The sequence below is a fragment of the uncultured Caulobacter sp. genome (assembly GCF_947036865.1).
In the GTDB taxonomy this organism is placed as follows: Bacteria; Pseudomonadota; Alphaproteobacteria; order Caulobacterales; family Caulobacteraceae; genus Caulobacter.
Genome location: NZ_CAMQSF010000012.1, coordinates 1 through 89,090, shown reverse-complemented (window position 1 = coordinate 89,090; position 89,090 = coordinate 1). Strand labels below are relative to the sequence as shown.

92 protein-coding genes and 1 other RNA gene are annotated in these 89,090 nt (G+C 66.8%); 47 read left to right on the top strand and 46 right to left on the bottom strand.

What is annotated here, in order from left to right; genetic code table 11:
* Window positions 1-604: IS110 family transposase (locus tag Q0V34_RS09555; protein ID WP_297511078.1), on the top strand; the 604-nt coding region annotated here is incomplete at its 5' end.
* A gap of 323 nt (window positions 605-927) precedes the next feature.
* Window positions 928-1,455 (top strand): SOS response-associated peptidase family protein, encoded by a 528-nt coding sequence (locus Q0V34_RS09550; protein WP_297511076.1) that lies wholly within the window; start codon window positions 928-930, stop codon window positions 1,453-1,455.
* On the opposite strand, the gene Q0V34_RS09545 is transcribed toward Q0V34_RS09550, so the two are convergent.
* Complete coding sequence (locus tag Q0V34_RS09545) at window positions 1,452-1,733, bottom strand: hypothetical protein (protein ID WP_297511074.1); 282 nt, start codon at window positions 1,731-1,733, stop codon at window positions 1,452-1,454. The genes Q0V34_RS09550 and Q0V34_RS09545 overlap by 4 nt on opposite strands.
* Window positions 1,734-1,833: 100 nt before the next feature.
* On the opposite strand from Q0V34_RS09545, the gene Q0V34_RS09540 reads away from it, so the two are divergent.
* Window positions 1,834-2,040 carry a hypothetical protein gene (locus tag Q0V34_RS09540; protein ID WP_297511071.1) on the top strand — a complete coding sequence of 69 codons (207 nt, stop codon included), beginning with the start codon at window positions 1,834-1,836 and terminating at the stop codon, window positions 2,038-2,040.
* A gap of 336 nt (window positions 2,041-2,376) precedes the next feature.
* On the opposite strand, the gene Q0V34_RS09535 is transcribed toward Q0V34_RS09540, so the two are convergent.
* Together Q0V34_RS09535 and Q0V34_RS09530 are read right to left on the bottom strand one after the other, a co-directional pair.
* On the bottom strand, window positions 2,377-3,075 hold the full coding sequence (locus Q0V34_RS09535) for a superoxide dismutase (protein ID WP_297511069.1): 699 nt from the start codon (window positions 3,073-3,075) through the stop codon (window positions 2,377-2,379).
* Window positions 3,076-3,089: 14 nt separating this feature from the next.
* Window positions 3,090-3,623 carry a hypothetical protein gene (locus Q0V34_RS09530; protein WP_297511067.1) on the bottom strand — a complete coding sequence of 178 codons (534 nt, stop codon included), beginning with the start codon at window positions 3,621-3,623 and terminating at the stop codon, window positions 3,090-3,092.
* Window positions 3,624-3,836: 213 nt separating this feature from the next.
* Here Q0V34_RS09530 and Q0V34_RS09525 point away from each other — a divergent pair, with 213 nt between their 5' ends.
* The 6 genes from Q0V34_RS09525 (at window position 3,837) to Q0V34_RS09500 (ending at window position 11,530) form a co-directional block, all read left to right on the top strand.
* Window positions 3,837-4,112: a metal-sensing transcriptional repressor gene (locus Q0V34_RS09525; protein ID WP_297511065.1), complete on the top strand. Its 276-nt coding sequence runs from the start codon at window positions 3,837-3,839 to the stop codon at window positions 4,110-4,112.
* A gap of 9 nt (window positions 4,113-4,121) precedes the next feature.
* Window positions 4,122-5,261 (top strand): nickel/cobalt efflux transporter, encoded by a 1,140-nt coding sequence (locus tag Q0V34_RS09520; protein ID WP_297511063.1) that lies wholly within the window; start codon window positions 4,122-4,124, stop codon window positions 5,259-5,261.
* Window positions 5,262-5,337: 76 nt separating this feature from the next.
* Complete coding sequence (locus tag Q0V34_RS09515) at window positions 5,338-5,796, top strand: hypothetical protein (protein ID WP_297511061.1); 459 nt, start codon at window positions 5,338-5,340, stop codon at window positions 5,794-5,796.
* Between the two features lie 45 nt (window positions 5,797-5,841).
* Window positions 5,842-7,107: a TolC family protein gene (locus Q0V34_RS09510; protein ID WP_297511059.1), complete on the top strand. Its 1,266-nt coding sequence runs from the start codon at window positions 5,842-5,844 to the stop codon at window positions 7,105-7,107.
* Entirely contained in the window at window positions 7,104-8,363 is a 1,260-nt protein-coding gene (locus Q0V34_RS09505) for an HlyD family efflux transporter periplasmic adaptor subunit (protein WP_297511057.1), read from the top strand. The genes Q0V34_RS09510 and Q0V34_RS09505 overlap by 4 nt, the downstream gene beginning before the upstream one ends.
* 11 nt (window positions 8,364-8,374) lie before the next feature.
* The gene (locus Q0V34_RS09500) at window positions 8,375-11,530 is read left to right on the top strand and encodes a CusA/CzcA family heavy metal efflux RND transporter (RefSeq protein ID WP_297511055.1); all 3,156 of its coding nucleotides are present in this window, start codon (window positions 8,375-8,377) and stop codon (window positions 11,528-11,530) included.
* Between the two features lie 69 nt (window positions 11,531-11,599).
* Here Q0V34_RS09500 and Q0V34_RS09495 read toward each other — a convergent pair whose 3' ends face one another.
* Window positions 11,600-13,672, bottom strand: a complete 2,073-nt coding sequence (locus tag Q0V34_RS09495; protein ID WP_297511053.1) for a hypothetical protein — start codon at window positions 13,670-13,672, stop codon at window positions 11,600-11,602.
* 435 nt (window positions 13,673-14,107) lie between these two features.
* On the opposite strand from Q0V34_RS09495, the gene Q0V34_RS09490 reads away from it, so the two are divergent.
* Entirely contained in the window at window positions 14,108-16,141 is a 2,034-nt protein-coding gene (locus Q0V34_RS09490; protein WP_297511051.1) for a ParB/RepB/Spo0J family partition protein, read from the top strand.
* Here the strand turns inward: Q0V34_RS09490 and Q0V34_RS09485 are convergent.
* Window positions 16,069-16,881, bottom strand: a complete 813-nt coding sequence (locus Q0V34_RS09485; protein WP_297511049.1) for a DUF736 family protein — start codon at window positions 16,879-16,881, stop codon at window positions 16,069-16,071. The two genes, Q0V34_RS09490 and Q0V34_RS09485, sit on opposite strands and share 73 nt — an antisense overlap.
* A gap of 45 nt (window positions 16,882-16,926) precedes the next feature.
* Here Q0V34_RS09485 and Q0V34_RS09480 point away from each other — a divergent pair, with 45 nt between their 5' ends.
* Complete coding sequence (locus Q0V34_RS09480; protein WP_297511047.1) at window positions 16,927-17,241, top strand: DUF736 domain-containing protein; 315 nt, start codon at window positions 16,927-16,929, stop codon at window positions 17,239-17,241.
* Window positions 17,242-17,289: 48 nt separating this feature from the next.
* Here the strand turns inward: Q0V34_RS09480 and Q0V34_RS09475 are convergent, their stop codons facing one another.
* The gene (locus tag Q0V34_RS09475; protein WP_297511045.1) at window positions 17,290-17,688 is read right to left on the bottom strand and encodes a helix-turn-helix transcriptional regulator; all 399 of its coding nucleotides are present in this window, start codon (window positions 17,686-17,688) and stop codon (window positions 17,290-17,292) included.
* 291 nt (window positions 17,689-17,979) lie between these two features.
* Between Q0V34_RS09475 and Q0V34_RS09470 the strand changes: the two genes are divergently transcribed.
* From Q0V34_RS09470 to Q0V34_RS09420, 12 genes are all read left to right on the top strand, one after another.
* Window positions 17,980-18,309: a DUF736 domain-containing protein gene (locus tag Q0V34_RS09470; RefSeq protein WP_297511043.1), complete on the top strand. Its 330-nt coding sequence runs from the start codon at window positions 17,980-17,982 to the stop codon at window positions 18,307-18,309.
* 104 nt (window positions 18,310-18,413) lie between these two features.
* On the top strand, window positions 18,414-18,674 hold the full coding sequence (locus Q0V34_RS09465; RefSeq protein WP_297511041.1) for a DUF2285 domain-containing protein: 261 nt from the start codon (window positions 18,414-18,416) through the stop codon (window positions 18,672-18,674).
* 116 nt (window positions 18,675-18,790) lie between these two features.
* The gene (locus tag Q0V34_RS20810) at window positions 18,791-19,036 is read left to right on the top strand and encodes a DUF6499 domain-containing protein (protein WP_367272053.1); all 246 of its coding nucleotides are present in this window, start codon (window positions 18,791-18,793) and stop codon (window positions 19,034-19,036) included.
* Between the two features lie 67 nt (window positions 19,037-19,103).
* Entirely contained in the window at window positions 19,104-19,550 is a 447-nt protein-coding gene (locus Q0V34_RS09460) for a DUF2285 domain-containing protein (protein ID WP_297511039.1), read from the top strand.
* A 139-nt stretch (window positions 19,551-19,689) separates the two neighbouring features.
* A complete protein-coding gene (locus Q0V34_RS09455; RefSeq protein ID WP_297511037.1) occupies window positions 19,690-19,962 on the top strand; it encodes a helix-turn-helix domain-containing protein in 273 nt (90 codons plus the stop codon).
* 2 nt (window positions 19,963-19,964) lie between these two features.
* On the top strand, window positions 19,965-21,017 hold the full coding sequence (locus Q0V34_RS09450) for a replication initiator protein A (RefSeq protein WP_297511035.1): 1,053 nt from the start codon (window positions 19,965-19,967) through the stop codon (window positions 21,015-21,017).
* On the top strand, window positions 21,014-21,652 hold the full coding sequence (gene parA, locus Q0V34_RS09445; RefSeq protein WP_297511033.1) for a ParA family partition ATPase: 639 nt from the start codon (window positions 21,014-21,016) through the stop codon (window positions 21,650-21,652). The genes Q0V34_RS09450 and parA overlap by 4 nt, the downstream gene beginning before the upstream one ends.
* A complete protein-coding gene (locus Q0V34_RS09440) occupies window positions 21,649-21,876 on the top strand; it encodes a hypothetical protein (RefSeq protein WP_297511030.1) in 228 nt (75 codons plus the stop codon). The genes parA and Q0V34_RS09440 overlap by 4 nt, the downstream gene beginning before the upstream one ends.
* Complete coding sequence (locus Q0V34_RS09435; protein ID WP_297511028.1) at window positions 21,873-22,343, top strand: DUF2840 domain-containing protein; 471 nt, start codon at window positions 21,873-21,875, stop codon at window positions 22,341-22,343. Before Q0V34_RS09440 ends, Q0V34_RS09435 begins: the two co-directional genes overlap by 4 nt.
* Window positions 22,340-22,843, top strand: coding sequence for a S26 family signal peptidase (locus tag Q0V34_RS09430; RefSeq protein ID WP_297511026.1), 504 nt, complete (start codon window positions 22,340-22,342; stop codon window positions 22,841-22,843). Before Q0V34_RS09435 ends, Q0V34_RS09430 begins: the two co-directional genes overlap by 4 nt.
* A complete protein-coding gene (locus Q0V34_RS09425; RefSeq protein ID WP_297511024.1) occupies window positions 22,840-23,508 on the top strand; it encodes a lytic transglycosylase domain-containing protein in 669 nt (222 codons plus the stop codon). The genes Q0V34_RS09430 and Q0V34_RS09425 overlap by 4 nt, the downstream gene beginning before the upstream one ends.
* 187 nt (window positions 23,509-23,695) lie before the next feature.
* Window positions 23,696-25,423: a DUF3363 domain-containing protein gene (locus Q0V34_RS09420; RefSeq protein WP_297511022.1), complete on the top strand. Its 1,728-nt coding sequence runs from the start codon at window positions 23,696-23,698 to the stop codon at window positions 25,421-25,423.
* On the opposite strand, the gene Q0V34_RS09415 is transcribed toward Q0V34_RS09420, so the two are convergent.
* On the bottom strand, window positions 25,418-25,996 hold the full coding sequence (locus tag Q0V34_RS09415) for a helix-turn-helix transcriptional regulator (protein WP_297511021.1): 579 nt from the start codon (window positions 25,994-25,996) through the stop codon (window positions 25,418-25,420). The genes Q0V34_RS09420 and Q0V34_RS09415 overlap by 6 nt on opposite strands.
* A gap of 360 nt (window positions 25,997-26,356) precedes the next feature.
* Here Q0V34_RS09415 and Q0V34_RS09410 point away from each other — a divergent pair, with 360 nt between their 5' ends.
* The 3 genes from Q0V34_RS09410 (at window position 26,357) to Q0V34_RS09400 (ending at window position 30,012) form a co-directional block, all read left to right on the top strand.
* On the top strand, window positions 26,357-26,935 hold the full coding sequence (locus tag Q0V34_RS09410) for a GntR family transcriptional regulator (RefSeq protein ID WP_297511019.1): 579 nt from the start codon (window positions 26,357-26,359) through the stop codon (window positions 26,933-26,935).
* A 661-nt stretch (window positions 26,936-27,596) separates the two neighbouring features.
* On the top strand, window positions 27,597-28,232 hold the full coding sequence (locus Q0V34_RS09405) for a lasso peptide biosynthesis B2 protein (RefSeq protein ID WP_297511017.1): 636 nt from the start codon (window positions 27,597-27,599) through the stop codon (window positions 28,230-28,232).
* 1 nt (window position 28,233) lies between these two features.
* On the top strand, window positions 28,234-30,012 hold the full coding sequence (locus tag Q0V34_RS09400) for an asparagine synthase C-terminal domain-containing protein (RefSeq protein WP_297511014.1): 1,779 nt from the start codon (window positions 28,234-28,236) through the stop codon (window positions 30,010-30,012).
* Here Q0V34_RS09400 and Q0V34_RS09395 read toward each other — a convergent pair.
* From Q0V34_RS09395 to Q0V34_RS09380, 4 genes are all read right to left on the bottom strand, one after another.
* Window positions 29,944-32,385 carry a prolyl oligopeptidase family serine peptidase gene (locus Q0V34_RS09395; protein ID WP_297511012.1) on the bottom strand — a complete coding sequence of 814 codons (2,442 nt, stop codon included), beginning with the start codon at window positions 32,383-32,385 and terminating at the stop codon, window positions 29,944-29,946. The genes Q0V34_RS09400 and Q0V34_RS09395 overlap by 69 nt on opposite strands.
* Window positions 32,386-32,442: 57 nt before the next feature.
* Complete coding sequence (locus tag Q0V34_RS09390; RefSeq protein WP_297511010.1) at window positions 32,443-35,445, bottom strand: TonB-dependent receptor; 3,003 nt, start codon at window positions 35,443-35,445, stop codon at window positions 32,443-32,445.
* A 122-nt stretch (window positions 35,446-35,567) separates the two neighbouring features.
* A complete protein-coding gene (locus tag Q0V34_RS09385; RefSeq protein WP_297511008.1) occupies window positions 35,568-36,563 on the bottom strand; it encodes a FecR domain-containing protein in 996 nt (331 codons plus the stop codon).
* A 1-nt stretch (window position 36,564) separates the two neighbouring features.
* Window positions 36,565-37,107: an RNA polymerase sigma factor gene (locus tag Q0V34_RS09380; RefSeq protein ID WP_297511006.1), complete on the bottom strand. Its 543-nt coding sequence runs from the start codon at window positions 37,105-37,107 to the stop codon at window positions 36,565-36,567.
* Between the two features lie 835 nt (window positions 37,108-37,942).
* On the opposite strand from Q0V34_RS09380, the gene Q0V34_RS09375 reads away from it, so the two are divergent.
* The 5 genes from Q0V34_RS09375 to Q0V34_RS09355 all read left to right on the top strand — a co-directional run bounded on the left by Q0V34_RS09375 (window position 37,943) and on the right by Q0V34_RS09355 (window position 44,264).
* Entirely contained in the window at window positions 37,943-38,125 is a 183-nt protein-coding gene (locus Q0V34_RS09375) for a hypothetical protein (protein ID WP_297511004.1), read from the top strand.
* Window positions 38,122-39,627: a DNA cytosine methyltransferase gene (locus Q0V34_RS09370; protein ID WP_297511002.1), complete on the top strand. Its 1,506-nt coding sequence runs from the start codon at window positions 38,122-38,124 to the stop codon at window positions 39,625-39,627. Before Q0V34_RS09375 ends, Q0V34_RS09370 begins: the two co-directional genes overlap by 4 nt.
* A 7-nt stretch (window positions 39,628-39,634) precedes the next feature.
* Window positions 39,635-42,139 carry a hypothetical protein gene (locus Q0V34_RS09365; RefSeq protein ID WP_297511000.1) on the top strand — a complete coding sequence of 835 codons (2,505 nt, stop codon included), beginning with the start codon at window positions 39,635-39,637 and terminating at the stop codon, window positions 42,137-42,139.
* 71 nt (window positions 42,140-42,210) lie between these two features.
* Entirely contained in the window at window positions 42,211-43,785 is a 1,575-nt protein-coding gene (locus Q0V34_RS09360) for a DUF2357 domain-containing protein (RefSeq protein WP_297510998.1), read from the top strand.
* A 17-nt stretch (window positions 43,786-43,802) separates the two neighbouring features.
* Complete coding sequence (locus Q0V34_RS09355) at window positions 43,803-44,264, top strand: very short patch repair endonuclease (protein ID WP_297510996.1); 462 nt, start codon at window positions 43,803-43,805, stop codon at window positions 44,262-44,264.
* A gap of 170 nt (window positions 44,265-44,434) precedes the next feature.
* On the opposite strand, the gene Q0V34_RS09350 is transcribed toward Q0V34_RS09355, so the two are convergent.
* From Q0V34_RS09350 to Q0V34_RS09335, 4 genes are all read right to left on the bottom strand, one after another.
* Window positions 44,435-44,809: a hypothetical protein gene (locus Q0V34_RS09350; RefSeq protein ID WP_297510993.1), complete on the bottom strand. Its 375-nt coding sequence runs from the start codon at window positions 44,807-44,809 to the stop codon at window positions 44,435-44,437.
* A gap of 30 nt (window positions 44,810-44,839) precedes the next feature.
* On the bottom strand, window positions 44,840-45,127 hold the full coding sequence (locus tag Q0V34_RS09345; RefSeq protein ID WP_297510990.1) for a hypothetical protein: 288 nt from the start codon (window positions 45,125-45,127) through the stop codon (window positions 44,840-44,842).
* Between the two features lie 127 nt (window positions 45,128-45,254).
* Complete coding sequence (locus tag Q0V34_RS09340; RefSeq protein WP_297510987.1) at window positions 45,255-46,268, bottom strand: O-methyltransferase; 1,014 nt, start codon at window positions 46,266-46,268, stop codon at window positions 45,255-45,257.
* Window positions 46,265-47,695, bottom strand: a complete 1,431-nt coding sequence (locus Q0V34_RS09335; protein WP_297510984.1) for an ATP-binding protein — start codon at window positions 47,693-47,695, stop codon at window positions 46,265-46,267. Before Q0V34_RS09335 ends, Q0V34_RS09340 begins: the two co-directional genes overlap by 4 nt.
* A gap of 100 nt (window positions 47,696-47,795) precedes the next feature.
* Between Q0V34_RS09335 and Q0V34_RS09330 the strand changes: the two genes are divergently transcribed.
* Window positions 47,796-48,884, top strand: coding sequence for a DNA cytosine methyltransferase (locus tag Q0V34_RS09330; RefSeq protein ID WP_297510981.1), 1,089 nt, complete (start codon window positions 47,796-47,798; stop codon window positions 48,882-48,884).
* A gap of 18 nt (window positions 48,885-48,902) precedes the next feature.
* A complete protein-coding gene (locus Q0V34_RS09325) occupies window positions 48,903-49,370 on the top strand; it encodes a very short patch repair endonuclease (RefSeq protein ID WP_367272050.1) in 468 nt (155 codons plus the stop codon).
* Here the strand turns inward: Q0V34_RS09325 and Q0V34_RS09320 are convergent.
* A complete protein-coding gene (locus tag Q0V34_RS09320) occupies window positions 49,360-50,184 on the bottom strand; it encodes a hypothetical protein (RefSeq protein ID WP_297510977.1) in 825 nt (274 codons plus the stop codon). The two genes, Q0V34_RS09325 and Q0V34_RS09320, sit on opposite strands and share 11 nt — an antisense overlap.
* A gap of 184 nt (window positions 50,185-50,368) precedes the next feature.
* Window positions 50,369-51,283 (bottom strand): HEPN domain-containing protein, encoded by a 915-nt coding sequence (locus tag Q0V34_RS09315; protein ID WP_297510974.1) that lies wholly within the window; start codon window positions 51,281-51,283, stop codon window positions 50,369-50,371.
* A 202-nt stretch (window positions 51,284-51,485) separates the two neighbouring features.
* Here Q0V34_RS09315 and Q0V34_RS09310 point away from each other — a divergent pair, with 202 nt between their 5' ends.
* Complete coding sequence (locus tag Q0V34_RS09310; RefSeq protein ID WP_297510971.1) at window positions 51,486-52,382, top strand: LysR family transcriptional regulator; 897 nt, start codon at window positions 51,486-51,488, stop codon at window positions 52,380-52,382.
* On the opposite strand, the gene Q0V34_RS09305 is transcribed toward Q0V34_RS09310, so the two are convergent.
* From Q0V34_RS09305 to trbB, 10 genes are all read right to left on the bottom strand, one after another.
* On the bottom strand, window positions 52,379-53,113 hold the full coding sequence (locus tag Q0V34_RS09305) for a TrbI/VirB10 family protein (protein ID WP_297510968.1): 735 nt from the start codon (window positions 53,111-53,113) through the stop codon (window positions 52,379-52,381). The genes Q0V34_RS09310 and Q0V34_RS09305 overlap by 4 nt on opposite strands.
* A 398-nt stretch (window positions 53,114-53,511) precedes the next feature.
* Window positions 53,512-54,360 (bottom strand): P-type conjugative transfer protein TrbG, encoded by an 849-nt coding sequence (gene trbG, locus Q0V34_RS09300; RefSeq protein WP_297510965.1) that lies wholly within the window; start codon window positions 54,358-54,360, stop codon window positions 53,512-53,514.
* The gene (gene trbF / locus Q0V34_RS09295) at window positions 54,357-55,040 is read right to left on the bottom strand and encodes a conjugal transfer protein TrbF (RefSeq protein ID WP_297510962.1); all 684 of its coding nucleotides are present in this window, start codon (window positions 55,038-55,040) and stop codon (window positions 54,357-54,359) included. Before trbF ends, trbG begins: the two co-directional genes overlap by 4 nt.
* Before the next feature lie 3 nt (window positions 55,041-55,043).
* Window positions 55,044-56,297, bottom strand: a complete 1,254-nt coding sequence (gene trbL, locus Q0V34_RS09290) for a P-type conjugative transfer protein TrbL (protein WP_297510959.1) — start codon at window positions 56,295-56,297, stop codon at window positions 55,044-55,046.
* A 2-nt stretch (window positions 56,298-56,299) separates the two neighbouring features.
* Entirely contained in the window at window positions 56,300-56,560 is a 261-nt protein-coding gene (trbK-alt, locus tag Q0V34_RS09285; RefSeq protein WP_297510956.1) for a putative entry exclusion protein TrbK-alt, read from the bottom strand.
* Window positions 56,557-57,276, bottom strand: coding sequence for a P-type conjugative transfer protein TrbJ (gene trbJ, locus Q0V34_RS09280; RefSeq protein WP_297510953.1), 720 nt, complete (start codon window positions 57,274-57,276; stop codon window positions 56,557-56,559). The genes trbK-alt and trbJ overlap by 4 nt, the downstream gene beginning before the upstream one ends.
* A gap of 31 nt (window positions 57,277-57,307) precedes the next feature.
* A complete protein-coding gene (gene trbE, locus Q0V34_RS09275; protein ID WP_297510949.1) occupies window positions 57,308-59,716 on the bottom strand; it encodes a conjugal transfer protein TrbE in 2,409 nt (802 codons plus the stop codon).
* A 5-nt stretch (window positions 59,717-59,721) separates the two neighbouring features.
* On the bottom strand, window positions 59,722-59,991 hold the full coding sequence (locus Q0V34_RS09270) for a VirB3 family type IV secretion system protein (RefSeq protein ID WP_297510947.1): 270 nt from the start codon (window positions 59,989-59,991) through the stop codon (window positions 59,722-59,724).
* Complete coding sequence (locus Q0V34_RS09265) at window positions 59,988-60,374, bottom strand: TrbC/VirB2 family protein (protein WP_367272049.1); 387 nt, start codon at window positions 60,372-60,374, stop codon at window positions 59,988-59,990. Before Q0V34_RS09265 ends, Q0V34_RS09270 begins: the two co-directional genes overlap by 4 nt.
* Window positions 60,371-61,288, bottom strand: coding sequence for a P-type conjugative transfer ATPase TrbB (gene trbB, locus Q0V34_RS09260; RefSeq protein ID WP_297511084.1), 918 nt, complete (start codon window positions 61,286-61,288; stop codon window positions 60,371-60,373). Before trbB ends, Q0V34_RS09265 begins: the two co-directional genes overlap by 4 nt.
* A 249-nt stretch (window positions 61,289-61,537) precedes the next feature.
* Between trbB and Q0V34_RS09255 the strand changes: the two genes are divergently transcribed.
* Entirely contained in the window at window positions 61,538-61,792 is a 255-nt protein-coding gene (locus Q0V34_RS09255) for a hypothetical protein (RefSeq protein ID WP_297510942.1), read from the top strand.
* Here Q0V34_RS09255 and Q0V34_RS09250 read toward each other — a convergent pair.
* The 5 genes from Q0V34_RS09250 to Q0V34_RS09230 all read right to left on the bottom strand — a co-directional run bounded on the left by Q0V34_RS09250 (window position 61,789) and on the right by Q0V34_RS09230 (window position 66,426).
* Complete coding sequence (locus tag Q0V34_RS09250) at window positions 61,789-62,211, bottom strand: CopG family transcriptional regulator (RefSeq protein ID WP_297510939.1); 423 nt, start codon at window positions 62,209-62,211, stop codon at window positions 61,789-61,791. The genes Q0V34_RS09255 and Q0V34_RS09250 overlap by 4 nt on opposite strands.
* A gap of 2 nt (window positions 62,212-62,213) precedes the next feature.
* Complete coding sequence (locus tag Q0V34_RS09245) at window positions 62,214-64,175, bottom strand: conjugal transfer protein TraG (protein ID WP_297511082.1); 1,962 nt, start codon at window positions 64,173-64,175, stop codon at window positions 62,214-62,216.
* Between the two features lie 251 nt (window positions 64,176-64,426).
* Complete coding sequence (locus tag Q0V34_RS09240; protein WP_297510936.1) at window positions 64,427-64,975, bottom strand: hypothetical protein; 549 nt, start codon at window positions 64,973-64,975, stop codon at window positions 64,427-64,429.
* 118 nt (window positions 64,976-65,093) lie between these two features.
* A complete protein-coding gene (locus Q0V34_RS09235; RefSeq protein WP_297510934.1) occupies window positions 65,094-65,957 on the bottom strand; it encodes a S1/P1 nuclease in 864 nt (287 codons plus the stop codon).
* A gap of 85 nt (window positions 65,958-66,042) precedes the next feature.
* Entirely contained in the window at window positions 66,043-66,426 is a 384-nt protein-coding gene (locus tag Q0V34_RS09230) for a hypothetical protein (RefSeq protein WP_297510930.1), read from the bottom strand.
* Window positions 66,427-66,509: 83 nt separating this feature from the next.
* On the opposite strand from Q0V34_RS09230, the gene Q0V34_RS09225 reads away from it, so the two are divergent.
* Genes Q0V34_RS09225 through Q0V34_RS09215 form a run of 3 tightly spaced genes read left to right on the top strand, consistent with a single transcriptional unit; the run spans window position 66,510 to window position 69,863 of the window.
* The gene (locus Q0V34_RS09225; protein WP_297510927.1) at window positions 66,510-68,066 is read left to right on the top strand and encodes a recombinase family protein; all 1,557 of its coding nucleotides are present in this window, start codon (window positions 66,510-66,512) and stop codon (window positions 68,064-68,066) included.
* Window positions 68,063-68,953, top strand: coding sequence for a plasmid partitioning protein RepB C-terminal domain-containing protein (locus tag Q0V34_RS09220; RefSeq protein WP_297510924.1), 891 nt, complete (start codon window positions 68,063-68,065; stop codon window positions 68,951-68,953). Before Q0V34_RS09225 ends, Q0V34_RS09220 begins: the two co-directional genes overlap by 4 nt.
* A 1-nt stretch (window position 68,954) precedes the next feature.
* Complete coding sequence (locus tag Q0V34_RS09215; protein WP_297510921.1) at window positions 68,955-69,863, top strand: plasmid partitioning protein RepB C-terminal domain-containing protein; 909 nt, start codon at window positions 68,955-68,957, stop codon at window positions 69,861-69,863.
* 15 nt (window positions 69,864-69,878) lie between these two features.
* Here the strand turns inward: Q0V34_RS09215 and Q0V34_RS09210 are convergent, their stop codons facing one another.
* From Q0V34_RS09210 to Q0V34_RS09185, 6 genes are all read right to left on the bottom strand, one after another.
* Window positions 69,879-70,469 (bottom strand): PIN domain-containing protein, encoded by a 591-nt coding sequence (locus Q0V34_RS09210; RefSeq protein WP_297510919.1) that lies wholly within the window; start codon window positions 70,467-70,469, stop codon window positions 69,879-69,881.
* 3 nt (window positions 70,470-70,472) lie between these two features.
* Entirely contained in the window at window positions 70,473-70,934 is a 462-nt protein-coding gene (locus Q0V34_RS09205; RefSeq protein ID WP_297510916.1) for a helix-turn-helix domain-containing protein, read from the bottom strand.
* Between the two features lie 99 nt (window positions 70,935-71,033).
* On the bottom strand, window positions 71,034-72,569 hold the full coding sequence (locus tag Q0V34_RS09200; protein WP_297510914.1) for an integrase: 1,536 nt from the start codon (window positions 72,567-72,569) through the stop codon (window positions 71,034-71,036).
* Between the two features lie 600 nt (window positions 72,570-73,169).
* The gene (locus tag Q0V34_RS09195) at window positions 73,170-73,658 is read right to left on the bottom strand and encodes a DUF1772 domain-containing protein (RefSeq protein ID WP_297510912.1); all 489 of its coding nucleotides are present in this window, start codon (window positions 73,656-73,658) and stop codon (window positions 73,170-73,172) included.
* Window positions 73,655-74,485: a hypothetical protein gene (locus Q0V34_RS09190; protein ID WP_297510907.1), complete on the bottom strand. Its 831-nt coding sequence runs from the start codon at window positions 74,483-74,485 to the stop codon at window positions 73,655-73,657. Before Q0V34_RS09190 ends, Q0V34_RS09195 begins: the two co-directional genes overlap by 4 nt.
* 171 nt (window positions 74,486-74,656) lie before the next feature.
* Complete coding sequence (locus Q0V34_RS09185; RefSeq protein WP_297510904.1) at window positions 74,657-75,592, bottom strand: LysR substrate-binding domain-containing protein; 936 nt, start codon at window positions 75,590-75,592, stop codon at window positions 74,657-74,659.
* A gap of 100 nt (window positions 75,593-75,692) precedes the next feature.
* On the opposite strand from Q0V34_RS09185, the gene Q0V34_RS09180 reads away from it, so the two are divergent.
* The 3 genes from Q0V34_RS09180 to Q0V34_RS09170 are packed head-to-tail and all read left to right on the top strand — an operon-like array spanning window position 75,693 to window position 77,895.
* Complete coding sequence (locus Q0V34_RS09180; protein ID WP_297510901.1) at window positions 75,693-76,796, top strand: hypothetical protein; 1,104 nt, start codon at window positions 75,693-75,695, stop codon at window positions 76,794-76,796.
* Window positions 76,793-77,401: a DUF1579 domain-containing protein gene (locus tag Q0V34_RS09175; RefSeq protein WP_297510898.1), complete on the top strand. Its 609-nt coding sequence runs from the start codon at window positions 76,793-76,795 to the stop codon at window positions 77,399-77,401. The genes Q0V34_RS09180 and Q0V34_RS09175 overlap by 4 nt, the downstream gene beginning before the upstream one ends.
* A complete protein-coding gene (locus tag Q0V34_RS09170) occupies window positions 77,398-77,895 on the top strand; it encodes a GNAT family N-acetyltransferase (protein WP_297510895.1) in 498 nt (165 codons plus the stop codon). Before Q0V34_RS09175 ends, Q0V34_RS09170 begins: the two co-directional genes overlap by 4 nt.
* Window positions 77,896-77,999: 104 nt before the next feature.
* Here the strand turns inward: Q0V34_RS09170 and Q0V34_RS09165 are convergent, their stop codons facing one another.
* A complete protein-coding gene (locus Q0V34_RS09165; RefSeq protein WP_297510893.1) occupies window positions 78,000-78,371 on the bottom strand; it encodes a c-type cytochrome in 372 nt (123 codons plus the stop codon).
* 172 nt (window positions 78,372-78,543) lie between these two features.
* Between Q0V34_RS09165 and Q0V34_RS09160 the strand changes: the two genes are divergently transcribed.
* Window positions 78,544-79,185, top strand: a complete 642-nt coding sequence (locus Q0V34_RS09160) for a TetR/AcrR family transcriptional regulator (RefSeq protein WP_297510889.1) — start codon at window positions 78,544-78,546, stop codon at window positions 79,183-79,185.
* Between the two features lie 72 nt (window positions 79,186-79,257).
* Here the strand turns inward: Q0V34_RS09160 and Q0V34_RS09155 are convergent, their stop codons facing one another.
* Window positions 79,258-79,737 (bottom strand): SRPBCC domain-containing protein, encoded by a 480-nt coding sequence (locus tag Q0V34_RS09155; RefSeq protein WP_297510886.1) that lies wholly within the window; start codon window positions 79,735-79,737, stop codon window positions 79,258-79,260.
* On the bottom strand, window positions 79,734-80,072 hold the full coding sequence (locus Q0V34_RS09150) for a helix-turn-helix transcriptional regulator (RefSeq protein ID WP_297510883.1): 339 nt from the start codon (window positions 80,070-80,072) through the stop codon (window positions 79,734-79,736). Before Q0V34_RS09150 ends, Q0V34_RS09155 begins: the two co-directional genes overlap by 4 nt.
* A gap of 107 nt (window positions 80,073-80,179) precedes the next feature.
* On the opposite strand from Q0V34_RS09150, the gene Q0V34_RS09145 reads away from it, so the two are divergent.
* Window positions 80,180-80,821, top strand: coding sequence for a dihydrofolate reductase family protein (locus tag Q0V34_RS09145; RefSeq protein WP_297510878.1), 642 nt, complete (start codon window positions 80,180-80,182; stop codon window positions 80,819-80,821).
* 38 nt (window positions 80,822-80,859) lie between these two features.
* Here Q0V34_RS09145 and Q0V34_RS09140 read toward each other — a convergent pair whose 3' ends face one another.
* Both Q0V34_RS09140 and phhA read right to left on the bottom strand, forming a co-directional pair.
* Entirely contained in the window at window positions 80,860-81,081 is a 222-nt protein-coding gene (locus Q0V34_RS09140) for an SDR family oxidoreductase (RefSeq protein WP_297511080.1), read from the bottom strand.
* 384 nt (window positions 81,082-81,465) lie between these two features.
* The gene (gene phhA, locus Q0V34_RS09135; protein WP_297510875.1) at window positions 81,466-82,308 is read right to left on the bottom strand and encodes a phenylalanine 4-monooxygenase; all 843 of its coding nucleotides are present in this window, start codon (window positions 82,306-82,308) and stop codon (window positions 81,466-81,468) included.
* Between the two features lie 95 nt (window positions 82,309-82,403).
* On the opposite strand from phhA, the gene Q0V34_RS09130 reads away from it, so the two are divergent.
* On the top strand, window positions 82,404-82,874 hold the full coding sequence (locus Q0V34_RS09130) for an Lrp/AsnC family transcriptional regulator (protein ID WP_297510871.1): 471 nt from the start codon (window positions 82,404-82,406) through the stop codon (window positions 82,872-82,874).
* 37 nt (window positions 82,875-82,911) lie between these two features.
* Here the strand turns inward: Q0V34_RS09130 and Q0V34_RS09125 are convergent, their stop codons facing one another.
* Window positions 82,912-83,328 carry a hypothetical protein gene (locus Q0V34_RS09125; RefSeq protein WP_297510869.1) on the bottom strand — a complete coding sequence of 139 codons (417 nt, stop codon included), beginning with the start codon at window positions 83,326-83,328 and terminating at the stop codon, window positions 82,912-82,914.
* A 150-nt stretch (window positions 83,329-83,478) separates the two neighbouring features.
* Complete coding sequence (locus tag Q0V34_RS09120) at window positions 83,479-84,726, bottom strand: dicarboxylate/amino acid:cation symporter (RefSeq protein WP_297510866.1); 1,248 nt, start codon at window positions 84,724-84,726, stop codon at window positions 83,479-83,481.
* Between the two features lie 281 nt (window positions 84,727-85,007).
* Here Q0V34_RS09120 and Q0V34_RS09115 point away from each other — a divergent pair, with 281 nt between their 5' ends.
* Complete coding sequence (locus tag Q0V34_RS09115; RefSeq protein ID WP_297510863.1) at window positions 85,008-86,462, top strand: AMP nucleosidase; 1,455 nt, start codon at window positions 85,008-85,010, stop codon at window positions 86,460-86,462.
* A gap of 7 nt (window positions 86,463-86,469) precedes the next feature.
* Here the strand turns inward: Q0V34_RS09115 and nudC are convergent, their stop codons facing one another.
* Window positions 86,470-87,408, bottom strand: a complete 939-nt coding sequence (nudC, locus tag Q0V34_RS09110) for an NAD(+) diphosphatase (RefSeq protein WP_297510859.1) — start codon at window positions 87,406-87,408, stop codon at window positions 86,470-86,472.
* A 72-nt stretch (window positions 87,409-87,480) separates the two neighbouring features.
* Here nudC and ffs point away from each other — a divergent pair.
* Together ffs and Q0V34_RS09100 are read left to right on the top strand one after the other, a co-directional pair.
* Window positions 87,481-87,578, top strand: an RNA gene (gene ffs / locus Q0V34_RS09105) — signal recognition particle sRNA small type.
* Between the two features lie 170 nt (window positions 87,579-87,748).
* Window positions 87,749-89,090 (top strand): DNA polymerase III subunit gamma/tau (locus tag Q0V34_RS09100; RefSeq protein ID WP_297510857.1); only part of this gene is annotated, 1,342 nt, incomplete at its 3' end.

Below are 89,090 nucleotides of genomic sequence, written 5' to 3'. Positions count from 1 at the left end.
TTATGCGGCGGAGTTCGGGATTGTGGGCCCGTCCGGCCGGCAGAACGTCAATGGCCTGATCGCGCGCGTCCTCGAAGATGACTCGCTGCCGGAGCTGGCGCGCGAGCTCTTCCAGTTTCAAGCCAAGGAGTACGCCGCGGTAGAGGCGCGCCTGGCGGAGATCGACGCGAAGCTGATGAAGTGGCACCGCGCCGACGAGCTGAGCCGGCGCATCGCCACCATTCCCGGCGTCGGCCCTATCGGCTCAACGTTGCTGAGCATGAAGGCGCCGCCGGCGGAGACCTTCGGCTCCGGGCGCGACTTCGCCGCCTGGCTGGGGCTCACGCCGCGAGACCATTCGACAGGCGGTCGATCAAGACGCGGCGGGATCACCAAGGCTGGAGATCCATCGATCCGGTCAACGCTGATCGTCGGGGCCACAGCGCTGCTGCGCCATGTGCGCCTCGGGCATACAAAGCCATCGCCCTGGCTGGCCAAGCTCATGGAGCGGAAGCCGCCCAAGCTAGTCGCGGTCGCGTTGGCCAACAAGTTCGCCAGGATTGCTTGGCGGCTGATGGTGTCGGGCGGAGTTTACACCCGGCCCGCAGCACTGAACCCGACCTGATCTGAGACCGGCGCCCGGAAGCCAAAGAGGCTGCACCCGGACCGCCCAGAAGACTTGCACGAACGAACAGATGGAAACGACCTATCGGTCGGTACGCGCGACATTCCGAAGATTGCACTGGCATCCCGATGTCGCCAATGTGTTTGGAGCGCGCGTAGCGAACACCATCTTGGCCAGCGAGCTTCTCGCGCAAACAGGCCGGACATCTGATAGCAAGCGTTAGGTCAGACAGTCTGCGCGTTCACTGCAAGCGGGGGGCCGTCCACATCTGCAACCTCTATAGCCTGAAGACTGGCGACCTCTTCAGCCTCTGGGAAAAGGTGTTGCGCCTGCCCGTGGTCTGGGAAGGCCAGGCCTCGAATTTCGAGCCGCGGCCGGAGATCCGGATGACCGAGGTCGCGCCGATCGTCCGCCATGTCGAAGGCCAGGCGGTCGTCTCGATGACCAGGTGGGCCTGGCCCGGGCCTGGCGGCAAGCCGGTCTTCAACTTCCGGTCGGACGGCCGTCACTTCGCCGATAGTGACCGGGTGCTGATCCCGGCCGACGCCTTCTACGAGTTCACCGACCCGCTGCCGGGCCAGAAGCGCAAGACGCGCTGGAAGTTCACTATGCCGCAGAGCCCCCTCTTCTGGATCGCGGGGGTGGTCAAGCAAGGCTGCTGGTCGATGCTGACGACCGAACCGGGCCCGGATATCGCAACCTACCATGACCGCCAGGTCGTGGTTCTGACCGGGGATCAAGGGCGCGACTGGCTGGATCTGACCCGTCCAGAGGCTGAGATTCTGCGGGCCGCGCCCGCTGGAACCCTGGCAGTCGAGCGGGACTTTCCGCCGCCCGACCTCTTCGGCTAGGCGCGCGGCTCGAGGTCCAGGTACGGCGCGCCAGCGCCGTCGTCTTCGCGCCGGTTCAGGACCTTGTCCTCCCGCTGGCTGCTGATCAGCACCGACACGCCGCGATAGCGAATGCCGACGATCGTGTTCACGCAGGTGGTCGGCAGGTCGGCCAGGGACATCTTCACCCAGGTTCCGGAATTAAAGGTGATCGCGCCCGGCTTCAGGGTTTCGTCGCCAGCCTCCGCCGCCTCTGCGGCGATGGCGTCCAGCATGTCGTCGATCTCAGCACGGTTCATGCGCGGGCAGTACGCGATTCGAGCGGGGCGCCGGCCGCGCCGCCTTGAAAGCGTCACAGGAAATGCCCGATCATCCCCAGGTCGTCGCAAGGAGGACCCCATGCGCAAGACCCTCGTTCTGGCCGCCGCCCTGACCATCGCCCTTTCATCCGCTGGCGCGAGCCTGGCCGCCGCGCCATGCCGCGATGCCAAGGGCAAGTTCATCAAGTGCCCGGCCGCGGCCGCGCCCGCCAAACCGACCAAGTGCAAGGACGCCAAGGGCAAGTTCGCCAAGTGCGGGACGCCTGGGGCCAAGCCGGTCGGCTGATTGCCCCATCGCCGTTGCGGCGCGGCGCTCACAACAACGCCTGGAGTTTGGCGCTGGCTTTGGCTTGTGGCGTCGTCGTAAAGCCGCGTTGACAAGCGGACGATCTCGCCTGCAGCGGCGCTCGAACGTTGAGCGTTGGACCTATACGCTTCGACGTATAATCGGCGCATATGCGGCCGGGCGTATAATGGGCGCCTGGCGGGCCATCGTGCTCGAGACGCGAGAGGCTCCGGTTAACCGAAACCCGAGGCGTCGCGAGCTTCTCAATCGTGGCATGCAACTCCGGCGCGCTAACAGAAGTACCTGGCGCAATCGCGCCAGAAGCTTGCCGAGCCCTCAGACAGTCGAGCCCCTAAACAGCGCATCGGCGTGCGCCCAGTTGATGGTGGCCATGAAGGCGTCGACATAGGCGCCGGCCTTGGCGCCGTAGTCCATGGCATAGGCGTGCTCGTACATGTCGAGCGCCAGCAGGGGCGTGCCACCGGCCAGGGTCATGGTGTGGTCGGCCGCCCAGGTGTTGACCAAGCGCTTGTCACGCGCGCTCCAGGTCAGCAGCACCCAGCCCGAGCCGCCACCCAGGGCTTTGCCCATCGCCGCGAACTCGGCGCGCCAGCGCGCGTCGCTGCCGAAGTCCCGCTCGATCGCGTTCGCAAGACCCACGCCCGGCCTGGTCGGAGCGCCCAGGCCCGCGAAATAGAGCTCATGCAGGATCATCGAATTCCAGGCGATCAGCTCCTCGCGCTTCAGACCGTTGAGTTCAAAGCCTGGCGCGGCCGCCGGGTCGAGCGCGGCGAGCTGAGCGTCGATAGCGCCCAGGCGCTTCACCGCGCCGACATAGTTGTTGTCGTGATGGCTGACGAGAAGCTTCTCGGACAGGCCGGTGATGGCCTTGGGATCGAACGGCAGCGGTTGGGGCGCGAAGCCCGGCGCGGCCTTGGCCTGCGCCAAGGCGGGCGCGCTCGCGGCGGCGGCGAGGACGCCCGAGAGCGCGGCGCCGGCGAGAACCTGACGACGATCGGTTTGGAACGCGGTCATGGGAGAACTCCTGCTCAACGGATGGGGGTTTGATTGGACGGACAGCGGCTTTGCGCCAGCTCGGCCAGCAGCGCGTCGAGACGTTGGTCGAGATCGGCCTTGGCGCGGTCGTAGTCGCTGTTCCACGAGGGCGTGCGCCACGCGCGGGCCATTGATAACCCGGGCGCCGAAGCCGCCTCGTCGAAGGCGATGACGAGATCGGCCCAGGCCACATCGGCGGGGGAGAAGGGCAGAGCGGGCTCGGCCTTGGGGTCCAGGTCGTCAAGCGCCAGGCGTCGCGCCAGTTCGGACGAGACATGATCTTCGATGTCGAGGCCCCGCGAGCGCACCTCGACCGCCAGGGCCGCGCGCTTGGCTCGACGCTTCAGAGCCTCGCGCGCGATGGCGCTTTTGACCGTTCCGGCCGGGCAGACGAAAAGCACCTTGGTCGGCAAACATGTCGCGAGCGCAGCGCCAGGCGCCGACATCAGGCACAGGGCCAACAGGCCGCGACGACTAAGCAGCCTGACTGAGGATTGATCGACCAAGAACCCCGCAACATGGCGCATCATCGCTCCTTCCCCCGCGCGGCGCGGCGGATCTGGAGCGGGCCTTGGACGGCGAGCCGTCTATCGCCGGGCGCCCGCGTTGGCCCGGTGCGTCAGGCTTAACGGAGTTTCGGGGGCTCGCAAAGCCCTCGCGGAACGTCGCTCAGCGAAATGCACATCCCCTCCACCAGGACAGGACTCGCCAGATCCTCCCCCGGGGGATATGAGGGCGACATGGCCCACGTCGTTCACGCCACCCATCCCGAAATCATCGCCCGCCTCAAGCGCGCCAATGGACACCTGCGCAAGGTCATCGAGATGATCGAAGGCGGCCGCTCCTGCGTCGAGCTGGCCCAACAGCTGCACGCCATCGAGAAGGCGGTGGCGGCGGCCAAGAAGACGCTGATCCATGACCACATCGACCATTGCCTGGCGCACGCCGCCGAGGACCAACCGCAGGACGCGGTCAAGGCCGTGGCCGAACTCAAGACCCTGACCAAGTACCTCTAAGAGCGCCCCATGCCTTCGCTTGCCGACCTCTTCGCCCAGGGCGCCGCCCACGCCTGGCTGTTCATCCCGTCGGCCCTGTTGCTCGGCGCGCTGCACGGACTGGAGCCGGGCCATTCCAAGACGATGATGGCGGCGTTCATCGTCGCCGTGCGCGGCACGGTCTGGCAAGCGATCCTGCTGGGCCTCTCGGCGACGCTCTCCCATACCGCCATAGTCTGGGCGATCGGCCTGGCCGGCCTCTACTTTGGTCGCAATCTGAACCTGGAGACGGCCGAGCCGTGGTTCCAGCTGGCCTCGGCGGTGATCATCATCGGCGTGGCGCTGTGGATGGTCTGGCGAACCTGGCGCGAGCAGCAGGCCTCGGATCGCGAGCACGACCACCACCATCATCACGATCACGACGATGGGCACGACCATGGGCACGACGAGACGCGCGTGATCGACACCGGCTATGGTGTCGTGGAACTGAGCATCTTCGAGGATGGTCAGCCACCGGCCTTTCGCGTGACGGCGCGTACCGGCCACCTGCCGCGCGCGACGGAAGTCACGGTCACGACGACGCGTGAGGATGGCGCCACCCAGGTCTTCGCGTTCATGGCCAAGGATGGCTTCCTGGAGTCGACCACCGACATCCCCGAACCGCACGCCTTTTCCGCGCGGCTGTCGATCTCGCATGGCCACCACAGCCACGACTTCGACGTGGAATACAGCGAGGATGGCCATCACCACCACGATCACGACGGCCTGGACGTGACCTCACCGGGTTTCCAGGACGCGCATGAGCGGGCCCACGCCAACGACATCAAGCGCCGCTTCGCCGGCCGTGACGTCACGACCGGTCAGATCATCCTGTTTGGCCTGACGGGCGGGCTCATCCCGTGTCCGGCCGCGATCACCGTGCTGCTGCTGTGTTTGCAGCTCAAGCAGGTCGCCCTGGGCGCGACGCTGGTGCTGTGCTTCTCGATTGGCCTGGCCGTGACCATGGTCTCGGTCGGCGTTGTCGCGGCGCTGGGCGTGCGCCATGCCGAGAAGCGGTTCTCTGGCGCGTTCACCGCCTTCGCGCGGCGCGCGCCCTATGCTTCCGGGGCCCTGATCACCGTCGTGGGTCTGGCGCTCGCGTTACAGGCGCTTCGCGGCATTTTGGCTTAGCTTGGCCCACGCCGTTGCCGTTCACCGCGTTCCGCGCGAGAATGGTTCTCAGCTTCGGGCGATCAGGGGCCGTTCGTTGATCTCGCGCATGCACAGGGTGTTTGGAAAAAGCCTGTCGGCTTTCGCCGTCATGCTGATGACCCTGCTTGTCGCCCAGGCGCCGATCGCCACGGTGGACCGACTGCTTCACGCGATGGGCCATGGTCACGCGGCCAACGCCTTCGCTGGCGCGGTGCTCGAGACAGCCGACCACGATCATGATGGCGATCATGACGCTGGCCATACCGATGAGGAGGCCGGACCGACAGCGCAGGCGCTCGATGACAGCGCCTCGGTCGACGCCGGCGCGCCAGCCTCCCACCATCATCACCATCACGATAGCCCGTCGGTCTACGGCTTGACGGGCGCGCCAGGGCTGCCCCTGGCCTGGAGCGCATCGCGATCGCCGTTCGGCCTGGAAGATGACCTTCGCCGGGGCATCGGCGCGCCGCCCCAGGATCGTCCGCCCAAGGCTCCCCTCGCACACGTCACCTGATCCGCGCGGCCTGAAGCGCCGCGCTCGCACGTTCGAGGACCTTTCATGTCTGCCCTTTTCCAAGGCCGGTCACTCCGGCCCTGGCTGCTCGCCACGGCGCTCGCCTTGGCGACGCCGCTCTCCGCTTCGGCGGAACCTCTTGGCCTGTCCGACGCGCTGAGCCGCGCGGCCAAGGCCGATCCCGCCCGCCCGGCGCTCGCCGCGCGACTGCAAGCCGCCGAGGCCGGCGTTCGCCAGGCTGCGGTCCGGCCCAATCCCGTCATCGGGGTCGAGGTCGAGGACCTTGCGGGCAGCGGCTCCTATTCGTTGGTCGATCGCGCCCAGGCCACCCTGTACTACCAGCAGAGCCAGGAGCGTGGCGGCAAGCGCGCCGCCCGCACGGCCCTGGCGCGCGGCGATATCGCCTTGGTGCGCCTTCGCGACGACGTTCGGATGCTCGACCTCCTGCATGAGGTCGAGGTCGCCTGGATCGAGGCGGTCGCCGCCGAAGCCGAAGCGCGTCTGGCCGCGGACCGCCTGGCGCTGGCCGAACGGGCGCGGTCGGAGGTCTCGCGCCGGGTGAAGGTCGCGCGCGATCCGCTGTTCGCCGGCGCGCGCGCCGATGCGCAGGCCACCGAGGCGGCGATCGCCCTGTCGCAGGCCAAGGCCAGAGCCGCCAATGCCCGTCGCGCGCTCAGCGCCTATTGGGGCGGCGGCGAGGTCGAGATCGATCCGTCGAGCCTTGAGGACCTTTCGGTCGCCGATCGGGTCGCCGGCCCTGCCTCACCGGTGGACCTGGCGCTGCTGGAGGCCCAGCGTGGCGTCGCCGCCGCCAAGGTCCGCGTCGAGGAGAGCAAGGCGGTCCAGGACCCCACCTGGCGCGCGGGCCTGCGCTACCTGAACGACGGCGGCGATGTGGCCGCGATCGTCGGGGGCTCGATCCCCCTTGGCCGCTATGACACCAACCGTGGCGCCATCGACCAGGCGCGAGCAACGCAGACGGCGGCCGACCTCGATCTCATGAGCGCCCAGGCGGTGCTTGAGCGGAAGATCGCCGCGGTCCAGGCTTCTCTGGCCCAGAAGGCCGGCGAGGCACGCCGCCTGGCGGACGAGATCGTCCCGGCCAACGCCCGCACGGTCGATCTGGTCCGAGACGGCTTCAATCGCGGCGGCTTTTCCTATCTCGACGTCCTGGACGCTCAAAAGGCGCTGATCGAGGCCCGTTCGCGCCGCCTTGTCGTCCTCAAATCCTTCCAACTCGACCGCGCTCAGCTCGATCGCCTGACCGGCGCCTTCGCGAGCCTGGTCCCCGCTACGGAGTCCGCCCGATGACCCGCTCGCCAACGCGCCTTGGCGCGCCCCTGGTCCTGGCTTTGACCGGGACGCTCTTCCTCTCAGCCTGCGGTGAAAGCCTCAAGCCCGCCGAAACCGAAGGCCATGCCGCCAAGGCTCCTGAATATGAACGTGGCCCCCATCGCGGCCGTATGCTTCGCGATGGCGACTTCGCCATCGAGGTCACCATCTTCGAGGACGGCGTCGAGCCTGAGTTCCACGTCTACGCCTACCGCAAGGACAAGCCCCTCCCGCCGAAGGACGTCCAGCTATCCATCGCCCTGTCGCGCCTTGATGGCGAGGTGAACCGATTCGCCTTCACCCCTGTCGAGGACTACCTGCGGGGCGCGGGCGTGGTGCATGAGCCGCACTCCTTCGACGTGGCCGTCGCCGCGACCTACCAGGGCCGGGCGCACCGGTGGGGCTATCAATCCTACGAGGGGCGCACGACGATCTCGTCGGCGGCGGCCAAGGCCGGTGGCGTCCGGACCGAGATCGCCGGTCCCGCGCCGATCGCCGAACTGGTCGACATGGGCGGGCGGGTCGAGATTACGCCGGAGGGCAAGGGCGAGGTCCGCGCCTGGTATCCGGGACGGATCGTGACCTTGCACGGCGAACTCGGGCAGACCGTTCGCAGGGGCCAGTTGCTGGCCCGCGTCGAGTCCAGTGAGAGCCTGCAGACCTACTCGATCCCCGCGCCGATCAGCGGCGTCATCGTCGAGAAGAACCTCAATGTCGGGGATGTCACCGGCGACCGCGCGATCTTCGTGATCGCCGACCCGACCAAGCTGCACGCCGAGTTCTTCGTCTATCCGCGCGACGCCGAGAAGGTCCGCGTCGGCCAGCCTGTCGAGGTGCGTAGTCTCTCGGGTGACACCAAACTCCAGGCCAAGGTGGAGGCCGTGCTGCCGACCGCCGATCTGGCGAGCCAGACCCTGCTCGCGCACGTCCATCTCCCCGGCGGGGCCGACAGCGCCTTCCGTCCCGGCATGGGCGTCGAGGGCTCGTTCCAGGTCGGCGCGGCCAACGCGCCGCTGGCGGTGCGGACCAAGGCGATCCAGCGTTTCCGCGATTTCCAGGTCGTGTTCGTCAAGGTGCGCGACACCTACGAGGTGCGGATGCTGGAGCTCGGTCGCCAGACGCCGGAATGGACCGAGGTGCTTTCGGGCCTCAAGCCCGGCTCCGAGTACGTCACCGACGGCGCCTTCCTGATCCGCGCGGACATCGAAAAGTCCGGCGCGAGCCACGATCACTAGAGGGGGCGACCATGCTCGAACGCATCATCGCCGCTTCGATCCGGCTCCGCTGGATCGTGCTGGCTCTGGTGGCCCTGTCGGCCGCCATCGGTGTCTGGAGTTTCCAACGCCTGCCCATCGACGCCACGCCGGACATCACCAATGTCCAGGTCCAGATCAACACCGAGGCGCCGGGGTTCTCGCCTCTGGAGGCCGAACAGCGGATCACCTTCCCGGTCGAGACGGCCATCGCCGGCCTGCCGGGACTGCAATACACCCGGTCGGTCTCGCGCTACGGCCTCAGCCAAGTGACGGTCGTCTTCAAGGACGGGACAGACATCTACTTCGCCCGCCAGCTTGTCGGCGAGCGGTTGCAGAGTGCCCGCGCCCAACTGCCCGCTGGCCTCAATCCCGAGATGGGGCCGATCTCCACGGGCCTTGGCGAGATCTTCATGTACACGGTCGAGGCCAAGCCGGGCGCGCGCCGACCCGACGGCAAGGCCTGGACGCCCGAGGACCTGCGCACTCTGCAGGATTGGGTCATCCGGCCGCAGCTGCGCAATACGCCCGGCGTCACTGAGGTCAACACTATCGGCGGCTACGAGCGGCAGTACCACGTCACGCCGCTGCCCGACCGGCTTTCGGCCTACGGCCTGACCATGGCCGACGTGGTCGTGGCCCTGGAAAAGAACAACGCCAATGTCGGCGCCGGCTATATCGAGCGCTATGGCGAGCAGTACCTGATCCGCGTGCCGGGACAGGCCACTGGCATTGACGACCTCAAGGCCGTGATCGTGGCCAGCCGCAATGGCGCGCCGATCCGCGTCGCCGATATCGCCGATGTCGACCTGGGCCAGGAGCTACGCACCGGCGCGGCGACCGAGAACGGCCAGGAGGTCGTGCTCGGCACCGTGTTCATGCTGGTGGGCGAGAACAGCCGCACGGTTGCGCGGGCGACCGCCGCGCGCTTGCAGGAGGCCGCCAAGGCCTTGCCGCCGGGCGTCACCGCCGAGCCGATCTACGACCGCACACACCTCGTCGATCGGGCCATCGCCACGGTCGAGAAGAACTTGGTCGAAGGCGCGATCCTGGTCATCGTCGTGCTGTTCCTGCTGCTGGGGAACATCCGCGCGGCCCTGATCACGGCGGCGGTGATCCCGCTGTCGATGTTCCTGACCATCACCGGCATGGTGCAGTCCAAGGTCTCTGGAAATCTGATGAGCCTGGGCGCGCTGGACTTTGGCCTGATCGTCGATGGCGCCGTGATCATCGTCGAGAACTGCCTGCGCCGCCTTGGCGAGGCGCAACATCGTTATGGGCGATTGCTGTCACGCGATGAACGCTTCGCCCTGGTGGCCAGCGCGACCAGCGAGGTGATCCGGCCATCGCTGTTCGGCGTGCTGATCATCACCCTGGTCTACGTGCCGATCTTCGCCCTCACCGGGGTGGAGGGGAAGATGTTCCACCCGATGGCCATCACCGTGGTCATCGCCCTGACGGCGGCCTTGGTGCTGTCCCTGACCTTCGTCCCGGCCGCCGTGGCGCTGTTCGTCACCGGCAAGGTCGAGGAGAAGGAAAGCCCGATCATGCGCGGCGCCCGTCGACTCTACGCGCCGGCGCTTGAAACGGCGCTGCGCTTGCGGGTGGTCTTCGTGGCGGGCGCCGTCGTCCTCGTGGCGATCGCGGCGCTGGCGGCCTCGCGGATGGGCTCGGAGTTCGTGCCCAATCTCGACGAGGGCGACATCGCCATGCACGCCCTGCGTATCCCCGGCACCAGCCTCTCTCAGGCGATCGCCATGCAGACGGCGCTGGAGGCCAAGGTGAAGACCTTGCCCGAGGTCGATCGGGTGGTGGCAAAGATCGGCACCGCCGAGGTGGCCACCGATCCCATGCCGCCGTCGGTCGCCGACACCTTCATCATGCTGAAGGACCGCAAGGACTGGCCCGATCCCAGGAAGCCCCGCGCCCAGCTCGTGGCCGAACTCCAGGCCGTCGTCGCCAAGGTCCCGGGCAACAACTACGAGTTCACCCAGCCGATCCAGATGCGGTTCAACGAGCTGCTCTCGGGCGTGCGGGCGGACGTGGCGGTGAAGGTGTTCGGCGATGATCTCGATCAGTTGCTCGAAATCGGCAAAGAGATCGGCGGCGTGGTCGAGGGCGTCGAAGGCGCTCAGGATGTCGGCGTCGAGCAGGTGACCGGTCTTCCGGTCCTGCAGATCACGCCGGACCGCGCGGCCTTGGCGCGGCTCGGTCTCAATGTCGACGACGTCCAGTCGGTCGTGGCCACCGCGATCGGCGGGACGGTGACGGGCCAGGTCTTCGAGGGCGATCGCCGGTTCGACGTCGTGGTTCGCCTGCCCGAAGCCGTGCGCGGCAAGGTCGACGACATCGGCCGCCTGAGGATCCCGCTGCCTGGGACGATCGACCAGCCGCGCGGCTTCGTGCCGCTGCAGGACGTCGCCAGGATCGAGATGGTCATCGGCCCCAACCAGATCAGCCGCGAGGATGGCAAGCGCCGCGTCGTGGTCACCGCCAATGTGCGGGGTCGCGATCTGGGCTCGTTCATCGCCGAGGTCGAGCGGAAGGTCGGCGCGGAGGTCCAGCTGCCGACCGGCTACTGGATCACCTATGGCGGCACCTTCGAGCAGCTGATCTCGGCGGCCAAGCGGCTGCAGCTCGTCGTGCCCGCGGCGTTGCTGCTGATCTTCGGCCTGCTCTACGCGCTATTCCGCTCGGTCAAGGACGCGGCCATCGTCTTCTCGGGCGTGCCCTTGGCCCTGACCGGCGGCGTAGCGGCTCTGCTTCTGCGCGGTTTGCCGCTGTCGATCTCGGCTGGCGTTGGCTTCATCGCCCTCTCGGGCGTGGCGGTGCTGAACGGCGTGGTGATGGTCAGCTTCATCCGCGCGCTTCGCCAGGAGGGCGCGGACATCGACCACGCCATCCGCGAAGGCGCTCTGACCCGCCTGAGGCCGGTGCTGATGACCGCATTGGTGGCGAGCCTGGGCTTTGTCCCGATGGCCTTCAATGTCGGAGCTGGGGCCGAGGTGCAGCGTCCGCTGGCCACCGTCGTCATCGGCGGGATCATCTCCTCGACGGTGCTCACGCTGCTGGTCTTGCCGGCGCTCTATAAGCTTGCGAACGCCGCTCGTCGGTCTCGAAGCGATGAAGCGGTTTCGGGGGAGGCGTAGCGAGAGCATGAATGGGGGCAAGGCGCGGCGGTTGCCGGCGCCTTGCCGGGCGTTCTGCAGCCGGCTTCATCACGTCAGCGCCTGGTCCCAAACGCGATTGAGCACCTGCGCCGCCAGGGCCGCCTTGTCGTGCGGCAGAAAGCGTCCGTAGTGCTGGGCGATCGTGTCGGGGGTGTCCTGGATGGCGTAGCTGGCCTGCTCGTAAGACCCAGTCTGCTTGAGGACGTGGGTGGCAAGCACGTCACGGACATTGTGCGGCCCATGCGGCAGCAGGCCCTCGATTGCGCCGCGGCCGGTATAGGGATTGTAGATTCCGTAGCGTTGGATCGTCAGTCGCCAGGCCTCGTAGAAGGTATTCTGGTCGTAGGCCGCGGACTTGCTCTTGGCCTTCATCGTCTTGACGAACAGCACGCCCGGATCAGAACGACCTTTGAGCAAGACCGGCCGGTCGATGGCGAGGTAGCGCTCGATCTCCGTGTAGAGCCCGCCAAGATCGGGCAGGGCCAGCCGGAACGGGTTCTTGCGGAAGTACGATGATCCGGCGTTCTTGAAGGCCGCTGCCGGGATCAGAACCTCCCAGACTAAATCGCGCGGATTCCAGCGCATCTCGCCCCGTTTGAGGGCTTCGAGCTTCCGCTCTGACGTTGGGGGCTGATCCTTGGGGCAGACCAGCAATTGCCGCAGGTTCTTTTGCCGAAGACCAAGGTGAAGGCCCAGGCGCAGCATCAGAAAGGCGCGTGTCGCCTCGGCGGACGTGATTGGATAGAGACGCGCGTGCGGACGTCGCCGCAGGATCTCCTCAGTGATCTTGCGGTACTCGCCGACCGGACTGTCGGCCTCGAGGATCGGCAGGATCGCCTCGAAGGGGTCGCGGTGGAGACGAGCGACCCGCCCGACCTCCTTGGCCCGAAGCAGCACATGCTGGTGCTGGACGTCGCAGACGGCGTCCCAATCCTCGGCGGCGGCCCTGACGTCGCTCGCTGTGACCAGGCCTTCGATCGGGCGTAGGCGATCGGCGAGATCGCGGGTCTGTCTCAACCATCCCGTCTCGCGCCGGCTCAGCGACGCGCCCAGGATCAGCATCTCGCCTTCCCAGCGGGTGTAGAATCCGCGCCGGCCTTCGCGCCAGCCAAGGTACCAGTCCCACACCGCCGGGAACGCCAGAAGCCCGAAGCTGATCGAGCCCAGGGGAGCGCCGTAACCGCGGACGGGACCGTTCGGACAGGCGGCCAGAGCTCCCATCAGGAGGCCAAGATGTTCCATGCGCTGGTCGGCGGTCTCGCTGTTCCAGATGCCGTTGCGGCGTCGACCGCGGGAACTCAGCGTGGCGGTCTTGAAGATCAGGAGGTCGACGGCCTCCTCGGCCAGCGCCGGCGGCGCGGCGGCCGCGCCGAGCGGCCGGCCTGCGCACAGCTCGCCGCGATCCGCCAGGCGCTCTTCAAGCGACGCGCCAGGCGACAGGCCGCCGACAAGGCCAGTGGTGGGAAACTGCAGCGCGAACCGCTGCTTCATGGCTTCGGACTGATAGCGGCGATAGTCGGTGTGGCCCGACAGGATCACCGACCGAACCCAGGCAATGATCTCCTCGCGCTTGGTCAGGGGCAGTTGCGCGAAGTCGTCGGGCAGGTGCCAGGCCATCCGCCGTCGCTCGGACATCGGCAGCGGCAAGGTCTCGGCGCTGGCGACCATCCGGCCGGCATGGGGAAGCTTTTCCCGAAAGTACCCGGCTGGCAGCTTCCAGCGGCGTTCCAGCGCCGCGAGGATCCGAAAGCTGGTTGCCCCGCGCGGCGCCTTCTGGCCGCGCCGCCAGGCGGTGAAGGTCGTCGTATCGATCCGGTCGTCGCGCTGGCAGACCGCGCGGTGCAGGCCATAACCAGTGTCGCCGTGCCGGCGCATGTGAAGATCAAGCGCTTCGCTGAACGAGGGCGTGTCTTCCCAATCCTCCCAGAGCGGCTTGGGGTGGGCGACGATCGGCCTTGGCGGATAGCCGGATCTGCGCCTTTCAGGTTTTGCGATTTCCTCTGGCTGGAGGGCGGCGGGCTTTTTCGACGCGCGCTTCGGCGTCCTTGATTCAACGCTCATTTTACTCAGGTCACAGGCGGAGCTCCTTGTCCGCCGCCGCATGACGCGCCAGACGCGCATTTTCCCTGGCTCCGCCCGGCGGGCTCCCGCCGTCCGCTTTCGCGGCCCGCTTCGCCCAGGACCGTGAGCGGCCGGCGGTCACGCTCGGTCCCGCGGCTTTCGCCGCTCCCTCGGGCGTGACGCCTGGCGGGCGCCTCTGGGCGCCGCCGGCCGCTCGACGCCGCCTCCCGCCACGCGCCGTGCGCGGGCTCCTGTGCAGGCTTCATCGTCATGGGCGCCCGCGAACGGGCGCGCGGGCTTGGGGCTCCGCCCCTGGCGCGCTTCGGATCGCCTTCCGCCCAGCTTCGGGCGCGCTGCGCCGCCGGGCGATGCCGGACCCCACGCCCTGCAGCCGGGTCCCCGCGAAGGCGCCCCTCCGCTTGCACCCCTGGTCTCGCCGACGGGCAAGGCCGCAGGCGCGCCTTGCGCCTGCGACCCTGACCCAAGGAGGCAGACATGACCCAGACCCAGCAAAGCCCCATCGCCCAGGTCGGCGAGGTTCGAGACATTCCGTTGAACCGCCTCAAGGCCTCTCCCAGGAACGCCCGCCGCGTCGGCCACTCATCCGAGGTGGTCGAGGCGCGAGCGGCCAGCATCCGCGCCAAGGGCCTGCTGCAGCCCTTGGTGGTCGAACCGGAGCTGCGCGACGGCGGCGGCGAGACCGGCTACTACCTCGTCAGCATCGGCGAAGGCCGGCGCCAGGCCTTGCGCCTGCTCGCCAAGCGCAAGCTCCTGCCCAAGGCCGCGCCGGTGCGGTGCGTGGTGGACACCCACAACGACCCCGCCGAAATCTCCCTGGACGAGAACGTCAGCCGCAGCGACATGCACCCGGCGGACGCCTTCGAGGCTTTCAAGGACCTTGCCGAGCGCAAGGGTTATGGCGCCGAGGAGATCGCCGCGCGCTTCGGCGTCAGCGCCCAGGTCGTGCGCCAGCGCCTGCGCATGGGGGCTGTGGCGCCCGCGCTGCTCGACCTCTATCGCGAGGGGCAACTGACCCTCGACCAGATCATGGCCTTCGCGGTCAATCCCGACACAGAGCGCCAGATGCAGGTCCACGCGCTGCTAGCCCCGCATCAGCGCCAGCCCTACGCCATCCGCCGCGCCATGACTCAGGCCAAGGTCGAGGCCGACGACCCGCGCGCGGCGTTCGTCGGGCTCGACGCCTATGTGGCGGCGGGCGGCGCGGTGCTGGTCGACCTCTTCACCGAGGCCGGTCAGGGCTGGCTGGAAGATGTCGCCCTGCTCGACCGCCTCGTCGCGGAGAAGCTTGAGGCCGAAGCCGTGACGCTTCGCAAGGCCGAGGGGTGGAAATGGACCGCCGCCTATCTGGCCTATCCCTACGATCACGGCTGCCGGCGCATCTGGGAAACCCTGCTGCCCCGCAGCGCCGAGGATGAGGATGCGCGCTCGGCGCTGATCGCCGAGCGTGAGCATTTGATCGAGCGGTACGCCGACCTCGCCGATCTGCCCGACGGGGTCGAGGCGCGCCTCGCCCAGATCGATGAGGCGGTGGCCTCCCTGGGAGACCGCTATGGTTTCGACCCGGTCGAGAAGGCGCGGGCCGGGGCTTTCGTGCTGCTCGGTCACGACGGCGACCTTCGCATCGAGCGCGGCTATGTCCGGCCCGAAGACGAACCGGTCGCCGCGCCCGATGAGGTTGTCGGCGATGCGGACGCCATCGCCGAGGACGTCGAAGGGGGCGAGAAAGACGCCGCGGGCGACGGGGCTGACGGTGAGGACGGGTCTGGCGAGGTTGATGAGCCGTTGGGCGCGGCCAATGCGCCGCTGTCGCCGCGCGTTCGCGCCGACCTTACGGCCCATCGCAGCACCGCCTTGCGTCTCGCGCTGGCCGAAGCGCCCGACCTTGCCCTGGTCGCCTTCACCCACGCCCTGTTGTTGCGGGTGTTCCGGGGCGTGGGCGGCTATGCCTCGTGCCTTGATCTTCGCCTCGGCTCGCGCAATCTCGCCGCCGAAGGCGAGGGGATCGAAGACAGCCGCGCGGGCCGCGCCAACGCCGAGCGTCACGCCCAATGGGCCCGGCAGTTGCCCGACGACCCCGAAGCCTATTGGGACTTCGTGGTCGGGCTCGACGCCGATAGCCGCATGAGCCTGATGGCTCACTGCGTCAGCCTCAGCCTCGATGCGGTGCGCGGCTGGGAAAACCGGCCGATGGCCTGGAGCCATGCGGACCGGCTGGCGAGCGCCCTGGACCTCGACATGAGCGACTGGTGGGCGCCGACCGCCGATCGCTACCTGGGCGCGGTCACCAAGGCGCAGATCATCGATGCGGTGGGCGAGGCGGTCTCGCCCGAGGCGGCCGAGCGCCTGTCGGGCCAGAAGAAGGCGGAGATGATCGAAGCCGCCGAACCGCAACTGGTCGCGGCGCGGTGGCTACCCGCCTGTCTGCGCACGCCGGGTCAGCCTCTGCCGTGGACCGGACCGGCACCGCAGGCCGGTGACGCCTCAGCGCCGGAGGAGAGCGCCGCCTGACTGGGCTCAGAGGGCGGGCGCTGGCCTGCCCTCTGCCATGGCGAGGCGCGATCTCGGTGCTTGTCGGTGCGGGGCGTTCGGCCCCGCACCGTTCCGACTTTGTGAAGTCCCGCCTTTGCGGACCTGCGCTCTTCAGGCTTTCCGGCATTCCGACTTCCCGTCTTTACAGCGCGTCCGGCGGGGCGCCCCTCGTGGGCGCCCCTTGTCGTCAGTCGGCCTTGGCGGTGCTGCGCGATCAGGCAAGGCGGCGGACCCCGTCGATCACCATCAGACCGGCGTTGACCGGCCCGCCGAAGCTGAAGACGCCGGCGCGTCCTCCTGTTCCCATTGAGGTTCCGGCTGGTCTTCTTCCAGGCGGCACCAAATTCCGTCTGGCCAGCGAACACCCGGTAGTCGGGCCCGCGCTCGCCGGTCTTCTCGCAGGAACCGATCGCTGGACATGGCGTCGAGGCGCAAGGTCGACGCCCCTGTCGGACGAGGCGTCGGCATTGGCGGCGAAGGTTCCGATCGTCGCCGCGAGCGCCTTCCAACCTCTCCAGGCCGCGACCGGCGCGACCTCTCCTGGCCTGATCTGGCCTGGGTGCGGTGGCCTGGCAACCGGTCCGGCAAGTTTCTTCCCCTGGCGGCGCGCCGCCATTCCTCGCGCGGCAACAAACCCGCCTTTCCCCGGTCCTTCGGCAAGCCTGCGGGCGCGAGACGCGCTGCCGGTCCCCCTGTCGCCCCCGGCCGGGGATCGCCATCGAGGTCGCGATGGTCGCGGCCCGAAGATGAGAAGGAAGACTTCAATGGCGACGATCGGAACCTTCACCGCCAATGCCGACGGTTCGTACTCGGGGGCGATCCGCACCTTGACCCTCAACGTCAAGTCCATCTCGATCCGCCCCTGCGAGAAGACCGGCGAGCGCGGGCCCGACTACCGGGTGTTCGCTGGCCAGACGGAATTTGGCGCCGCCTGGAAGAAGACCAGCCGGGACAACAACGAGTACCTGTCGGTCAAGCTCGACGACCTCAGCTTCGGCGAGCCGGTCAACGCCGCCCTGGTGGTGATCGACGGGGTCCACAGCCTGGTCTGGTCGCGCAGCACCGCCAAGGCCGACTGACGACCACGGGGCGCCCCGCGAGGGGCGCCCCCACCGCGCTTTGCGGCCTCAACTGGCCAGTTCGAGGTCCTCGGTCGCAAAGGCGCGCACAACCGCCAGCAGCTTGCGCCTGAGCGCCGGTGACAGGCTCGCCATGTGCGCTGCCATGGCCGCGCCTTCACGGCTGGACAGGAGCGCCTCGACCGGATGGACGCTCGTCGATACGCCGGAGTCCGCGACGAGGCCCTCGAAGAACCATTCGATCCGGAGCTCCAGAAAGACGGCGAGCCCGAAGAGCGTGGAGGCGGAAAGCCGGTTCGCACCGCGCTCGTACTTCTGGATCTGTTGAAAGGAGACGCCAATCGCCTCGCCAAGCGCCGCCTGAGAGTGGCCGCGGATGCCCCGGGCCAACCTGACGCGGGCGCCGACATGCAGATCGACGGGATGGGGCGGGGTGCGAGTGCTCAAGTCGGAACTCCAGGTCAGGCGGCGTCGCCGTGTTGCTCCCATGACGCGCGGCCGCACGGATTTCCCGGTCGAGCGCTTGGGAGAGCGTCGACGAAGCTACGCCAGGCTTCGCCAGCGCCTGTCTTTGCCCGATCGGCCCCCAGGCCCCCTTGAGCCCGGCGTTGCGGGCCGACATCGTCCAGGCGCCGCGAGGTCATCCTCGAGGCGCGCCCGCCCAACGCGGGCCGGCGGCGGCGCGAAGCGGCCCCCACCCAGCTTCGCGCCGCCGTTCCCTGGCCACAGGAGATTTCCATGACCACCATCGGTTACTTCCGGCGCGACGGGGAAGCCTATGTCGGCCGCCTCGCCACCTTGCAGATCGACGCCACCGTTCGGCTCATCCCCATCGATCGGGTTTCCGCGCGGTCGCCAGCCTTCCGCGCCTTTGTCGGCGAGGCCGAATGCGGCGCGGCGTGGCGACCGCAGGACCCGGCCAGCGGCGCGATCCTGAACCTCGAACTGGACGATCCGACCTGGCCCGAACCGATCAATGCGCGGCTGATCGCCGGCGAGGAGCCCCATCCGCTGGTCTGGATCCGTCAGCGCGCCGGCGACGAGAACCGGCCGCGCACGCCGACCTGATCGCCTTCGCATCGGGTGATGCCGCCAGCGCATCGGCCGATCCCGGTTTACACGCCTCCCCGCCCTGCGAAATACTCTAGGGTCCCCCAGGGGAGGGGGCGGACATGACCGACGCAGGCCTGCGCGAAACGCCGATCTGCGAGCCGCAGGTCACCGACTACGACCGCGCCCATCTGCAGGCCTATCTGCGATTGCTGGACGCCGCCGCCGCCCGCGCCGACTGGCGCGAGGCGGCGCGCGTCATTCTGGAGCTCGATGTCACGGCCGACCCCGAACGGGCCAGGCGGATCCACGACGCCCATCTTGATCGCGCCAGATGGATGGCGGCGGCCGGATATCGCGATCTGCTGGGCAGGACTTCCTAGGGTGATGCCGGACCGGCATCGCGCGCCCGCGTCGATGCGGCTTCCCGCCACGCTCCGCTCACAGACAGAACCAGCCAGGCGCTCAATCTTAGGGCGACCGTCGCCGGAGGTTCTTCATGTCGCCAGACGCTGGACGGTGGCGATCCGCCGAAGCCTATGACTATCTCGCGACGCTCTCCGCAGCGGAGCTGGCCTGGGAATACCTGCGTCGCAACCCGGAGTATCAGACCGAGTTCGACCTCGCGAGCGGTGGGGCGCCGACAGCCGGCGTGAACGCCCGCTGGGGGTTGCGATTTCCTGGTCGACCCGTCGCAAGACGCGCGGACCGCCGAGGTCTGGTGGCGGCCCGAGATCGACTCTGAGCTGATCGAGCTTCAGCTGGCGGCGGCTCACGCCGCCACGGATCATCGTCGCTTCCGGCGACTGTTCGTGGGCGACCTCGATGAAGCCGGCCGTGCGCGCTGGCCGGTCGGACGCGGTCAGCAGATCCGCCTGGCCTTGCGGGGAGCGCAGCCGGACCCCCGGCGCCCGCTCGAGGCGGTCCTGCCGCTAGACAGGACGACGCCGGATCGGCTGCGCGCCCTCGACCGTCTTGTGCGTCATCTCGACGGGCGCAAGCCGCCGCCCGACCCGATCACGCGCCAGCGTCGCCGACGTCTTTCCGCCATGCTGCGGGCCCTCGACGCGCGAGACAGCGGCGCGCCCTACCGCCAGATCGGCGAGGCGCTTTTCGGGGCGTCACGAATCGCGGCCGAACCCTGGAAGAGCGCCTCCCTTCGTGACGCCACGCTTCGCCTGGTTCGGGACGGCCGCGCCCTGGTCGAGGGAGGGTATCTGGCGCTGCTCGGCGCCCGAACGGCTCGTCAGCCCGCCTGATCCGCACGACCGCGCGATGGGGGCGTGCGAAAACGCCGGCCCGGTCTTCGCACTCCCCGGCGAGCCGAATGCTTCGCCAGCTTTCCCCGGTCCGCGCCGCGCCATCCGACGACGCGCCAGCCACACCGGGAGACCGCACATGACCGCCCCGACCACCCCGAACGCGCCCCGCTTCGTTCGTACTCAGCAGGCCGCCGCCTATCTTGGCCTGTCGCACCGCACGCTCGAAAAGCACCGCACGTTCGGCACCGGCCCGGCCTACCGCAAGCTGGGCGGGCGCGTCCTCTACGCGATCGACGACCTCCAGGCCTGGGCGGACCGAGGCGCGCGGGTGTCGACCACGGACCCGACCGCCGACGCGGTCCTGCCGGCCAAGCGGCGTGAGCCGGTCGCCGGCCAGGCGCGAGCCTGAGCATGGCGCGCCAACCGCTGTTCCAGGACGCCGCCGCCGCCGCGCGGCTCGATCCGTTTGTTGTCGTGGCCGGCGACGCCAGCCCGCGCGACCAGCGCGACCTGATGGAGAGGCCCTTCTTCTCGCTTTCGAAGTCACGCCGCACCCGGCCGATCCAGTACAAGGCCGGCGAGGTCGAGGTCCTCGTGCACGGGCTGCCGGAACATGGCATGGCCACGATCTGGGACGCCGACGTCCTGATCTGGGCCGCCTCGCAGATCGTCGACGCCGAAAACCGGGGCGTTCGCACCTCGCGACTGCTGCGCTTTACGCCCTACCAGCTGCTTACCGGGGTCGGGCGCGCGACTGGCGCCACCGAGTATCGCCTGTTCAAGGCGGCGCTGCGCCGGCTGCAGTCCACGGTGGTCGCGACGACTATCCGGCACGGCGAGCACTGGCGTCGCCAGCAGTTTTCGTGGATCAACGAGTGGGAAGAACGCGCCATCAGCGGCGGACGGATCGAAGGGGTCGAGGTCGTCCTCCCCGAATGGTTTTATCGCGGCGTCGTCGACCGCTCCCTCGTCCTCAGCATCGACCCGAACTATTTTCGTCTGACCGGCGGCATCGAGCGCTGGCTCTACCGCGTGGCGCGCAAGCATGCCGGACGGCAGGCGGCGGGCTGGGCCTTCGAGCTGGCCCATCTGCACCACAAGTCCGGCAGCCTTGCGCGCCCGGCCGACTTCGCGCTCGACATCAGGCGCATTGTTCGCCGCCAGCCGCTGCCGGGCTACCGCCTGATGCTGGAGCGCGGACAGGGGCGCGAGCGCCTGCGGATCCTGCCGCTCGTCGTCGAGATCGCGCTCGACCGGCCTGTGGACGGGCACGTGATATCGGGCGCGCCGCCTGTCGGGATATCGGGCGCAGGACTATCGGGATATCGGGCGCGCGCATCCGCGCCAAACCCTTGCGCGGGCGAGGTTTGCGCCGCGCCTAACTTGGACTCTAACCCCGAGTCTAACCTCTTGGCCGCCGCCTTGCTTGGCGCGGGCCTCACCGACGCGGAGTCGGACCGTTGATCGTGGCGCTGCTCAATCAGAAGGGCGGGGTCGGCAAGTCCACCCTGGCCCTGAACCTCGCCGGCCACTGGGCCGCCCAGGGCCGACGGGTGACGGTGATCGACGCCGATCCGCAAGGCTCGGCTCTCGACTGGGCCCAGGCCCGCGGGCACGCCGGCCTGGCCCGGACGTTCGGGGTGGTCGGCCTGCCGCGCGAAACCCTGCATCACGAGGCGCCCGAGCTGGCGCGCTCCGCCGACCACGTGATCATCGACGGCCCGCCGCGCGTGGCCGCCCTTCTGCGTTCGGCGCTTCTCGCCGCCGACCTCGTGATCATCCCGGTGCAGCCTTCTCCTCTCGATGGCTGGGCGTCGGCCGAAATGTTGCGCCTCCTCGAAGAGGCCCGCGTCTACCGGCCCGGTCTGCGCGCCCGGTTCGTCCTCAACCGGTGCGCCGCGCGCACGGTGACCGCCCGCGAGACCAAGGCGGCGCTCGCCCTGCAGGACACCGCGGCCCTGCGGCGCACGATCGGTCAGCGGGTGATTTTCGCCCAGGCGATGGCGGTCGGGCGCGTGGCGGCGGAAGTCGAGCCGGACGGCCCGGCGGCCGCCGAGATCGCCGCTGTCGGGGCCGAGATCGAGAGGCTTCATCCATGAGCCCCGGACCCTTCGCCGCTCGCCCGCCCCGCCCCGAGGCCTGGGTCCACGAGGAGGCCGGCCGCCCGGCCGCCCGGCCAGGTCCGTTCACCGCCCGCCTGACCATCGACGTCACGCCGGCCTGCCGCGGGCGGATCAAGATCGCCGCCTTCGCCCGTGGCCAGACCGTGGCCGACATGGTGCGCGAATTGCTCGACCGGGAATTCCCCGAGGATGCGCCATGAGCGGGCCGTTGCTCACGGAGGTCGATCTGTCCTGGTGGAAGGGGCGGGTCGAGGAATGGCTGCGCTTTGGCGCGCCCGTCGAGGAGGTCATCCACGATCGTCGCCGCCGCACCCTCATCTTCGCCAGCGACGCGGTGTTCGCCCGGGTGCGATGGATGGGCGGCGACTATGGCACGAGCGCTTCCTGTCTGGAGATCCTGCGCGCGCCCCGCCCGGGGGAAGGGTACGCCACCTCGCCGGGCGTGCGTCCGGGCGCGACGCCTCTGGCGGTGGTGGAAGGCTGGACCCGGGTCCGCCGGGCCCTGGAGGTCATCGACGCGATCGCGGCGACGGGCGTGCGCCTGACGGACGTGGCGCCGGACCATTGGCGTCACGTCCACAACCGGCTCGCGGTGGGCTTGTGGCCGCGGCCCTATGATCGCGCCCGGCATCGCGCCTGGCGGCTTCGCGCGAAGGTGACGCGATGACGGCGCGGCCCGTCTGGCTTGGCGTCGCCGCCTGCCTTGCGCTCGCTGCTCCGCCGCGGCCGGCAATGTTGTGGAACACGACGGCCAGCGTGCCGGTGGGGCTCTACGGCTTGTCCCCGGCCAGGGCGCTTCGCCCCGGCGATCTCGTGGTCGTCCGTCCCGAGCCCGCGCTGGCGCGGACCCTGGCCGAGGCCGGATGGCTTCCCGCCGGCGTACCCCTGCTCAAGCCGGTCGCCGCGCGCGCCGGCGATACCGTCTGCCGTGTCCGCGAACGGGTCCTGATCAGCGGCCGCGAGGTGGCCGTCGCCCTGACGCACGATGCGAGGGGCAGGCTGCTGCCGCGCTGGAGCGGCTGCCGACGGCTGGGTCCGGACGAGGTCTTTCTGCTGTCTGGAGCCCCAGGCAGTCTGGACGGCCGCTACTTCGGGCCGACCGACCGCCGTTCGATCCTGGCGCGCGCGGCGCCGATCTGGACGGCGTCACCGGAGGTTCGGCGGTGAAGCGGCTCGCCCTGGCCCTGGCCGCCCTTATCGTCACCGAAGGCGGCGCCAATGCTCAGACGCCAACGTCGCCTCTCCCCGTCGCGGCGCTCCCTGAAGGCGGCGGTCGCGGGGGTCATCCGGCGCACGTGGAGGCGGCCGCTCTCCGGTTCGGCCTCTCGCCCGACCTCCTCCGGGCGGTGATCGCCGCCGAGAGCGACGGTCGCCCCGGCGCGGTGTCGTCCGCCGGCGCCAGGGGCCTCATGCAGTTGATGCCAGGCACCTGGACGATGCTCCGCGCGCGCCTTGGCCTTGGCGAGGATCCGTTCGACCCGGCCGACAATATCCTCGCCGGCGCGGCCTATCTGCGCGAGCTGCACGATCGCTATGGAGCGCCGGGCTATCTGGCCGCCTACAACGCCGGGCCGGGGCGCTACGAGGCGAGCCTGGCTGGACGGCCGTTGCCCGCAGAGACCCGTGCTTATGTCGCGCGCATCACGGCGGTCCTCGAGGGCGGGCAGGTCGCGGGCCGGCCACTCGAGCCCACTTCGCCGGATCGGGCCGATCGACCACGCCTGACCGGACTCTTTGCCACGACCTGGCCGATGGCGCTTGGCCGGCCCGCATCGGCTGGCGAGCACCGCGAAGGCGGGCTGTTCGCGCCCCGGCGAGGACCGTTGCGATGAGCTCGCGGAGGAAGGCTGGCGAGCCATGGAGACTTCAGCGACGATGGCCAGATAAAAGCCGCGCCGTCGGTCGGCTCGCAAGCCGTTGCGGGGGTTGGGGTTCGACCGCCGTCGCCGTGCGCGGGCGGCTGGCGGCCAGCAGCCCTTCATCCGCCTTTTCAGCGGCTTGTCCGCCGGCGGTGCGCGCATGAGCGCCTTCGACGACGACTTTCTGCTGCGGCCCGGCCGGATCGGAGGCGATCGGCGGGGAAGGCCGAGCAGCTTCCTGGGACAGGTCCGCCAGGCGATCGAGGCGACGGGCGACGCCGGGCCCGGCCGGCGTCCTGGCCGAGTGGGCGCGTCGGGACGCTCGGCGCGCGGAACAGGACGGGCGCCCGCGCGGGCCGCCAGCGGCCGGCGTGTGGTCGTTAAGGCCCGCATCGTTCGCCACGCTGGATCGCGATATCGCGCCGCGCCGCTGGCTCGGCATATCGCCTATCTGCAGCGGGACGGCGTCGATCGTGAGAAGGGCCCAGGACGGATGTTTGACGCTGGCGGTGACAACGCCGCCATCGGGGACTTCGCGGAGCGGTGCCAGGATGATCGCCACCATTTTCGCTTCATCATCTCACCAGAGGACGCCGCCGAGCTTGGCGACCTGAGATCCTACTGTCGCGACCTGATGGGGAGAGCCGAGCAGGATCTTGGCACAAGGCTCGACTGGGTGGCGATCGACCACTGGAACACCGACAACCCGCACCTGCATGTCCTGGTCCGTGGTCGCGGCGACGATGGTCGTGACCTCGTCATCGCCGGTGACTATGTGGCCCGGGGCCTGCGTCAGCGGGCGGAGGACCTCGTGACGCTCGAACTGGGACCTCGGTCCCTGCCGGAGATCGAGGCGGCGCGTGACGCCGATGTCGCGGCCGAGCGCTGGACGCGTCTTGATCGCGCCCTGCTCGCCGCAGCGGATCCTGAAGGGCGGATCGACCTTCGTCCTGGCCGCGGAGCGGATGTGGAGAGAAGCCGACTGGTGGGACGTGTCGCAAAGCTCGAGGCGCTTGGCCTGGCGGATCGCGAGGCGCCGGCGCGCTGGCGCCTGTCCGCCGACCTGGAAACAAGGCTGCGCGACCTCGCCACCCGAGGCGACATCATCAAGTCCTATCACCAGGCCATGGCCCGCGCGGCGCGCCACCCGACGCCGGAGCGTCTGGAGATCCATGCGCAGGGCCAGGCCGTTCCCGTGACCGGAAGGCTCCTGGAGCGAGGTCTGAGCGATGAACTTGTCGGCTCGGCCTATGTCCTGGTCGACGGGCTGGACGGTCGCCAGCACCATCTGGCCTTCGCCGACCTTGCCGACACCACCGATGCGCCGCTCGGCGCCATCGTCGAGTTGCGCGCCTTTGTCGGCGGCGACGGGAGCTCGCGGCAGACGCTGCAGGTTCGCAGCGATCTTGGCCTCGAGGCGCAGGTGCGGGCGCAGGGGGCGACCTGGCTCGACCGGAGGATTCTGCAGTCGGCGCCCGATACCGGCGTCGCCGGATTCGCTACGGAGGTGGCCGAGGCCCAGGCCCGGCGCGCCGGGGTGCTTGTGCGCGAAGGCCTGGCCTCGGTGCGTGATGGGCGGCTCGTCGCCGCGCCCGGACTTCTGGCGACGCTGCAGGCGCGCGACCTTCAGGCCGCGGCCGCGCGGCTGGCCGCCCAGACCGGTCGTCCGGCGCGAGCGCTCGGCGTCGGCGAGGCTGTCTCGGGCGTCTACCAGAGCCGCCTTGACCTTGCGTCCGGCCGGTTCGCGGTCCTCGACGACGGCCTTGGCTTTCGGCTGGCGCCCTGGCGACCAGCGCTTGAGGCCCATCGCGGCCGGTCGGTTAGCGGGGTGCTCCAGCCGGGGGGGATGGCCTGGTCGCTTGGGCGCGCCAGAGGACGGGCGCTATGAGCCGTCGGCCTCGCCGCCCGGCTTGTGGGCGTCTCCAGGCGCGTCGCTCGCCTCGACGTCCGCGCGGGGAGCGCCCGTCGCCGTCGGGCTCGCCGTCGGCGCCGCGCCGAGGCCGAGCCGGGCGGCGTTTTCGCTGAGCCAGGCCTCGTCGCGCGCCTGCGCCGCGAGCGCCTTTTCGGAGAGGTCCCTGAACATCTCCCGGTAGGCCGAGACCCAGGTGGTGGTCTCAAGGCGCGCCATCGCTCCGCCCGTCTCCTCGGCGAACTCCTGAAGGGTGATCATGAACGCGATCATCGCCTTGTTCTGGGCGACCCAGGCGGCGAACTCGGGCTTGCCGATCTGCACCGCCGCCAGGACGCCGATCGGGTCGCAGTCCATGGCGCGCGAGAACGCCATCACGTGCTCGATGTTGAGCTGACCGCCGCCGGCCTCGAAGTTCTGGTAGCCGCGCAGCGACAGGCCCAGGGCCTTGGCAAGGTCGTGCGGCTTCACCTTGCGGATCGCGCGCACCGCCCGCAGGGCGCGCGAGAGGAGCTTCGAGCGCTTCTTGTCCTCGGAGTCCTTAGCCCTCATCCAAACCACGCATGCCGGAACTACCCTAGGTGTAACAGGGGCTGATGCTGTAGCGGAAGCCGTAACCGGCGGGCCGTCTCCACAGAACCGCGGCGTCATGGCGGCGGGGGTCGGGGCGACGGATGTTCGTCACGTAGTTAAGGTTGTGGAAAAGATCAAGCGCAGAATATCTGCGCGTTCACGCAATATATTGGCATCAAAATGAATAGGCCGTCTTAAATACTTGTGGTTGCAAAGATAGAGCGTAAAAACTATTTTGCGTATCGTTGGAGAGTCGTGGCGTAACCTGGCGTTCGGTCTCCTGGTCTGGAGGTCTGCGTGAGGATCGACGCCCCCGGCAAGCCAAGAGACCCGTTCAGTGTGGCCGTCGAAGCGCTTCGCAGCCAGCTGAGAAGCGGCCGCCTGGTTTCCGGCGAGCCCCTGACCATCACCGAACTGGCCCACGACCTTGGCCTCAGCGCCACGCCTGTGCGTGAGGCGCTGTCGCGGCTGGCCGGAGAACGGCTGATCGAGGACAGACGCGGACGCGGCTACTTCGCCCCGCGCTTCGATGTCTCGGACCTCGTCGAGCTCTATGGCCTTCGCCGACTCTATCTCGCCGAGGCGCTGATTGCAGACGGCGCCGAGCCGCCGCCAGAACCCGACGAGCCGACGCCTCCGGCCGCCCGGCTCGGCCAGGTGCTCGACTGGATCGTCGCCCGCGCTGGCAACCGCGCCCTGTTCGACGCCTATCGCCAGGTCGGCGAACGCCTTGCGCCCTCCGTGAGGATCGAGGGCAAGGTCTTCTCCGTCGAGGATGAACTCGACGCCGTGGAAGAAAGCCTGGGTGATCGAACGCGACTGGCCACGACCCTTGGCGACCTCCACGAGGCGCGCCGGTTGCGGGCCGCAGACCTGGTGCGCGCCATGCGCGCCCACGCAAATATAGCGTCGTTATAGCTGCAATATACTGCCAATGCAGATCGGGCGGCGCCCTTGATGAAGGGCCGCGATGGTGCGGCCATCCCAACCCCAAGGAGTTCGTCATGACCAAGACCCGCAAGTTCCGCCTCGTCCGCCTGGGCGACGCCAAGCGCCTGACGCAGGGCGAAGGCACCGTCGGCTTCGAGATCAACCTGAAGCCCGGCCGCGACGCCGGCTGAAGCTTCGCGGGCCGTCGGCCCGGACGGCCCGCCAGCGCCGTGTGACGTGTCCGCGAAGCGCCAGACGAGGCTTCGTCGCCCGCGAGCGCCATCCGCTTCCTGAGGCCCGGCGACGCCCTGGCCGCAAGGCGGCGCGGATGAGCGCCCGCGATCGACATCAGTCGCGTCGCGAAGATGGCCTTTCGAGATCACGCCGCGCGCACCACCAACCGCCGGTCCCCGATCGGCCATCGTAGGAGGACGCCATGAAGGCGATCCAGACTCCCCGCATCGTCAGACTGGGCAAGGCCAAGCGCCTGACCCGCGGCGGCGGCGACATCGGGCTGGACTTCCAGCTGCAGCCGATGGTCCCGCAAGGCTGACATTCGCCGGGCGGCGGTCACGCCGTCGCCTGGCCCCGCCAGACCTTCACCCGCTCAGGCGCGTCCGACCCCATCGCGCTCATGTCCGGAGACCCCATGCGACTGCGCCCCGACGTCCATCTCGCGCGGCTGGGCCGCGATGTCGTTCTGCTCGACGCTGGCCTTGGAGAGTATCTCTGCCTGCCTGACGCCGCGGAGCTGTTCTTCCAACCGGCTACAGGCCCAGTCGAAGTGCTCGACGACGCCGTCGCCAGGGAGGCCGCCGCGCTGGGTCTGGCTGGCGCGGGACGGTCGGTCGCCGCGCCCCTTCCGCCGTCGCCACGCGCCGATCTGATCGACCATCCGGCGTCATCGATCCGCGGCGCCGACTGGATGGCGGGCGCCGGCGCCTGGACAACCATGCTGGTCCGCTATCATGGCCGCTCGTTCGGGCGTCTGATCGCCCATGCCGCCCAAACGCGCCGTCATGTGGAGGCGCCGGCGCCAGCGCGACTCGCCGACGAGGTCGCCATCTTCCGACATCTCCTGCCCTGGGCTCCGTGTCAGGGGGTCTGCCTCTATCGCTCGTTCTTTCTGCTGACCTTCCTGCGCCGGCGCGGGCTGGACGCCACGTGGGTGTTCGGGGTTCAGACCTGGCCCTTCGAGGCCCATTGCTGGCTGCAGGCGGGAGAGACCGTGCTCGATGACCGGCTCGACCATGTCCTGCCGTTCACGCCGATTCTGGCCGTCTGACATGGGCGACTACGCGATTCTCACCTGGCGACCGGACGACCAGGCCGCCCGCGCTCCGCTCCAGTGCGCCCAGGCGGCTCTGAGGCGGCTCGGCCTTGAGCTTGCCGCCGTCCGGCCTGGTTTCGAAGCCTGGCGCTCGAGCCTGGGGCCGCCATCTCTGTGGCTCTCGCCCGACGAGGGCGGTGTGGTCGTCGGCCAGGTGTTTGGATCAATCCAAGAGGCCTGGCGGGCCGATCCGCTCGATTGCGCGCGCGCGCTCGGGCGCGAAACCTGGGGGCGTTATGTCGCCGTCTTCCGCGACCAGGCTGGCCCGGCCAGGGCGTTCTTTCGCGACCCGTCCGGCGGCCTGGAGGCGCTGGCCTGGCGATGCGGCGCGCTAACCGTCGTCGCATCGGACCTCGACGCCCTGCTGGAGGCCGCCCCGCCGCACGACCTCGCCGTCGACTGGTCCCTGCTGGGCGCGGCGCTGGCCGATCGCCTGGCGCTCGCCGGACGCTGCCCCCTGCGCGGCGTCGACGCCGCCACACCAGGCGCCTTGCGCTGGCTCGACGGCTCTGGCGAGGTCATGGCCTGGAGCCCCGGCGCCTTCGCGCGAGAAGCCCGACCCGACAGTCCTGAGGCCCGCCGGGGACTGGTCGAAGCGGTCGACAGAGCGGTCGCCAGTCTGGCGCGCCGCGGCCCGCCGCTCATGGCCGAGGTGTCCGGCGGCCTCGACTCCTCGATCGTGGCCAGCGCCCTGGCCGCCCGGCCGGAAATCCATGTCGCCCAGTGGCTGCACTACTTCGTCGAGGATCCCGCCGCCGACGAGCGGCGCTATGCCCGCGCCACGGCCCGCCAGCTGGGCCTCGCGCTCACCGAGGCGCCGAAATCCGGAGCCGGCCTCGACCTTGCGACCCTGTCGCGGACCGCCAAGGCGATCCGGCCCAGCGGCGCCAATGCCGACGCCCACTATGATCGCGACATCGCCGAACGCGCCCGAACGCTCGGGGCGGCGCAACTGTTCACCGGCCTGGCGGGCGATACGGTCTTCATGTCCGGGGGCGGGGCGCTGGTCGCCGCCGACGCCTACTGGCGGCGGCCGTTCTGGTCGGCGGGGCTCGCGCCGTCGCTGTCGGTGGCGCGCCGCGTCCATGGATCGGTCTGGTCAATCTGGCGACAGGCGCAGGCCGCGCGGTTCGGATGGGCGGTGCGGTCCGAGCCGTCTCCGCCGCGCCATCTGGCCTCGCGGCAGAGAGCGCCCGCCCTTCATGGCTGGCTCCTCGACCTCGACGGCGTGGCGCCGGCCAAGCGCCGGCAGGTGCGCCACCTGGCCCTGCAGGTGCTGGTGTCGGGGCGCACGCTGCGGGGACAAGTCCTCGACCTTGTTCATCCGCTGCTCGCCCAGCCGGTCATGGAGACCTGCCTCGCGCTTTCGGTCACGGCCCTGACCCACGGAGGCGACGACCGAGCCATGGCGCGCGAGGCCTTCCGGGAGCGCCTGGCGCCGGAGGTCCGCGCGCGGCGGTCGAAGGGCGACCTTGGACGCCACTATGGCCGCGCGATCGCCGAGGACCTCACAGCGCTTCGCGAGTTGCTGCTCGACGGCTGCCTGGTCGAGGCCGGGCTGCTCGACCCGACCGCTCTCGACGAGCTGCTCACGGTTGAAACCCTGATCTGGAAGGGGCCATACCGCGAGATCATCGAGGCGGTCGTTCTCGAGCAGTGGGCGCGCTCATGGACGCGCCGGCTCGCCGGGCTCGGACCTCGGCCGAGCCCCGAACGCCTCGTCGAGGAAGTCTAGGGCCTCGCGATAAAGCCGCCGGACATTGCCGGGCCCGTTCACCACATGGCCTTCGCCCCAGAACGTCAGCAGGCGCGCATCCTTGCCCTGGCGATAGAGCGCGGCGAACATCTCCGCGCCCTGCCCATAGCCATATTCGTCGAGATCGCCATAGGCGAGCAGCACCGGCGCGGTGATCTTGTCGGCGTGGAAGAGCGCGCTGTTTCGGACGTATCGTTCCGGTACGGCCCAGGGCGGCCCGCCGACCGCCATCTGTCCGGTTTCGAAATAGCCGAAGGTGCCCATGAACGGCAGGCCCTCCTCTGGCGTCGATTGCAGGAAGTTGCTTCCCCAGCGCGTGATCATGTCACTGATCCCGGCCGTGCAGATGATGGCTTTGAAACGATCGGACTGGGTCGCCGCTGACAGCGCCGCCTGACCGCCGAAGCTATGGCCCCAGATCGCCACCCGCCCGCTATCGGCAAGGCGGGCGACTTCCGGCGTGTCGAGCACGGCGAGGATCTCCTCGGCCAGGCCCTGAGCCGGTTCGTTGGGGAAGCGGTTGTGCGGCAGGCTCGGATAGAGCACGGCATAGCCGTGGCCAGCCAGCACCAGCGGCGAAACGGTGGAATGGGCGGCGCCGGGCCGGGCGTCGGCTGGTGGGGCCGCCGCGCCGAAGACCCCGCGGCCGGGATAGGGGATCACCACCAGCGGCGGCGGACGGTCCGCGCGCCAGCCTGGCGGAAGCACGATCCAGCTGGTGAGCGGCTCGCCGCTCGGGCCCTTGTGGGCGATGGCCCGGACCTCTCCGAACTCGATGCCCGCCAGTTGCGGGTTGAGCGTCATCAGCTCGACCGTCTCGCCGCCGTGTCGGGCCCTTATGGTCTCGACCCCATGGCCGTCGCGGTCGGCGATGACCGACCAGCCGCTTCCCGTAACGACCAGGGCCGTGTCGGAGATTTCGCCAAGGTCCTGCTCGCGTTCCGCTGTCAGCCTGACCAGCCGACCGTTGCGGCGGACGAGCAGCCCGTCGCCCGCGACCAGGCTGGCCATGGCCGGGCGGCCCTGCTCACCCAGCACCGGGGCCGGCGCGGCGGTTGCGCCGTCCAGGCTGGTCATGCGGCCACGCGCGATCCGCAAGACCCGCCCGGCGCCGACCACCACCATCCGGCCTGCCGCGTCGCTGACAATCCGGTCGGGGCGCGTGGGGGCCGCCTCCGGCAGGAGCGGCGCGGTCCCTTCGCCCACCACCTTCAGCCACCGGTCGGGCGGCGAGTCTGGACCGGCCGCTGGCCGACCGAGCACGACCGCCGTCTCGCCGACCCAGCCGGCGCGCGGAATCTCGAACCCCTCGTAGGTGTAGTCGAGGCGCGGTCTGACCTGGTCGAGCCGGCGAGCGGTGAGGCGGCCGGTCTGCGGCGTGAGCATCATGAGGCCGCCGGCCTCCGGTGGCTGGCCGGGCCGGCGGGCATAGACCAGCAACCGGTCCGACCGCGGCGCCCAGGCCAGCAGGAAGGATGACAGGTCGCAGTCCTCACAGCCGGGCAGCCGCCTGTCGGTCTCCAGGTCGAAGACCGAGAGGTCGCGGCGTCGCGGCGAGGTCCCGCCGAGGATCCGGTCCGAGGCCCTCGGCTGGATGTCGGCGCCATAGGCGTAGGTGGCCACGTAGCGGCCGCTCGACGATAGCTCGAGATCCAGGAACTCGCCGGTCGCCAGCGGTCTGAAGCGACCGGTGTCGACATCAATGCGGACAAGCGCCCGCTGCATGCCTGGCGCGCCGCGGTCGAGGTATTTGCCGCTGCCGATCGCCAGCACGCTGGGCCCTCCGGTCTCCGCGGTGATCCGGGCGGCCGCCGAGCGGTAGGCCATGCTCTCCCAGCCACGCCGGAAGACGAAGTGCGGGCGATCGGGCGGTGTGACGATGGCGACGACCTCGTGGTCACCGCGCCACTGAGCGGTGCGTCCCATGAGCGAAAAGTCGAGCCCGACGCCAAACCAGCGGACAGCGCCCGTGGCGAGCTCGACGACGCCGCTCTCGGAGCTGTGCCCGCGCATGCGCGTGACCAGCAGCCGGCGACCATCGGGAGAGAACGGACCGGCCGTGTATCCGGCGTCCGCGTCCTGCGCGAGGAGCGGTGTGGCCGGACCAGGATGGGCGAGGTCGACGCGGTAAAGCCGTCGGGTGATGAACTGGGGCGCGGCGCCGTAGTCGAAGCGCGGCGCATGGTCGAGGCCACGATCGATCGTGATGACCAGCCAGCGGCCATCGGGCGAGGCGCCGACCGCCGAGCGACGATCGATCTTCATCAGGTCGTCGACGGTGAAGGGTCGGGCCTGCGCGGCCGTGGCGAAGAGGGCGCAGCAAAGGGCTGCGCACTGCAGAAGCAGTCGCATGGAGTTGACCTTCTCTATGGAGGAAGGCGGGGACGCGCCGGGCGCCCCCGCCCGGCGCTACCAGCGCTTGTTCAGCTGTAGGGCGACCACGCGGCCCAACACGTCGGCGTTGGTCGGGTCGTAGCCCACCCCGTCGAACGAGTCGTAGAACGGCGCCTTTGTCCCCAGCAGGTTCTGGACCGACAGGCTGGCCGTAACGCCGCGGAGCGGACCCGCTGACGCTGGCGCGGTCCAGCGCATCAGCACATCAGTCGTGGTCCACGAGCCGATCCTCTGGCCCGTCGTCGATCGGTAATCGTCGACATAGCGGACGGAGAGGTTGGCCAGGAGTGGCCCGTGGGTCCAACTGGCCCCGGCCACGGCGCGCAGGTCGACGGGGAAACCAGCAGTGTCGACGAAGGATGTCGAGGGCGCCGAGGGGCTGATGCGCCGGCTGTACTCGAACAGGTATGACACGCTCGCGGTCAGGCTGAGCGTCTCACCGCCGAGCCTGGCGGGCCAGGCGCCGCTGATGTCGAGGCCGCGCACGTCCAGCTCACCGGCGTTGAGGTTCCGCGCATCGATGATCGTGCCATAGGCGTTGGCGGGGAACAGTTTTGGCGTCGAACTCGTCGCCGCGTCGATGAGCGCCTGAGCAGCGGCGACATCGCCGGCGTTGCTGGCGCTGAGCCGTCGAACGAAGTCCTTGTAGATCGGGTTCTTCAGGGCGTTGAGGATGTCCTCGTAGACCGGATGTCCGACCTGGTTGGAAAACCGCGTGTCGAAGTAGGTGACGCCCAGTCGGACCCCGGGACGGGAGGCTGGCGTCAGGTCGACGCCGGTCGTCCACGACCGCGCGGTCTCGGGCCGCAGGCCAAGGTTCCCGCCCGTCTGGATCAGGCTCAACGTGTTGCCCGTCACGTCGGGCACGAAGGCGGCGCTGATCACATAGGGCTCGTTGATGTCGGCCAGGGTGGGCGCGCGGAACGAGGTGCCGTAGCTGGTTCGGAACCTGACGCCCTCGACCGGCTCCCAGACCACGCCGACCTTGGGATTTCGGCTCACCCCGAAGTCGCTGTAGCGCTCGATGCGGCCGGCGAGCGAAAGCTCCAGGCGGCGCAGGCCAGGGATGTCCTGGTGAGGGCCGAAGATCGGCACGCGCAGTTCGGCGAAGGCTGAGCGGACGTCACGTTCGAACAGCGTGCCGTCCGTCGTCGTCACCCTGGCGCCCGAGGTCAGGTAGGCGTTGCGAACAAGAAAGTCCTCCTTGCGCAACTGCCCCCCGGCCGCGAGCTTCAGCGCGCCGCCTGGAAGTTCCGCCAGCGTACCGTCGAGCTTCAGGTTGACCGAGGAAACGCGGTTGCGTCGCCAGTGGTGCTGGTAGCCGCTGCGGATGAAGGCCTTGACCACATCACTGTTCGCCGCGCCGTCGCCATAGGGATTGAAGTAGCCGTCGCGCGCGGCCGAATAGGTTGTCGAAGGATCATCGGCGACCGAGCCCAGAGCCTCGCGCAGGAAGCCGGAATTGAGCGCCTGGTCCTGGTTGCGCTCACCCTTGTCCGTCGAGAACGCCGCGTAGACTTCGCCGCGCCAGGTGCGCCCGAAATCGCGGGCCGCGCCGAGCGACAGGCCAAGGTTCTCGGCCGTGCCCTCGAGCCGGTTTGAGCCGAGCACGCCGACGAAGTCATAGGCGATCAACTGTGAGGCCTCCCCCGCGATCGGCACGAAATAGGGGTTGGCGCTGGTGACGGTGATGATCGAGGAGGAACCGCCCTGGGCGAAGCTGAACTTGCGGTGGGTGTAAAGCGCGTCGGCGGACAGTTCGACCGCGCCCAGGGTCTGGCCGAGCGTCGCATAGAGGCTGACGCGCTCCTGATCGGGCAGCGTGTCAGATCCCGCGCGGGGCTCGCCGAAGTTCATCGCCCCCGCCACGAAATCGGAGGGTTTGAGCCCGACGCCCCTGGACGGGATGGCGTAGACCGGCACATAGGCCCCGGCCGCTGCGCTGTAGGCGACGATGTTCCCGGGATTGGCGAACTGGACCCGGTGGTCGGTCCCGCCCAGCGGACGCAGGTCGCTGCTTGCGGTCTGGGCGCGTGCCGAGGCGGCCAGGGCGTCGCGTTGATAATACTCCGCCGAAACCACGGCGCGGCCTCCGCTCCAGCGCGCGCCGAAGGTCTGGCCGAACTGCAGCTCGGCCGCGTCGCCCCTCTGGGCAAGGCTCGATCGCAGACGGGTCTCGGCCCCCTCGAACGTCTGGCGCAGGATGACGTTGACGACACCGCCCACCGCATCCGCGCCGTAGAGCGCCGAGGCGCCGTCCAGCAGCACTTCGACGCGGTCAATGGCCCCGGTGGGGATCGCCGAGACATCCGCGAAATTGCCCTTCAGGCCGGTCCCGGCCATGCGCCGGCCGTTGAGCAGCACCAGGGTCGCGGAGTTGCCCAGGCCTCGCAGGTTGACGCCCGAGGCCGCCGTGTCGTTGACGAAGGTTCGGTCCGAGCCGAGCAACTGACTGGCCGGGCTCGCACCGCCGCCAAAGTTCTGCGGCAGGGCCGCGAGGGCTTCGGCGAGGTTGCCGTGGCCGGCGCGGTCGATCGCCTCGCGGTCGAAGGCGACGACGGGCGAGGCGCCGTCCCTCGCCCCGCGGATCAGCGATCCCGTGACCAGCAGTTCGGCGACCTCGTTGGCGGGGCCTTCCCCGGTCGCTTCAAAAGGGGCGGTTGTGTCGCCTCCCGCCGCGACGGCGCGCGCCTTCAGGACAAACCCACTCTTGCCGCCGCGCCGGATCTCGAGGGGCGCTCCGGCCACCAGTTGTGCGATGGCCGCCTCGGGTGTCAGGCTTCCGCGAACGCCCGCGGTCGTCAGGCCCGCGACCAGCTCCGGCGCGAACAGGATCTGGCGGCCGCTCTGAGCGGCGAAGGCCTGTAGCGCCGGCTCAAGAGGCCCGGGCGGGATGTTGAACGCGACGACCTGGTTCTGCTCGGTCGGCGCGGCCATGGCCTGAGCCGCGCATGCCGTCCCCAGCAGCGTGGCGGCCAGGCTCGCGAGCAGGCGGTGTTTCAAGGTGGTGCTAGGCAAGATCGGTCCCCTCCGACACCGGCCCGGCGTCCGTCGTGTGACGGATCTTCTGTGCACGGCGCATGGCATCGTGGCTCAGACGCGCCATCTCCGGCTCATTCCTGTCGCCGCGAAAAAGAATTTCAGGGGGTAGCCGGCGGCGCGGGGCCGCGCGCCAGCCGGATGGGCCCGTCGCCCGAGCGCTGGACCACGAAATCGTTCATCTCCGCCACCGAGCTCACGAAGGTGTCGGTGTCGCCGACGTCGAAGGTTCCGCTGATCAGGGCTGCGTCGAGCGGGCCGACGTCGAGAACGATCTTGCGCCGGTCGTAGCGGTTGACCTCGGCCACAGCCGCCTTGAGCGGCACGCGGTTGAACACCAGGCGTCCCGTCGTCCAGCTCGTCTCGGTCGGGAGATCGACAGAGACCGGCCGAGGCGTGGGGGCCGCCGTCGACAGACCCTGGCCGGGCGAAAGCCGCCAGACGACCGGCGCGGCGCCCTTGGCCTCGCGCACCTCAACCGAGCCCCTGACCAGGGTGACCTCGGCGCCGCCGTCGGCGCGGCGAACGTCGAACCTTGTGCCCAGCGCCGTCACCGAGGTGTTTCCAGCTCGCACGACGAATGGCCGGGCCGCGTCGTGGGCGACCTCGAACATCGCGCGTCCTTCGAGAAGCTCAAGATTGCGGTGACCCCGGTCGTAGCGCACGAGCACCTTGCTGTCGGTGTCGAGCATCACCGTGGAGTCGTCGCTCAGACGCACCAGCCGCTGCTCGCCCACGCGGGTCTCGTAAGTGGCCGGTCCATAGAGCCGATAGCCGGCCACGCCGCCCACGACCACCAGCGCCAGGGCGAAGGCCGCGCCGAGGCCAGCGACCAGGCCCGCGGGTCTGCGAGGCTTGCTCCTGGCGCGCGCGTGCGCCGACGAAATAGCAGCCTGGATGTCGGAATCCCCGTGAACAGCCTGACTGCGACGCCAGAAGGCGTCGACCTCGTCATAGGCTGCCCTGTTGCCGGGCAGGCGACGCCACGCCTGAAAGGCTTCCATGTCGGCGGCGGGCACGGCGCGCTTGTTCAGACGGGCGAACCACGCGCTCGCCTCGCTCCTGGCCTGGTTCGAAGGGACGGTCGAAGGGCTCATGTCAGGCGTCTTCCGCTTCGTCCTGCAAGCGCACGATACAGTGTTCGAGGGCCTTGTTCAGCCGCCACTCCACCGCTTTCACCGATAAACCACAGCGTGTAGCGATCTCTTCATAAGTCAAACCCTCGAAACGGCTCAAGACGAAGACGTCCCGATACCGCTCGGGGATCGACAGGATCAGCTCCCTGACGAGAAGATCTTCCATGGGCGTGGCGGTAGCCCCCGGCTCGCCGGGACCGGACTGAACCGCCTCGGCATGGCGGGCGCGGACGGCGCGCCGACGGAGCAGATCCTTGGCCAGATTGGAGGCCACCCGCATGAGCAAGGCCTGGGGGCTGCGGATCTCATTCGTGTTGCGTGGGGCCAGGCGAGCATAGGTTTCCTGCACGACGTCGTCGGCGTCCGCGTCGATGCCGCGTCCAAAGCGCCGGCGCAGCATCGCGCCAAGCCAGGGCGCATAGCGCCTGTAAAGCCTGTCCAGATCATCGCGGTCGTCCCAGCCGCCCTCGGGCTGGGTCGCAACGCGCGGAAGCTTGGGGTCCATCGCCTACTCCGTCGGTTGGACGGGGCGCCTGGAAACTCGATGGCGGGCAAGGGCGCGCGGCCGCAAGACACGGACGCGAGGGCGCGCCCGGGGGCGCGGGCGCTGTCGGCGCGCCGCTTTGATCGGCGCGTCGCTATGGCACTTAGGCATCGCACGGGGTTTCCACGCCCCACCCGCGCGCAAGGCGCGAGCGTCGAAATCCTGAATCAAAGAGGACTGGCGCGCAAGCCAGGGATCGTCGTTAGGCGAAAATGGGGGCGGGCGTTGGAAACCTCGCGATGACGAAGGCCCGCCGACTTCAGCGCCGACCGCCGCCGATGACCCCCGGCTCCAGATCGGCGCCTATAGGGCGGCGCCCGCCATGTGACAGTAGGCGCCTTGAGATCATCCGCAAGCCGTTGCCATGTGTCCCCGACTCTCTATCCTCGGCGCGCAGCCTGTGAGAGCCCGCGCGTGACGACCCAGCTTCCAGACGGAGAATACCCCTTCGCCGACGTCAGGCTCCCCTTGAGGGAACTGGCGATGATGGAAGCTCCGCGTGAACTCGAGGCGTTGCTCATCGCGTCGGCGAAAGCATCCGGGATTGAGATTGTACGGGATCAGCCTGTGGAGCTGACCTGCAGTTCCGAGGCGTATCCTGACGCAACATTCGTCGTCTTCTGGCCCAGTGGGCAGGAGCGCATGAACATCCTGGCGCCGGCGGGCTCAGGCGCTGGCAGAGCATGACCTCAGGGCGCTACTCAGCGCGAGATGAGTGTTGTGCATTTTTGTGCAGTTCTGTTGACCCCGGATCGCCGCTCCCTCACTCCTGAGGAGGAACAAAAGGTGATTCGAAATGAGCGACGTGGCGCGCGTGCAGGTTCTTCTGCAGCCGGCGGAAGCAGAGAGATTTGAACGCTACTGCAGCCAGACCGGCCATAAGAAGTCGACACTGATCGCCCGCCTCATCCGGGAGCACCTGGACCGTGAGCAGTTCGAAATCCAGCCGTTGCAGGTTGTCCGGAGGGCAGTGGGATGACTGTCGATACGCGCCAGACCATACTGTCAAAAATCGCTCGCCTGCAGGCCGGCGGGGCCCCAAGGGTGCTCGATCTCTTCGCCGGCTGCGGTGGCATCTCCCTCGGATTCCAGGCGGCTGGGTTTGAAATCGCCGCGGCGGTTGAGTTTGATCGCGATGCGGCCGCGTCGCATGGCGCCAACTTTCACCCGGGCGACCCGCGACACGCTCAGCCTCGCGATATCACCAGACTCTCGCCTGAACAGCTCGCGGAGGATCTGGAGCTGGGCGGCGTCTCTTCCGCGATCGACGTCATTGTGGGCGGGCCGCCGTGTCAGGCGTTCGCGCGCGTCGGGCGCTCAAAGCTGCGGGAGATCGATGAGCATCCCGAGGCGTTCAAGCACGATCCTCGGGCCCGCCTCTATCTGGAGTACCTGCACTATGTGGAAGCGTTCCAGCCTCTGGCGCTTCTGATGGAAAATGTGCCGGACATGCTCAATCATGGCGGCCAGAATATCGCTGAGGAGACGTGCGAGGTCCTGCGCGATAAGGGGTACGTCGCGGGCTATACGCTGCTCAATGCCTCGTACTTCGGCGTTCCCCAGATGCGCGAGCGGATGATCCTGATCGCCTATCGCAAGGAACTCGGCGCCGAAATCAGCTTCCCGCAGCCCACCCACTACATGAAGCTGCCCCCCGGCTACGCGGGCAGCCGGCAGGTGGCGCTGAAACTCCTGAACCGCCGGTCAACGAGCGGAGAGCCGGTCAGCTACATGGATCCGCCTGAAGCTGATCCGTCTCTGCCGCCAGCGATCACCGCCAAGGCGGCGCTTGAGGACCTGCCGCCGATCACGCTGCATCTCGAGGGAAAGCTTACCAAGGGGGCGCGCAGGTTCGATGAACTGATCCCCTACGGCGGCAAGGCGCGTGCCGGGAGCTACGGCGCCCTTATGCGGGGCTGGAGCGGTCGGGAGAACAGCGATGGCGTGCGCGATCACGTCATCCGTTATCTGCCCCGCGACTGGAAGCTGTTCGCTCGCCTCAATCCCGGAGATCAGTATCCTCAGGCGCACGCCCATGCGCTGCGCATGTTTGAGGAAGCGCTGGAGGCCCTGCGTCGCGAGACCGGCTCCGCGCCGAGGAAGGGATCTGCCGCATGGCAGAACCTGCGCGACTCCATCGTCCCGCCCTACGACGTTGGAAAATTCCCCAACAAGTGGCGCAAGATGGAGCCTGACCTGCCGGCGCGCACGCTTATGGCGCACCTGGGTAAGGACAGCTACAGCCACATTCACTACGACAGCGCTCAGGCTCGGACCATATCGGTTCGCGAGGCCGCGCGGCTTCAGTCCTTTCCGGATGGATTTGTATTTTCCGGGACGATGAATCCGGCGTTCAAGCAGATCGGCAACGCCGTGCCTCCGCTGCTGTCCAAGGCTGTCGCGACCGAGATGCTCGCAACGCTGCGGTCGGCTCTGGCGCGCGGTTCAGATCTGGTCCGCCCCTCGGCCGAAGCGGGCTGAAGCAGGGATGTCGAGATTCAACCCTCATCATCCCGCGGACGCGGTATTCGCAGCCGCCGCGCACTGGCGCCATAGCTGTCTCCTGACAGATGGATCGGCCCTTTTCGCGGGGCGCGGTCTCTGGACCGGCGCCAACATCGCCCAGGTGCGAAATGCCTTCCGGGACGGCGCAGAGGATGGGCAGGACAGCTTTCTCACCAAGCTCAGAAGGCAGCTCACTGGTCAGGCTGACGCCATCCATGAGCTCGCAGCCGAGTTACTCTGGATCCTGCTTCTGTTTCCTTCGAATATCGGAGCGGACAAGAAGCGGGAAACTGTGCATGAGGTACTGTCCTGGCGCTCGAAGCATTCGGCTCCTGATGAAAAGTGGCTGAGCGACGATGTTCTCGGGGGGCTTGGCTCGGCCGGTACGGCCTTCAATACCCACCGACCTCGGGAGTTTGCCTATCTTCTCGACCTGGTCGCCCGGCTGAAGGACCTTCCCCCGCCAGAGAGGGTTCAAGTCCTGGGCGACGCCTGGGCCTTTTCAGGGTTTCTGGCCAGCGTCCATTCCGACGGCACGCGCCAGTTCTCGCATATCGTCGAGCACCTCCTCTTCCCCGACGTGTTCGAGCGAATTTCGAGCGGCGCCGACAAGCGCCGGGTGATTGTTGGCCTGGGTGGCGATGACCCGGCGGCGGTAAAACAGTTAGACCGGGCGGCCAGGGATCGTCGGCTCTTCGAAATCCGGAATTCGATCGCGCAGGCGCGCGGGAGTGCAGATTTCGATTTCTATGAGGCTGAGTTCGCCTCAAAGTGGCGCTCCGATGAGGGGAGCGAGAGTAAGTCTGTGGTGAGTAAGCAAAATACCCTGCCGCTGGGCGATCTGCCCCAGCCGGCGCAGTCCTCCACTGATCGGCAGAAGCAGTTCACCGCTTTCGTCACGGAAAAAGCCGGCCCTAATGCGAAGGTCGCGACCAATTTTGGCTTCTCGAACAGCGCGCGTCTCCTCGAGGGCGGACTGTTTGCCTGCACGGCAAACATGGAGGGCGCGTCAAAGAACGTGATCACGGGCGCCGGCGGGGCATCGGCTTACGTTTTCGCCTCTGTCCTGACGTTTCCGCCATATGACGAGGTCTACTTCGCGATCACCGTCAGCGAAGACCGTGAGAGCCTCGATGCCGGCCTGGTCGAACTCTACCGGGATGTCGAGGCGCGTAACGGGGGGAAGGCTGAGGGTGATCGACCGTCGCGGATCAACAACAACGTCAAATTCTACCTCAACGAAGAAGGCAGGATTGGTTTCAGCAATGACTTCTTCGAATCGATCTCAGCCGAGCCGACACTCAGAAGCCGTTCGGCGGCTGTAGAATCGATTGAATTCGCGATCTGGCCGCCGACCGTTTCGGCAAGGCGCAGTCTGCTGGCTCGGGAGTTTGTCGGCTACCTGGGGCGCCTCGTGGGCCGCGAGAAGGTGCATGAGCTGAAGGTGTGGTCGTCGGAGAGCGGCGTTGGCCCGCTTATGCAGCGGATGCCGGCAGACGTCTCGCCGCAGGCGATCCGCCGTGGTGTTGCGGCGCTGGGCGGGGTCTACCCTGACGCCCTGATCGACCGTTTCCACGCCGGCCTCAACCACCTGCAGCACAAACATTTCGTCATTCTGTCCGGGCTTTCGGGGACGGGTAAGACGCAGCTGGCCCTGCAATACGCGCGCACGATCCATGGCCTTGAGAGCATGGAGGCCGCGGATCCGCTGCTGTTTGTCTGTCCGGTGCGTCCTGAGTGGACCGACCCGAGCGGCCTGACCGGCTATGAGGATCGGTTGTCAGGCCAGTACGTCGTGCCAAAGTTCCTGGAGGCGCTGCTGGTGGCGACCGCCCACCCAGCCTCACCGGTGTTCGTCATTCTCGACGAGATGAACCTCGCCAGGGTCGAGTATTATTTCTCCGACATCCTGAGCGCGATCGAGAGCCGCAACGAAATCTCCCTCCACTCCAGCGGCGTGCCGATGGTCGGCAGTACGGGCGGTGAAGTTCCGGCAAGCCTTCGCGTGCCGCACAACCTCTTCCTGGTCGGCACGATCAACGTCGACGAGACGACCAGCACGCTTAGCGACAAGGTGATGGACCGGGCCGTTGTCATCGACATGTCTGATGTCGATCTTGGATCCTTCTTCGACACGCTTGGAGCTCGAGAGGATGCGCTGAACGCCTCTATCGGCGCCTGTCGGCCGGTTCTCCAGGATCTGAGCGCTTTGCTGGGGCCGCACGGACTTGGCTTTGGCTATCGACTGGCCGAAGAGTTCGTCCGTTACCACGCCTTCGCCACCGATCATCTCGGCCGGTCGTCGGAGGAGGTGATCGATGACCAGCTTGTCCAGAAAGCCCTGGCGCGACTGCGCGGCTCGGAGGCTCAGCGCGACCTTCTCCGGAAGCTTGCCGAGACCAATGCCGGCCGGCCCCGCTCGCGAGCTCTGATAGATCGGCTGCAACGCGATCTTGACGAGCTTGGGGCGTTCCAGACCAGCCGGTGAGCGCCACACTCCACATCTGGCCAAGCCGCGATCCTACGCGGGCGGTCCGGGTCTGGCCGGACCCCGAAGCGATGCCATCAGGTCTGATCGAAGAGGCGCGTGAGCACCTCTTCGTTCTGACAGGCGCCCAGGGCGCGGCGCAGGCGGATCTGCTCATTGATGAGCTGCCGCTCGAAGCGCTGCGCGCCCCGGAGCCGGACGCTGCGCGCTGGAGATGGGAGCCGGGCTTTCATGCCGGCGTCGTGGATTGCTGCCTGAAGCTCCAGGGGCAGAGTTTCGCTTTCGAGATCACGACAGACCCGGAAGTGCGCAAGCTCAGCCGTGAGGCCTTCGACGTAATGGTGAGCGAGGTGCTCGAGGACACCTTCGCGCTCTTCGCCCTCAGTTCGTTCCGGAAGGCTGTGGCCCGCGGCGCCGGACGCAAACCGCCGCCCGTTGCCCGTCTTGAGTTTCTGCGGAGCCGTATGGGCATACTGGTCCAGACGGTCCGCGCCATCGATGCAAGGCCAAGGCGCGTTCTCAAAGCAGAGGACGAGCTGACGCCATTCTGGCGGGCTGGCCGCGCAACGCCGCCCGAAGTGCTGAAGTCCTTCCGCTCAGGGCGCCTGATCGCGGAAACTGGGGGCTCGCGACTTCCCTCCGCGATGCGAGGGCATCTGCCCGCTACGATCCGACGGAGTATCCGCAGGTCCAGTCTCGACATCCCCGCGCACCGGCAGATCAAGGCCTCGCTGGAGGTGTGGGCGCGCTGGCTCGATGGCGTGGCCAGTGATTTCGGAAAGCGCACACCGGAAGATCCTGAGGACGGGCGTCTGGTCAGGCTTTGGGCGCGTCGTACACGACGAATGTCCAGGGAGCTTAGGGACCTCCTGGCGCTACCATTCCTGCAGGATATCGGAGCAGGGCCTCCGCGGCCTGACGCCACGCCAATCTGGCGCGGCGAGCCTCAGTACAGGCGGTTCGCGGCGCTCCATCGTGATTTTTCCAGGGGCATTGCCGACGTCTTTGGCGACTTCCTGCAAATGCCACTGGCGCGGACATTTGACCTCTATGAGCTGTGGTCGTACTTGCGGCTCGCCCGCGCGGCCGTGGTGAAGTACGGCGCCGATGAGGTCGATTTCTCCGGGCTTTTTGAAGCAGGACAGGGCATCACACTGGCCGCCGGCCAGGCGGTCGTTCGCCTCCCCTCGGCGGGGATCGCACTCTGTTTTCAAAGGACGTACCGCGAGTACTGGCGCGAAAGGGATGGTCGCGGCAGCTTCAGCCGTGAAATGCGTCCCGACGTCGCCATTGAGGCCCTTGATGGGGCAGGCCGCCTGATCGTCCTCGACGCAAAGTATCGTATTGGCGCCGGGCTGAACGATGCGCTGGCGTCGGCCCACATGTACCGGGATGCTCTCGTCGTTGCTGATGGCGCGGGCGAGGTGCGCCAGCTGGTGAGCGGCGCATACCTCCTCAGCCCGGCTTCGCCGACTTTCGGGGGCAACTGGGAAACCGCGGCGATGCCGGGGCGGCTGTTTCATCCTGACTATCGGGGGAAGTTCCGGTTCGGCGCCGTGACGCTGGCGCCCGGGATGAATGCCGGCCAGATCGAAATGGCGCTTGAGACGATCCTCAAGGATGCGGATGTCGGAGCGGCGCCCTGACCGCGCGCAGGCCGCCAGTGACCAGCGGCGTCGACCCGCTGACCGCCGAACAACGGCGACGGAACATGTCGGCTATACGTGGGAAGGACACCAAGCCGGAGATGATCGTCCGCCGCGCGCTACACGCCGCCGGCCTGCGATACCGCCTCCATGGCAATCTGCCAGGTAAGCCTGACTTGGTGTTTCCCGGCCGGCGTGCAGTGATCTTCGTGCACGGTTGTTTCTGGCACGGGCATGACTGTCCGATGTTCAAGCTGCCTGCCACCCGCCAAGATTTCTGGCGGGAGAAGATCGAGCGAAATCAGGCACGTGATGTCCGGGACCAAGCGACTTTGCTTAGCGCTGGGTGGCGAGTGCTTACGGTGTGGGAGTGCGCACTCCGGGGGCGGGCAAAGCGCAAGCAGGATAATGTTGCCGCTGCTATCCGCGTGTGGCTTGCCGGGGGCGAACCGAGCGCGCAGATCGGCGGACGGTGGTAAGGCTGATGCTGACCTGTGCCTTTAAGGGCTTGGCAGCGTGCGACGAATTTCTTCTAGCTGCGGCAGGCGTAGCTGTGACTCGCGTTGTCGTATCGTATCATTTCGCCGACGGCGGCTGGCGGAGCTTTTTGTCGAGAGCGCATACGCAGCGGAAGCCCGAGCAGGTGCCTCTAGGAACCACGGCGACCGACCGACCAGGGAGTTAGTTCCTGCAGAGGCAGCATGTCGCCACCTCGGTCCAGCGCCAAGCTGATGCTGCGCATGCGGTCGTCAAACAGTTCGAGCAACTCCTGACAACCGGTGTGAGCGCCAATAATGTCGCTGATGAGCTTGAGGTCAGGAAGTTCGTCGCGGTTTACCAGTCCCTCAAGCTGGGTCAGGTCCGAGATCAGGTGATCAACGAGCACCTTGCCGTTGCCGGCCATCAACGCGACGGCCGGGTGAACGTAATCAGTCCGCGCCAACATCGTATGGAGTCCTAGCGACACGTTCTCGGCTCGCTGCTTCCAATACTTGATTGAATCGAACGAAATATCCTCGGACATAAGTTCGGCGGCGACGATTTGGGTGTCGTACTACGCTTGAGCGAGGGTAAAGCGCACTGCCCATGCGGCTTCTTCGCCCTGTCTGCGACGCAAACGGCGAGCTTGGCGGGCTTCGCCACGCGCTATCCAACTTGCCCCCGCGATGGCGATGATTGACCCGGCAGCTTGCGCCCAGGCGGCGGAATCTCCGCTCCATCCGTACTTCTCGATGTTCACGTAGGCGGCCCAAGCAGCGACCGCGATCAACGCCGTTATGATGCCGGTGAAGGCTATTTCGCCAATACGATTTCGCGCGGCGATGGCGACCAAGGCCAGCATAGTCGGTCGCCCGTTAATTCGTCGCGTCGTCGTGTCTACCGACTTCATCTGTTGCCCCGGGTTCAACGAGCACCGTTCCGGTGAGCACCCGCACACGCATTTCCGAATGACGGCCGAATAGCCGGAGCTAGAGTTCCGCCGTCAACAGGCTTGGGTAAAATCGATAGTAGTTGCGATAGTTATCGATGAAATCGGCGACCGAAATTCCGCCGGCATCATCGAAGCCCAGTCCTTCGATGATGGCCTCTGGAGCTGCGGCGACGACCTCTCGCTCAAGGAATAGCCGCTCGCGTAGTGTCAAGTCGGGGACTACCAGCTTGTGTATTATCGACCAAGTGTCGGATGAGAATGGCCACTTCTCCATCCCGAGCTGTGAAAGCATCTGACCTTCGTCGGTGCGGTCTGCGATGACGCCGGTGATCGAAAGCATCTGGCTGGCGTCGGCATAGCGGACGATCGACAAGGGTCGAAAGGTACGCTTGCTGGTGACCGGAAATGCCTTGAGCGCTGCCGCCGCAAACGATTCCGATATCACTCTAGGGAGGTTATCGGCAGTCATGTCATCGGCGGTTGCCCAAGACGGCATAAACTCTTTGATGCGATTTTGGAGGCCCTGAAACTGTTTATCGCGCTTCTCCTCGGCGGTTTTGAGTTTCTCTGACGGCGAGTCGATTAGTTCGCGCGGGTGAGCATTGACGGTGACGCGCACGACATCGCCCGTACTCAAGCGATCAAGAAGAGATTCAAATTCTCGTATTTGCTCGCCGAGTTTTTTCGGATCGGTGTAGTCCAGCCATACGATTACGCCGTCCGGGCCAGTGAACCCGCAGTTCTCCAGAATTTTGTCAATTTCAGAAACAACTTCTCCTGACGTCTTCTCGATACATTGGCAACTGATCACTGGCCTGTTGAACTTTTGGCGGGCGACCACGGCACCCTCCATGTCGAAGGCGATTAGCCGCTTGATCCCCAACACGCGGTGGATGAGCTTGTGATCCTCGAGCGGGTAGGCCCCCATGCTGAGATAGACGTAGTCGGTCAGCGGGCGCCAGCGTTCGATACGGCTCAGAAGGTCGATGAAGATGCGCCTATCGACGGCTTTATGCGGTCGGAGATGGTAGGGTAGAGAAGCGCCGCTCACTTTTTCGAACTCCGCGCGTCCTTGATCGCGCGGTCGAAGGCTTCCCGCCCGACGTCTCCCGGCTTCACGCTCTCCCCCTCTCCGAAGTAGGTCTCGCCGAGGAATGCGACATCCGCTTTTGGTGCCTCAAAGCGGACCACGACGTGGGTCTTCTCCTCAGTAGGGATCGGGTATTGCGGTTCGTATTTACTAACGGATGGCTGTTTCCGCATCGCAGTGAGTGGGGTTTCAGCAGCGATTGCGCGAAGCTTTGGTAGGTCAACATATTCACTGGCTTTGTATATAGTCTCGAGCTTCTCAGGGAATTTCTTCCACTTGTTTGTAAATGAGGTTAAGCTCTTCGTCGCCTCACGCATCAAGTCCTTCGATTCCGAGTAGACGTTAGACGCGGCGTCAATTCCCCGCTTGGTTGTTGTAAGGGGAAGTTTACTTGGGTCGTCACTTCTCAATAGAACGATGCCCGTAATGGCGATGAACTGGCCATGATAGTTCGGCACATTCGCCTCGCCCCAGCCAGTCAATCGGGTTTTATCCTTCCAGATGACGACTCGGTCATTGCAGGCGACCGTCCAGCCTGCGTCGTCGGTGGTGCCACGGGTTTCCTCCTCTCGGTCGGCCTCCTCTGCCGTCAGCAGTTCGCGGTATAGGCCAGCGTAGATTTCGACATCCACGCCCTCGATCTGCCCCTTGTAGATATAGGGTGCAATACGGCCCCCGCTCACTTCGCTTGTCTGAAGCAAAAGGAAAGGTTCGGGCGTGATCGGCTGCGCCTCCTCAAGAGTCTTGCCGACAAAAACGGAGAAGCCCTTACTGAGTATGATTGAATAATGCTGAGCGACGATTTTTTTGAATTCGTCAATCCAGCCATTCGACGAGAATGCCGCCTTTACCTCTTCGTTGAGCTCCATGACGGTGATCGAGGTGCCGCTTGTCGAGAGCTTGCCATCAGGCAGCTCACGGATGGGCAGGTCATTCCAGCCCTCAGTGCTCATCCATTCGGCGGTGAACTCTACGGAGAAGCCGGTGTCGTTCAGAGATTCGACTAGCGCCTCGGTGCCGAGTTTGAAGATCGCGCGCTTCATCCCGATGCCGTACATCCCAACCGTCGCGGGAGGTCGATCTGCGCTGGCACCTTCTGGCTTCCCCATGGCGAAGGCGTATTTCTTTGCCGTGTCGATTGGAATGCCGCCGCAATTGTCGACTATCTGGAAATGGTCAGTCGCCATGATTATCTTGGCTTCGAACCCTGCATAGGGAGTGGGCGAAGTTAAATCCGGCTTTGACGATCTCAATATCCCGTCAACACAGTTATCTAGAAGGTCGAGAATCGCGTCGCGAAGCTCGATGTCTCTAGTTAACATGCTTACAAAGAACTGTTTGGTCGGCGATGCGAAGGCCGTTCCTATTGTCTTATCTTTTTCCGTCACGTGCCCAAACCTTCGCCCGTCCGAAATGTCGGGAAAGTCGACCAGTCTACCGAAACAGGTTATCAACGCCCCGAGGCATAGTCGGCTGAAGGGGCTCTCGGTGCAAGTGCAACCTCGGATGGTCGATTTGTTCTCCGGTTGTGGTGGGTTCGCCTTGGGTGCCCGCGCGGCCGGATTCGGTGCTGAATTGGCGTTCGACGTTGACCCGATCCTGACGTCGTCATTCTCTACGAACTTTCCAGATTCAACCTTTATCCCTGGCGATCTTTCGACCGCAACCGGCAGCGACATTCTAAACCTCGCCGGTGGCCATGTGTTGGGAGTTTTCGGCGGGCCGCCATGCCAAGCCTTTAGCGACATTGGCCAGCGAAAAGTCGATGACCCGAGACGCGATCTTCTCGATCACTTTTTCAGATTGGTCGCTGAGATTTCTCCAGCGTTCTTCGTTATGGAGAACGTCAAAGGCCTGGGATATGCGGACGCCAAGCCCGTGCTGGACGCAGCAATGGCAAGGGTGGCGGGAAAGTACGATCTGCTCGGCCCCGTGCTGCTCGACGCCGCCGACTTTGGGGCGGCTACAAAGCGCCGACGACTCTTTGTGATCGGGGTGGACCCCCGTCGGTGCGATCCAATCACGCTCGCGGACCTCGAGGGTGCGAAAATGCCGGCCGCGACCGTGGCCGATGCCATCGGCGACCTTTCCTCAGCAGTCGAGTGCGAGCCTGATTTAGGCTTCGACGTCTGGCAGTTGCCACCTTCAGCGGAGGGGAATTCTTATCGCGATCAACTTCTTGCGCCTGACGCCAAGTTCACTGGGCATCGCCAGACAGCGCACACCGCTGCAGTCATTGAGCGGTTCCGCAACGTTGCCCAAGGTGGAGTTGACATCATTGGGCGCCATCCTCGTCTAGCTTGGGATGGGCAGTGCCCAACCTTGAGGGCGGGGACAGGCAGTGATCGCGGCTCATTCCAATCTGTGCGACCCATCCATCCCACCGAGCCGCGCGTGATCACGGTTCGCGAAGCCGCACGCCTTCAGGGTTTTCCAGACGACTTCCGCTTTCATCCGACCGTCTGGCATTCGTTCCGCATGATCGGGAACAGCGTCTCACCAATCATGTCTAAGGCCATATTCTCGCTACTCGCCGCGCGTACAGACCATGGGCGGTTGCAAATAGCCGCAGAGTAAAGTCCGCGAGCGGCGCCTATGCAGTCAAAGTTCGATGAAGACGTGCCGGTCAGCGACTTGACGCGGCGGATTATGAGCCGTGTTTCCAGTCGCAATACCTCACCGGAAATGGCCGTGCGTAGGGCGCTGCACCGGGCGGGGCTCAGATTTCGGCTGCATGAAGCGAATATGCCCGGTCGCCCGGACATCGTACTTCCCAGATGGAAGACAGTGATTTTCGTGCATGGTTGTTTTTGGCACCGTCATGCCGATTGTCGCTATGCCAGTATTCCTAAGACTAGAACGGCGCTTTGGCTTGAAAAGTTTGAGCGGAACGTTGCTCGAGATGCCGTTAACCGTAGGAAGGCAGAAGAGATGGGCTGGCGGGTTCTGGAGGTTTGGGAGTGTGACGTAAAGAAAGATCGATTCAAGGAGCCTCTTCTGGCTCACTTTCAAAGTGTATCCTGCCCCAACCGGCATCGTCGCGTCTCTGCGCCTAGCCGCTGACGCCGGCCAGCGACGCGAAAGTGTGTCCGACCTGACTAACTTCAGACAAGTCAAAGCCGCGAAAGCGAATAGCAACCCAAGGGTCGCCCCAGGAAGCTCTACCCCAACCAGCAGCTGTCGCATCCGCGCTGAGGTGGAAGCGGTCGGGTGCAGCGAAGGCCACTTGGACACCGCCGCCGACGGTGCCTAGTTCGTCCTGACTCAACTGCTCGCGCAGCATGTCGAGCGGCTCACGTCGCCAGGGTTTCGCCTCCGGGTTCAGGTCGCGCAGCCGTGCGATCGCATCGTGTTTGCCGCTTCCGAATAACTGGAGCTCGCCGTTCCCAAGCCTCAGCTGGTCCACGGTAAGATCTATCCCGGTAGCGACCTTATGGACCTTCACCTGCCACGCTTCCACAACGCCAGCCTCGTCGTCCCGGCCGAGAAGAATGCATTCCGTGCCGACGGCGCCGCTGTTCGCAAGGTCGAACGCATACGCTTTCAGGAATACGCCTAAGTGCCTGGCGCAATCTCCCATGCTTGGAAGCTTTTGTTCGCCGGAAGACATGAGCCGCGACCAGAGCGGCAACACCGCAGCGTAGGCCTCCAGCGCTACAAGGGTGCTTCCGGTGTAAGCAAACCCAACAGTACGAGACTTTAGCGGGGGATGGCCAGGATCGCGCCCCAATAAGTGGAGGTCCGCTTCAAGTATCTTCGCGGCGCGGTCCGTCATCCGGTCAATGCCGCCCGTCGGGCCGTCTCTTGACAAGCGGCTGTCGCTGACGATCCATATACGGTCTGCCTCGCTTTCCCTCCAAACCATCAGCAGTGTCATGACGTGGCCTCAGGCAGTGGGATCCGACGCGTTTCCGCGCCGAAGATAGCGAATGCGAAGCAGAAATTATCCGAAATTGAGGGAACGGCTCATGCGCAGTAATGAGCGATAGGCCCAGTGCGAGCTGAGCGTCAATTATCTGAGCGTCGCCCTACTGGAGGGTGGCCAACGGCAGCAACCGGCGCTAGGCGGCCGCGGCCCTCAATGCCTCGATACGATCAAGTGCGATCCGCTCGACCACTTCCTGCAGTGCGGCCACCCGTTCTTCCAGCCAAGCCAGATGTTCATCGGAGATCTCGTAGTGCGCTGAGTAGCGCGCCTCAACATAAGCGCGGCGGATCAGATCGAAGCCCTGGCGCTCGAACTTGTTAGTGCGCGGCCAGACGCCAACAAGTCGACTGTCGAGGGCCTCTGCGCGATCGCGAAGTAGATTCAGTCGATGGGTCTTGGCGCTATATAGCGTGAGGGCCAGGATTAGCCCGTGGTAAGCGCGTTCCGCTGCTTGGTGAAGCTGAAAGGCAGCCTCCTTAGGTCGCCCCTGTCGACGGACGTAAAGAGCAGTATCGAGGAAGCCTACGGCGCTTGCGTGCCACTCATCGAAATAGGCTCTGGTCTCGCTGTAGGCGTCTTGGGGTGAAAGCGCCTCGGGATTGGCGAATGGAAAGCCGGCTTCTTCGAAAAGCGTGATCCCGTCTCTCAGGATATCCGTAAAGAAGTAGCGGCCCAGACGAAGCTTCTCGTTCACGTCGTCGAGGCTGTGGACGATGAAGTTCGGCTGAGTGCGCAGGCGTTCGCCTGAGGCCAGTTCCTTGAGGAGGGTTTCGTCCGGACCGGACCAGAACTCTTCGAGGTCGGCCAGGTCGTCGTGATTTACGACGACGAGGATGTCGAAGTCCGAGAAGTAGCGGCCTTTGGGATCCTCGACCCAATCACCCCGAGCGTAGCTGCCGAACAGAATGATCTTCAGAATCTTGCCATTGCGAAAGCGCGGCATGGTCCGTCGGCTCAGGGCCTCGGCGAAACCCTCCCGCAGGATACCGACCACAAGGTCGAGCTCCTTGCGCTTGGCGGCCGGAAGGTGGTCGAGCGACGTCTTCATGGTTCCTTCGGTGAATGGCTGTCTCGCGGGGAGTCTAGGGCGACAGGCGTGGTTGGCGCCACCGTTCGTTGCGCTTGGACAGAGAATATTCCGTCTATAGTCGCTCTATAGAGTAGCCGCGCGCGTCCTGGCGCGGTCGATTGACGGCGCGGTCGCTGCGATCGCTGGGGCGGCTCGACTCGTGCTAGCAACCGTTTCAGACATGGCCAAGGGCGAGATGGGGCGGGCGAGCGCGCGCGCGGGGCTGGGCCTGCACCACCTGCGCTATGTTCTGGCGGCGGCGGAGGCCGGTGGCTTCCGTCGAGCCGCGCGGCGTCTCGGCGTCCAGCAATCGGCGGTGTCGCGACGGATCCAGGATCTCGAGGCGCGTCTGGGCGCCCCGATCTTTGAGCGCGGGCCGAATGGCGTGCGCCTCACCTCGGTGGGCGAAGACTTTGTTCTCAGCGCCCGGATTGCGGTCGTCGGTCTCGACCAGGTGGTTGAGCGCGCGGCCGATGCGGCGCGCGCCGATCACCGTGTTTTGCGGATTGGCCTGCTGTCGGGCCTCGGCGGCGGAAAGCCACAGGAACTGATGCGCTCGCTGCTGGACAGGGAGCCCGGCGTGCTGATTGAACTCGCCGAGGATTGCCTGAATGGCCTCAGCCTTTCGTTGGAGCGGGGGCGACTGGATCTCGCTTTTCTGCCAGCAGCGGGGGGCAATCTGGCCAGGGTTTCGGCTTGGCGCGAGCGCCTGCTGCTGGCCGTCCCTGCGAACGCGCCTCTGGGCGCCGAGACCTCGGTCACCTGGTTGGCTCTCGAGGGGCGCCGTCTCCTGACGGCCTCTGCGGTCCTCGAAGAGGTGGCCTCTCTCGCGGCAAGGCGACTTGGCCGCGACGCGGCGAAGACGATCGCCGTGGCGGCGACGCCTGCCAGTGTCGCCAGACGCGTCGCGCTTGGTCAGGGCCTGGGGATCGTCAACGAGAGCGATGCGGCTCGCGTCACTGGTGTCGCCTATCGGCCCTTGGCTCGAAGCTTCCTGGCCTTCGACGCCGTTCTTGGGCGGCGCCCACGCAAGGCCATCGTCGACTGTTTTCTGTCTTCGCTTCAGGGCGTCGGCTAGTCGTCGAAGACAATGTCGCGGGTTACGATGACTGTGAGGGGAAGGCCCGGGCGCAGCGTCAGGGTCGGCTGCACGTCCAGCTGCTTTCTCACAACCTGCTGGCCCGTCTGGTTGACCGTGTCCTGCACGCCCTGGCGCAGGGCGCGAGCGATGTCGCTCTCGTCGTCAGCCCCAATGGCGGCGCCAGCACCGAGAGTGCTGGAGAGCAGGGCGGCCTTGGCCATGTCGCCCCAGTGGGCGTTGATCTCGTCCACGAGCCCCGAACGGCCCTGGCTGTCGCCCGCGACCAGACGGTCGAGCTGCAGGGAGCGGCCATCGGGAAAGATCACCCTGTCCCAGGCCAGCAACACACGTCTTTGGCCGAAGGCGACCTGGCTATCGTAGCGGCCGATCAGCCTCGAGCCTTGCGGGATGAGAATTGTCCGGCCGGTCAGGCTGTCATGGATATTGCGGGTCACCTGGGCCGAGACGGGGCCGGGCAGGTCGGAGCTGACGGCGCTGATCAGGGCGGCGGGAATGACGGTCTGCGCGAGCAGCACGTACCGACCTGCCGGCGACGTCGGGCGAAAGGCGCTGGTGGAGGGCGGGCTGTCTTGATCGAGGAACCCGCGACGGCTGTCGGTGATCGAAGTCCCCGAACGGGCCTCGGGGAGTGTCGTCGGTCCCGTCTGCGCCGGGAGTGGCATAGCGATAGAAGGCGCCGTCGCTGCGTTGTTGGTGCGATTGAACACGGGGCTTGTGCGTGCGGTCTCAACGGCCTGAGCTCGGGCCTGCTCTCTTGGATCTTGGCCTGATTGGCCGACCGGCGGCGTGGGGACGTCCTGGCCACGAGCCTGGGCCGCGACGATCGGGCGTCCGAGGTCGCCCGGGAGCGGCGGTCCAAGCCTGGGAACCTCGGCGTAGGTCCTCGGGCCCGTCACCTGCGGGGGGCGGCCATCGCCAGTCTCGGCTTTGAGCACCGTGGGCTTGGGCTTTTGGGGCTGCAGCGCCAGGGTGATGGCGGCGCCGACGCTCGCTGCGGCCAAGCCCGCCAGGCACGTGACCGCGACCCGCGAGAGCCGCGCGACCTTGGGCGGCGGCGCGCGTAGCCGGACGGCGTCGCGGGCGGCTTGGCCTGGATCGGGCGGGCTCACGGGTGCTGGACCCGTTCGATCCGCACCTTGCGGGCCGAGCGTCGGTCGCCGAGCCGGAGTTCGGCCTTTTCGAACAAACGATCGACGATGATCTGGCGTCCGTCGAGCCGATAGTTAATCAGGCCGGCCTTGCCTGCGGCGTCGATCAGGAAGAGCGGCGGAAGATCGCCAGAGGCGACGCCGGCCGGAAAGACGACATGCACCTTGGCGCCATCGTCGAACACCTGTTGCGGGCGCCAGGCGACCTTGTCGCCAGAGATCCGGTAGTCGAAGTTCAAGCGCGCAAGGTTGAGGCCTACGGGCACTTGAGCGGGCGCGGGGCTTGTTGGCGCGACCGCGAGCTTGGGCTTGGACACCGCGATCAGCGAATCTTTCGGATAGGTCCAGGCGACCGAGGCCATGTAGGTCGTCGCGCTAGCCCGCAGCTCGACATAGTAGGTTCGGCGATCGGTGTTGATGACGAGGTTGGTCGCGAGGCCTGGCAGGGTGGGCTTGATCAGAACGTGGACGCGGCGGGTCTCGCCATCGCCGCTTTCGGTGTCGCCGATCACCCATCGGGCGGTGTCGCCCGCCGCGATCGGACCCGGTCCCGCCAGGCGCTCGCCGGCCTCGAGCACCAGATCGGTGATCCGGCCCGGCGCGGTGTAGACCTGATAGAGGCCGCCCTCGCTCCAGGCGAACCGCTGCATGGCGCCCTGGAAAGCCTCGAGCTGCGGCTGGACCCGGGCGGCGGTGTTGGCCGCCGCGACGCTGCGTGGCGTGGGCGTGCGTGTCTGAGCGTTGGTGGTTTGGGCGGTGGCGGCCAGGGCGGCGACGAGGATGGCCGATCGGACAAATGGGGTCACGGGGTCATCTCCTTGGACCAGTCGATCGCGTCGACATAAAGGTGGAGCGGGTTGGCCTTCAGCCGCTCGACCTGGTTGGTCGGCCGGTCGACGAGAGTGAGGATCGCCGACCAGCGCTCGGTCCCGGTCAGGGCCCCGTCCTGGTAGTGGCGTTCGATCCAGGAGAGGCGGAAACTGGTCGGCGAGGCGCGCAGCACGCTGGTGACGTCTACCGACACCTGCTCCTTGCCCACCCGTTGACGCGGATCGTTGATCTTGCCGTAGGCGGTCAGGGCCGCCGCGCCGCGCTCGGTGGTGAACTGATAGGCCGAAAGCCAGTTACGGGTGACCACCACCGGATCGGATGAGACCGATCGCACCTCTTCGATGAAGCGCTCCAGACGCGCGGCGATCAGGAAGTCGCTCGGCTTGAAGTCGGCGGTGGCGGGGCCGACGGTGCGGGCTTCGCCGTACCGGTCGACCTCGACGACCCAGGGCACGATATGCCCTCGGGCGCTCTGCCAGACGAGCGCCCCGGTCAGCACCGCGATCGCGCCGCCCTGGACCAGGGCCACCGCCCAGGCGCGGCGACCTGTGACGGCTAGCCGCCCCTCGCGCTCATCCCAGACCTGCTTGGCGCGGCGGTAGGGCGTGTCGGGTTCGGGCGTGGCGCCATAGCGGATCTCGGACCGGCGAAACATCGGTTACGGCTCCTCGGAAAGGTCGACGGATGCGCCGCCGCCGGACGGGCTGGAACTGGCCGCATGGCTGGCGGCGGCCGCGCCATGGGCGATGGTCTGGCGCTGGTTCATCCGCCGCGCCCAGGCCGGAGGGGTGTTGGGCGAGGACGAGGCGTCCGGCGCGGGGCTGCTCTGGGTGGTTTGGCTCTGACGTGCGGAGTCGAACCGCTGACCCAGGGATTGGGCCATGCGCCGCAAGGGGCTTGTGGCCGCTTCAGTAGCGGCTTTCGCCACCCCCATGGCCCCACCGCTCTGGGCTGCGCCCACCGTGGCGCCCGCCAGGCTCGCCGCGCCCCGCGCCGCACCGGCGGCAAAACCCGCAGCTCCCCCGGCGGCCAGGCTCGCGAGCGCGCCGCCGGCCGCTAAGGCGCCGCCGGCCGCGGCGACGCTGCCGACGGCCGCACCGGCCGAAAGCTGCGGCCCTCCAGATACCAGGCCGCTGGCGATGCCAGGCGCGAACAGGCCAAGGCCCAGCAGGCATAGCGAAGCCAGCACCACGCTCAGGGCTTCCTCGATGGTTGGATCCGAACCGGCAAAGCCGGCCGCGAATTGCGAGAAAAGCGTTGAGCCGATGCCGACGACCACAGCCAGCACCATGACCTTGACGCCCGAGGCCACCACGGAGCCGAGCACGCGTTCGGCCAGGAAGGCGGTCTTGCCGAACAGGCCCCAGGGCATCAGCACGAAGCCGCAGAGCGTCGTCAGCTTGAACTCGATCAGCGTGACGAAGAGCTGAACCGCCAGAACGAAGAAGCTCAGAACCACAATCAGCCAGGCGATCAGCAAGACCGCGATCTGGATGAAGTTCTCGAAAAAGGCGACATAGCCCATCAGCCCGGAGATGCTCTCCAGGAGCGGCCGGCCAGCGTCGATGCCCGCCTGACCGACGCGCCCGGGGCGCAGCAAGTCGTCAACCGTGAAGCCCGTGCCTGACGCCTTGAGGCCCAGGCCCGCGAAGCTTTCGAAGATGATCCGCGACAGCGCCGCCCAGTTGCCGATCAGGTAGGCGAAGGCCCCGATAAAGAGCGTTTTGCGGATCAGCCGGGCGACAACATCCTCCCCCTCGCCGAGGCTCCAGAAGAGCGCGGCCAGGGTGACGTCGATGACGATCAGGGTCGTGGCGATGAACGCCACCTCGCCGCCCAGAAGGCCAAAGCCCGAGTCGATATAGGCGGTGAAAACACCGAGGAAGCGATCAACGACGCCAGGACCCTCCATGCTCAGCGCTCCGCCTTCTTCGCGCCCAGGAACCGGGTTCGCGCATCGTCCCAGGCCTTCAGGCAATCTGGATCCTGAGCGCCTGCCGCGCCGAGCGACTGGCAATGCGCCATGCGCGCGGCGTGCGGGGTGATGACGTGGTCCTTCGTCGCCGCAGCCGGCGTCGAGGTCATGGGCGGGTGGCGGGATTGAAGGGCCGCGACGAGGATCGCCAGGACCGCGAAGGCGGCCGCCGCGAGTCGAAAGGACAGACGCGAGCTCATGGGCGATTGAACATTTTGGCCGAGCCCGGCTGGTACCCCGCGCCGGGCGTTAGAAAGCGCCGCAGTTGTTCCCGCGCCTGGTCCTGAGCGGCCGCGCGCTGGGCGGCTTCCAGCGTCTGGGCGCGGCCTTGGGCGGCGAGGAGGAGGAGAAGGTCGGAGAGCTGTTGCGATTGCAAAGCCAGAAGCTGATTACCCGCCTGGGCCGCTTGAAGCGCGCCGCTCGCCGACTGGCTGGCGGTAACGAGCTGGCCAAGCTCGGTCCGCGAGCCTTCGAGGTTGCCGACCACGCCAGCCTGGACCTTCAATGCGTCCTGGAAGGCCGCGACGCTGTTGCTCCAACGGCTCTTCGCGTCGCTGAGCAGGCCCTGGTTGCTGGCGGAGAGGTCGGCAGGGCGGTAGGCGCCTTGGAACGCCGCCTCAACGTCGGCCACACGCAGCGCGACGCCCTTGGCCTGGTCGATCAGCGCCCGGGTTTGAGCCAGTTGCGACTGCAGGGTCTGCAGGGACGAGAAGGGGAGCGTCTGGAGATTTCTCGCCTCGTTGACGAGCGACTGGGCCTGGTTCTGCAGGGCGGTGATCTGATGGTTGATCTGTTCGAGCGAACGGCTCGCCGTCAGCAGGTTCTGGGCGTAGTTGGTCGGGTCGAAGACGGTCCACTGCGCGAACGCGCTGGCGGGGAGCAGAACGGCTCCGGCCGCGATCGGCGCGATCGCCATGAGGGACCGCCGCGAGAGGCATGGGGCCATATCAGGTCTCCAGTTCGAGCGTGGGGATGAGCTCGGCCGCCCAGCTCAGACCCCGCGCGTGCAACCAAGCGCTGGCGAAGTCCTCAGGCGCGTCTGCAAGCGTCGCGTCGATCAGCGCCTGGTCGGCCTTCGATGACGTCGCGGTGAAGGCCAGGGCGACTTCGCCCAGGCTCAGGTCGAACAATCGGTCACCGACCGGTGACTGGACGTAGTAGTCGCGCTTGGGCGTCGCGCGCGCGATGATCTCGGTCTGGCGCGCGTTGAGTCCGAACCCAGCGTAGATCTCGGCGATCTGAGGCTCCAGGGCCCTGGCGTTGGGCAGGAAGAGCCGCGTCGGGCAGCTCTCGATAATGGCCGGTGCGATGGGGCTGTCCTTGATGTCGGCCAGCGATTGAGTGGCGAAAACGACCGACGCGTTCTTCTTGCGCAGGGTCTTGAGCCATTCGCGCAGTTGACCGGCGAACTGAGGGTCATCGAGCGCCAGCCATCCCTCATCGATCACCACCAGGGTCGGGCGGCCATCCAGTCGGCCTTCGATGCGGTGGAAGAGGTAGCCCAGCACCGCCGCCGCACCATGAGAGCCGACGAGGCCCTCGGTCTCGAAGGTCTCGACGGACGACGAAGAGAGCGTTTCGTGTTCGGCGTCGAGCAGCCGACCCGCGGCCCCGCCGATCGCATAGGGACGTAGGGCGAGCTTCAGCGCGCCATCCTGCAACAGGGCGATAAGGCCGCTGATGGTGCGCTGGTCGGCGGGCGCCGCCGCCAGGGCGGCGAGCGCCGACCACAGACGATCGCGATTGTCCGGCGTCAGGCTCACGCCCTCTCGCGCCAGAAGGGCGACCAGCCATTCGACGGCCCAGGTGCGTTCAGTGACGTCGTCGATCCGGGCGAGCGGCTGCAGCGACGGCGGCGCCGCGCCGCCAAGGTCGTGGTAGCGCCCACCCATCGCCAGGGTGGCCGCGCGGATCGAGCCGCCGAAGTCGAAGGCGAAAATCTGGGCGTTTCGGTAGCGCCGAAACGACAGGGCAAGGAGCGCCAGCAACACCGATTTGCCCGCACCGGTCGGCCCGACGATCAGGGTGTGGCCGACATCGCCGACATGCAGCGAGAACCGAAAGGGCGTAGAGCCCGCCGTGCGAGCCTGGAAGAGCGGCGCGGCCTCAAGATGATCATCGCGGGCTGGTCCCGCCCAGACGGCCGAGAGCGGCATCATGTGGGCGAGGTTCACCGTCGAGACCGGCGGCTGGCGCACATTGGCATAGACATGCCCTGGCAGAGATCCGAGCCAGGCCTCGACGGCGTTCAGGGTCTCGGTGATGACGGTGAAGTCTCGGCCCTGGATGGTCTTCTCGACGAGGCGGAGCTTGTCGGCCGCCGCCCGTGCATCGTCGTCCCACACCACGACATTGGCCGTCACGAAGGCCTGGGCGACATCATCGGCGCCGAGATCCTGAAGAGCGGCATCAGCGTCGGCGGCCTTGTTGGCGGCGTCAGCATCCACGAGGCTGGCGGCCTCGTTGGTCATCACCTCCTTGAGAATGGCTCCGATCGACTTGCGCTTTGCGAACCACTGACGACGAATCTTCGTGAGCAGCCTGACAGCGTCGGTCTTGTCGAGCATCAGCGCGCGCGTCGACCACCGGTAGGGAAACGACAGGCGATTGAGATCGTCGAGGATTCCGGGAAAGGTCGCGGATGGAAAGCCAATGACGGTCAGAACCCGGAGGTGCTTGTCGCCAAGCCGTGGTTCGAGCCCTCCGCCGAACGGCTCGGTCGCGAGCAAGGCGTCCAGGTGCATCGGGACTTCAGGGACACGCACGCCCTGGCGAGTGGTGGTCACCGCCCCGTGCAGGAAGCTCAAGGTCTGCGCATCGTCTAGCCAAACAGCTTCGGGCATGAAGCCCTCTATCAACTGCAGGACGCGGTCCGTTCGCTCGATGAAGCTTTGCGCATGTTCCCAGGCGTCGCGTCCGCGCCTGGCGCGGCCTTCGATCATCAGACCGCTGACGCGCGCGGCGTCCTCGGCCGGCGGACGCCGGACGAACGTCAGGAAATAGCGGCTTTCGAAGTGGGCCCCGGCCTCGGCGAACTGCGCCTTTCGTTCGAGGTCGACGAGGGCGGAGGCCACGTCGGGAAAGCGATCCTCTGGATAGCCCGCAGACGGGTCGCGGCGGGCCTCGACGAACAGGGCCCAGCCCGAACCCAGACGCCGCAACGCGTTATTGAGGCGACCCGTGATGGCGACGAGCTCGGCCGGCGTAGCGCTGTCGAGGTCGGGGCCGCGGAACCGCGCGGTCCTCTGCAGGCAACCGTCCTTGTTGAGGACGACGCCGGGCGCGACGAGCGCGGCCCAAGGCAGGAAGTCGGCCAGGCGCGGGGTCGGATCGCCATAGGGCTGGAGCGCCATCATCGCGGTCAGGTCCGAAGATAGGGTGGATAGCGCAGGTGGCGGCGACCAACCTCGACGAACTGCGGGTCATGACGCGCGGCCCAGACCGCGAGCGCATGGCCGACAAGCCAGAGCAGCAGGCCCACGAACCAGAGGCGGAGGCCAAGGCCGACCGCCGCCGCCAGCGTGCCGTTGGCGATGGCGACCGTCCGCGGTGCGCCGCCCAGCAGCATCGGTTCGACCAGCGCCCGGTGCACGACCGCGAAATAGCCTGCTGGCAACGCCTCGGCGCTCATGCCGAAACGCTCCCTCCGGCCGGCAGGTCAATCAGCGCGCCGCCGCCGAACGAGAAGAACGACAGGAAAAAGCTGGAGGCCGCGAAAGCGATCGACAGTCCGAAGACGATCTGTATCAGACGGCGAAAGCCGCCCGAGGTCTCGCCGAAGGCCAGCGATAACCCCGTGACGATGATCACGATCACCGCCACGATCTTGGCCACCGGACCCTCGATCGACTCCAGGATCGATTGCAGTGGCGCTTCCCAGGGCATTGAGGAGCCGGCCGCTCGGGCGGGCAGCCCGTAGAGCACAAGCCAGGCGGTTGCCGACATGCCGCAGAGCAGGTCGCGCAGGTGACGGGGCGGCCGCCCATGGCGGCGGCAGGGGCTCGGTCTCGTCATGATGCGTCTCCGAGGGGGATGAAGCTGTAGCCGCCGGCGTCGAGGCCCTGGACCGCGACGAGTTCGGTGAGGCGCCGCGCAGCACCCCGGCCGCTCAGCACGGCGACCGCATCGACCGTCTCTGCGATCAGGTCGCGCGGGACGGTCACCGCCGCCTCGGCGATGAGCTGTTCGAGGCGACGCAGGGCGCCGAGGGCCGTGCCGGCGTGAACCGTGGCGATCCCGCCCGGATGGCCCGTGCCCCAGGCCTTGATGAGATCGAGCGCCTCGGGGCCGCGTACTTCGCCCACCACGATCCGGTCGGGACGCAGGCGCAGCGTTGACCGCAGCAGGTCGGTCAGCGAGGCGACCCCGTCCTTGCTGCGTAGCGCCACGGTGTTGGGCGCGGGGCAGCGAAGTTCGACGGTGTCCTCGAGGATGATGACCCGCTGCCGGGTTCCGGCCAACTCGGCAAGGAGGGCGTTCGCGAGGGTGGTCTTGCCGCTGGCCGTGGCGCCGGCGACGAGGATGTTGCGTGGCCAGGCGACGGCGGCGGCCAGGGTGTCGGCTTGCGCGCGGTCCATCACGCCCTGGTCGACATAGTCGCTTAGCGTCACCGCCCGGACGGCAGGCTTGCGAATGGCGAAGGTCGGCGCAGAGACGATAGGCGGCAAGAGACCCTCGAACCGCTCGCCGGTCGCAGGCAATTCGGCGGATATGCGGGGGCTTCGTGCATGGGCTTCGCCGTCGACATGGTGGGCGACCAGACGAATGATCCGCTCGCCTTCCGCCGCCTCCAGCCTTACGCCTGTGTCGGATAGGCCCGTCCCGAGACGATCGATCCAGAGACGACCGTCCGGATTGAGCATCACCTCAACGACATCGTCCTGAGCCAACCACGCCCGGACGTCCGCGCCGAGCGCTGTCCGCAGCATACGGCTGGCGCGCGTTTGACTGTCGTCTGGAAGCGGGATCGCCGACACGATCGAAGGCCTCGACAAGGCCCGGCGCACCGGGCGGGAGGCTCTCTAGACAGGACCAAAGCGCCGGCGGCGCAACAAGGGTTTAGCGCTCGGCGAGGCCTGGCGTGCAAAGACAGGCGCTGGCGAAAATTGCGCTCCGATCGGAGTGAGAGGCATTGCGCGGACGACGCTGCAAGGCCGATGCTACCCGCCGGAGGAAGCATGGACTTCGTCGACAACCTGCGGGCCTTGGTGCTCTCTCAGTTGGCCTTGGCCAATCGCGATCCGGAGAAGATTGGGGCGATCGCCGACGCCCTCGTCGAGATGTTGGCCGCCGCGCTCGTGGTCAACCATCGCGACGACCTGCGCGCCCTGGACCAGGCGTGCGCCCTCCTCGAGGGCGCGATCAACCGCTCGGCGCTCGAGCAGCAGGCTCGACTGAAGTCTTTCGGCGCCTTTGACGATCCTGACGCTTAGATCTCGGGGGCGTCCGCTTCGCGTGCGCTGGCCTCGATGTCGCGCGACAGGTTTGCGCCCTTGGCGATGCGACGCCCGAGGCTGGTCAGGAAATTCTGGTAGCGTTCGCGACCCTTGGCTTGCTGAGCGGCCAGGGATGCTTCGGGCAAGGCCAGGGTGTTGGCCAGCCAGAAGCGAACGAAGAGGCCAAGCGCCTCGAGGATGATGCCGACGACCTGCTCTATGCGGTCAGCCTGGCGCGACAGGCGGTCTAGCCTGCGGCTCAGCGCCGCCTCCAGTTGTTCGGCGCCATCTGGCGACAGGAAGCTCTCCAAGGCCGCCTCGACCACCAGCGCCTGTGAGATACGGCGCCTTAGCGCGTATTCGGCCAGCCGTTTGCCGAGGCCGGGTGGAAGCCGAAAGGTGTGTTTGACCCGCATGACTAGAGCTCCATCCCGTCGTCTGGGTCCATCGAGGCTTGTCGCGCGATGCTCGTCTGACTGCGTTCGAACTGGCGCGCCTTGGCCGCGGCCATGTCCTCCGCGAGAGAGTCGTCGAACGCAAATTCGTCTCGGGAGCCTGGGGGCAATGCGAGCTCGGGCAGCGCAAGCGAGTACTCGCGCGGGCTGGGCCCTTCGCCGTCCGCCATCGCGCCGGGGCTGGTCATCGCGGGCGCTGCCTCCCTGACCCGTGGCTGAATCCTCCAGCCGTGCGGCGCGGTCGACAGTCGGCTCGGGACGGGGGGCGGTAGAATTCGGGCCGCCAGACGGCGGTCTTGAAAGTAGCGTGCTTTCTGCGCGCGGATCGGCGGCGCGCCGGCGATCAGAACGATCTCATCGTCCGCCGGGAGCTGCATGATTTCGCCGGGCGTCATCAGAGGCCGCGGCGACTCGGCTTTCGAGACCATAAGATGGCCAAGCCAGGGGGAGAGACGGTGCCCCGCATAATTTCGCATCGCCCGCTCTTCGGTGGCCGTGCCGAGGGCCTCGGAAATCCGCTTGGCGGTCCGCTCATCGTTGGTCGCAAAGCAGATGCGGACGTGGCAGTTGTCCAGGATGGCGTTGTTGGGGCCGTAGGCCCGCTCGATCTGATTGAGCGACTGGGTGATCAGAAAGGCCCTGATGCGGTAACCCGCCATGAACGGCAACGAGCCCTCGAGGAAATCCAGCCGTCCCAGCACCGGGAGTTCATCGAGCATGAGCAGGAGATCCTGGCGCCCGTTCACGTCCTCCAGGCTCTCCGTCAGACGGCGGATAATCTGATTGAGGATCAGCCGGATCAGCGGACGCGTTCGGCTCACATCGGAAGGCGGGATGACGAGATAGAGACTGCACGGCGCCGCGACCAGGTCGGCGATCCGCCAATCGCAGCGGGCGGTCACCGTGGCGACGACCGGATCTCTGTAGAGACCCAGAAAGGTCATAGCCGTCGACAGAACGCCCGAGCGCTCGTTCTCGCTCTTGTTCATCAGTTCCCGGGCGGCGCTGGCCACCACGGGATGGACGCCGGCTTCACCAAGATGCCGCGTGGTCATCATGGCCGCGAGCGTCTGCTCTATCGTGCGGCTCGGATCCGACAGGAAGGCGGCGACACCGGCCAGGGTCTTGTCGGGCTCGGCGTAGAGGACGTGCAGGATCGCGCCGACGAGAAGGGCGTGGGAGGTCTTCTCCCAGTGGCTGCGCTTGTCGAGGCTACCTTCCGGATCAACGAGAATGTCGGCGATGTTCTGCACATCGCGAACTTCGGTCTCGCCGGCCCGAACCTCGAGCAAGGGATTGTAGGCCGAGGATGTCGCATTGGTTGGATCAAACAGCAGGACGGGTCCGAGCTTCGCGCGAAATCCCGCCGTGAGGGTCCAGTTCTCGCCTTTGATATCGTGAACGATCGTCGAGGCGGGCCAGGTCAGAAGGCTCGGCACCACCCAGCCGACGCCTTTGCCCATACGGGTCGGTGCGAACCCGAGCACATGTTCTGGTCCGGCGTGGCGCAGATAGTGATCGCTGTATCGACCGAGAAACACCCCGTCGTCGCCGAGAAGGCCCGCGCCGCGAACCTCACTATCGCTGGCCCAGCGTGCGGTTCCGAAGGTCGACGCCCCGTCACGCTCACGGCTGCGCCAGATCGCCATCATGATCGCCAGGGCGGCGGCCAGAACGCCGCCGCTGGCCGCGATCGCGCCGCCGCGCAGGAAGGTGCCCGGCGCATAGGCGTCATAGGCGAACCACCACCAGAAGAAGGCGGGCGGCGGATAGACGGGGCGGCCCGCGAGAAAGAACCACGGAGCCCCAAGGGCCGGTTGGTGAGCCAGCGACGCCGCGGTCCATTGCGTCGCGGACCACACAGCCGCGAGCGCCACGCCCAAGACGAGGATGATCGTCAGCCAGAGGACCTTGGAACCCTGCATGTTCAGGATCAAGGGGCTCGGACGAGGCGAACGCCAGTCTCTGTCAGGCGCGTTCGCGCAGCAGCGTGCAAAGACAGGCGGCGGCGTAGGGCCGCGCTTTGATTGTCGGTGGCGGCCGCCCTAAGGTAGTGGCTGTCTGGGCGGGGCGCCCGACGGCATGTCCAGGCGCTCGCGCTAAAACCCTGGGGGTCCTCGCAGACCTTTCCACCGCCCCGCCCAGACTCCCTCGAAGTCCTACGATGTGGTCGGCCTCACCAGCCGCGTTTGGTCGGCCGCATGCCTTCGATCGGCAAGGACGGATCGCGTTTGAGGCGACGGGCCCAATAGCCATCGAAGGCGGCGGCGCCAGAGGGGGACAGTTGCAGTGCGTCTTCGCGGCCCTGCGGCGCTTCGAGCAGCCCAAGCTTGACCAGCGGATTGATCGCGACGGTTGGGTACGTCCGCTCGCTTTCAGCGGCGCCCTCCACTCGCCATCGTGTCCGGCCATTGACATCATCCGGGACGAGCACCAGCCCTTCCTCGCGCAGGCCGTGGATCGGTCGCGACTTGATCCCAAGATACTCTAAGGCCTCGCGCGATCGAGGCGGGATGCTTTCCCAGCTTAGGGCCGGCGATGCCGGAGCGCCTCCTCCATCGCGGCCAAGCTTGAAGGCTCGCTCGAGTGCGGCCGCGACGGCGCCGATTGTATTCTGAGAGGCTCCCGACATCCGAGCCGCGCGATCGGCGCGGATGATGCGGCGGGCTTCTTCGCGAAATTGCGCTTTGTGGTTAGCTGGGACCGGGGGCGACTTCGCTGTCATGGTACTCCTGCAGACCCGACGTCACGACGCCGCCCATAACAGATCCAATCGCCAACCGGCGCAATGACCACGCGACTTCCCGTAAAGAGGTGGCTCTTCGCAGATTTAGCCAGCCCGCCTAGTCGAAGGCGCGATTGAGCTCCAGAGCGAGACGCACGCCCGCTTTCTGCAGTTGCAGGGCGGCGGCGGCGCTTGCCCGTTCCGCATAGCCTTCCGGCAGGGCGATCGGCGTCTTGTCGTTTGAGCAGCCGGGCGCGGAGCCAACTGTATAAGCCGTCGATTTAGCGACGGCGAAACTCTCCATCGCCCAGCTCTTCGCGTCCCCCTTTTCCCAGGCCTTGCGTTGCGCGGGCGTGATCCTGGCGCTCAGCGAAGCGGCGATCGTCTTTGCATCGGGACCGAGCGCATCGACGACGACCCCGTCCCAATAGCTGTGGAGGTTGACGGTGCGCGGACCGCCGAGCGCCAGAGGGACGCAGTTTCCACCCTTGTCCTGATTGTCCGCGGCATGGAGTGGCTGATGCAGGTCGCCGACGAAGTGCAGCACGAACTTGAAGGCCAGAAGACGCTCGGCGGCATCGGTCCGTGGGTCGGCCAGCTCGCGCTCGAACGCCTCCAGCCGACCCACCACGCAATCCTTCGCCGGACCCGCGCTCGCGGGCGTCCCGCTGGCCGGGAAGCCGAAGCAGGCCTCGGCGAGGTCAGGATGGTCGAGCTCCACATCAGCAAAGTGCCACTCCGACGTTTCCCGGTGGTCTCGCCGATAGGCGTCCGCCCAGGCCGCTCGCGATCCCAGGTCACTTTCCGTCAGGACGTCCGGATCGCTGGCGAGCAGGGCGTCGACGGCCGCCGCGGCCTTCGGCGTAAGGTAACCGCGCGCGATTTCGGCAACCACGGCGTGGCCGGTGCGGCCCCAAGCCATAGCCGAGGCTGGCATGGCGACGAGGGCGATCAGGCTGGCCCGAAAGGCGAAGCGTAGCATGGGGAGAACTCGGTGAGAGGGACAACCGTCCAGATGAAAGACGGGTGTCGACAAGGCAAGGGTGAATGGCTCGTGTCTCGATGGCCTAACCCTGGCCCGATTGCAGGTCGTCAATCATTTCCAGCATCTCTCGCAATTTCTCGCGCGCGCCGGCGAGCTTGCGAGCCGTGACCAGATCCTGCCGTCCGGCCAGTTGCAGCACCGTCTCCAGGACCTCCTCGGAGTGGCGGGCGAGCACGACGAGGTTCTCACCATTGGGCCCGTTGTTGGCGGCGAACCAGTTGCGGACGGCGCGCGGATTGGTGCGGGTCAGGCGCACGACGGTCTTCACAGCGGCCGGGCTGGAACCGAATTCCCGCCGCAGAGCCTGTGCGATCGCTTCGGTGAAATCGAAGCCCTCTGCGGGGCGTTCCGGGAAGAGCTTTTCCGGATTTGACCGAAGTTTTCGGTCCTTCTGCGAACGCGACATACCCACACGATCCGACCTAGGGTTTCAGGAGAGGAGCCGTGGCGCTCCCTGGGCTCTGACGTGCGAGGCGGGTGTTTTCCCTGATGACTATCGAGACGAACGCGGAAATTCGCGGGGCGCCCGTTCGCGCCGCCCGCTATGTGCGTATGAGCACCGAACACCAGAAGTACTCCACCGAAAACCAGGCGGAGATCATCGACCAGTACGCCGCCCGGCGCGGCTTCGAGATCGTCCGAACCTATGCCGATGAGGGCAAAAGCGGCCTGCGGCTCGATGGGCGTGACGCCCTCAAGAAACTGATCGCCGACGTGCGGGCGGGCCTGGCCGATTTCGAGGCCATCCTCGTCTATGACGTCAGCCGGTGGGGGCGTTTCCAGGACGCCGATGAGAGCGCCTACTACGAGTTCCAGTGCCGCGAAGCTGGCATCGTCGTCCACTACTGCGCCGAGCAGTTCGAGAATGACGGCAGCCTCAGCGCCACCATCATCAAGAGCATGAAGCGGGCCATGGCGGGGGAATACAGCCGCGAGCTCTCGGCCAAGGTGTTCACCGGCCAATGCCGCCTCATCAACCTCGGCTTCCGCCAGGGCGGCCCCGCCGGATTTGGCTTGCGGCGTCTTCTCGTCGATGAGCACCGTCAGCCCAAGGCGCTCCTGGGACGCGGCGAGCACAAGAGCCTGCAGACCGACCGGGTGGTTCTGACCCCCGGACCCGCAGAGGAGATCGAGGTCGTCAACCGCATCTACCGGATGTTCGTGTTGCACCGACGCTCCGAGCGCGAGATCGCCGTGATGCTGAACGGCGAAGGCGTACTCACAGACCTTGAACGGCCGTGGACGCGCGGCACCGTTCACCAGGTCCTGACCAACGAAAAGTACGTCGGCAACAACGTCTACAACCGCGTGTCCTTCAAGCTGAAGAAGAAGCGGGTGGTCAACGATCCCGATCAATGGGTTCGGGCCGAGGAGGCGTTCGAGGGGATCGTCGATCCGGACTTCTTCATCGCCGCGCGTCGCATCATCGAAGAGCGGAGCCGGCGTTTCACGGACGCCGAACTGCTGGAACGGCTGACCGCCTTGCTCGGTCAGCGCGGGTGCCTGTCGGGCCTCATCATCGACGAGGTGGAGGACATGCCGTCCAGCGCCACCTACCGCAGCCGGTTCGGCAGCCTGGTCAGGGCCTATCAGCTGGTCGGCTATGCGACGGACCGCGACTACCGATACCTGGAAACCAACCGCGTCCTGCGCGCCCTTCATCCGAAGGTCGTCGAGCGGACGGTCGTAGGCATCCGAGCTTTAGGCGCCAGCGTCGCCATCGATCCGGCCACCGATCTCCTGACCATCAATGACGAGTTCACCGCATCGCTCTCGATCGCCCGCTGCGCCGAAAGCGAGCGTGGTCAACGCTGGAAGATCCGCCTCGACACCGGTCTTCGGCCGGACATCACCATCGTCGCGAGAATGGAGGCCGGCAACCAGGAGATCCGCGACTACTATCTGCTGCCGTGGATCGACATGGGCGAGGCGGTTCGCCTGCGACTTGGCGAAGACAACGGCGTCTTCCTCGACGCCTATCGATTTGATGACCTCGACCCGTTCCTGGACCTCACGCGCCGCGCCAGCCTGAGGCTTGCCGCGTGACGACGGACGCCATCCCAGAGGCGCCGGTGATCCGGCGCGTACCGATCGCGAAGATCACCATCCTCAATCCTCGCTCGCGCAACAAACGCATCTTCCAGGAGCTGGTGACGTCGATCGCCAATCTCGGCTTGAAGAAGCCGATCACCGTGCGGCCTCGCGACGATGGCGGATACGACCTCATCTGCGGCCAGGGGCGTCTTGAAGCCTTCCAGGCGCTCGGCCAGATGGAGATCCCGGCGATCCTCATGGACGCCACCGTCGAGGACTGTTTCGTAATGAGTCTGGTCGAGAACCTGGCTCGCCGTCAGCACACTTCGCTGGAGCTCGTTTCGGAGATCGGAGCGCTCAAGGAGCGCGGCTATTCGCTGGCGGACATCGCCCGAAAGACCGACTTCAGTCCCGAGTACATCTGGGCGATCTGCTTCCTGCTGGAGCACGGCGAGGAACGGCTCATCCGCGCCGTGGAGCGCGGCGCCATCCCCCACAGTATCGCGATGGAAATCGCCAAGGCGGGCGACGCCGATCTTCAGGGCGCCCTGGCCGAGGCTTACGAGCAGAAGGCGCTGCCCGGGAACCAGCTCATCGCCATCCGCCGGATCATCGAGCAGCGCCGCGTCAGCGGAAAGGCCGGCAACAGTGGCTCGCGCGGCCCGAGCGCGCGACCGCGCGTCACCGCCGACTCCCTGGTGCGGGCCTACCGCAAGGAGACCGACCGGCAGAAACTGATGATCAAGAAGGCCACCCTCACCCAGGGACGCCTGCTCTTCGTCGTCAATGGTCTGCGCCGCCTTCTCGACGATCCGCACTTCGTGACCCTGCTGCGCGCAGAGGCCATGCACACGCTTCCCAAGCCTCTCGCCGAGCGGCTCGGGCTGGCGGAGGCCTGACATGGCCGACGTCAAAGCCGCGTTCGAGAGCGAACTTCTGGTGGTGCGGGTCGACGATATCCTCCCGATGCGCAAGCTCTCCGACAAGGTGCGAGGTTCGGTGAAGTTTGGCCGTATCGCCCAGTCGGTGGCCGAGGTCGGCGTGATCGAGCCCCTGGTCGTGGTTCGGTCGCCCGGCGAAGGACCGCTGATGCTGCTCGACGGTCACGTGCGCCTCGCCATTCTCAAGGACCTCGGCGTCCGGGAAACGCGCTGCCTGATCGCCGACGACGATGAGGCCTTCACCTACAACAAGCGGGTCAATCGGCTGGCGACGATCCAGGAGCACTACATGATCGTGCGCGCGCTCGAGCGCGGGGTCCCCGAGGAAAAGCTTGCCCGCGCCTTGAAGGTCGACGTGAAGGGGATCAAGCGCCGACGAAATCTCCTCGACGGCGTCACCCCCGAGGTCGTCGAACTGCTGAAGGACCGCGCGGTCAACCCGGTGGCGTTCGACGTCCTTCGGAAAATGAAGCCGATGCGCCAGGTGGAAGTCGCCGAACTCATGGTCTCGGTGGGCAATTTCACTTCCGCCTATGCCCAGGCGCTACTGGCGGCCACTCGCCAGCACGATCTCATCCATGCCAACAAGCCCAAGAAGGTCGGCGGTATGACGTCGGAGCAGATGGCGCGAATGGAGCGGGAGATGGAGTCCCTGACCCAGGACTTCAAAGCCCTGGAGGCGTCGTATGGCGACGATGTTCTGCACCTGGTCATCGCATCTGGCTACCTGTCGCGGCTCGTCGCCAATCCCGAGATCCTCGGCTATCTGCGCGGTCGCCATCCGGAAATCCTGGACGAGTTTCAGGCGATCATCGCCGCCACGTCGCTCGACAGGCCTGCCGCCGGCGCCCCAGTCGAGCCGGTGTAGGGCGAACGCGATCTATCAGAGCGACGCGACGTGGGGACGGAGCACATCCACCGTCTCGGTCAGCCCTTCGGCCTCCATGTCCAGGAGCAGGGCTTCGGCCGTCTTTTCCGGCCGCTTGAAGCGTTCGCGCATCGCGCGCACCGCAGCCACCGCGCGTCCAGGATCAAGCGCCACCGTGTCGGCGATGAAGTCGTCAGCCGAGCGAGCCTCAAGATTGAGCGGACCGAGGATCGCGGGCGGGAAATCTTTCAGATTGTCCGTCACGATGATCGCCGCTTGCGTCTTCAGGGCCGCGGCCAGCACATGGGCGTCGTTTGGGTCGGGCAGGGCGTCGCAGGCGCACAGCATGCTTTCGTAGTCGCCCACGTCTGCTTCCTCGAAGGCCTCTTCCATGAACTTGCGAGCCCGGCTCGCGCGTTCGGCCGCGTCGTCGGCGCCCCTGTCCTCCAGGATGCGCCGGATCGCGGCCTCGGTTTCGTCGAGGATCGTCCTGGACCAGCGGAGCCGGAAGAATTCCGCCTCCGCCAGGGTCAGCAGCAGGTTGCGCTTGAGCGTCCCCGCAAGGCAGCAGGCGTCGATCAAGGCGGTGAAGCGGTTGGCGAACACGGACTAGAGGAGCTCCGCGTCCAGCGCCGCCAGACCGGCCAGGGCGCCCGCGCGTTTTTCGTCACGCTTGCGCTTGTAGTCGAACAGGTGCTCGGCCTTGATCCGGCGATGGCGACCGACCAGCTCATGAGCGATCTCGCCCTTGTCGAGCAGGCCGACAAGATAGGGACGCGACACGTTGAGAATGTCGGCCGCCTGCTGCGTCGTCAGCATCTGGCTGACAGGGACGAGCGTCACAGCATCGCCACGACCGACGTGGCGAAGCAGTTCCATCAAAAGGCGCGAAAGCGCCGGCGTCAGCACGACCTCCGAGGTTGACTTGTCTTCCTGAAGAACGCGCAGCATGCCATCGGCATCTCCGCTGGCCTGGGCGGCCAATATCTTGCGAAGTTGGTTGGCGGCGGCGCGCTCGTTGGCAGACGGAAGCCTATCGCCAAGCTCGTGGGCGAATGCAGGCAGTGTCATCTTATGCTCCCGATTGAGACCGGACATTAGGCCATAATCGAAATAAACGCAACAAACGAAACGCTCGAAACGCGTTGCGGTTCGCGCCCGGGCCTCGGTCTACATATTGAGAAGGGATCGGACAGGGTCGTGCATGGCGGGCGATGATGGTCGCGGCGCCTCGGGTCGTGGGGCCGGGGGCCCGGGCGGCGCGGGAGCTGGCATGGCCGAGCCGAGGGCTGGCTGGCTCCGCGGCTGATGTTCTGAAGCCGTGATCAACCGCGGCCGATCCGAGCCGGAGGCGGTTCTTGCCGCTGCGGCCCTCAAGAGACGTGGCGCATCGATCGCCCAGAAGCGCTCCTCCCGGGCACGGTTGGATCGGGGGTCCGGCAGAGGCGGATCAAGAACCGGGTCGCCGAGCTTTCGCGCCGGAAGAAACGGCCAGGCGCGGCCCTGGATTTCGGCGGCGTCGATCATTGTTCCGGAAAGCTTTTCCTGCGCCGCGCGCAGATGGCCGCTCAACAGCTTGGCGCGAGTGATGTAGCCGGCGTTCACGCCCGGCAGGCTGTGGTTCATGAGCAGGTGCATATCGACCTCAGAGAGCCCGGCGACCTGGCCCATGGTTCGGTAGGTCTGGCGCAGGTCATTGCCCCATTTGGACAAGACCTTTCTCGACTCCTTGTGCTCGGCCATGTGTCCTTCCGCGCTAGCCGCTGCGAAGACCCACTCTTTGGCCTGCTCCGGGAAGAGGATGCGGCTTGCTCGAATAGCCCTGATCAGGCTTCGGACCATCGGTCGCGACAACGGGATATCGAATGCGCGGTCCGCGCCTCCCTTCGGTCGCGGAATGTGCAGGATCCGGTCCCGGAAATTGATGTGCTCAATGCGGGCCTGGAGCAAAGCCCCCGGGCGACTGCCGGAGAGCAGGGTCATCAGGTGGAATTCCCGGCGAACGGGATGGCGCAGCAACCGAGCCTGCGCGAACCACGCCGGGAAATCCTCGACGCCCATTGCCGTGTCGCGGCGCTTCTCGCGATTCCAGTCCACGGCGAGGGTCGGGTTCTCCGGGGGCAATTCGCGGTGGCTCTTGCGGGCATGATTGTAGATCGCCCGCAGAGTGCGCATGGCGCCGTTCGCTGCGGACGGGCCATTTTCACGCGACATGATGTCGTGACGCTCGGCGACCATGACGGGGTTCTCGCCGAGGACCTGAAGCGGCAGGTCTATCCAATCGACCAAGGCGCGCTCGATGTGATCGACATATCCCTTGATCGTCGCGGGGCTGCGCTCCTTGCGTTGCAGGTGGGCGGTCAGGTAGCGCTGCCAGGCCTGTCGCAATGTGACGCCGGCCGGCGGTGGCGGCTCAGTGGAGGTTTCGACGTCGAGTTCGCCGTTGGCGATTTTCGCCAGCAGAATCTTGGCCTGAATCCTCGCGTCGCGCGCGGAGAGATCGCCGGCGTGGCCCAGGACAATGGTCTTTGAGGTTCTCCGGCCGCAGTCCCAATGTTCCGCCTGCACCGTGAACGACTTCCGGCGCTGGCCGACGAAAAGGCAAAAGCCGCGAAGGTCGGCGTCCCGGACGATGTATCGGCCCTTGGTCGCCAGAGGCAGCTGAAAGACGCTCTTTTCGTTCAGAACGAGCCTCTGTACGGCCATTGCCCTATCTCGCGCTAGAGTACGAAGGGTCGCCTTTGCAAGGGTTTTGTAAGGGGATCCCAGTACAAACAGTCTAATTCCCGCGCTTGTAAGGTCAACGCCAGATCGCGATCAATTTCCGGAAAATTCAAATCCGGCAAGAGCTTGTCGTATTCTGGAGTAAGTTGGCGTGTTGCTTTCGACCCTCAGATTCACGTCTACGAATCTGAGGGTCGGACGTTCGAATCGTTCCGGGCGCGCCATTTACTTTCTGGCGGTCGCAATTAGCTGGACTCTTCCAGAAATATCTGGACCGGCAGGTGACCCCGCCCATCCCAAAGGGCCGAAAAGCCTGCTGTACCGGCGCTTCACAGAGCGCCAGTGGCGCGATCCGGTCCAGCTAATTCCGGCCTATCGCCGGCGCAGTCCAGCGAATTCTGAACAGCCAGTCCAGAGACCTCTGACGTGGCTCAGGTAAGTAGTTGATTTTCTAGATTTTCATGCCGGGTAATTCCCGCGTCCAACACCAAGCCTGGCCTATGAGCGGCGAACTCAGCTCGGCATCTCGCGACGTCCGCGTTGGCGCGTGCTAATCGAAAGCCAACACGGGTCACCACATCGTCAGCGCCGCAGCGTATGAGCGGCGATCGCGAAGAGACCTGAAGCCGCGAGAGACGCCACCATGCGAAGGTGGTTGAGGAGCGTCCAGTCCGAGAGGAAGGTTCGCCAGTAGCCGCCAGACACCGCGACCGATGGCGACATGCCGGTGAGCGTGTCGTTCATGGGGACGTTCCCGAAAGCGGTGACACCGAACATGCCGATCAGGTAGAGCAGGCACGCGGACACCGCCCATATCCGCGACCCGCCTTGGCCTAAGATCGCCAGGACGAGGAGAAGTGCCGCCAGAGCCGTTGAGGCGAAGAAAACCGTCATGAACGGCGTCCGCAGAATGACGACGTTCATGGATTGCATGGCTTCTACACCCGCTGTGCCCGGCGCCCTCGCCAATGACGCCATCACGAAGCTGGAGAAGGCGAAGTAGACGCCTCCGAGGAGGCCTGACGATGCGGCGGCCGTCCAGAGCAGACCTCTGACGATGGCCGAACTCATCGCGCGCCCTCCCGCGAACCGAAGGCCGCCGTGGCGAACGCGCGAAAATCACGCGCTGGCCTTCCGAGAACCGCCGCGATGTCGTCGTGGACGGCGGCGTTGCGCCCATCGAGGACGCTGGTGAAGAGGTAGGTGAGGAGGTTCACGACCTCGTCGTCGAGGGGGATGGCCCCAAGCTCGGCCCGGAACGCTTCCACGGAAATGGCGGTGAATCGAAGGGGCCGTCCAAGCACCTGGGCGATGTCGCTTACCGCTTCCGAGAAGGTAAGAAGCCGGGGACCGGTCAGTTCATAACACCGCCCCACGTGCGCGTCGGTGACAAGCGCCTCGACGGCCACGTCCGCGACGTCATCGAGGTCCACGAACGGCTCCGGAACGGCGCCGACGGGCAGCCGCACTTCGCCCGCCGCGATGGCCCCCGCCAGAAATCCTTCACTGAAATTCTGCGCGAACCACGAGCAACGCAGGATCGTCCATTCCCGGGCCGCGACACGTAGGGCGTCTTCGCAGGCCTCGGCTTCCGGTTCGCCGCGACCAGACAGAAGAACAAGCCGGCGAACCCCGAGTTGCGTCGCGAGCGCCGCGAATTCGCCGATCCGCTGAGGCGCGCCTGGCATCGCCACATCCGGCTGGAACGCGACATAGGCGACTTCCATCCCTCGCAGGGCCGGGGACCAGGTCTCTGGACGCTCCCAATCGAAGGCCGGATCGCCCGCTCGAGACCCTGGCCGCACGCTGAAGCCACGCTTCGCCAGCCGCTCCACGACGCGCCTTCCGGACTTACCGGTCGCGCCGGTCACCAATGCGCAGCCAACAGCTTCGCCCACTTCCGCCTCCTAACATGAGAAGTTATCACATTTCTAAAGGTGATAACTTCTCATGTCTGGCGCGTCAACAGGCGGCTGGCCGGTCTTCCGCCGTCCGTGGAACAGGACATCCCGGAGGGTGTGGCGCCGAATGAGCCCCGGACGGCGGACGGGATCGACCGAAGCCGAGGCTTAGCTTGTGAACATCCCGGCGTTGGTGACGCGCGTTCGCGCCGCGCGCTTGGCGTCCTGCGCCGCCTCCGAAATCCAGGAGACGAAGGCGGCGATCTTGGCGCAGTCCTTCCGGGCTTCGGGATAGACCGCGAAGAACGATCGCCCGTCACCGGCCACAAGAGGGTGGGGCATGACCAGGCGACCAGACTCGATGTCGTCGCTGAGAAGGATCGGCGAACCTATCGTAATTCCCTGACCCGCCATCGCGGCGGAGGCGTCCAGGTGCTCGGTCGACAGATCGGTGGTGAAGTCATCTGGCGCAGGTCGCCAGGGAGAGCCGCTCGCTCTCAGCCAGAGCAGCCACCAGTCGCGCCGCCCGAGCAGCCGGAGTTTGCCGGATAAGGGGCCAGGGAGCGCGCGCGCCGCCTCCAGTAGAGCTGGGGCGCAAAGCGGCGTGAAGAGCGCCGGGAATAGAGGCGCGGCTCGCAAGCCAGGCCAATCGCCATGTCCATTCCGTATCGCAACGTCGCAATCGCCGATGGTCAGGTCCCGTACTTCGGGTGAGACGTCCACGCTAATCCTGATATCGGGTTGAAGCGCGCGGAACGCGCCAAGGCGCGGAACGAGCCAGGTTGCTGCAAAGGTCGGCAGCGCGCTGACGCGCAGGCTGCCTTGCTCGACCGCCGAGGCGCGGGCGAAGCTTCCCCGCAGAGCCATGAACGCAGCGCTTGCTTCATTGGCGATGATCCGGCCGGCTTCGGTCAGTTCCACGCGCTGCGAGAGCCTGCGGAACAACGGGAAACCGACCTGCCGTTCCAACCGCTTGATGTGATAGCTGACCGAAGCCGCGCTGGTGCCGAGTTCGCGCGCCGCCGCCGCGAAACTGCCCTCGCGCGCGGCCGCTTCAAACGCTTGGATCGCGATCAGGGAAGGGAGTGCGGGCGGGTTCAGCATAAGTCTGCCTTAGCCTTCGACCAATTCTGTCGACTGTTCAAGCCCGCGCCGCTTTCGGCATCATTCCCGAGGTTTGTGCGCGAGCAGCGGCAGTGATGGCATGGGCAAAGTGGATTTCGATACGACGCGGCGAGGGCTCCTGAAGCAAGGGGGCATGCTTACGGCGGCGTTGGCGCTCCCCGATGTCGCGCGCGCCGCCTCGGCCGCGCGGCCAAACGACGACTGGGCTTGGCTTGTCGGCGCCTGGAACGTCGAGAACCGGAAGCTGCGCGAGCGTCTCACGGGGAATAGCGATTGGCTGGAATTTCCAGGCAAAAGCGCCTTATGGCTGACGATGGGTGGGCTGGGTACGATCGACGACAACGCCTTCGTGATGAAGGACGGGGTGTACAGAGCAGCGGGGATCCGCGCCTGGGACCCGGCCACCGGCACCTGGGCGATCTGGTGGTTGGATGGTCGCGCGCCGACCGCGATAGATCCTCCGGTGCGCGGGCGCTTTCGGGGAGACGAAGGTGTTTTTCTCGGCGCCGACACGCTCCGGGGCCATCCCATCGACGTCCGCTTCCATTGGCAGGGCATCCACGGACCCAGACCGCACTGGCAGCAGAGCTTCTCACCCGACGGCGGCAAGTCTTGGGAGATGAACTTCGAGAACTTCTTCTCGCGCACGTCAACCACGCCAGCCCCAGTGCCTCGGCTGCCGGGAGAGGCCGCCGGCGTCGCCCCGGCCGATTGGGAATTTCTGGTGGGGCGCTGGCGAGTCCGGCACCGCCGCCTGGCGAAGCGGCTCGTCGGCGGCCAAGATTGGCAGACCTTCGACGGCACATTGGTGAACCGGCCCTTGATGGCCGGCGCGGGGAACTTCAGCGACAACGTGATGAACTTTCCGGCCGGGACCGCGAGGAGCGTCGGCTTGCGCGCCTACGACCCCGCGCGTGCGCTCTGGTCGAGCTGGTTCCTCGACGGCCGATCACCGCGCGACATCGCACCGCCGCTCACCGGCCGGTTCGAAGGCGGCGTCGGGACCTTCCACTCGGCTGAAATGATCGACGGCAAGACCGTGCTCACGCGCGTCCAGTGGTCCGGCATCGGGCCGAACACAGCGCGATGGGAGCAGTCCGCGTCCGCGGACGGCGGCGCCACTTGGGAGGTGAACTGGGTGAGCGAATTCCAAAGGGACCACGCCACCGGGAGCGAGGCTTGACCATGATGTTGGACCGCCGCGACCTGCTGCACGCGACCGCCGCCGCCCTGGCGCTTGGAACCGCCTCCGGAAGGGCGGACGCCGGGTCATTGGGCGAAAGTCCGCCCGGCTCCGCTCCGCCCGGCGTCCGGGACTTCGATTTCTTCTTCGGCGTTTGGACCGTCGAGCATCGCAAGCTGAAGGCCCGCATGGTCGGCAGCCGGGACTGGGAGACCTTCTCCGGGGAAACGACGTGCCGCCCGCTCATGAACGGGCTGGCGAACTACAATGATAGCGTATCGCGCCACGCCGGGCAGGTTGGCCGTGGCGTCGGAATAAGAGCCTTCAATGCCGGCGATGGGACGTGGGCCGATTGGTATCTGAGCGCCAGTGCGCCATCGAGCATTGATAAGCCCGGCATCGGCCGATTTGCCGCTGGGATCGGCACGTTTCTTTCCGACGATGTCTTTCAGGGTCGCCCGATCAAGGTTCGCGGCGTTTTCACGAACATTCGCCCTGGCCTGGCGCAATGGGAGCAGGCGTTCTCGGCCGACGAGGGGAAGTCGTGGGAGACGAACTGGATCATGCGCTATACGCGCGTTCGCGAACTGCCGTCGGACACATGAGCGCTAAGCGTCTCCCGGGAACGCCCGCGACCGCGGGCTCCGAGCCCGCGCCCCTTGTGCGCGCGGTTCGCGCCAGCGACGAGGCCGCATGGCGAAGGCTCTGGGCCGATTATCTCCTCTTCTACGGCGCGGAGCCGCCGGACGAGGCGACGGACAGCACCTGGAAGCGACTTCTTAGTCGCGATGATCCGATGTTCGGCTTGGTGACGGAGGTGGAGGGCATTGTCGTTGGCTTCGCGAACTGCGCCTTGCAGGGCAGTAGTTGGAGCGTCCGCCCGACCTGCCATCTCGAGGACCTCTTTGTCGCTTCCGATCGGCGCGGCGCCGGGGCTGGAAAGGCGCTGTTGGACGAACTGATCGCCCGGGCCCGCGAAAACGGATGGCGTGCGGTCTACTGGCACACTCAGCGGGACAATGTGACGGCGCGCAGGCTCTACGATCGTGTTGCGACCGCGGACGATGTCGTTCGCTATACAGTTCCGATTACGCGCTGATCGCGGGTTCGGCGAGCCAGGCGGCGAGACGTTCGCGCGTCTTGTTCGTCGCCTGCTCCGCGCTTTCGAGACTGTAACCCATCACGCCCATGATCTCTTCGCCGTCATCGTCCGCTCGCCTGCCGCTTGAGGAACGCGATCAGGTCGGCGCGCTGCCGCGCGTCGCCTATGGATATCGGCATGGCGGCGCCTGGCGCCATGCGGCGCGGGCCGGCGAGCCAGACGTCGAGTTCAGCCTCGGTCCATCGGAATTTTAGGCTCCGAAGCGCCTGGCTGTAGGAGAAGGTCGGCACCCCGCCAGCGGGGCGGCCGTAAACGCCGCCAAGCCGAGGGCCAAAGGCGTCGGTCTCCAAGCTATGGCACGAGGTGCAGCGTCGTTCGAAAAGGCGACGGCCGTTCTCGGGATCGCCTGTGTAAGCCAGCGGGCCCTGGGCGATCGCGACCAGGACCGATGTGGTCGCGAGTACGGCTAACATCGGATGGCCCACCGCAAGTGCCGGTCGGCGCGACATCGCGGGCTTGCAAACGCGGGGGTTACGAGGGCCCGGCGCGGGGTGGGATCAGTCATCTTGGTGAACCCGCTAAATGTGATAGGCTATCACGTTAGCAAAAGGTGATAGTTTCTTACATTTTGGGTGTCAAGCGGCCATGGATGGAAACGATACGGTGTTTGGGAGTGGCGGGAGCGCGCGCAGCCCCGTTCAGCAGCGGAGCCGCGAGCGCCGGGCCAAGATTCTGGACGCCGCGAGGGAGCTCATCTCGGAGCGAGGCAGCGACAGGCTGCGGATGAACGAACTCGCGCAGGCGGCGGCTGTGTCGATGGGCTCTCTCTATCAATACTTTCCCGAGAAGAGCGCCGTCATCTACGCGCTCGCCGAGGCTTTCAACCTGGAGAGCCGACGCTGCATCGCCGAAGCGTTCGCGGACGTGCGGACGTTGGAGAGCCTCAGGCGCGCCTTCAAGGACCTCTTCGAGACCTACTACGCGCTCGCCCGCGCCGAGCCGGTTGTTCGCGACATCTGGGCCGGAATGCAGGCCGATCGCGCGCTCGCCGATCTACAGGTCGCCGAGAACCGGGCCATGGGGGGGCTACTGGCGGAGGCCGCTCTGCGTGTCCGCCCTGACCTGGACCCAAACCGGCTCGCCATCGACGGCTTTGCGATCTGGGAGCTCGGCGAGGCCGCCGTCAGGCTTGCGGTTTCCGTTCCTGCGCCAGAAGGAGATCGCGTGGTCGAACTCTATACCGAGATGGTGCTGCGGGTTCTGGACAACCTTCTTGGCGGTCGATGACCTTGGGATGATCGCTGTCGAGGGCTCGGAGCGGTAGGGTTTCCGAGCCGCGCCTCCTCGCGACCAATCCATTCAGCGGCCTAGCCAAGCGGCCAGACTGTTTAGGGTCTGCAAACCGTATTCGACGGCTCCGAACGCCATCACCTGCTGACGGCGCTCTCGGCTGGGGTGAAGTTGCCGCAAGGTCAAGACGGTCTTGCCGTCAGCCTGCGCGTCGAAGGTGACCGTCATCAGGAAGCGATGCGGGTCGTCCTGCTCCGGCGATCCATAGTCCACCACGATCCGCTCTTCCGGGATGATCTCCCTAAAGCGCATCAGGCTGGCGAAGCGTCGGTCCTCGCCTTCAAAGCGGCCGACCATGTCGAACCGCCAGGCGCCGCCCGGACGAATGTCCGCCTCGATCGTCTCGATCGCGAATCCCTCCGGTCCATACCATTCAGCGAGGGCCAGAGGGTCCAGCCAGGCCGCGAACACTCTGTCGCGCGGAAAATCGAAGACCTTCACCACGACAAGTTCGCGTTCCAGCCGCGCATCGCGAACATCGTCGGTCACGCGTTCCGCTCCTGTGACTTTGCGAGATAGGTTTCGAGACGATCCAGCCGATCCGTCCACCCCCGGCGTTCCATCTCCATCCAATCGGCCACCTCTTCGAAGCGCGTACGCTCAAGACGGCACCAGCGGCTACGGCCCCGCTTCTCGCTCGTGATCAGTCCGGACTCTTCAAGGACTTTGAGATGCTGCGCGAACGACGGCAGCGCCATGTCGAAGGGTTTGGCCAAAGCGCTGACGGCGGCCTCGCCCTGGGCGAGGCGAGACACGACCGCCCGGCGGGTGGGGTCGCTGAGGGCATGGAAGGCTAGGTCGAGCGGACTCGCGTGCGAGGGCATGGCGCCATTCTGGCGGGCCGAAAGCCGGCCCGTCAACACACAAAGGCACTTGCCTTACTAATGACGCTCTATACAAAGGTGATTGCCTTACCTTTTGGAGAGCAGCCATGGCGGTGCGCGTTGATCTTCTTATCTCGCTGGATGGGTTCGCGACGACGACCGATCGAACCCCGGACAATCCGTTTGGCTCGGACTGGTCGCGGTTGGTGGCCGCGTACGTTGGCACGCGGACCTTTCGTGAACGGGTGCTCGGCGATACGAGCGGCGAGGGGACGACCGGCGTCGACGATCGCTATGCGCGCGACTATTTCGAGGGCGTTGGCGCGGAGATCATGGGGGCGGGCATGTTCGGCCTGCATGACTATCCCAATGATCCGAACTGGCGGGGTTGGTGGGGCGACGAGCCGCCGTTCCGCTGCCCCGTCTTTGTGCTGACGCATCAATCGCGGCCGCCGCTGACCATGGCTGGCGGAACCCGCTTTTCCTTCATCAGCGCCGCCCCGATCGACGCGCTTGCCCAGGCCACCGCGGTGGCGAACGGCAAGGATGTGCGAATTGGCGGTGGTCCGACCGTGGTTCGCGACTATCTCAAGGCGGGGCTCGTGGACCGCCTGCATGTCGCCATCGCCCCGATCCTTCTCGGTCGCGGTGTCCGTCTGTGGGACGACCTGCGCGGGTTGGAAGCCGGCTATGCCGCGCGCTCGGAGGTCGCCGAGAGCGGCACGATCCACCTGACATTCAGCCGTTAAACTCGGCTCGACCTGTCGCAACGCTTCCCATCAGACCCCTAGGTCAAGCGAACGGAGATACCGCCATCGGCCAGCATCGCCGTCCCGGTAATGAAGCTCGCGCGATCCGACAACAGAAAGCCGGCGACACCGGCGATCTCGTTGGCCGTCGCCATCCGCTTCATCGGATGCAGGCGGGAAATGAAGGCCATGGCCTCGTCATTTCCCTCCCCGCCGCTCGGCGTGGTCGTTCCGAGGGCTCCGTCTGAACGGACCCGGATCTAATTTGCCGCCGCGAGCGAGACGACCCGAATGTTGCGGCGGGAGAGCCGAGTGCTCTCATGGGCAACGGATGAGACCCGCGTCTATCGCGGGCCAGTCCAGCTAATTCCGGCGTCCAACATTTCTTCTAACGAAAACAATCATTAGGTGCGGCGCTGGTTTAGCGCTTGGTCGCGCGCGGGCTTGCGGAACCGCTCCGGAACAAAGGCCGTCTCGTCCTCATCAAAAAGGCGCCCGTCCGGGCGCCCCTGGCTTGTCGCGCTGGCGGAATTATCAACGGCGTCCACGCACCGCCCCGCCATGGCGTGGCGCCGCTTCGGATCAGCGGCGGCCTGTGGCGCTTGACCCTTCACGCCGCGCCGCTTGGCGGCAGCGCTCGATCCTCACGGCCGCCCCGTTCCGCGCGTCAGGACCACGTCGTCGGGCAGGATGGCGTCGGCGGCGAGGTCGGGCTCGGCTTCGAGCGCGGCGTAGAGCGGCGCGAAGTCGGTCTCCAGGGTCTGGCGCAGCAGATCCTCGAAGCTGTCGATCACGAAATAGGTCTGTTGGTAGGTGTCGATCCGATAGTGGGTGCGCATGACCCGCTTCAGATCGAAGCCGATGCGATGCGGGCCGGGATCCTCGAGGGCGAAGGTCGACTCGCCGTAGCTCGACACGATGCCGGCGCCGTAGAGGCGCAGGTCGCCGTTCTCGCGGATCAGGCCGAATTCGACCGTGTACCAGTAGAGACGGGCCAGCTTATGCAGGGCGCCGAAGTTCAACGACCGCAGGCCGCCTTGGCCATAGGCCTGCATGTAGTCGGCGAAGACCGGATCGGCGAGCAACGGCACGTGGCCGAAGACGTCATGGAAGATGTCCGGCTCCTGCAGGTAGTCGATCTGGTCGGGCTTGCGGATGAAATTGCCGGCGACGAACCGTCGATTGGCCAGGTGATCGAAGAAGACGTCGTCGGGAACCAGGCCCGGAACCGCCACCACGCGCCAGCCCGTGCGCTTGTGGAGGCGCTCGGAGAGTTCCTCGAAGTCTGGAATCCCCGGCTTCGACATGCGCAGAACGTCCAGGCCCTCGAGGAAACTCGGCGTGACTCGGCCCCTCAGCATGTCCGCCTGGCGCGCGAAGAGCCGGTCCCACATCGCGTGGTCTTCCGGCGTGTAGGCGCTCCAATTCTGCGGGACGGTCCAATCCGCCGCCGTGCCGGCGGGACGCGTGAGGGCGGGGTTTTTCATGCTGAAACGTTCGCACGCCTATCCAGCGATGGCTTTTCAAAATCTAGGGCTTAATGGTCCATCCGTGAAGTTCGATCCCAGGGTACGGCCAAATGATGAAACAGGAGCTCGAACTCGACGCCGTCTCGCGTCGCATTCTCGCCCTCCTGCAGGACGACGCCACGATCAGCCACGCCGACCTCGCCGAACGCGTCGGCGCCTCGAGCGCCTCGTGCTGGCGCCGCGTCAAGGCGATGGAGACCGCGGGCCTGCTGGAAAAGACCGTGCGGCTGGTCAATCCGGTGCGCGTCGGCCGCGGCGTGAACGTGCTCTGCAACGTGCGGATGGGCAGCCACTCGAAGGCCGCGCGCGACGCCTTCGAGACGTTCGTCCGCACCCAGCCCGAGATCGTCGAGTGCTTTTCGATGTCGGGGGATTGGGACTATCTGCTTCGGATCGTCGTCGCCGACGTCGCCGACTACAACACCTATCTGATGGGCCAGCTGCTCAGCCACCCCTCGGTGGCCAACGCCTCGTCGCACTTCGCGCTGAACCTGGTGAAGTACACCACGGCCCTGCCCGTGTGAGGGCGGCGAACCGCCCTCGCCTTCGGGTCGATAGGGCTTAGGGGCGATACTTCCTGGGGATCGCCTGGATCTCTTCCGGCGTCAGCTTGGTGATGGTCTTGGCGCGGATCGGCACGGCGAAACCCATGTCGTCCGACACCCGCAAATCCAGATCCAGCGGGTGGCAGATGCTGTCCGAGCCCCGGACGATCGACACCAGATGCGAGCCCGGCCAGGTCAGCTGGCTGGTGCCGTAGGCGAGGTCGACGCGATAGACGTCGCGGCCTCGGACCTTCATGTACAGCGTGTCCTTGTTCGGCGCGCTCCAGCCCTGCCAGTCGGACAGGTAGAAGCATTGGCGTTGCGGCTTCGGCTTGACGGGAGCCGGGCCCTGCGCCGAGGCGGCGGAAGCGCCCAGTCCCGCCACGACGAGACCGAGCAGGGCGGCGCGGGCCGCGTGCGTGATCTTGTTCATGGCATGGTCGTCCTAAAAGTCCCTCGCCCAAGGAGATTGGTCCTCTCCCCGAGGGTGTCAAGTTTTTACTGTACCGCTTTCTAACAAATGAAAACGGCCCGCCTCCGGGGTGGGGAGCGGGCCGTTCGCGCGAGGCTTCGGGAGGGGAGGCTAGGCCTTGACAGGCTCGGGCGGGACGGGGTCCAGCTCGCCCTCCCACTTGGCGACCACGGCGGCGGCGACGCTGTTGCCGACGACGTTGGTGGCGCTGCGGCCCATGTCCAACAGGTGATCGACGCCGAGCACCAGCGCGATCCAGGCTTCCGGCAGGCCGAAATAGGTCAGGGTGGCCATGATCACCACCAGCGAGGCGCGGGGCACGCCGGCCATGCCCTTGGAGGTGACCATCAGCAGCAGCAGCATCGACACCTGCTGCTCCAGGCTCAGATGCACGCCATGCACCGCCGTGATGAACAGGGTGGCGAAGGTGCAGTACATCATCGAGCCGTCGAGATTGAACGAATAGCCCAGCGGCAGCACGAAGCTGACGATCTTGCGCCGCACGCCCAGGGTCGGCAGGCCGTCCAGCAGGCGCGGATAGGCCGCTTCGGAGCTGGCGGTCGAGAAGGCCAGCAGGGCCGGGGTGCGGATGAAGCCGAACAGCTTGATCGCCCGGCCGCCCAGGAACGCGAGCGCCGCCAGGAACAGCAGCAGCCACAGCACGCCGAGGCCCGCGTAGAAGGACCCGATGAAGCGGGCATAGACGCCCAGGATCGACAGGCCTTCCTTGGCGACGGTGTTGACCAGGGCGCCGAAGATGGCCAGCGGCGCCAGGGTCATCACGAAGCCGGTGACCTTCAGCATGATCGAGGCGGCCTGCTCGGTCACCTGCAGCACGGCCGGCGCCTTGTCGTCCAGGGTGGCGACGGCCGTGCCGACGAACACCGAGAAGACGACGATCTGCAGGATCTCGTTCTTGGCCATGGCCTCGAACAGCGAGGCCGGGATCAGGTGGTCGATGAAGCTCTTGATCGTGAAGGCTTGCGCCGCCGACGGCGGGGCCCCGGCCTCGGCCACTTCCTTCAGCACCACGCCGTGGGCGGGATCCAGCAGGTGGAACATGCCGATGCCGATCAGCAGCGACAGGATCGAGGCGACGATGAACCAGCCCAGCGCCTTGACGCCCACGCGACCGACGGCGGCGGCGTCCTCCATGTGGGCGATGCCGGCGACCAGGGTGGTGAAGACCAGGGGCGCGATGATCATCTTGATCAGGCGCAGGAAGACGTAGGGCAGCAGCGACGCCAGCTCGGCGGCCTTCTTGGCGCCGGCGGCGTCGAGATACTGGTTGCACCCCCAGCCCACGGCGACGCCCAGCACCATCGCCAGAACGATCAGAAAAGCGAAACGTCTATTCATCGGTCCCCCTGGCGCCCGCATAGGCGGCGTCGACGGCTTGTCTCGGGTCAAGGCCGGCCGAATGATCGACGGATAATCGTCCCGTCTCCGCCATTCGCCCCGGCTTGAGCATTTCCGTCCTTGTGGCCGACGAGCGGCGGTTCGTCCATGCCCAAGACTCGCCCCGGCGCGGAATGGCGTCGTCGTGGCGGCGCGGCGGGGTCGGCGAATAAGTAATAAATCATTCTCAGATTGGCCGACCGGTGTCTCGCCAATGTCGCGAAACGCCGCTATAAGGCGCCATGTCAAACCAAGAAAAAGCAATCGCCGTCGTCGAACGGCTCAATGACGAATACGAACGCGCCGTCGAGGCGCTCCGGACCGCCCTGCGCGCCTATCTCGAGAATGGAACCCGCCCGGACCCGCAAACGCGGTTCGATGGGACCTTCGCCTATCCCGAGCTGCGCCTGACCTATGATCCCGAGGCGCTGCCGCCGAAACTGGCGCGGTCCTACGCGCGGGTCAGCCGGCCCGGCGTCTACGCCACGACGGTCACCAAGCCCGCGCAGTTCAAGGACTACCTGGTCGAGCAGCTCAGCCTGCTGATGGACGACTTCGACGTCGAGATCGAGGTCGAGCGCTCGCGCCAGGAGATCCCCTATCCGTACGTGCTGGACGCCTCCATCGACCTGAACCAGGCGGACGTTCGCAGCGAGGACATCGCCCGCTTCTTCCCGACCACGGACCTGGCCTTCATCGGCGACGAGATCGCCGACGGGGTCTGGAACCCGGCCCTGGAAGAGACGCGGCCGCTGTCGCTGTTCGACGGCCTGCGCACCGATTTCTCGCTGGCCCGGCTCAAGCACTACACCGGCGCGCCGGCCGAGGACGTGCAGCAGTTCATCCTGTTCACCAACTATCACCGCTATGTCGACGAGTTCGTCCGCTGGGGCATCGAGCAGCTGAAGGCGCCCGACAGCCCCTACACGGCCCTGTCGTGCTCGGGCGGCCTCACCATCACCGCCAACACGGTCAATCCGGAACTGGCGGTGGCCGAGTCGACCTGGCGCAAGCACCAGATGCCGGCCTATCACCTGATGGCGCCGGGCGGCGCGGGCGTGACCCTGGTCAATATCGGCGTCGGCCCGTCCAACGCCAAGACGATCTGCGACCACCTGGCGGTGCTGCGCCCGCAAGCCTGGCTGATGATCGGCCACTGCGGCGGGCTTCGCGACACCCAGACGATCGGCGACTATGTGCTGGCCCACGCCTATCTGCGCGACGACCACGTGCTGGACGACGTGCTGCCGCCGGAAGTGCCGGTGCCCTCGATCGCCGAGGTCCAGCGCGCCCTCTACGACGCGGCCAAGGCGATCAGCGGCGATAGCGGCGACCAGCTGAAGAAGCGCCTGCGCACCGGCACCGTCGTCACCACCGACGACCGCAACTGGGAACTGCGCCACAGCCTCTCGGCCCTGCGCTTCAACCAGAGCCGGGCGGTGGCGATCGACATGGAGTCGGCGACGATCTCGGCCCAGGGCTACCGCTTCCGGGTGCCGTACGGGACGCTGCTCTGCGTGTCGGACAAGCCGCTGCACGGCGAGATCAAGCTGCCGGGCCAGGCCAACGCCTTCTACGAGCGGGCGATCAGCCAGCACCTGCAGATCGGGATTCTGACCTGCAAGCTGCTGCACGCCGAGGGTCCCAACCTGCATTCGCGCAAGCTGCGGGCGTTCGACGAGCCGCCGTTTAGGTGAGGGCGGCTCAGTCCTCCGCCCAGCTCTTGATCAGCTGATGCGCGATGGCCAGCGGCGGCGGGGCGAACAGGCCCTCGAGCTCGCCGCGGATCAGCCGGGCGGCCTCGTCCTTGCTGAACCAGCGCACCTCCTCCAGCTCGGTCTGGTCCGGCGCGGCGTCGGCGCTGTCGACCTCGGCCATCAGGCCCATCATCAGCGACGAGGGCCACGGCCAGGGCTGGCTGGAATGGTAGCGGACGGCGGTGGCGGTCAGGCCGGCCTCTTCCTTCAGCTCGCGGGCGCAAGCCTCCTCGATGGTTTCGCCCGGTTCGAGGAAGCCGGCCAGGGCCGAGAACATGCCCTTGGGCCAGGCGGCCTGGCGGCCCAGCAGGCACTTGCCGTCATGGGTCGCCAGCATGATCACCACCGGGTCGGTGCGCGGGAAGTGCTCGGCCTCGCAGGCCGGGCAGACGCGCTTCCAGCCGCCGTCGGCGACCTCGCTCTTCTGGCCGCAGTTGCTGCACCAGCGGTGGCGGCGACGCCATTCGAACATCGACTTGGCGGTGGCCAGGATCCCCGCGTCGGCCGGCGGCATGGTCGCCGCCGCGCCGCGCAGCTCCTCGAACCGCCCGAGGCCCTGCAGCGGTCCCTCGGCCGGGTTGCTCGCCGCGTCGAGATCGACGGCGAACACGGCGATCTCCTTCCACAGGCCCATGAACAGCAGCTTCTCGTCGCCGCCGGCCAGGTCCTGGGCGAGGTCGGCGCGCAGATAGGCGATCTGCACCCCCTTGGGCTTGCCGTCCTCGCCGAGGATGTCCTCGACCAGCGGCCTGCCGTTCCACAGGGCCAGGGCCAGGGAGTCGGGATCGGCCAGCTTCTCGGCGATCCAGGCGGCGTCGCCGCGACGCTCGCTGGCGCGGTCCAGCGGGTTGCCGGCGAAGGTGTTGATGATGGTCGACAGAGGCATGCGCGACTCTGTAGCGCGACCGCGGTGACTCGTCAGCCTTGCATCCTTCGTCCGAAGTCGCGATATAGGCCTCGGAGATCGGCGCGGACGGAAGCCTCGCCAACCTGGTCAGGGCCGAGAGGCAGCAGCCACAACGAGATCACCTCTGGGTCGCTGTCCGGTCTCCACCTTCCTCGCGCATCGCTGACTGTCCCCACGGCCGCCGCAAAGGCCGCTGGACCAAACCCTCGTCCTTCGACAAGCTCGGGGCGAGGATTTGGACCGACCTGCCGCACCCCTCCTGTCAGTAGCCCTCATCCCGAGCTTGTCGAAGGACGAGGGCGGCGTTACCGGACTAGTCATGGCCGACCACGACGACCTCTCGCCTGATTCCGCGCCGCCGTGGGACGAAGCGCCCGCCGAGCGGGACGAGAACACCGCCGACATCTTCGGCGACGCGCCGGCCCCCGCCGCGACGCCGCGTCCGGTCGTCGAGAGCCCGGCGGAGACCGGCGACGCCTACACCGTCCTGGCCCGCAAGTACCGGCCGCGCACCTTCGAGGACCTGATCGGCCAGGAGGCCATGGTCCGCACCTTGGCCAATGCGTTCTCGACCGGCCGCATCGCCCACGCCTTCATGCTCACCGGCGTGCGGGGCGTCGGCAAGACCACGACCGCGCGCCTCTTGGCCCGGGCGCTCAACTACGAGACCGACACGGTGAAGGGCCCCTCGGTCGACCTGACCACCGAGGGCTATCACTGCCGCGCCATCATCGAGGGCCGGCACATGGACGTGCTGGAGCTGGACGCCGCCAGCCGCACCAAGGTCGACGAGATGCGCGAGCTGCTCGACGGGGTGCGCTACGCCCCGGTCGAGGCGCGCTACAAGGTCTACATCATCGACGAAGTGCACATGCTGTCGACGGCGGCGTTCAACGCGCTGCTGAAGACGCTGGAAGAGCCGCCGCCGCACGCCAAGTTCATCTTCGCCACCACCGAGATCCGAAAGGTCCCGGTGACGATCCTGTCGCGCTGCCAGCGCTTCGACCTGCGCCGGGTCGAGCCGGACGTGCTGGTCAAGCACTTCGACAAGATCGCCGCCAAGGAAGGCGCGCGGATCGAGCTGGACGCCCTGGCCCTGATCGCCCGCGCGGCCGAGGGCTCGGTGCGCGACGGCCTTTCGCTGCTGGACCAGGCCATCGTCCAGACCGAGCGCGGCCAGACGGTCACTGCGGCCGTGGTGCGCGACATGCTGGGCCTGGCCGATCGCGGCCAGACCATCGCCCTGTTCGAACACGTGATGGCCGGCAAGACCAAGGACGCGCTGGAGGCCTTCCGCGCCCTGTGGGGCTTCGGGGCCGATCCGGCGGTGGTGATGCTCGATATCCTCGATCATTGCCACGCCTCGGCCGTGGCCAAGGCCCTGGGGCCGGACGCCCTCTCGCTGCCCAAGGAGCAGGCCGCGCGGCTGGCGGCGATCGGCGCCCACACCTCGGCCGGCACGCTGTCGCGGCTGTGGCAGATGCTGCTGAAGGCCCATGACGAGGTGCGCCGCGCGCCCGACGCCATGGCCGCGGCCGAGATGGCGCTGATCCGCCTGTGCTACGCCGCCGACCTGCCGGGACCGGAGGAGGCGCTGAAGGCGCTGCGCGACGGCGCGCCGGTCGGCGGCGGCCCGGGCGGCGGCGTTTCGCTGGGCGGCG

Coding starts and splice junctions, on each gene's coding strand:
- phhA (WP_297510875.1), bottom strand. CDS start 82,308: ATGAAAAACCCCGCCCTCACGCGTCCCGCCGGCACGGCGGCGGATTGG.
- Q0V34_RS09490 (WP_297511051.1), top strand. CDS start 14,108: ATGACCCAGACCCAGCAAAGCCCCATCGCCCAGGTCGGCGAGGTTCGA.
- Q0V34_RS09415 (WP_297511021.1), bottom strand. CDS start 25,996: ATGAGGGCTAAGGACTCCGAGGACAAGAAGCGCTCGAAGCTCCTCTCG.
- Q0V34_RS09510 (WP_297511059.1), top strand. CDS start 5,842: ATGTCTGCCCTTTTCCAAGGCCGGTCACTCCGGCCCTGGCTGCTCGCC.
- Q0V34_RS09255 (WP_297510942.1), top strand. CDS start 61,538: ATGGACTTCGTCGACAACCTGCGGGCCTTGGTGCTCTCTCAGTTGGCC.
- Q0V34_RS09160 (WP_297510889.1), top strand. CDS start 78,544: ATGGATGGAAACGATACGGTGTTTGGGAGTGGCGGGAGCGCGCGCAGC.
- Q0V34_RS09545 (WP_297511074.1), bottom strand. CDS start 1,733: ATGAACCGTGCTGAGATCGACGACATGCTGGACGCCATCGCCGCAGAG.
- Q0V34_RS09465 (WP_297511041.1), top strand. CDS start 18,414: ATGACCGACGCAGGCCTGCGCGAAACGCCGATCTGCGAGCCGCAGGTC.
- Q0V34_RS09200 (WP_297510914.1), bottom strand. CDS start 72,569: ATGGCCGTACAGAGGCTCGTTCTGAACGAAAAGAGCGTCTTTCAGCTG.
- trbB (WP_297511084.1), bottom strand. CDS start 61,288: ATGCTGCGGACAGCGCTCGGCGCGGACGTCCGGGCGTGGTTGGCTCAG.
- Q0V34_RS09250 (WP_297510939.1), bottom strand. CDS start 62,211: ATGCGGGTCAAACACACCTTTCGGCTTCCACCCGGCCTCGGCAAACGG.
- Q0V34_RS09375 (WP_297511004.1), top strand. CDS start 37,943: ATGAGCGACGTGGCGCGCGTGCAGGTTCTTCTGCAGCCGGCGGAAGCA.
- Q0V34_RS09150 (WP_297510883.1), bottom strand. CDS start 80,072: ATGCCCTCGCACGCGAGTCCGCTCGACCTAGCCTTCCATGCCCTCAGC.
- Q0V34_RS09365 (WP_297511000.1), top strand. CDS start 39,635: ATGTCGAGATTCAACCCTCATCATCCCGCGGACGCGGTATTCGCAGCC.
- Q0V34_RS09405 (WP_297511017.1), top strand. CDS start 27,597: ATGCGACTGCGCCCCGACGTCCATCTCGCGCGGCTGGGCCGCGATGTC.
- trbK-alt (WP_297510956.1), bottom strand. CDS start 56,560: ATGAGCTCGCGTCTGTCCTTTCGACTCGCGGCGGCCGCCTTCGCGGTC.
- Q0V34_RS09450 (WP_297511035.1), top strand. CDS start 19,965: ATGGCGCGCCAACCGCTGTTCCAGGACGCCGCCGCCGCCGCGCGGCTC.
- Q0V34_RS09125 (WP_297510869.1), bottom strand. CDS start 83,328: ATGAACAAGATCACGCACGCGGCCCGCGCCGCCCTGCTCGGTCTCGTC.
- Q0V34_RS20810 (WP_367272053.1), top strand. CDS start 18,791: ATGTCGCCAGACGCTGGACGGTGGCGATCCGCCGAAGCCTATGACTAT.
- Q0V34_RS09370 (WP_297511002.1), top strand. CDS start 38,122: ATGACTGTCGATACGCGCCAGACCATACTGTCAAAAATCGCTCGCCTG.
- Q0V34_RS09270 (WP_297510947.1), bottom strand. CDS start 59,991: ATGAGCGCCGAGGCGTTGCCAGCAGGCTATTTCGCGGTCGTGCACCGG.
- Q0V34_RS09360 (WP_297510998.1), top strand. CDS start 42,211: ATGCCATCAGGTCTGATCGAAGAGGCGCGTGAGCACCTCTTCGTTCTG.
- Q0V34_RS09430 (WP_297511026.1), top strand. CDS start 22,340: ATGACGGCGCGGCCCGTCTGGCTTGGCGTCGCCGCCTGCCTTGCGCTC.
- Q0V34_RS09265 (WP_367272049.1), bottom strand. CDS start 60,374: ATGACGAGACCGAGCCCCTGCCGCCGCCATGGGCGGCCGCCCCGTCAC.
- Q0V34_RS09520 (WP_297511063.1), top strand. CDS start 4,122: ATGCCTTCGCTTGCCGACCTCTTCGCCCAGGGCGCCGCCCACGCCTGG.
- Q0V34_RS09400 (WP_297511014.1), top strand. CDS start 28,234: ATGGGCGACTACGCGATTCTCACCTGGCGACCGGACGACCAGGCCGCC.
- Q0V34_RS09480 (WP_297511047.1), top strand. CDS start 16,927: ATGGCGACGATCGGAACCTTCACCGCCAATGCCGACGGTTCGTACTCG.
- Q0V34_RS09485 (WP_297511049.1), bottom strand. CDS start 16,881: ATGGCGATCCCCGGCCGGGGGCGACAGGGGGACCGGCAGCGCGTCTCG.
- Q0V34_RS09320 (WP_297510977.1), bottom strand. CDS start 50,184: ATGACACTGCTGATGGTTTGGAGGGAAAGCGAGGCAGACCGTATATGG.
- Q0V34_RS09225 (WP_297510927.1), top strand. CDS start 66,510: ATGACTATCGAGACGAACGCGGAAATTCGCGGGGCGCCCGTTCGCGCC.
- Q0V34_RS09455 (WP_297511037.1), top strand. CDS start 19,690: ATGACCGCCCCGACCACCCCGAACGCGCCCCGCTTCGTTCGTACTCAG.
- nudC (WP_297510859.1), bottom strand. CDS start 87,408: ATGCCTCTGTCGACCATCATCAACACCTTCGCCGGCAACCCGCTGGAC.
- Q0V34_RS09195 (WP_297510912.1), bottom strand. CDS start 73,658: ATGAGTTCGGCCATCGTCAGAGGTCTGCTCTGGACGGCCGCCGCATCG.
- Q0V34_RS09535 (WP_297511069.1), bottom strand. CDS start 3,075: ATGACCGCGTTCCAAACCGATCGTCGTCAGGTTCTCGCCGGCGCCGCG.
- Q0V34_RS09230 (WP_297510930.1), bottom strand. CDS start 66,426: ATGTCGCGTTCGCAGAAGGACCGAAAACTTCGGTCAAATCCGGAAAAG.
- Q0V34_RS09540 (WP_297511071.1), top strand. CDS start 1,834: ATGCGCAAGACCCTCGTTCTGGCCGCCGCCCTGACCATCGCCCTTTCA.
- Q0V34_RS09245 (WP_297511082.1), bottom strand. CDS start 64,175: ATGCAGGGTTCCAAGGTCCTCTGGCTGACGATCATCCTCGTCTTGGGC.
- Q0V34_RS09380 (WP_297511006.1), bottom strand. CDS start 37,107: ATGGACCCCAAGCTTCCGCGCGTTGCGACCCAGCCCGAGGGCGGCTGG.
- Q0V34_RS09530 (WP_297511067.1), bottom strand. CDS start 3,623: ATGCGCCATGTTGCGGGGTTCTTGGTCGATCAATCCTCAGTCAGGCTG.
- Q0V34_RS09385 (WP_297511008.1), bottom strand. CDS start 36,563: ATGAGCCCTTCGACCGTCCCTTCGAACCAGGCCAGGAGCGAGGCGAGC.
- Q0V34_RS09350 (WP_297510993.1), bottom strand. CDS start 44,809: ATGTCCGAGGATATTTCGTTCGATTCAATCAAGTATTGGAAGCAGCGA.
- Q0V34_RS09470 (WP_297511043.1), top strand. CDS start 17,980: ATGACCACCATCGGTTACTTCCGGCGCGACGGGGAAGCCTATGTCGGC.
- Q0V34_RS09495 (WP_297511053.1), bottom strand. CDS start 13,672: ATGCGCGTCTGGCGCGTCATGCGGCGGCGGACAAGGAGCTCCGCCTGT.
- trbF (WP_297510962.1), bottom strand. CDS start 55,040: ATGTTTCGCCGGTCCGAGATCCGCTATGGCGCCACGCCCGAACCCGAC.
- Q0V34_RS09345 (WP_297510990.1), bottom strand. CDS start 45,127: ATGCTGGCCTTGGTCGCCATCGCCGCGCGAAATCGTATTGGCGAAATA.
- Q0V34_RS09235 (WP_297510934.1), bottom strand. CDS start 65,957: ATGCTACGCTTCGCCTTTCGGGCCAGCCTGATCGCCCTCGTCGCCATG.
- Q0V34_RS09240 (WP_297510936.1), bottom strand. CDS start 64,975: ATGACAGCGAAGTCGCCCCCGGTCCCAGCTAACCACAAAGCGCAATTT.
- Q0V34_RS09525 (WP_297511065.1), top strand. CDS start 3,837: ATGGCCCACGTCGTTCACGCCACCCATCCCGAAATCATCGCCCGCCTC.
- Q0V34_RS09170 (WP_297510895.1), top strand. CDS start 77,398: ATGAGCGCTAAGCGTCTCCCGGGAACGCCCGCGACCGCGGGCTCCGAG.
- Q0V34_RS09180 (WP_297510901.1), top strand. CDS start 75,693: ATGGGCAAAGTGGATTTCGATACGACGCGGCGAGGGCTCCTGAAGCAA.
- Q0V34_RS09315 (WP_297510974.1), bottom strand. CDS start 51,283: ATGAAGACGTCGCTCGACCACCTTCCGGCCGCCAAGCGCAAGGAGCTC.
- Q0V34_RS09115 (WP_297510863.1), top strand. CDS start 85,008: ATGTCAAACCAAGAAAAAGCAATCGCCGTCGTCGAACGGCTCAATGAC.
- Q0V34_RS09165 (WP_297510893.1), bottom strand. CDS start 78,371: ATGTTAGCCGTACTCGCGACCACATCGGTCCTGGTCGCGATCGCCCAG.
- Q0V34_RS09325 (WP_367272050.1), top strand. CDS start 48,903: ATGCAGTCAAAGTTCGATGAAGACGTGCCGGTCAGCGACTTGACGCGG.
- Q0V34_RS09310 (WP_297510971.1), top strand. CDS start 51,486: ATGGCCAAGGGCGAGATGGGGCGGGCGAGCGCGCGCGCGGGGCTGGGC.
- trbL (WP_297510959.1), bottom strand. CDS start 56,297: ATGGAGGGTCCTGGCGTCGTTGATCGCTTCCTCGGTGTTTTCACCGCC.
- Q0V34_RS09500 (WP_297511055.1), top strand. CDS start 8,375: ATGCTCGAACGCATCATCGCCGCTTCGATCCGGCTCCGCTGGATCGTG.
- trbE (WP_297510949.1), bottom strand. CDS start 59,716: ATGATGGCGCTCCAGCCCTATGGCGATCCGACCCCGCGCCTGGCCGAC.
- Q0V34_RS09205 (WP_297510916.1), bottom strand. CDS start 70,934: ATGACACTGCCTGCATTCGCCCACGAGCTTGGCGATAGGCTTCCGTCT.
- Q0V34_RS09395 (WP_297511012.1), bottom strand. CDS start 32,385: ATGCGACTGCTTCTGCAGTGCGCAGCCCTTTGCTGCGCCCTCTTCGCC.
- Q0V34_RS09145 (WP_297510878.1), top strand. CDS start 80,180: ATGGCGGTGCGCGTTGATCTTCTTATCTCGCTGGATGGGTTCGCGACG.
- Q0V34_RS09420 (WP_297511022.1), top strand. CDS start 23,696: ATGAGCGCCTTCGACGACGACTTTCTGCTGCGGCCCGGCCGGATCGGA.
- Q0V34_RS09435 (WP_297511028.1), top strand. CDS start 21,873: ATGAGCGGGCCGTTGCTCACGGAGGTCGATCTGTCCTGGTGGAAGGGG.
- Q0V34_RS09185 (WP_297510904.1), bottom strand. CDS start 75,592: ATGCTGAACCCGCCCGCACTCCCTTCCCTGATCGCGATCCAAGCGTTT.
- Q0V34_RS09120 (WP_297510866.1), bottom strand. CDS start 84,726: ATGAATAGACGTTTCGCTTTTCTGATCGTTCTGGCGATGGTGCTGGGC.
- Q0V34_RS09440 (WP_297511030.1), top strand. CDS start 21,649: ATGAGCCCCGGACCCTTCGCCGCTCGCCCGCCCCGCCCCGAGGCCTGG.
- Q0V34_RS09130 (WP_297510871.1), top strand. CDS start 82,404: ATGAAACAGGAGCTCGAACTCGACGCCGTCTCGCGTCGCATTCTCGCC.
- trbJ (WP_297510953.1), bottom strand. CDS start 57,276: ATGGCGATCGCGCCGATCGCGGCCGGAGCCGTTCTGCTCCCCGCCAGC.
- Q0V34_RS09505 (WP_297511057.1), top strand. CDS start 7,104: ATGACCCGCTCGCCAACGCGCCTTGGCGCGCCCCTGGTCCTGGCTTTG.
- Q0V34_RS09215 (WP_297510921.1), top strand. CDS start 68,955: ATGGCCGACGTCAAAGCCGCGTTCGAGAGCGAACTTCTGGTGGTGCGG.